This window comes from Streptomyces sp. NPDC048269, from assembly GCF_040652395.1.
In the GTDB taxonomy this organism is placed as follows: Bacteria; Actinomycetota; Actinomycetes; order Streptomycetales; family Streptomycetaceae; genus Streptomyces.
The window spans coordinates 112555-227897 of sequence record NZ_JBEZLW010000008.1 but is presented as its reverse complement, the minus strand read 5'-3'; the positions used below and the strand labels follow the sequence as shown (position 1 = coordinate 227897).

The following is a 115343-nucleotide window of genomic DNA, read 5'->3' as shown; positions in this document are numbered from 1 at the left end:
GGGGGCTGAAGGTGACGACGACGGAGGGGACGCCCAGGGCGCGCGCCTTGGCCACGGCCCGTCCGATGATCAGCTGATGACCGCGGTGCACACCGTCGTAGGAGCCGATGGTGACGACGCTGCGTCCCCAGTCCTGGGGGATGTCCTCCAAGCCACGCCAGCGCTGCACTGTGACCGCTCCTCGCCCGAACCCGTTTAGGCCTTGTACTGATTGCCGATTACAGGTCTAAGACTGCCATGCCGGTGCCCCGTGCCCCGCATCGGCATCTGCGTCGGACGGCCGCCGTGGCATATCGTCACGTCACATCCGGTGCCGCCCCGCCGAGGGTCTCCACCGTGCGCCGCGCGCTCGGGCCCAGCAGGGCCGCCGCCTCCCCTCCCGGCTGCGCCATCCAGCCCGCCACGAGCCCGCCGAAGGCGAGGTCGGACCGGGCCAGCTCCAGCGTCCGCCGCTCGAACACCGCCGGCCCGCCCGGGACCGCGAACAGCCGCCGCCCGGTACGCCGCAACAGCTCCCGCGTACGTCCCTCAGGGCGCGCGGCGGTCCCGGCCGCGACCGCCACCAGGAACGAGTCGAGCACCCACGGATCCGTCTCCTCGCGCAGGAGTACGTCCGCCAGCTCGCCGCGCAGCGCGCACGAAGGCTCCCCGCCCGGCGCGGCAAGTACCGAGGCCAGCTCGGCCCGTACCGCCGCCGGGGCGGACCGCAGCAGGTCCAGGACCAGCCGGCGCAGCACGGGAGCGGCGGCCGCGCCCTGCTCCAGGCGCCGGTCGACGAAGGAAGCGGCGTGCGGAGCGTCCTCGGGACGGCCCGCCAGGTGGTCCCGTACGAGGTCGGCCGCCCGCCGGGCGAGGGCGGGAGTGGTCAGCGCGGCCAGGGCGCGCACCACCTCCCCGTCGGCCCGGGCCCGCAGCGCGTCGAACACCGCGTCGGGGTCGGGCAGTACGGGCAGCGCCGCGACCAGCGCCGCCGCGGGCAGCCGGGAACCGTGCTCGGGGGCCCGGAAGCAGGCGAGGGCGGCGGGCAGATGGCGGCCGCGCGCCTGCGGGTCGCGCAGCAGCACGGCCAGGGCGCTGCCGTGCAGGGCGGCGTCGGCGGGGCGGGCCAGCAGCGCCTGCGCGGCGTAGCGCAGCAGCTCGCGGTCGGCGGGGGTGCGCACGTGCGGGGCGGTGGCCATCCCGTACGCGGCGGCGGCGGCCCGCCGCGCGGGCCGTTCGTCGTGCGCCCAGCGGTCCACGGCCCGGCACAGGGCGGGGGGCTCCTCCTCGGCGAGTACGGAGAGCAGTTCGTCGGCGTGGGGGTCCGCGGCGGTGACGAGCGCCTCGGTCAGGTCGTCGAGGGCGAGGCGGCGGTGGGTGTGCAGCAGCGCCTGGGCGGCGGTGGCGACGGTGGCCCCGGGGCGGCCGCGCAGCCGCCGTCCGTCGGTGAACCAGGCGCAGAGCAGGGGCTGCGCGAGCCGTGGGTCCCGGGTGAGCCGGCGGGCGGCGGCGTCGAGGTAGCGGTCGCCGGGGGCCGCGTCGGCGGGGTCGGCGGGCAGCAGGCGGCGCAGCAGGTCGAGGCGGTCGGGCTCGGGCAGGCGCAGCCGGTTCCAGAACCAGCCCCCGAACTCTCCGGGGCCGGCGCGGGCCACGTGTTCGGCGAGGGCGTGCAGGACGGGGAGGTGGGGGTGCGCGTCGGGGGCGCGGAGCAGGCTCTCGCGCAGCAGGCGGGTCGCCCACCAGATCCGGTCCGCCCCGGATCCCGCAGCGGGTCCGGCATCCTGCCGGGCAGGCGATCCGGCATCCGGTTCGGCATCCGGCCGCGCATCCGGTCCGGCACCCGGCCGAGCCTCCGGTCCTGCCGCGGCCTCGGCGAACTCGTTGAGACGGTGGACCAGCCGCATGAGCTCCCCGCGCAGGGTGTCGGCGGGCAGTCTGCGCAGGGCCTCCAGGACGGGCCCGATCCGGTGCCGAGGTACGGGATCGGGCCCGGCGGGCCGGTGGACGAGGGAGTCGAGGGCGGTCGGGACGTCCAGGTGGCCGGCCTGGATCCAGTCGGACAGTTCCTCGTGGGCGAAGCGGTAGCCGGGTCCGGCGGGCACCAGCAGCCCCTCGGTGAGCACGGCGGAGGCCCATCCGGTGCGCCACGGGAACAGTTCCTCGAAGGAGGCCCGGTCGAGCGCGCCCTGCCCGTGTCCCAGACAGCGCCGGGCAGCCTCGTGGACCCGGCCGGCCACGCGTGCCGCGAGCCGCCTGACCCCGGGGCCGTGCACCTGGGCGGCTCCGGCCCGGGCGGCGGCGATACGGACGGCGGCGCGCAGGCACATCAGGTCCAGGTGGGCGTCGAAGACCTCGTCGCGGCCGGGGCGCCCGGCCGTGACCTCGGCGGCGCGGATCCCCGCGAGGAGGCCCAGGGTGAGCGGGTGCCGGCCGTCGGGCTCCCGGACGGCGCCCTCGGGAATGCCGAGCCGCGCCCGGGCGGTCGCCGCCTCGGCGGGGGTGAGGTCGCCGAGCGGGAGGGCCGGTGGCATCCGCCGGGCCGGGCGGGCGGGGGCGTACAGCACCTCGGGCGGGCAGAGGGCGCCGGCCCGTTCCCAGTGCTCGGGCCGGGCGGCGACCGCCAGCCGGGCCGCCGAGACCAGCGCCCGCTTCACCGCGTCGGCCAGCGAAGCGTCCCCGCCGCGCAGGTCCGCGCCGCGCAGCCACACGGTCGGGGCGGGACGGGTCCCGCGGGCCCGGCGTACGGCCAGCGCCGCCAGTGCCGTGGTGCGGCCCGTGCCCGGGGCTCCCACCAGGCCGAGGACGAGGCGGTCCCCCGCCGTGAAGGCCTCCAGTTCGGCTGCGGTCCCCGGTCGCTCCACGGGTTCCCGGCCGGGGACGGCCGGGGGCAGGGATGCACCGAGGGTGGCCCGGGTCAGTTCGAGTACTCCGGCGAGGTTCAGGTCCGGCCCGTACGCCGGGACGGTCGCGGCGTTGCGTTCCAGCAGCGCGGCCAGCGGGCCGGCCGGGTCGGCTCCGGCCGCCGCCCGCAGTGTCACCGCGAAGCCGCCGGAGCGGTGTTCCGCGCGCAGAGCGGTGCCCAGTACCCCGAGCACCGCTCCGGTCTCCGCGTCGAGGACCGGACCCCCGCAGGCCTCCCCGCCCAGGCTCAGCGCGTCCCGCCCGTCCGTTCCGATCGCCAGCTCGACCGCCGAGCTCGCGGGCACGGCGTGCAGCCGGTCGGCCGCCGGGTAGGTGACCTCCGCGCCCCCCAGCACCCGCGCCTGCCGCCATCCGCGGGCGGGCAGCCGCACGTACGTCCCGGGAGCGATCGCCTCGCGCGTCGCCACCGGAAGCGGCCGCACCCCGAGTCCGTCGGTCCGTACGAGGGCCAGCGCGAGCCCCGGCAGCGCGGTCACGTCGCCGGCCTGGGCCAGCCACGTCCGCCCGGCCGGGCCGGGCCCGTGGAGCACCACCTGGCTCAGGCCGTCGACGGCCTCGTGACTGGTGACCACCGTCCCGCGGTCGTCGGCGACGAATCCGCTGCCGCGCGCCCGCCCGGCGAAATCGCAGATTGTGACGAGCTCCGTCATGGCCGCACCACTCCCCCGCAACGCCCCGTGCTCACGACGGTAGGCAGGTGAAGATCAGCACGAAAAGCATGCGAGGCGAACGCGCCCCCTAACGCTCCCTCCATTCACTCCGAGCGCCTGCTCGGACGGGTGAATACGAGGGTCCGGGTGGATAGAGACCTACCCGAGGGGGGTCGTGGAGCGGTGAGCGGCAGTGCATGTGCGCTCACCGCTCCACGTCAACGGACTCCGGAGCCACGACACCGGCCGGACGGGGCACCGGCCGGACGGCACCGGAAGGCGCCGGGTCAGACGAAGACCGCGAGGGACTTCGCCTTGCCGCCCTTGCTCTCCACGAGCCCGAGCAGGTTCCCCTGCGGCCCGAAGACCGCGACGGTCTGGCCGGCCCGGTACTCCTCCGGCATGTCGATCCGGACGCCATTGGCGAGCAGCGAGGCCCGCCGGGCGTCCAGGTCCCAGCGCGGGAAGGCCGCGGCCGCCGCCTCGCCGATCGGCATGACGGTCAGCTCCTCCTGGAGCTGGTCCAGGGTGCGCGCCCGGTCGATCTTGTACGGCCCCACCCGGGTGCGCCGCAGCGCGGTCAGGTGACCGCCGACGCCCAGGTCGGCGCCCAGGTCACGGGCCAGCGCGCGGATGTAGGTACCGCTGGAGCAGACGACGGAGACGACGAGGTCGACGACCTTCGTGCCGTCCTCGGCCTCCGCGTCCCGCATGTCGTACACGTGGAACGAGGAGACGGTCACCGGCCGGGCCGGGATCTCGAAGTCCTCGCCGTCGCGAGCGCGCTTGTAGGAGCGCACGCCCTTGATCTTGATGGCGCTGACCTTGGACGGGATCTGCATGATCTCGCCGGTCAGCTTGGCGATGCCCGCGTCCACGGCCTCCCGGGTGACCCGGGCGGCGTCCGTGGAGGAGGTGATCTCGCCTTCGGCGTCGTCCGTCAGGGTGTTCTGGCCCAGCCGGATCGTGCCGAGGTACTCCTTCTCCGTGAGCGCGAGGTGGCCGAGGAGCTTGGTGGCCTTCTCGACGCCCAGGACCAGCACGCCCGTCGCCATCGGGTCCAGCGTGCCGGCGTGGCCCACGCGGCGGGTCTTGGCGATCCCGCGCATCTTGGCGACCACGTCGTGCGAAGTGAAGCCGGACGGCTTGTCGACGATGACAAGGCCGTCCGGAGTCTTCCCTGCGTTGCTGCTCATTCCGCTGCTGCGTCCTCGTCGTCCTCGTCGCCCGGCTTCTTGTACGGGTCGGCGTCGCCGGCGTACTTCGCGCCGGAGGACACCTCGCGCACCTGGGCGTCGGAGGCGCGCGCCTTGTCGAGGAGGTCCTCGATGGTCTTGGCGTTCTCCGGGAGGGCGTCCGCGACGAAGGTCAGGGTGGGCGTGAACTTGGTGCCCGCCGCCCGGCCGACCGCGGAGCGCAGTACGCCCTTGGCGCTTTCCAGGCCCGCTGCCGCGCTGGCCCGGTCCTCGTCGTCGCCGTAGACCGTGTAGAAGACCGTGGCCTCCCGCAGGTCGCCGGTGACCCGGGTGTCCGTGATGGTCACGTGCGTGCCGAGGCGAGGGTCCTTGACACCGCGCTGCAGCTTCTCGGCCACCACCTCCCGGATGAGGTCCGCCAGCTTCTTCGCCCGCGCATTGTCGGCCACTGGTCCGTCTCCTTCTTATGTCTTGCTATCAGTCTTCATCACCGTGGAGGCGCCGTCGTACGGACAGCAGCTCCACTTCCGGACGTGCCGCGACCAGCCGCTCGCAGCGGTCCAGTACATCCGAGAGGAACCCCGTGTCCCCGCTCACCAGAGCGACCCCTATACGGGCCCTGCGGTGCAGGTCCTGGTCGCCCACTTCAGCCGCGCTCACGGAGAACTTGCGTTGGAGCTCGGCCACGATGGGCCGGACGACGGAGCGTTTCTCCTTCAGCGAGTGGACGTCGCCGAGGAGCAGATCGAAGGACAGAGTCCCCACGTACATGCAGTTCCGGATATCCCGCCGGTGCGGGTTCGGTGGCCTGCCGGCCGTCGCTCGGCAGGGTCACCAGAACCGTACACGCAACGGCCGGGGCCGATCGACGGATATTCCGCCGACCGGCCCCGGTATTACGAGTTACGACACGGTGCGAACCGCCTCGCGCTTACGCGCGGGGCTTCTCGCGCATCTCGTACGTCGCGATGACGTCGTCGATCTTGATGTCGTTGTAGCTGCCGAGGTTGATACCGCCCTCGAAGCCTTCGCGGATCTCGGTGACGTCGTCCTTGAAGCGGCGCAGACCGGAGATGGTGAGGTTCTCGGCGATGACCTTGCCATCGCGCAGGAGCCGCGCCTTGGTGTTGCGCTTGACCTCGCCGGACCGGATGAGGACACCGGCGATGTTGCCCAGCTTGGACGAGCGGAAGATCTCGCGGACCTCCGCCGTACCGAGCTCGACCTCTTCGTACTCCGGCTTGAGGAGACCCTTCAGGGCCGCCTCGATCTCCTCGATGGCCTGGTAGATCACCGAGTAGTAGCGGACGTCGACGCCCTCGCGGTCCGCCATCTGCGCGGCACGGCCGGCCGCACGGACGTTGTAACCGATGACGATGGCGTCGGAGCCCATCGCCAGCGAGATGTCGGACTCGGTGACCGCACCCACACCGCGGTGCAGGACGCGGATGTCGACCTCTTCACCGACGTCGAGCTGGAGCAGCGAGGACTCGAGAGCCTCGACCGCACCGGACGCGTCGCCCTTGATGATGAGGTTGAGTTCCTGGACCAGACCGGCCTTGAGGACCGAGTCGAGGTCTTCCAGGGACACCCGGCGGACACGCTTGGCGAAGTTGGCGTTGCGCTCACGCGCAGCACGCTTCTCGGCGATCTGACGGGCCGTACGGTCCTCGTCGACGACGAGGAAGTTGTCGCCGGCGCCGGGGACGTTGGTGAGACCCAGGACCAGGACGGGGGTCGACGGACCCGCTTCCTCGACGTTGTTGCCCTTGTCGTCGAGCATGGCGCGCACTCGGCCGTAGGCGTCGCCCACGACCATCGTGTCGCCGACGCGGAGGGTACCGCGCTGGACGAGGACGGTGGCGACGGCACCGCGGCCGCGGTCGAGGTGGGACTCGATCGCAATACCCTGAGCGTCCTGCTCCGGGTTGGCGCGGAGGTCGAGCGAGGCGTCGGCGGTGAGGACGACGGCCTCGAGCAGGGAGTCGATGTGCAGACCCTGCTTGGCGGAGATGTCGACGAACATCGTGTCGCCGCCGTACTCCTCGGCGACCAGACCGAACTCGGTGAGCTGACCGCGCACCTTGACCGGGTCGGCACCCTCGACGTCGATCTTGTTGACCGCGACGACGATCGGGACGCCGGCGGCCTTGGCGTGGTTGAGCGCCTCGATCGTCTGCGGCATGACGCCGTCGTTGGCCGCGACCACGAGGATCGCGATGTCGGTCGACTTGGCACCGCGGGCACGCATGGCGGTGAACGCCTCGTGACCCGGGGTGTCGATGAAGGTGATCTTGCGCTCTTCACCGTTGACCTCGGTACCGACCTGGTAGGCACCGATGTGCTGGGTGATGCCGCCGGCCTCGCCCGCAACGACGTTCGTCTTGCGGATGGCGTCGAGCAGTCGGGTCTTACCGTGGTCGACGTGACCCATGACGGTCACGACCGGCGGACGCGGCATGAGGTATTCCTCGCCGCCCTCGTCCTCGCCGAACTCGATGTCGAAGCCCTCGAGGAGCTCGCGGTCCTCTTCCTCCGGGCTGACGATCTGGACGACGTAGTTCATCTCGCCGGCCAGCATCTCGAGCGTCTCGTCGGAGACGGACTGCGTGGCAGTGACCATCTCGCCGAGGTTCATCATCACGGCGACGAGCGACGCCGGGTTGGCGTTGATCTTCTCCGCGAAGTCGGTGAGGGACGCACCGCGCGACAGGCGAACGGTCTCGCCGCCGCCGCGGGGCAGCATCACGCCGCCGACGGACGGGGCCTGCATGGCCTCGTACTCCTGGCGCCTCTGACGCTTCGACTTGCGGCCACGACGGGCCGGACCGCCGGGACGGCCGAAGGCACCCTGCGTGCCACCACGGGCACCGGGACCACCGGGACGCCCGCCGAAGCCGGGACGACCGCCGCCACCGGCACCGGCCGGACCGCCGCCGAAGCCGCCGCCACCGGGACGGGGACCGCCGAAGCCGCCGCCGCCACCGGGACGCGAGCCCGGACCGGCCGGACGGCCGGCGAAGCCGCCGCCCGCGGGACGACCGGCGCCACCGGGACGACCCGCGCCGCCCGCACCGGGGCCACGGCCACCGGGGCCGCCACCGGGACGGGGACCGGGACCACCGGCAGCGGGACGCTGCGGCATCATGCCCGGGTTCGGACGGTTACCACCGGGAGCACCACCCGGACGCGGGGCGCCGCCCTGCGGACGGGGCATGCCACCGGGGGTCGGGCGACCGGCGCCCTGGCCCTGCGGACGCGGAGCGCCGCCGGGACCGCCCTGCGGGCGGGGAGCACCCTGACCGCCACCGGCGCCGGGGGCACCGGGACGGGGCGCGCCGGCCGGACGGGGCGCCTGCGGGCGCGCCATACCGGTGGAGCCACCAGAGGTGAAGGGGTTGTTGCCCGGACGGGGACCGGCCGGACGGGCGCCCTGCGGACGCGGGGCCGCGCCACCGGGGCGCGGGGCCTGGGCACCGGGAGCGGTGCCGGCCGGACGCGGGGCGCCGGGACGGGCGCCGGCCTGGCCACCCTGGGCCGCCGGACGCTGCTGCGCCGGACGGGGGCCGGGAGCCGCGGCGGGACGCTCGGTGCGCGCCGGGGCGGCCGGAGCCGCCGGAGGCGCGGAGAACTCGGTCGCCACGGGCGCCGCCGGAGCGGGCTTCGGGGCGGCCGGAGCCTTCGGGCCGGGACGCGGGCCGGATGCGGCCGGAGTCACCGGGGCGCTGACGGCCGGAGCCTCGGCAGCGGCGGGCTTGGGAGCCACCGGTGCGCCGGGCTTCGGGGCAGCAGGACGTGCCGCAGCGGCCGGGGAGGGCGCTGCGGGCTTGGCGGGCGCGGCCTTGCGGGGCGCGCCGGGCTTCGCAGCGGACTTGCCGGCGTTGCCGCCGGGCCCCTGCAGTGCGTCAGTCAACTTGCGTACAACCGGCGCCTCGATCGTCGAGGACGCCGAACGGACGAATTCACCGAGTTCTTGGAGCTTGGCCATGACGACCTTGCTCTCCACCCCGAACTCCTTGGCGAGTTCGTATACCCGGACCTTAGCCACTTCGCTCCTTTTAGGTCCGGGTTACGCCGGACCGTTGCTACTTCATGGGCGTACTCATCGCGTACTCATCGAGTGCTCATCGCAATCTCGACCTACTTCCAACTCGCGAGGTACCTGACCGCACGGGGTATCCGTGCCGTTCTACGTCTTACGGTGTCGCCTCGGCCTGAACGGCCAGGACTTTGCGCAGTTCCGTCGTGTCGAGCGCTCCGGCGGACCGGAGGGCCCGGGGGAACGCCCGGCGGCGGACCGCCTGGTCGAGGCAGACCACGGCAGGGTGCACATATGCACCCCGGCCGGGCAGCGTACCGCGTGGATCGGGGACGCATTCGTCCTCGATCGCCACGATGCGCAGCAGATCGCTCTTGGCCGCTCGCTCCCGACACCCCACACAGGTTCGTTCGGGGCATGCGCGGGCTTGCGTCCGGCCAGACACGCCTAAGTCTACCTCCCCGCACCGACCCTCCCCCGACAAGTTCCGGGCGAAAATCGAACGGCTGTTGTGTTGTGGTGATCCACGGGGCCGGTGTAAGGCCCCTCGTGGTCCCTGTCTACCGCCCGGGCAGCCCCGGGCGGTACCGGTTTATTCCCCGTCGCCGTCCGAAGGCTGCTCGGTGTCGGGACGGATGTCGATGCGCCATCCGGTGAGCCGCGCGGCGAGGCGGGCGTTCTGGCCCTCCTTGCCGATGGCCAGCGACAGCTGGTAGTCGGGCACGGTCACCCGGGCGGAACGGGTGTCCCAGTCGACGACCTCGACCTGGCTCACCCGGGCGGGTGACAGCGCGTTCGCGACCATCTCCGCCGGGTCGTCCGACCAGTCGACGATGTCGATCTTCTCGCCGTGCAGCTCTGCCATCACGTTGCGCACGCGGCTGCCCATCGGGCCGATGCAGGCGCCCTTCGGGTTGAGGCCCGAGCGGGTGGACCGTACGGCGATCTTGGTGCGGTGACCGGCCTCACGGGCGATCGCGGAGATCTCGACGCTGCCGTCGGCGATCTCCGGGACCTCCAGCTGGAAGAGCTTCTTCACGAGGTTGGGGTGCGTGCGCGACAGGGTCACGGAGGGACCCCGGACGCCCTTCGCCACGCGCACGACGTACGCCTTCAGGCGCAGACCGTGCGTGTACTCCTCACCGGGGACCTGCTCCTGCACGGGCAGGATGGCCTCCAGCTTGCCGATGTCGACGAGGACGTTCTTGGGGTCCTTGCCCTGCTGGACGACGCCGGTGATGACGTCGCCCTCACGGCCGGCGAACTCACCGAAGGTCAGGTCGTCCTCGGCGTCGCGCAGACGCTGCAGGATCACCTGCTTGGCGGTCGTCGCGGCGATCCGGCCGAAGTCCGACGGGGTGTCGTCGAACTCCTTGGGCTCCTGGCCCTCTTCGAGGTCCCTCGGGTCTTCCGTCGCCCACACGACCACGTGACCGTTGGTGCGGTCCAGCACGACGCGTGCGCGGCGGAAGCTCCCCTCGGTCCGGTGGTACGCGATGAGGAGGGCCGACTCGATCGCCTCGACGAGCAGGTCGAAGGAGATCTCCTTCTCCCGGACCAGACCCCGCAGGGCACTCATGTCGATGTCCACGACTACGCCTCCTCTTCCTTCTTGTCCTTGCGGCTGAACTCGATCTCGACACGCGCCTTGGCGATGTCGGTGAAAGCAATACGGCGGGCGGTCGCCTTGCGGCCCTTCACACCCGGGACTTCGAGGTCCAGTCCCTCGTCGTCGAGGTCGAGGATGCGGGCGATCAGTTCCCCGCCCTCGGTCAACTGGAACTTCACGAGACGGCCGGTCGCCCGTACGTAGTGACGGTGCTCGGTCAGCGGGCGGTCTGCGCCCGGCGAGCTCACCTCGAGGACGTACTCGTCCTCGCCCATCACGTCGGTCTCGTCGAGCAGGTCGGAGACCTCGCGACTCAGCTCGGCACACGCGTCCAGCTCCACGCCCTCGTCGGAGTCCACGATGATGCGCAGCATCCGGCGCTTACCCGCCCGGGACGTCTCGATCTCTTCGAGGTCCAGGCCCTTGGCGGCGACGAGCGGCTCCAGCAATCCGCGCAGCCTGTCGCTCTGGGTGGTGCTCATCCGGGTGACTCCTCGGCCGCGTGTGCTGTTGTGGTTTCCGTCGTGCGTCAGGTCAAAGGGTATCCGGTCGCGGAGGGTGTTGCCGTCCGCCCTGTGGACGGGGCCCCGGGTACCGTGATCACACCCTGCCCCGCCATCACCCCCGAGGACGTCGCCCGTGCCCTGGACTCCGCCATCGAGACCCTCGCGCAGGAGCCTGCTCGTCGGAGGCGCCGGCGCGGCCGGCGCCGCGCTGCTCAGCGGGTGCTCCGGCACCGGTTCGCCCGGCACCGATGCCGGGATTTCACTCGAACAGCGGATGCGGGAAGCGGCTGTTCGTGACAGTGCGCGACTGCTGGAACGTTACGACGCCACCGGCGCCGCCCATCCCGCCCTCGCGGAGCGGCTCGCCCCGCTGCGCACCGCGGTCGCCGCGCACGCCGCGGCGCTGGCCCCCGTATCCGCGGGCTCGCCGTCGCCGGCCGTCTCCTCGTCCCCGTCCGGCGGTACGGGGGCGGCCGCTCCCGCGCCGGGCGGCGAGCCGGTGCCGCCGAACCCCGCCGAGGCCCTGACCGCCCTGGCGGACGCGGAACGCAGCCTGTCGGAGGCCCGGACCATCGACCTGGCAGGGGCGCCGGGGGAACTGGCCCGGCTGCTGGCCTCGGTGGCCGCCTGCGGCGCCGTACACGCGTACCTGCTGACCTCGACCCCCGGAGCCACGTCGTGACCCCCGAACCCTCCCCCGCCGGCCGGGCCCTGGAGGCGGCGCAGGCCGCACTGGCCGCCGAGCACGCGGCCGCGTACGGCTACGGGGTGATCGGCGCCCGGACCACCGGGGGCCGCTCGACGGAGGCCCGCGAGGCGTACGGCGGCCACCTCGCGCGGCGCGACGCCCTCGCCCGGACCGTGCGGGAGCTGGGCGGCGCGCCCCGCCCCGCGGAGGCGGCGTACGCCCTGCCGTTCGAGGTGCGCACCCCCGCCGACGCCGAACGGCTGGCCGCCGACATCGAGGACCGGGTGGCGGGCGCGTACTCCGACCTGGTGCGGGCGGCGGAGGGCCCGCTGCGCCGCATGGCGGCCGACGCGCTGAGCGCGGCGGCCGTCCGCGCGGCACGCTGGCGTGGTGTCGGCGTAGCCTTCCCTGGGCTCACGGAAAAGCGCTGAAGTGGCACAACGGGCCCAGCACAGCTGAAAGGGACCACGCACGCATGGCTTTCGAACCGCCGCAGCGGCTTGTACGGGCGCTCGGCGAGATGCCGGAATCGGCGCAGGACGCGGACTGGCTGCGGCAGTTGCCCCGGCTCACCGAGGCCGCGCTGGAACGGCGTGGGGTACAGCCCCAACGGGTGCAGGCTCCCGGCGGCCGCAGCAGCCTGGTCGTCCTCGTCCGGTACGCCGACGGGACCCCGGCCGCCCTGAAACTGGCGCCCCCGCACGCCCGGCCCGACCGGGAGCTGGCCGCGCTGGCGCACTGGGGCGGTTTCGGGGCCGTACGGGTCCTCGACTCCCGGCACCACGAGGAGGACGGGGCGCTGCTGCTGGAGCGGCTGCACCCGGAGGTCTCGCTGCGGTCGCTGCCGGAGGCCAAGGCGCTGCTGGAGGCCAGCGGCACGCTGCGCAGGCTGTGGGTGGCGCCGCCCGCCGGGCACTTCTGGGAGACGGTGGCGGAGCGGTCGGAGCAGCAGTCGGTGGCGCTGCGGGCGGCCCCGGCGGAGATCAAGGCGCTGGCCGACTCGGCGCTGGCGATGCGCGACGAGCTGGTCGCGGCCCCGCCGGAGGAACTGCTGCTGCACGGGAACTTCCGGCAGGGCAAGGTCCTCGGCGGCGAGCGCGCCCCGTGGCTGACGGTGGGCCCCGACCCGCTGGTCGGCGAGCGCGCGTACGACCTGGCGCGGCTGGTCCGGGACCGGCTGGAAGACCAGATGGCCACCTCGGCGGGGCCGGCGGGCGCCCGGCGCCGGGTGAACAAACTGGCCGACGTCCTGGAGGTGGACCGGGACCGGCTGCGGGGCTGGTCGGTGTTCCGCGCGGTGGAGTCGGGGAACCGGGCGCTGGCCGCCGGGCGCCGCCGGGACGCGGAGCTGCTGCTGGAGTTCGCGGCCTGGCTGTAGGGCATACCGTTTAGTAGAGACAGGTACGTCCGGCAGGGGGCCGTCATGGTCGAAGAACTGCTGACAGCGGCGATCGCCGCCGGTGTGGGCGTCGCGGTCTACATGGGCGCCGCGGCCCGGGTGGTGAAGCAGTACGAGCGGGGCCTGGTCTTCCGCTTCGGCAGGCTGCGCGACGAGATACGGCCGCCCGGCTTCGCGATGATCGTTCCCGTGATCGACCGGATCCACAAGGTGAACATGCAGATCGTGACGCTGCCGGTGCCGGCTCAGGAGGGCATCACGCGGGACAACGTCACGGTGCGGGTGGACGCGGTCGTGTACTTCAAGGTCGTCGACCCGGCGAACGCGATCGTGGAGGTGGAGGACTACCGCTTCGCCGTCTCACAGATGGCGCAGACCTCGCTCAGGTCGATCATCGGCAAGTCGGACCTGGACGATCTGCTGTCCAACCGGGAGATGCTCAACCAGGGCCTGGAACTGATGATCGACAGTCCGGCGGTGGGCTGGGGCGTGCAGATCGACCGGGTCGAGATCAAGGACGTGTCCCTGCCGGAGACGATGAAGCGGTCGATGGCCCGGCAGGCGGAGGCGGACCGGGAGCGGCGGGCCCGTGTGATCAACGCGGACGCGGAGCTCCAGGCATCGCACAAGCTGGCCGAGGCAGCGGAGGTCATGTCGGAGCAGCCGGCGGCGCTGCAGCTGCGCCTGCTGCAGACGGTGGTGGCCGTGGCCGCCGAGAAGAACTCGACGCTGGTCCTGCCGTTCCCGGTGGAACTGCTGCGCTTCCTGGAACGCGCGGCTCCGGCGCCGGCCACGGGCGAAGCCCCGCCCCCGGCCGTCTCCGGCCCCCCGCCGGGCCCTCCGGCCGAGGCCGTGCCGGGTCCCGCGCCGGACGCTCCCGCCCCTGCGGCGGCCCCGGAACCGAGCCTGTCCGAAGCCCCGGCTTCCGCCTCCGCCGCGACGCCGGAACCGAGCCTGTCCGAAGCCCCGAGCCTGTCCGAAGCCCCGTCCCCGGACGACGCCTCGCCCCCCGGGGCGGCAACCGGCCCGGTCGACGGCCCGTCGCAGAGCGACGCCGCGGCCTCCCGGCCGGTGACCGGCCCGGCCCCGGGCCTGTCTCTGAACGGTTCGCCGGCGCCCCCGGGGGACGCCACGGCGCCCCGGGCGGTAACCGGCCCGGGCGGCGGCCTGTCCCTGGACGGTGCGCCGCCGCCCCCGGCGGGCCTGGACGAACCGTGCGGCTAGGCGGCGGCCGCTGCGCGGAGCCTTCCCCCACCCCGCCCCTTCACGAACCGGGCTCCGCCCGGACCCGCGCCTCATACGCCGGCGAGGCTGGATTCGGCTGATGCCCGGCGTTTGAGGCGCGGGGCCGGGGCGGAGCCCCAGGGGTGGGCCGGGGTTACGTCAGGCGGGCCAAGGCTTCGGGGAGGGGGAGTTCCTCGCGGGTGCCCGTGGCGCGGTGCTGGAGTTCGACCACCGACTCCGCCGAGCGACGGCCCGCGACCAGGATCCACGGGACGCCGATCAGCTCGGCGTCCGTGAGCTTCACGCCCGGGGAAAGGCCCGGGCGGTCGTCCAGCAGGACGCGCAGACCCGCGGAGGCCAGCGCCTCCGCCGCCTGCTCGGCCAGCGCCAGCGGCCCGGCCTTGCCCGCCGCCACCACGTGGACATCGGCCGGGGCCACGGCCGCCGGCCAGCACAGCCCGCGCTCGTCCGCCGTCTGCTCGGCCAGCGCGGCCACCGCGCGGGAAACCCCGATGCCGTACGAGCCCATCGTGACCCGCACCGGCTTGCCCTCACGGCCCAGCACGTCCAGCCCGAACGCGTCCGCGTACTTGCGGCCCAGCTGGAAGATGTGGCCGATCTCGATCGCCCGGTCGAGCCGGAGACCGGCACCACAGTTCGGGCAGGGGTCGCCCGCTTGCACGACGACCACGTCCAGGTACTGGTCCACCTCGAAGTCCCGGCCGCAGACCACGTTGCGCGCGTGGGTGTCGGCCCGGTTGGCCCCGGTGACCCAGGCCGTGCCCGGCGCCACCCGCGGGTCGGCCAGGTAGCGGACCTTGTCCAGGCCCTGCGGGCCCACGTAGCCGCGTACGAGGTCGGGCCGGTCCACGAAGTCCTCGGCCGTCACCAGCTCCACCACCGCCGGGGCCAGGTGTTCGCCGAGCTTGCCGAGGTCCACCTCGCGGTCTCCGGGCACGCCGACCGCCACGATCTCGCCGTCGATCTTCACCAGGAGGTTCTTCAGGGTCGCCGAGGCGGGCACCTCCAGCTGCGCGGCCAGGGTCTCGATGGTCGGGGTGTCCGGGGTGTCCACCTCCTCCAGCGCCGGGTGCTGCGCGGACACCGGGGCGAGGGGGAAGGTGACGGCCTCGGTGTTGGCGGCGTAGTCGCAGGACGGGCAGTCCACGAAGGTGTCCTCGCCCGCCTCCGCCGGGGCCAGGAACTCCTCGGACGCCGAACCGCCCATCGCCCCCGACACCGCCGATACGATCCGGTGGTCCAGGCCGAGGCGCGTGAAGATGCGCTGGTACGCGGCGCGGTGGAGGGCGTACGACTCCGCCAGACCCTCGTCGGAGACGTCGAAGGAGTACGAGTCCTTCATCTGGAACTCGCGCCCGCGCAGCACCCCGGACCGGGGCCGCGCCTCGTCGCGGTACTTGGTCTGGATCTGGTACAGCATGACCGGCAGGTCCTTGTACGAGGTGCACTGGTCCTTCACCACCAGGGTGAAGATCTCCTCGTGGGTCGGGCCGAGCAGGTAGTCCGCGCCCTTGCGGTCCTTGAGCCGGAACAGCAGGTCCCCGTACTCCGACCAGCGCCCGCTGACCTCGTACGGCTCCTTCGGCAGCAGCGCCGGGAGCAGCACCTCCTGCGCCCCGATCGCGTCCATCTCCTCGCGGACGACGCGCGAGACGTTGTCCAGGACCCGCTTGCCGAGCGGCAGCCACGTCCACACCCCGGCCGAGCTGCGCCGGACGTATCCGGCGCGGACCAGCATCCGGTGGCTGAGGGTTTCCGCGTCGGCCGGGTCCTCGCGGAGGGTCTTGGCCATGAGGCGGGACATGCGCTGCACGTGTTGCGTAGACATGCCCGGAGGTTACCGGCGGCCGTGCTGGCGGCGGAAACCGGATTCCGGCAGCGGTTCCTCAGGGCCTCAGCAGGGGCAGCGCGGCGCCCATGACGGCGTACGGGAGGCTCGCGCTCGGGAAGTGGACCTGGCGGGCGAGGTCCTTGTAGCCGAGGGCCCGGTAGAGCCCGCGGGCGGGGCTGTCGGTGTCGATGGCGGAGAGGATCGAGCGCGGCTCGGCGGCGCTGTCGGTGATGCCGGTGATCAGCGCGCGGCCGACGCCGTGGCCCTGGAATCCGGGGTGGACGTGCAGCTCGGTGATCACGAAGGAGTCGTCGAGCCAGTCGTCGTGGCCGCCGGCCCGGAGGTAGGGCTCTACGACCGTGGACCACCAGTGCGTCCGGTCGTTCGGCATGCCGTAGACGAAGCCGGTGAGCGCGCCGTCCTCGGCGAAGGCCCCGAGGGCGCGGGCGCCGCGGCAGGCCATGTGGCGCTGGACGATGTAGCGCCGGATGCCGACCTCCTCCTCGCTGAGGCCGAAGGCGACGGCCTGCACGCGCAGGGCCTCGTCCACGCGGGCGGCGAGGTCGAGGGGGCCGATGCGGAGTCCGGAAGGCAGCATGCGGCGACCTTACTGCGCGGTAGGGGCGTGCCGGTATGCCGTTGACAAGGTCGGGTACGGATTCAGAACAGCACGCTCGTGAAGGCGCCGACCTCGCGGAAGCCGACCCGGCGGTACGAGGCCCGGGCGGCGGCGTTGAAGTCGTTGACGTAGAGGCTGACCACGGGTGCCACGTCCCGCAGCGCGTGGGCGACGACGGCGGCCATCCCGGTCTCCGAGTGGCCGCGGCCGCGGAACTCGGGGTCCACCCACACGCCCTGGATCTGGCAGGCGCGGGAGGTGGCGGCACCGATCTCCGCCTTGAAGACGATCCTGCCGTCCTCGACACGGGCGAAGGAACGGCCGCTGCCGACGAGTTCGGCGACCCTGGCCTGGTAGAGCAGCCCGCCGTCGCCGGCCATCGGCGAGATGCCGACCTCCTCGGTGAACATGGCCACGCAGGCGGGCATGATCAGGTCCATCTCGTCCTTGCGGACCCGGCGGACCAGCGGGTCGGCCTCGACCGTGGTGGACGGGGACTCGATGACCATGAGGGGCTGGTGGGAGCGCACGTCGCGGGCCGGTCCCCAGCTGGGCTCCAGGAGCCGCCACAGCAGCCGGGTGGCCTCGGAGGGGCCGACGATGGACGAGCAGCGGCGGCCCGTGCGGCGGGCTCGGTCGGCGAAGGCGCGCACGGCGTCGGGTCCGGCGCAGACGGGGACCAGGTTCGCGCCGGCGTAGCAGAGGGAGCGGAGCTCGCCGTCGGCGTACCAGCCCCACATCTCGCCGCCGAGCCGCCAGGGGTCGAGTCCGGCGACCTGGACCCGGGAGGTGACGAAGGCGTTCTCGACCGGCTCGCGTCCGAGGACTTCGAGGGCGGCGTCGAGATCACTGGGCTCAAGGACCCGGGTGGTGGTCTGCGTCAACACTGGGGCCTCACCGTGCAAGTCTGCTGATCTCCGCACTGTACCCGCCGCGACCGGAGGATGCCCGGTCCCCCAGGTCACGAAAAAGCCCCGTCCCCGGCCCGCGAGCTGCGGGAACGGGGCCGGGGGCGGAATTTCGCGGGCGTCAGACGCCGATGGCGACCGTCGGCTCGCCCGACATCACGCCGTCCTTCTCCATCTGCTCGGCGATCTTCATCGCCTCTTCGATGAGGGTCTCCACGATCTTGGACTCGGGGACGGTCTTGATGACCTCGCCCTTCACGAAGATCTGGCCCTTGCCGTTGCCGGAGGCGACGCCGAGGTCGGCCTCGCGGGCCTCGCCGGGGCCGTTGACGACGCAGCCCATGACAGCGACGCGCAGCGGGACCTCCATGCCCTCCAGGCCCGCCGTGACCTCCTCGGCCAGCTTGTAGACGTCCACCTGGGCCCGCCCGCAGGACGGGCAGGAGACGATCTCCAGGCGGCGCGGCTTGAGGTTCAGCGACTCCAGGATCTGGTTGCCGACCTTGACCTCCTCGACCGGCGGGGCGGAGAGGGAGACGCGGATGGTGTCTCCGATGCCCTCGGAGAGCAGCGCACCGAAGGCGACGGCGGACTTGATGGTGCCCTGGAAGGCGGGGCCGGCCTCGGTGACGCCGAGGTGGAGCGGGTAGTCACAGGCGGCGGCCAGCTGGCGGTAGGCGTTGACCATGACGACCGGGTCGTTGTGCTTGACCGAGATCTTGATGTCGCCGAAGCCGTGCTCCTCGAAGAGGGAGGCCTCCCACAGGGCGGACTCGACCAGCGCCTCGGGGGTGGCCTTGCCGTACTTCTTCAGCAGCCGCGCGTCGAGGGAGCCCGCGTTGACGCCGATCCGGATCGGGGTGCCCGCGGCCTTGGCGGCGTACGCGATCTCCTTGACCTTGTCGTCGAACTGCTTGATGTTGCCCGGGTTCACACGGACGGCGGCGCAGCCGGCGTCGATCGCGGCGAACACGTACTTCGGCTGGAAGTGGATGTCCGCGATGACCGGGATCTGCGATTTCTTCGCGATGACGGCGAGGGCGTCGGCGTCGTCCTGGGTCGGGCAGGCCACGCGGACGATGTTGCAGCCGGCGGCGGTCAGCTCGGCGATCTGCTGGAGCGTGGCACCGACGTCGGAGGTCCGGGTCGTGGTCATCGACTGCACCGAGATGGGCGCGTCGCCGCCGACGGCCACCGACCCGACCTGGATCTTGCGGCTGACCCTGCGGTCGGCAAGCTTCGTCGGCACGGCCGGCATTCCGAGAGAGATGGCAGTCATCTGCTGTGCAACCCCAAGGTGTGGATCAAGGTCCCGAGATCGGCGGGCTCCAGGCTTCGAGATTACGCCAAACCCCGCGCGCTCCACGCATCCGAGGGGGTCCGCCACCCGAACGCAGGGAGCCGGGCACGATGCGTGCCCGGCTCCCGGTCCGGTCCTCCACGGCCCTGCGGCCGCTAGGTGATCTTGATCGGGTTCACCACGTCCGCCACCATCACCAGCAGCGTGAAGCAGATGAACAGCCCCGCCACCACGTAGGCGACGGGCATCAGCTTGGCCACGTCGAAGGGGCCGGGGTCGGGGCGCCGGAAGACCCGTGCCACGGCGCGCCGGACCGACTCCCACAGGGCGCCGGCGATGTGCCCGCCGTCGAGCGGGAGCAGCGGCAGCATGTTGAACAGGAACAGCGAGAGGTTGAAGCCGGCCAGCAGGTTGAGGAAGAACACCAGCTGGTGCTGGGCGGGGATGTCGAGGGTGAAGATCTCACCGCTGACCCGCGCGGCGCCGACGACGCCCATCGGACTGTCCTGCTTGCGCTCGGCCCCGTTGAAGGCTGCGTCCCACAGGTCCGGGACCTTGGAGGGCAGGGCGATCAGCGACTCCACGCCGCTCTGCATCATGTCGCCCATGCGGTCGACGGACTGGCCGAAGGACTGCGGGACGTAACCGGAGGCGGGGGCGAAGCCGAGGAAGCCCGCGGTGACGTACTGGTCCTTGACGTAGTTGCCGTGGCCGTCCGTCTTGGCGACCTTGTTCTCGATCAGGTTCGCCTTCAGGTCGATCCGCTGGCCGACCCGCTCGACGGTGATGACGGCGGGGCCGACGGTGGCGCGGATGTCCTTCTGCAGGGCGGACTAATCCTCGACCGGCCGGCCGTTGAAGGCGACGATCTTGTCGCCCGCCTTCAGGCCCGCCGCCTTGGCGGGGGCGGCCGGGTCCCCGGGTGCGCACTTGTCGCGCTTCTCGCTCTGCTGGATGACGCAGTCCGAAACCGTGGCGACCGACGTGGTCTGGGTGTTCAGCCCGAAGGTCATCAGGGTGGTGAGGAAGATCGCCACGGCCAGGACCAGGTTCATGAACGGGCCGGCGAACATCACGATCACGCGCTTCCACGGCTTGCGCGTGTAGAAGAGCCGGCTCTCGTCGCCGGGCTGGAGCTCCTCGTACGCCGCCGAGCGCGCGTCCTCGATCATCGACCGGAACGGCGAGGTCGAGCGGGCGGTGACCTTGCCGTCCTCGCCGGGCGGGAACATCCCGATCATGCGGATGTAGCCGCCCATCGGGATGGCCTTGATCCCGTACTCGGTCTCGCCCTTCCTCCGCGACCAGATGGTCGGCCCGAAGCCCACCATGTACTGCGGCACCCGGATGCCGAACAGCTTGGCGGTGGAGAGGTGCCCCAGCTCGTGCCACGCGATGGAGACCAGCAGGCCGAACGCGAAGATCACGACCCCGAGCACCGTCATCAGTAGTGTCATGCGCCCGCCTCCACGGCGGCCCGAGCCGCCATCTCCCGCGCCCGGGCCCTGGCCCAGGCTTCAGCTTCAAGGACGTCCTGGACCGTCAGGGAAGTTCCCGACTCCGGTGTCCCGTGCTCATCGACCACGGCAGAGACGGTATCCATGATTGCCGTGAACGGCAGCCGACCTGCCAGGAACGCCTCTACGCACTCCTCGTTGGCCGCGTTGAACACGGCGGGGGCGGTGCCGCCGAGGGTGCCCACGTGCCGGGCGAGGCCCACCGAGGGGAAGGCCTCGGTGTCCAGGGGGAAGAACTCCCAGGTGGACGCCTTGGTCCAGTCGAAGGCGGGGGCCGCGTCCGGGACCCGCTGGGGCCAGCCGAGGCCGATCGCGATGGGGCCGCGCATGTCCGGCGGGGTGGCCTGGGCGAGCGTGGAGCCGTCCGTGAACTCGACCATCGAGTGCACGTAGGACTGCGGATGGACCACGACCTCGATGCGGTCGAAGGGGATGTCGTAGAGCAGGTGGGCCTCGATGACCTCCAGCCCCTTGTTGACGAGGGTGGCGCTGTTCACCGTGATCACCGGGCCCATGGCCCAGGTGGGGTGCGCGAGCGCGTCCTTGACGGTGACCCCTGCCAGCTCCTCGCGGGTGCGGCCGCGGAAGGGCCCGCCGGAGGCGGTGACCACGAGCTTGCGCACGTCGGCCCGGGTGCCGGCGGCGAGCGCCTGGAACAGCGCCGCGTGCTCGGAGTCCACGGGGATGATCTGGCCGGGCTTCGCGAGGGCCTTGACCAGCGGGCCGCCGACGATCAGCGACTCCTTGTTGGCCAGGGCCAGGGTCCGGCCCGCCCGCAGGGCGGCGAGGGTGGGCGCGAGGCCGATGGAACCCGTGATGCCGTTGAGGACGGTGTGGCACTCCGAGGCGGCGAGCACGGCCGCCGCGTCGGGGCCGGCCAGGATCTCGGGCAGCGCCTCGGACGCGCCGTACTGGGCGCTCAGCGCCTCTTTCAGGGCCGGTACGACGTCCTCGCGGGCCACGGCCACCGTCCTGACCCGCAGCAGCCGGGCCTGCTCGGCCAGCAGCCCGACCCGCCCGCCGGCGGCGGACAGCGCGGTCACCCGGAACCGGTCCGGGTTGCGCAGGGCGAGGTCGATGGCCTGGGTGCCGATGGACCCGGTGGACCCGAGGATGACGATGTCCCGGGGGCCGGCCGCGGGGTCGAAGAGGAGGTGCGGATCGGCGAGGGGGGCTGGGCGGTCGCTCATGCCCCCATTGTTGCCGGAAGTCAGGAGCGGCCCGACACGGAGCCCCCTTCCGTGACCCGCAGGAGAAGGTGCGGAAGCGTTCCGGCGAAGTCCGGGAGCGTGACGGCGACGCGCCACCAGGCGTCCGGATCGGCGCCGAGGGCCAGCGCGAAGAGCCGGTCCGCCTCGGCCCGGGCGGCGAGCACGGCCTCGGGCCGGTCGTGCCGGTCGGGGTGGTCCACGTCGCCGAGCCAGTGGTCCTCGTCCAGGGCCCAGCAGGCGGGCGCCTTGTGCCGGATCACGTCCTCACCGGTGAGCAGCCCGCGCGCCAGGCAGTCCCGCACCCACCGGATGTCCTCCTCGACGGAGTCCACGGGCACCGCGAGGCTCGCCAGGGCCAGTTCGCGCTCCACGCCCCCGAGGGGCTCGGCGGCCTTCGGAGCGAGGAGGCCGACCGCCGCGACGAGCCCGGGGACGGGTGGTCCGTCGGCCGGCTCGGCCAGGGTCCCGCGGACGGTCCTCGCCACGAGGACCGGCAGGGTGCCGCGGAAGGTGTGGGCATGGCGGAGCAGCTCCGCCCACAGCCGGGGATCGTCGCGCAGGGGCCGCAGCGCCCGTGCGACGGCCGTCCGCATGCCCGCCCGTTCGGGCAGGGTCCAGCGCAGGCCGCTGGAGCCCGGGAGATGCGCGAGCAGCAGGGTCCGGTGCGCGGGGGCGACATGGGCGACGAGCTCGTCGCAGGTGAGCAGCCCCATGCGGACGGCCCGTACGGCGGGCCGGTACCACTGTCGTCCGGACGTGTCCCACCGGTCGGTGTCGAGCAGCTCCTGGCAGACCTTCCGGGGCAGTCCGCCGACCAGCAGCAGGGCCTCGACCACGGTGGGCGGCAGCGGGTCCCGGGCGTGCTCGCGCAGCAGCGCCTCCGGGTCGAGGGGCGTGTGCGGCATCCGCAGCAGGGTGAGGGGGATCCGGACCCGGCGGCCGTGCCGGCGCAGCAGCGCGATCAGCTCGCCGGTGCTGAACGGCCCGGGCCCGACCTCCCGCAGCAGTTCCGGTGACGGGCCGGGGCGGGCCGCGTACCGCGCCGGTCCGGGCAGCCCGGGCAGGGGCCGTCCGACGACGTGGGGGTTGCGGGCGACGAACTGCCGGTCCTCGTCGCTGCCGTGGCGCAGCAGCAGGGTGACGGTCGAGGCCGACAGCCACTCGTCGCGGCACAGGTACTTGCGGGTCGGCGCGTCGAGCCGGCCGATCAGGTCGACGACGACGTGGTCCGGTGCGTGGCGCAGCAGGTGCGCCACGCACCAGGCCAGCCGTCGGCTGTTGCGGTCTTCCGCGGTCGGCATCGCTGTCTCCGCCTTGCCCGTGCTCGTACGCGTACTGGTACTCGTACTCATCCTCGTACGTCTGTCCGACGTCCGGCGATGATCGCAGGTCAGCGGATGGGACGGTGCACGTTTTCCCGAGTCGAGGGGCCGGGGGCTGCGTCGGCGATCCAGGGGCCGTCGCCGGAGGGGTCGATGACGCCGTCCTCCAGCCAGGTGTAGGTGCCGGTCAGGACGCCCTCGACGACCTTGCGGTCGAGGTCGTCGGTGTTGGTCCAGAGGCGGCCGAAGAGCTCCTCGACGCGGATCCGGGACTGCCGGCAGAAGGCGTCGGCGAGCTGGTACGCCTCGCGGCCGTGTTCCCCGGTGGCGCGCAGGTGCTCGGCGCGCACGCACGCCGCGCTCATCGCGAAGAGTTCGGCGCCGATGTCGACGATCCGGCCGAGGAAGCTCTGTTTGGTCTCCATGCGGCCCTGCCACCGCGACATCGCGTAGAAGGTCGAGCGGGCGAGTTTGCGGGCGCCGCGCTCCACATAGCGCAGGTGGGTGGCGAGGTCGGGGTGGCCGGCCGGGTGGAAGGCCCGGTAGGTGCCCGGGACCTGGCCGGCGCCGGTGGCCAGCTGCGGCAGCCAGCGGGCGTAGAACCCGGCGGCACGGGCGCCCGCCTTCGCCTTGTCGCCGAGTGCCTTCTCGGGGTCGATGAGGTCGCCCGCGACCGACAGGTGGGCATCGACGGCCTCGCGGGCGATCAGCAGGTGCATGATCTCGGTCGAGCCCTCGAAGATCCGGTTGATGCGCAGGTCGCGGAGCATCTGCTCGGCGGGGACGGCGCGCTCACCTCGGGCGGCCAGGGACTCGGCGGTCTCGAAGCCGCGGCCGCCGCGGATCTGGACCAGCTCGTCGGCCATCAGGCAGGCCATCTCGGAACCGTAGAGCTTGGCGAGGGCCGCCTCGATGCGGATGTCGTTGCGGTCCTCGTCGGCCATCTGGGAGGCCAGGTCGACCACCGCTTCGAGGGCGAAGGTGGTGGCGGCGATGAAGGAGACCTTGGCGCCGACGGCCTCGTGCTTCGCGACGGGGCGGCCCCACTGCTCGCGTACGCCGGACCACTCACGGGCGATCTTCAGACACCACTTCCCGGCGCCGACGCACATGGCGGGCAGCGACAGCCGGCCGGTGTTGAGGGTGGTCAGCGCGATCTTGAGGCCGGCGCCCTCGGCACCGATGCGCTGGGCCGCGGGAACCCTGACCTGGTGGAAGCGGGTGACTCCGTTCTCCAGGCCGCGCAGGCCCATGAACGCGTTGCGGTGCTCGACGGTGATCCCCGGCGAGTCGGCCTCCACGACGAAGGCGGTGATCCCGCCGCGGTGGTTCTCGCTCTTGGGGACGCGGGCCATGACCACGAGGAGGTCGGCCACGACCCCGTTGGTGGTCCACAGCTTCACGCCGTCGAGGAGGTAGGCGTCCTCGCCGTCCGGGACCGCCGTGGTGGCCAGGCGAGCCGGGTCGGAGCCCACGTCCGGCTCGGTGAGCAGGAAGGCGCTGATGGCGGTGGTGGCGCAGCGCGGCAGGTAGGCGTCCTTCTGTTCCTGCGTGCCGAAGATCTTCAGCGGCTGGGGGACGCCGATGGACTGGTGGGCGGAGAGCAGGGCGCCGATGGCCGGGCTGACGGAGCCGACGAGGGCGAGCGCCTTGTTGTAATAGACCTGGGTGAGGCCGAGGCCGCCGTACTTGGGTTCGATCTTCATGCCGAGGGCGCCGAGCTCTTTCAGCCCGCGCACGGTCTCGTCGGGGATCTTCGCCTCGCGCTCGATGCGCGCGCCGTCGATCTCCGTCTCGCAGAAGGCCCGCAGCCTGGCCAGGAAGGCCTCGCCGCGCCGGACGTCCTCGTCGGCGGGGAGCGGGTGGGGGTGGATCAGGTCCAGCCGCAGCCGGCCGAGGAAGAGCTCCTTGGCGAAGCTGGGCTTGCGCCAGTCCTGTTCCCTGGCCGCTTCCGCGACCTGCCGTGCCTCGCGCTCGGTCACCTTGGGCTGTGCCGGTTGTGTTGCGGACATGAGGGGGCTCACCTCGCCGCCGGAGTCGGGTGGGCACCGGATCACCGGCCGGTGCTACCTGTGAGTCGTACCCCGTTCACGCCCTCGGGAAAAGGGGGACGGCCGGAGCCCCCGCACAGTGGGCTCCGGCCGTCGGCTTTTTGGCCGTACGGGATCAGATGTCGAGGCCGGTCAGGACCAGGACTCGCTCGTACGTGTAGTCGTCCATCGCGTAGCGGACACCCTCGCGGCCGACACCGGACTGCTTGACGCCGCCGTACGGCATCTGGTCGGCGCGGTAGGACGGCGCGTCGCCGACGACCACGCCGCCGACCTCGAGTTCGCGGTGGGCGCGGAACGCGGTCTGGATGTCGCGGGTGAAGACGCCGGTCTGCAGACCGAACTTGGAGTCGTTCACCGCGGCGAAGGCCTCGTCGGTGCCGTCGACCTTCTGCAGCGTCAGCACCGGTCCGAAGACCTCCTCGGTGGCGAGCTTGACGCCGGCCGGGACCTCCGCGAGGACGGTGGGCTCGTACGAGGCACCCTCGCGCTTGCCGCCGGTGAGCAGCTTGGCTCCGGCGGACACGGCCTCGTCGACCCAGGACTCGACGCGCTTGGCGGCGTCCTCGGAGACGAGGGGGCCGACGTCGGTGGCGGAGTCGGACGGGTCACCGGTGACCTGGGCCTGGACCTTCGCGACGACCTTCTCGACGAGGGTGTCGTACACGGAGGCGTCGGCGATCACGCGCTGCACCGAGATGCAGGACTGGCCGGCCTGGTAGTTCGAGAAGGTCGCGATACGGGTCGCGGCCCAGTCGAGGTCGGCCTCGGAGGCCCAGTCGGCGAGGACGACGGCCGCGGCGTTGCCGCCGAGCTCCAGCGTGCAGTGCTTGTGGGGCACCGACTGCTGGATGGCGTAGCCGACGGTGTCGGAGCCGGTGAAGGAGATGACGGGGAGGCGCTCGTCCTTGACCAGGGCGGGCATCTTCTCGTTCGCGACCGGCAGGACCGACCAGGAGCCGGCCGGGAGGTCGGTCTCGGCGAGCAGCTCACCCAGGATCAGCCCGGAGAGGGGCGTGGCCGGGGCGGGCTTGAGGATGATCGGCGCACCGACGGCGATGGCCGGGGCCACCTTGTGGGCGCACAGGTTCAGCGGGAAGTTGAACGGCGCGATGCCGAGGACCGGGCCCTTGACGAAGCGGCGGGTCAGCGCCAGGCGGCCGACGCCACCGGCGTCGGTGTCGAGGCGCTGGGCCTCTCCGCCGTTGAAGCGGCGGGCCTCTTCGGCGGCGAAGCGGAACACGGACACCGCACGGCCGACCTCACCGCGGGCCCACTTGACGGGCTTGCCGTTCTCGGCGGAGATCAGCTGGGCGATCTCCTCCGTGCGCTCGGCGAGCCGCTTGGACACGTGGTCCAGGGCGGCGGCACGCACGTGGGCGGGGGTCGCGGAAAACTCCGCCGTCACGGCGTGCGCCGCGGCCACGGCCTCTTCGACCTGGGCGTCGGTGGGCACGCTGACCGTGCCGACCAGGCGGCCGTCCCACGGGGAGTGGACGCCGAAGCTGTCCTCGCCGGTGGCCTGGCGGCCGGCGAGCCAGAAGGCGTGGGTGGAAGTCATGCGAATCCCGGCCCTTCGAGTGTGTGCGGTGGGTCGTTGTCCCCTCCACGGTAGGACTCGGCCGTGGATTCGGTGTTTAGCCGGGGTGGAGCGGCGGCGCGGCCCGCTTCGCCGGTTTGTCACTGTCGCACCCTGCGGATCCGCTGCTGCGGCTCCGCCCGGACTTCACGCCTCACACGCCGGCGGGGCTGGGAACGGCCCGCTCCCGCCCAGGCGGGAGGGGGCTGGCACTGCGCGCAATGACGCTTGCCCCGCCAGGCGGACGGCGCCAGCCAACTCCAGCCCCGCCGGCGCTTGAGGCGCGGGTCCGGGCGGAGCCCGGGTGACCCCCGCCGAATCCAGCCCCGCCGGCGCTTGAGGCGCGGGTCCGGGCAGAGCCCCGGTGCCCCCGCGCAGCGGCCCGGTCCGGCCCACTCAGGCCCGGCATCCCCCTGCGCAGGCACCGGCCCCGGCCCGGCATCGGCACCCGCTACGACGGCGTCGGAGAGGCCTTCAAGGCCAGCCACAGCTCCATGCGGACGTCCGGGTCGTCCAGGGAGCGGCCGAGGATCTCCTCGACCCGCTTCATCCGGTACCGCAGCGTGTGCCGGTGCACACCGAGATCGGCGGCGGCCGCGTCCCACTGGCCGTGCCGGGAGAGCCAGGCCTGCAACGAGGCCACCAGATCCCCGCGCCCCGTCTCGTCGTGCTCCCGCAGCGCCCGCAGCGTGCCGTCCGCGAAGGCCCGTACGGCGTCGTCGGCCAGCAGTGGCAGGACCGACCCCGCCGCCATTTCCTCGTGCTCCACCATCGGCCGTCCCCGCCGCCGGGCCACGGCCAGGGCTTGGTCGGCCTGTTTCAGGGCCGCCGCCACGGCGCCCGGGCCGGCCGGCGCGGACAGGCCGACGACGAGTTCGTCCGGCTCGGGACCGGCAGCGTCCCGGCCGCGCCGCGCCTCCAGGGCCTCCGCGTGGTCCAGGCACGCCCGTACGGCCGAGCCCCCATCGGCGGCCAGGACGACGAGCCGGCCCTGTTCGGGGACCACGAGCAGCGGCTCGCCGGTGCGGGCGGCCGCCGACTCCACGGTGTCGGCCAGCAGGGCAAGGCCCTCCGGCTGCGCCGTGCCCGGCAGCGCCGGCTCGGCCGCGATCAGCCGGAACGGAGCCTCCAGCAGCGCGCCGTACAGGTCACCGGCCACGGCCCGCGCGTGCTCCGCCTCCCCCGCCAGCAGCATCCGCAGCACCGCCGCCCCCAGCCGGGACTCGGCATCGTGCAGCGAGCGCGAGCGCTCGGTGGTGAGGGTCAGGAGCGCGACGGCGGAGTGGACCGCGTACCGCTCGGCCGTGCCCAGCGGGGCCCCGGTGCCGACGGCGAGGGCGCCGCGCGCCCGCCGTCCCGTGCCCAGGGACTGCAGTTCGACCCGGTCCTCCGAGCCGCCGACCACGGCGCTGGCGGGCGCGGGCCGCTCCCGCAGCCGCTCCACGTCCGGGGTGAGCCGGGCGGCGCGCCGGGCGGCCCAGTCGGGGGCGGCCGCGACGACGGCGCCCGAGGTGTCGTACAGCGCGGCCCAGCCGTGTACGTGCGCGGCCAGCTTCGACAGCAGCTCGGCGGGCCCGTCGGCGGACAGCGCGGCGCGCGTCAGCTCCCGCTGCGCCTCGAAACCGGCGGTCACGGCCCGGTACTGGTCGGCCGCGAGCGCGGCGGATACGGCCTTGCTGATGGCGAGGAAGGGGGTCCGCCGCGGGACCTCCAGCAGGGGCATGTCCTCGGTCCGCGCCGCCTCGACCAGCGCCTCGGGGATCGCCTCGTAGTTCACGCCGATCGCGAAGCCGATGCCGACGACCCCGGCCGCGACGAGGCGGCGTACGTAGCGGCCCATCTCCTCCGGATCCTCCGCGTCGAGCTTCATCGCGGTGATCAGGAGCAGTTCCCCGCCCTCCATATAGGGAACGGGGTCGGCCAGCTCGCTGACGTGGGCCCAGCGCACGGGGGTGTCGAGGCGGCCCTCCCCCGCCCGGACGCTGAGCTTGAGGGCCGAGTGCTGGACGAGCGAGGCGAGGGTGAGCGGCATCGGTTACCGGGGGCCTTAGCGGGAGGGGGCGGCGGAAGGGAAGGACAGAAGGGCAGCAGAGGAGCCGCATCCACTTTTCGCCGTGTCGTATGAACGGCTCCTCACGATTCTGCCACCTCGTACGGGTCTGTTCAGGCCGTTCAGGCGGCTCCGGCGGCTCAGGCCGTTCCGGCCAGCCGCACCAGCAGCGGAGCCGCCCGCTCCCCCCGGACCGAGGTCAGCGACAGCACCGCGTACCCCGGCGGCACGTCGTGCGCCAGGTCCGAGGCGGACCACCGCTCCCGTTCCACCTGCCGCACCGTGACCGCGTCGGTGGTGACGGCCTTGCCGGTGACGAGCTTGCGGAACGCGTGGATCGCCCGGGTCAGCGGCTGGTCGGCGAAGACGGTGCGGTGCGTGACGTCGCGCGTCTCCACCCATTCGGTGCCCCAGGTCTCGGCGAACCGCTTGCCGTCCCAGGTGGTGACCCCGGAGAAGGCCATCCGGCAGCCGACCGCGCCGAGCAGCGGGGTCCGCAGCTCCTCCGGTACGTCGTCCAGCGAGCGCAGCGTGAGCAGGACTCCGGCGTTCGCCGAGCGCAGCCGCTGTACGCCCCGGACGGTCTGCGGGGTCAGGGTGTGCGAGGCGTCGTCGAAGGCGAGGAAGGCGAAGAGGGACCGGTCGGTGCGGGCGGCCGCGGCGGCGTTGAACTGGGCGAGCAGCAGCCGGGCCAGCATCCGCGAGGCGTCGGCGTGCCCGCGCTCGGGGAGGTCGACGCGGACGCGGATCGGGTGTTCGAGGGCGCGCAGCGAGAACGGCCGGCCCTGGCCGGTGGTGTCGAAGAAGCCCGCGAAGGCGGGGCGGTCGAGCAGGGCCACACGGTCGGCGAGGGCCGGCCCGGGATCGGCCGGGGCGCCGTGCTGCCGCTCCCGCGCGTCGAGTTCGCGGAGCATCGTGTGCTGACCGGCGTCGGCCAGGTCACGGCGCAGCTCGCCGATGGCGTCCGGCACCTGTTCGAGCAGCTCGCGCAGCTCGGGCACGGCGGGGAAGCGGCCGTGCGCGGCCCGGAAGGGCCCCAGCAGCTGGGCGAGGGCGGTCGCGGCCCGGCGCACCTCGATCCCCGGTACGTCTCCGACGAAGGCCTCGGCGAGCAGGGTGGCGGCCTCGTCGGGGTCGGTGGTGCCGCCGTAGAGGTCGAGGTCGTAGACGGAGGCGGGGTCGCCGACGCGGACGACGACGTCATAGGCGGCGTCCGGCCCGAGCCGGGCTCCGGCCGCGCCGACGGCGACGACGGCGGCCTGGCCGGCGAGCGCCTGCAGCGCGAGGGACTCGACGACGGGCCGGACCAGCCGGCCGGTCTTGCCGGATCCGGAGGGCCCGACGGCGAGCAGCGAGGTCCCGAGGACCTCGGGGTCGAGCGCGAGCGAGGTGCCGCGGCGGGCGTACGGGTTGCGCGGGCCGTCCTCGACGGCGCCGAGCAGCACCTGCCGGGCCAGCAGATCGTGACGGGCGGCGCGCACGGGCAGGTCCCGCGCCCCGGACGGGTGCACGCAGGCCCCGGCGCCCTTGTCGCGCACGGCCTCGGCGAACGCCCGCAGCCGGGACGGGTCGGCGCGCACGGAATCCCACGCCCGCCGGATCCGCGCGTAGTCCACGTCGTTCATCCGCCCGGCCCCTGCCTCCCCTTCGAGCCGGTCGGCCGCGTCCCCGAGCCCGGCGTCGCGCAACTGCGGCCACCTCGCGGGGTCGTCGGCGCCGCCGGCCTCGGGACGGACCGGAGCAGAGGCGTGTACGGCGCGGACGGCGCGGGCGGCGCGGCTGCCGAGCACCCGGCGGCCCAGCTCGGGCCACCGCCCGAGGCGCCCGAAGCCGATGGCCAGGGTGACGGCGACCAGCGCGTACCAGACGTACGAGGCCACGACGGACGGGAGGGTCCCCGCCCAGGAGTCGGGCGTGAACATGTAGAGGGGCCAGAGCCAGAAACCGCCGAGGTAGCCGTTCCACAGCAGCGACCACAGGAGCAGCCCGGCCAGCAGGGCGATCAGCGCTCCGCTGACCAGCTGGCGGGTCGGGGTCACCTCGGGTTCCTCGGCGGCCCTCGGCACGTGCCCGTAGGTCCAGACGCCCGGCCCGTCGGAGGCGCGCGGGAAGCGCAGCCAGTCCCCCAGCGTCGGCCCGGCGGCCGGGGCGTGGGACGGCTTCGGCGGGAGGCCCGGGGGGTGCGCGGGCGGGCCGGCGGGTCGCGGTACACGACCCGAACGGGTCTCCTGACCGTCGTACGTGCCCTCGGTGTCCATGAACCCCTGCCCCCTGACCGTGCCGTGCGCTGCGGCGCTCAATCTAGTGCCCGGCCCGGGCGTTGGGGCCGTACCCCGCCATGACCGGCGGGACACGTCCCGCGTCCTTCCTATGGCCGTCACGGACAAGGACACGCGGGCACCACTCCCGAACGGAGCATGCAGTACCCCCTCCCCCGGGCCTAGCCTGCGGACAAAGACACAAGTGCGTCCGAAAACACCCCCAGGAGCCCTCTATGACCGCTGTCCCGCAGGAGCGCCGCATCGTCACCGCGATCCCCGGCCCCAAGTCGCAGGAGCTGCAGGCCCGCCGCCTCGAGACGGTGGCCGGCGGCGTGGGCTCCGTGCTCCCCGTCTTCACGGCCCGCGCGGGCGGCGGCATCATCGAGGACGTCGACGGGAACCGTCTGATCGACTTCGGCTCCGGCATCGCCGTGACTTCTGTCGGCGCCTCCGCCGAGGCCGTCGTGCGCCGCGCCTCCGCGCAGCTCGCGAACTTCACGCACACCTGCTTCATGGTCACCCCGTACGAGGGCTACGTCGAGGTCTGCGAGGCCCTCGCCGAACTCACCCCGGGTGACCACGCCAAGAAGTCGGCCCTGTTCAACTCCGGCGCCGAGGCCGTCGAGAACGCCGTCAAGATCGCCCGTTCGTACACCAAGCGCCAGGCCGTCGTCGTCTTCGACCACGGCTACCACGGCCGTACGAACCTCACGATGGCGCTGACCTCGAAGAACATGCCCTACAAGCAGGGCTTCGGTCCGTTCGCCCCCGAGGTCTACCGCGTCCCGGTCGCCTACGGCTACCGCTGGCCCACCGGCGCCGAGAACTGCGGCCCCGAGGCCGCCGCCCAGGCGATCGACCAGATCACCAAGCAGATCGGCGCCGACAACGTCGCCGCGATCATCATCGAGCCGGTCCTCGGCGAGGGCGGCTTCATCGAGCCGGCCAAGGGCTTCCTGCCCGCGATCGTGAAGTTCGCCAACGACAACGGCATCGTCTTCGTCGCCGACGAGATCCAGTCCGGCTTCTGCCGGACCGGCCAGTGGTTCGCGTGCGAGGACGAGGGCATCGTCCCCGACCTGATCACGACCGCCAAGGGCATTGCGGGCGGTCTGCCGCTCGCCGCCGTGACCGGCCGCGCCGAGATCATGGACGCCGCCCACGCGGGTGGCCTGGGCGGCACCTACGGCGGCAACCCGGTGGCGTGCGCCGGTGCGCTCGGCTCCATCGAGACCATGAAGGAGCTCGACCTCAACGCCGCGGCGAAGAAGATCGAGTCCGCCATGAAGGCCCGTCTGACGGCCATGCAGGAGAAGTACGAGATCATCGGCGACATCCGCGGCCGCGGTGCCATGATCGCGATCGAGCTCGTCAAGGACCCCGCTTCCAAGACCCCGTTCCCGGAGGCGGCCGCGCAGCTGGCCAAGGCCTGCCACGCCGAGGGCGTGCTGGTCCTCACCTGTGGCACCTACGGCAACGTGCTCCGCTTCCTCCCGCCGCTCGTCATCGGCGAGGACCTGCTGAACGAGGGCCTGGACATCATCGAGGCCGCGTTCGCGGGCATCTGATCGAACGGCTGGTACGCGGCTAGAACGCGGCTAGAACGTCCGAGCGCAGCGCTCGCCCGATACCGGCGGTAATCGTCGGGCGCTGTGAAGAACGTGTGGGGGGCCGATGGCGGGAGCGCGTTCCCGCTGTCGGTCCCCCTTTCGCTGCCGTACGGTTTCTGCAGATGAGTGAGACACCCCGCTCCCGGGAAACCGAGGGCGACACCAGTGCCGGGCTTCCCCAGCGCCGTACTGGGCATGCGTTCGCGCACACTCCTCACCGATCGGACGGCCGACCGCCCCAAACCCCCCGGGGCGTGCGGCAACCCGATCCGGGCGGCCGTCCCGGAACCATCCCCCCTGTTCCGGGACGGCCGGCTACTCTCCCCAAGGCCGTCGCCGTCCGGGCCGCGCTCTGTCTGACCGCCTTCGCCCTGATCACCTGGCAGGTCCTGGTCTCGGGGCCCTTGCTGTTCCCGGACGCGCGCCTCAGCCGCGCTCTCGTCCGCAGCGTCCCCGACGCCGTCACCGAACGGCTCTCGGACCTCGGCAACGTCCCGGTCGCCCTGCCCGTGCTCGTCCTCGCCGTGGTGTACGCCGCCCGGCGCGGCAACCGGCGCGGGGCGGCGGCCGCGGCCCTGGCCATGGCGCTGGTCCCGGTGCTGGTCGTCCCGCTGAAGGAGTGGACCGCCCGGCCCGGCCCGCTGGAGCCCTGGGCCGCCGGCTACTACCCCTCGGGCCACACCGCGACCGCGGCCGTCGCCTATCTCGGCGCGGCCCTGCTCATCGCCCCGTACACCCGCCGGGCATGGCCCACGGCCGTCGCCCTCGTGCTGACGGGGGCGACGGCCGTGGGGCTGGTCCTGCGGGGCTGGCACTGGCCGCTGGACGTGCTGGCCAGCCTCCTCGTGTGCGCCCCGCTGCTGATGGCGGTGCGGTGGTTCAGCCGACTGCACCCGCGAAGTATCCGTCGAAGTTCCGGCTGAACTCCCAGCCTCCGAAGCGGTCCCAGTTGACCGACCAGGTCATCAGGCCGCGCAGGCCCGGCCAGGTGCCGTGGGTCCGGTAGCCGCCGCAGCCGGTCTTCTTCGTCAGGCAGTCCAGAGCCTTGTTCACCTCGGCGGGCGGGGTGTGGCCGTTGCCCGCGCTCGTCGTGGCCGGCAGGCCGATGGCGACCTGGTCCGGGCGCAGCGGCGGGAAGACGCGGGCAGTGTCGCCGGCGACCGGGAAGCCGGTGAGCAGCATGTCGGTCATGGCGATGTGGAAGTCCGCGCCGCCCATGGAGTGGTACTGGTTGTCGAGGCCCATGACCGGGCCCGAGTTGTAGTCCTGGACGTGGAGCAGGGTGAGGTCGTCGCGCAGGGCGTGGACGACCGGGAGGTACGCGCCGGCCCGCGGGTCCTGGCCGCCCCAGGGGCCCGAGCCGTAGTACTGGTAGCCCAGCTGGACGAAGAAGGTCTCCGGGGCCATCGTCAGGACGAAGTCGGGGCCGTACTTGGCCTTGAGGGTCTTCACGGCCGAGATCAGGTTGACGACCACGGGGGTGGTGGGGGCGCGGAAGTCGGTGTCCCCCGTGGCGAGGGAGAGGGAGTGGCCCTCGAAGTCGATGTCGAGGCCGTTGAGCCCGTACTCGTCGATGATCTTGCTGACGGAGGAGACGAAGGTGTCGCGGGCGGCCGTGGTCGCGAGCTGCACCTGGCCGTTCTGGCCGCCGATGGAGATGAGCACCTTCTTGCCCGCGGCCTGCTTGGCTTTGACGGCCGCCTTGAACTCGGCCGGGGATTCGGCGTTCGGGCACTCGGCGACCGGGCAGAGCTGGAAGCGGATGTCGCCCGAGGTCACCGAAGTCGGTTCGCCGAAGGCGAGGTTGATGACGTCCCAGGAGGCGGGCACGTCCGCCATCCGGACGTAGCCGGAGCCGTTGGCGAAGCTCGCGTGCAGGTAGCCGACGAGCGCGTGCGCCGGGAGGCCGCCGCCACCGCCGCCACCCCCGCTCGTCGTGGTCACGGAGACGGGGGCGCTCCTCGGGGACTCGCCCGCCGGGTTCACCGCGCTGACCTGGAACGTGTACGTGGTGGACGCGGCGAGGCCGGCCACCGTCGCCGCGGCGGAGGTGACGGAGAGGGGCGTCGCGCCGTCCCGTTGGACGGTGTAAGAGGTGGCCCCGGGCGCCGCCGACCAGGACAGGGAGACCGAGCTCGACGAGGTGGCGGAGGCCGTCAGGCCGGTGGGGGCGGCCGGGGGCCGGGGCTGGGGCCGGCCGCCGGGGTCGGGCCCGACCAGGGTGAGGTCGTCGGTGACGTGGGCGGGCTGGCCGTACCAGCCGTGGGTGTAGACCGTGACGGAGGTCGTGGCCGGGCCGGTGCGGAAGCCAGTCGTCAGCTGCTTCCAGGCGCCGGGGCTCTGGGTCCACGTCGAGACGTCGGTGGTGCCCGTCCCGGTCGCACCTAGGTAGACGTACGCACCCTGCACCCAGGCGGCCAGCGTGTACGCCGAGTCGGGTTCGACGGTGACGGTCTGGGAGCAGCGGGCGTTGTCCTGGCCTGCCGGGGTGGCCTTGAGGGCGGAGCCGCCTCCGTGCACGGGCGAGGTGACGGTGGCTCCGCTGCCGCCGGAGCAGCTCCAGCCGTCGAGTCCGGCTTCGAAGCCGCCGTTGCGTACGAGGTCGGCGTCCGCCGCCGCGGCCGGCGGACCCGCTGCGAGGAAGCCGGCAGCCGCGAGTGCGGCGGCCGTGAGGAGGGACCGGGCTCTGCGCACAACTGCCTCCGTGACATGGGGGGATGGAGGGGATCAGCGGCGCCCAAGATGGTCCAGACCAATGCCCTTGTCAAGGCTTCCGGCCTTCCTCCGCCACCACGCGCGCGGCCGCCTCGTGCATCGCGAGCTCCAGCAGCGCCGGGTCGGTGAGCGTCCCCTGCCCGTCCGGGAGCACCAGCCAGCGCACCCCGCCCGTGGCGCGGCCGGGATACGGCACCACGATCCAGGTCCCGCGCCCCGCGCCCCGTACGCCCGTCCCGATCCAGCGGGACGCCGTGCCCGGGGGCACGAAGAAGCCCAGCCGCGAGTCGCCGAAATCGGCGAGCACCGGGCCGGGCCGGGTGAGGAGCAGGTTCAGCACGTCGAGGGTGGCCTGCCCCAGCTCCCCGGGCACGATCAGCACGTCCCAGCGCCGGCCGGCGGGCAGCAGGGCGACCCCGAGGGGGTTGCGCTCCCACTCCCACCGGCAGGCTTCGGGGTCCGGCGCCACCGATACCAGCCATTCCACTGCCGTCCTGGTCTCCGGGATCGCCATCGCCCGGCCTCCGTTCGTCCCGTGTCGGTGAAGGGTTCTCACCGGGAGAGAGCGCGGCCGGGCGCGGCTATGACGCGGGTTCCGTTACTCCGAGACGGTGAAGCGGGTCACAGGATGACGGGCGGGTGTGCGCCGGGAGCGTGCGCGGCGGCGGCTCAGCTGTCGAAGCCGAGGCCGAAGCGGTCCAGAGTCCTGAGCCAGAGGTTGCGGTGCCCGCCGCGGCGGTCGGCGCGGGCCAGCGACCACTTGGTGAGGGTGATCCCGGTCCACGCGAAGGGCTCCGGCGGGAACGGCATCGGCTTGGACCTCACCATCTCCAGCCGGGTGCGCTCGCTGGGGACCCCGTCGAGCAGGTCCAGCATCACGTCCGCGCCGAAGCGGGTGGCGCCCACGCCGAGCCCGGTGTAGCCGGCCGCGTAGGCGACCTTCCCGGAGTGCGCGGTGCCGAAGAAGGCCGAGAAGCGCGAGCAGGTGTCGATCGCCCCGCCCCACGCGTGGCTGAAGCGGATCCCCTCCAGCTGCGGGAAGCAGGTGAAGAAGTGTTCGGCGAGCTTGAGGTAGGTCTCGGGTCGGTGGTCGTACTCGGAGTCGAGCTTCCCCCGGTAGGGGTAGATCGCGTCGTAGCCGCCCCACAGGATCCGGTGGTCCTTCGTGATCCGGAAGTAGTGGAACTGGTTCGCGCTGTCGCCCAGCCCCTGGCGGTTCTTCCAGCCGATCGAGGCGAGCTGCGCCTCGTCCAGCGGCTCGGTCATCAGCGCGTAGTCGTAGACCGGCACGGTGAACGGGCGGATCCGGCGGACCAGCGAGGGGAAGATGTTGGTGCCCAGGGCGACCCGGCGCGCGAGGATCGTCCCGTACGGGGTCTGCACGGTCATCCCGGGGCCGGCCGAGGCCATCTTGAGGCCGCGGGTGTTCTCGTAGATCCGCACCCCGAGGTCCAGGCAGGCCCGCTTGAGGCCCCAGGCCAGCTTGGCCGGGTTGAGCATGGCGACGCCGTCGCGGTCCCAGAGGCCCGCGAGGAAGGTCGGGGAGTCGACCTCGGCGCGCAGCGCGTCGCCCTCCAGCCATTCGGAGCTGCCCGCGAGGCCGAGACGGCGGGCCTCCTCGTGGAGTTCCCGCAGCTCTTCGACCTGGTGGGGCTCGGTGGCCACGTCGATCTCGCCGGTGCGCTCGAAGTCGCAGTCGATGCCGTAGCGGGCGGCCGCCTCCTCGATGGCGTCGAGGTTGCGGGCGCCCAGCTCCTCCAGCTTGGCGAGCTCCCCCGGCCAGCGGGCCATCCCGTTGCCGAGGCCGTGGGTGAGGGAAGCGGCGCAGAAGCCGCCGTTGCGGCCGGAGGCGGCCCAGCCCGCCTCCTTGCTCTCGATCAGCACGACGTCCCGTCCGGGGTCGCGCTCCTTGGCGAGCAACGCGGTCCACAGACCGCTGTATCCGCCGCCGACGACCAGCAGGTCGCACCGCTCGTCGCCCGTGAGCGCCGGCTGCGCGGCGGGCTTGCCGGGGTCGTCCAGCCAGTACGAGACCGGCTTCGCTTCGGAAAGGGATTTCGCAACACTACGCATGGCGACTGGGGCCATGGCTTCCAACTCCCTACAGGGGTCTACTTCGGTTGTGCCTTCTTGCGGCGGTTGCCGACCATCTGGCCGGCGAGGACCACCAGCACCGCGATGACGAACATCGCCGTGCCGATGACGTTGATCTGCACGGGCGTACCGCGCTGGGCCGATCCCCACACGAACATGGGGAAGGTGACGGTGTTGCCCGAGTTGAAGTTGGTGATGATGAAGTCGTCGAAGGAGAGCGCGAAGGAGAGCAGCGCGCCCGCCGCGATACCGGGTGCCGCGATCGGCAGGGTGACCCGTACGAAGGTCTGCACCGGGCCCGCGTAGAGGTCGCGGGCGGCCTCCTCCAGCCGCGGGTCCATGGACAGGACACGCGCCTTGACGGCGGCGACGACGAAGCTGAGGCAGAACATGATGTGGGCGATCAGGATCGTCCAGAAGCCCAGCTGGATGCCCATGTTGAGGAAGAGGGCGAGCAGTGACGCCGCCATCACGATCTCGGGCATGGCCATGGGCAGGAAGATCAGCGAGTTGACCGCGCCGCGCGCCCGGAAGCGGTAGCGCACCAGCGCGAAGGCGATCGCGGTGCCCAGCGCGGTCGCGGCGACGGTGGCCCACAGGGCGATCTGGAGCGAGAGCGACAGGGAGCCGCACAGGTCGGCGACGCCGCAGGGGTCCTTCCACGCGTCCAGCGAGAACTCCTGCCAGGCGTAGTTGAACCGCCCGGTGGGGTTGTTGAAGGAGAAGACGGTCACGACCACGTTCGGCAGGATCATGTACGCGAGCGTGCCGAGGCCCGCGATGACGACCAGATTGCGCCGGAGCCAGGCGATGGGTGTGCGCATCAGACCAGGTCCTCCGTCCCCGCTCGGCGGATGTAGATGGTGACCATGATCAGCACGATGGCCATGAGGATGAAGGACAGCGCGGCCGCCGTCGGGTAGTCGAGGATCCGCAGGTACTGCGACTGGATGACGTTGCCGATCATCCGGGTGTCCGTGGAGCCGAGCAGTTCGGCGTTCACGTAGTCGCCGCTCGCCGGGATGAAGGTGAGCAGGGTCCCGGAGACCACGCCCGGCATGGACAGCGGGAAGGTCACCTTCCGGAAGACCGTGGCGGGGCGGGCGTACAGGTCCCCGGCCGCCTCGTGGAGGCGGGTGTCGATGCGCTCCAGCGAGGAGTACAGCGGCAGGATCATGAAGGGGAGGAAGTTGTAGGTCAGACCGCAGACGACCGCGAGCGGCGTGGCCAGCACCCGGTCGCCCTGGGTCATGCCGAGCCAGCTCGTGACGTCCAGGAAGCCGATCTTGTTGAGGACGGCGACGACCGGGCCGCCGTCGGCCAGGATCGTCTTCCAGGCGAGCGTGCGGATCAGGAAGCTGGTGAAGAAGGGCGCGATGACCAGCACGAGCAGCAGGTTGCGCCAGCGGCCCGCCCTGAAGGCGATCAGGTAGGCCAGCGGGTACCCGAGCAGCAGGCACAGCACGGTGGCGGTGCCGGCGTACAGCAGGGAGCGCAGGAACTGCGGCAGGTACTCGGTGAAGGCGTCCCAGTAGGTCTGGAAGTGCCAGGTGACCTCGAAGCCCTCTTCGAGGGAGCCGGTCTGCACCGAAGTCGAGGCCTGGTAGACCATCGGCAGGACGAAGAAGACCAGCAGCCACAGGATGCCGGGGAGCAGCAGCCAGTACGGGATCAGCCGCTTGCGCAGGGACGCCTTGTGGACCGGCGGTTCGGCGGCGGCGGGCGCCTGGGGCGGCGCCGCGGTGGCGGTCACGCGCTCTCCTCGACCGTCTCGACGCCGGCGTCGCCCATCGTCCCCGCAAGCATGGACTGAGCGGCATCGAGGCCGAAGGTGTGCTCCGGGTTCCAGTGCAGGATCACCTCGGCGCCCGGCACCAGACGGGCGTCCCGCTCGATGTTCTGGGCGTACACCTCCAGCTCGGGGCAGACCCGGCTGTCGATGACGTACTGGGTGGAGACGCCGATGAAGGAGGAGTCCGCGATCCGGCCGGGGATCTTGTTGCGGCCGGCCGCGATGGTGTGCTCCTCGTCGGCGTGGACCAGGGAGATCTTCTCCGGGCGCACCCCGACCAGCAGCTTTCCGCCCGTGGTGGGCGTGGTGGCGCAGCGTGCGGCGGGCAGCCGGAGCGTGGTGCCGGAGGCGGAGACCACGACCTCGGACCCGGCGGACTCCACCGAGGCCTCGATGAGGTTCGAGGTGCCGAGGAAGTTGGCGACGAACGTGGTGCCCGGGTTCTCGTACAGCTCGGCGGGGGCGCCGAGCTGCTCGACGCGGCCGCCGTTCATCACGGCGACCGTGTCGGCCATGGTCATGGCCTCCTCCTGGTCGTGGGTGACGTGCACGAACGTGATGCCGACCTCGGTCTGGATGCGCTTGAGCTCCAGTTGCATTTGGCGGCGCAGCTTGAGGTCGAGGGCGCCGAGCGGCTCGTCGAGCAGCAGCACCTGGGGATGGTTGATCAGGGCGCGGGCGACGGCGACGCGCTGCTGCTGGCCGCCGGAGAGCTGGTGCGGCTTGCGCTGGGCGAACTGGCCGAGCTGGACCAGCTCCAGCATGTCGTCGACCTGCTTCTTGACCGACTTGATGCCGCGGCGGCGCAGGCCGAAGGCGACGTTCTCGTAGATGGTCAGGTGCGGGAAGAGGGCGTAGCTCTGGAAGACCGTGTTGACCGGGCGCTTGTACGGCGGCAGGTGGGTGACCGCCCGGTCGCCGAGGTGGACCGTGCCGGTGGAGGGCTCCTCCAGGCCGGCGATCATGCGCAGGGTGGTGGTCTTCCCGCAGCCGGAGGCGCCGAGCAGGGCGAAGAAGGAGCCCTGGGGGATGGTGAGATCCAGCGGGTGCACGGCGGTGAAGGTGCCGTAGTGCTTGCTGATCCCGGCGAGGCGGACGTCGCCGCCCGCGGTCTTGTCAGTCATGGATGGGTCCCGGGGTTGGGTAGGGCGAAGCGGTCAAGGGAGGGGTTCGCGGCGGCGGGCGGGTACGGCTACGCGCCGATGAGCTTGGCGAACTTCTCTTCGTACGCCGTCTCTTCCTCGCTGCTGAGCGAGCGGAAGGCGTGCGCCTTGGCGGCCATCGCCTTGTCCGGCACGATCAGCGGGTTGTCCGCGAGAGCGGGATCGATCTTGGCCAGCTCGTCCTTGACGCCCTCGACCGGGCAGACGTAGCTGATGAAGGCGGCCAGCTGGGCGGCGATCGGGGGTTCGTAGTAGAAGTCGATGAGCTTCTCGGCGTTGGCCTTGTGCCTGGCGTGCGCGGGGACCAGCAGGTTGTCGCTGGAGGTGATGTATCCGGGTGCCGGGATCGCGTACTGGATGTCCGGGTTGCCGGCCTGGAGCTGGATGACGTCACCGGCCCAGGCGAGGCAGGCGGCCAGGTCCCCCTTGTCGAGGTCGGCGGTGTAGTCGTTGCCGGTGAAGCGGCGGATCTGCTTGGTGTCCACGCCCTTCTGGAGCCGGCCGATCGCCGCGTCGAAGTCCGCGGTGGTGAAGTTCGCGGGGTCCTTGCCCTGGTCGAGCAGGGTCATGCCGACGCTGTCGCGCATCTCGGTGAGGAAGCCGACCCGGCCCTTGAGGGTGGGGTCGTCGAGCAGCTGGGTGACGGAGTCGACCTTCTTCCCGCCGGTGGCCTTGGTGTTGTAGGCGATGACGGTGTCGATGCCGGTCCACGGGTAGCTGTACGAGCGGCCCGGGTCCCAGTCGGGGGTGCGGAACTGGGGGATCAGGTTGGCGTAGGCGTGCGGGAGGTGCGCGGGGTCCAGCTTCTGCGCCCAGCCGAGGCGGATGATGCGGGCGGCGAGCCAGTCCGTGACGACGATCAGGTCGCGGCCGGTGTCCTGGCCGGCGGCGAGCTGCGGGCGGATCTTTCCGAAGAACTCGACGTTGTCGTTGATGTCCTCGGTGTACTTGACCGTGATCCCGGTCCGCTTGGTGAACTCCTCCAGTGTGGGACGGGTCTTCTCGTCGTCACTGGTGTCCATGTACTCGGTCCAGTTGGAGAAGTTGATCTCCTTCTCCTGCGCCGAGTGGTCGTCGGAGGCCACGGCCGTGCCACCCTCGCGTTTGGCGGGCGGGATGCCGCACGCGGCGAGGGTGGACAGGCCTCCGAGGGTGAGCGCTCCGACTCCGGAGGCGCGCAGCAGCGAGCGGCGGGTGAGGGCGCCGCGCCCGCTGGTGAGGCTGCGCCGCATCGCGGCGAGTTGCGCCGCCGAGAGGCGGTCGGGCTCGAACTGCTCCATGCGCGTTGCCCTTTCGGGATGTTGGGCCGCTGGTCAGGCGGTGGGTGTCTATCGGTCCCCGAAGATCGTGCGGTGCCAGTCCTTCGCGGCCACCGCCGTGTTGTCGTACATCACGTGCTTGACCTGCGTGTATTCCTCGAAGGAATAGGCGCTCATGTCCTTTCCGAAGCCGCTCGCCTTGTAGCCGCCGTGGGGCATCTCGCTGATGATCGGAATGTGGTCGTTGACCCAGACGCAGCCCGCCTTGATCTCGCGGGTGGCCCGGTTCGCCCGGTAGACGTCCCGGCTCCAGGCGGAGGCGGCGAGTCCGTACGGGGTGTCGTTGGCCAGCGCGATGCCCTCGTCGTCGGTGTCGAAGGGCAGGACGACCAGGACCGGACCGAAGATCTCGGACTGGACGACCTCGCTGTCCTGGGCCGCTCCGGTGATGAGGGTGGGCCGGTAGTACGCGCCCTCGGCCAGCTCGCCCTGCGGGACCTCCCCGCCGGTGACGACGGTGGCGTACGCGCGGGCCCGCTCGACGAAGCCGGCGACCCGGTCGCGCTGGGCGTGGGACACCAGCGGGCCGAGGTCGGTGGTGGCCGCGAAGGGGTCGCCGAGGCGGACGGTCTCCATCAGCTCCGCGACACGGGTGACGAATGCGTCGTGCAAGGGGCGCTGGACGTACGCGCGGGTGGCGGCGGTGCAGTCCTGGCCGGTGTTGATGAGGGAGGCTGCCACGGCGCCGTGCGCGGCGGCCTCCAGGTCGGCGTCGTCGAAGACGAGGAAGGGGGCCTTGCCGCCGAGCTCCAGGTGGAGCCGCTTGACGGTGGCGGTGGCGATCTCGGCGACCCGCTTGCCGACGGCCGTGGAGCCGGTGAAGGAGGTCATGACCACGTCGGGGTGGGCGACGAGGTGCTCGCCGGCCTCGCGTCCGGCGCCCGTGACGATGTTGATCACACCGTCGGGCAGACCCGCGTCCTTGGCCGCCTGCGCGAACATCAGCGAGGTCAGCGGGGTGAGCTCGGCGGGCTTGAGGACGATGGTGTTGCCCGCCGCGACGGCCGGGAGGATCTTCCAAGCGGCCATCTGGAGCGGATAGTTCCAGGGGGCGATGGAGCCGACGACGCCGATGGCCTCGCGGCGCACACACGAGGTGTGGTCGCCGGAGTACTCGGCGGCCGCCTGCCCCTGGAGGTGCCGGGCGGCCCCGGCGAAGAAGGCCGTGTTGTCGATGGTCCCCGGCACGTCGAACTCCGTGGACAGCTTGATCGGCTTGCCGCACTGGAGGGACTCGGCGTACGCGAAGTCCTCGGCCTGCTCGGCCAGTACGGCGCCCAGCCGGTGCAGGGCGTCCGAACGCTCTCCGGGGGTGGCACCGGACCAGGCCGGGAAGGCCCTCTTGGCGGCGGCGACGGCCTCGTCGACGTCCGCGGTGCTCGCGAGTTCGTAGGTCAGGACCTCGTCGCCGGTGGCGGGATCGACCACCGTGTGTGACTGGCCGGAGGTGCCGGACCTGAGTCGCCCGTCGATGTACTGCGCGCCGTCCGCGAAGCGGTCCTTGACCTGGAAGCGGTTGCCCATCACGCTCTCACGCTCTCCGTAGCTACAGTTCGAGCTACAGCTCGAATTGAGTGCCGATCCTGACAGAGGAGGGTCCCTCGGCCAAGTGATTCCGTTGTTGCCTTTTGATTACGCGACGGAATCGGTCGACCATGTGTCGAGGCACGCCCTAAATCCCGTACGAAGTGTCCGTGGCGACTGTCAGACTCGCGTGCATGGAGATGATCGATGAGCTGATCAAGCAGGTCAGCAGCGGTGAGCGAGTGAAGTTCCTGCCCTTCTGGGGGCACCGCCCGAGGCACGACGGGACCCTCGGGCCGAGCTGCCTCAGCCAGTGGTGGCCGTCCGAATTCACTGTGGGTGACGTCCGCTATGCCACGGCGGAGCACTGGATGATGGCCGGAAAGGCCCGGCTCTTCGGGGACGCGGAGGGGGAGCGCGCGGCGCTGGAGGCGACCACTCCGGCTGCCGCGAAGAAGGCCGGACGGCTCGTGCGCGGCTTCGACGACGCGATATGGGTGCGGGAGCGGTACGCGCTCGTGGTGGAGGGCAGCGTGCACAAGTTCGCCTCCGACCCGGCGCTGCGCTCGTACCTGCTGTCCACCGGGGACCGGGTGCTGGTCGAGGCCAGTCCGCTGGACCGGATCTGGGGCATCGGCCTGGCGGCCGATGACGACCGCGCTCTGGATCCGGCGCGCTGGCAGGGACTGAACCTGCTGGGCTTCGCCCTGATGGAGGCCCGGGCCCGGCTGCGCGAGGGTGGCGCGTGACGGAACGGCGCCGGGTGGCTGCGGTGATCATCCGGGATGGCCGCGTGCTCATGGTGCGCGAGCGCGGGCCGGGGCCCACGGGCCGGCACGACGGGCCTGAGTACTGGACCCTGCCGGGTGGCGGGCTCGAAGCCGGCGAGGAGCCCGAGGACGCGGTCCGGCGGGAAGTGGCCGAGGAGGTGGGGCTGCGCGCCTTGCGCGTGCGGTACGCGTACGACTCGCCGTACCCGTCGGGCTGGACCTCCTGCTTCCGCGTGGACGTCGAGCCCGGCGAGCCGGTCCTCGGTGCCGACGCGGACCTGGAGTGCGACTGCCCGCGGATGGTCGGGCTCATCTGGGTCCCGCTGTCGCGTGGCGGCGCCGACGGCGAGGTCATGGTGCCGACGCTGCTGACGGCGGCCACGGTCTGACCGGGAGGTAATTGCGTGGCAGCGCCCGGCCCCGGCGCCTAACGTGATCCTTGTCCAGGTGCGAAGGCGAGACCTACTTCCACTGTTAATGGGGTGGCCGCGGGTTCGAGTCCCGTCACCGGCTTCGGGCCGGTGTAGCTCAGTTGGCAGAGCACCACGTGGTTTCGCCGGCCTTGTTCTCTGGACACCTTCGTCACGCACCTCCCGGTGCGCGGGCTGCGGCTCCTTCTTTTGCAAAGACACCAGGCCGCCGCCACCTTGATCTCGGGAGGCCGTGCGTGGGGGATGCCCGGTGCGCAGGCAGCGGTTACTTCCGGATCAACGGGTCGCGGGTTCAAATCCCGCCCGGCCACGGCCGGTAGCTCAGCTTGGCAGAGCAGTCGACACAGTCCGTCGCCGACTTCGATCTCGGGCATCCCGCACGTCACGTCTCCCCCGTCGTCCTTTGAATTCGGGGGGATTCACCATGGCTCGATTCAACCTGCGCGCGCTCGCGTCCGCGCCCGCCTCACCCACTTCGCCCGTGCGATCGACCCACCGCGCCCACACCCACGAGGGTGGACCGGGTCACGAACGCGATGCGCGTTCCGAGCTGTTCCTGCTCGCGGTCGCCAACTTCGTGACGCAGCAGACCTTCTACGAGAGCGGCACCGCTCGCGACAACCGCTTCGCCGCGCTCGTACGGCGGCTCGCGGTCGAGGACCCCGCCTGGACGGCCGGCCTGCTGGGCTGGCTCCGCGGGGACGCGAACATGCGGACCGCCTCGCTCGTCGGCGCCGCCGAATACGTCAGGGCCCGGCTCGACGCGGGCGTCAGCGAGGGGCCTTCGAACCGCCAGGTCGTGGACTCCGTGCTGCGGCGGGCGGACGAGCCCGGTGAGCTGCTGGCCTACTGGACGGCGACGTACGGGCGGAACGTGCCCAAGCCCGTCAAGCGCGGCATCGCCGACGCCGTGCGCCGGCTCTACTCCGGCACCTCGCTGCTGAAGTACGACACCCCGTCCAAGGGCTACCGCTTCGGCGACGTCCTCAACCTCGTGCACGCGTCCCCCGACCCCGCCAAGGCCTGGCAGGGCGAGCTGTTCCGCTACGCCCTCGACCGCCGGCACCACCCGGACGGCGCGCGGCTCCCGGCCGGCAACCGCACCCTCGCCGCCCACCAGGCGCTGATGGAACTGCCGGTCTCCGAGCGGCGCGCCGTGGTCACCGGGACGGACGGCTCCGAGCGGCTCGCGGAGGCGGGCATGACCTGGGAGGCGCTGGCCGGCTGGCTGCAGGGGCCGATGGACGCGGCCGCCTGGGAGGCGGTCATCCCGTCGATGGGTGCGATGGCGCTGCTGCGCAACCTGCGCAACTTCGACCAGGCCGGGGTCTCGGACGAGGTGGCCGCACGGGTCGCGGCGACGATCTCCGACCCGGAGGTCGTCGCCCGGGCGCGGCAGTTCCCCTTCCGCTACCTTGCGGCCTATCAGCACGCTCCCTCGCTGCGCTGGGCGTACCCGCTGGAGCGCGCGCTCGGCCACTCGCTGGGCAACGTACCGGCGCTGCCGGGCCGGACGCTGGTCCTGGTCGACCGGTCCGGGTCGATGTGGTCCCCGCTGTCGGACCGCTCCGTGCTCAACCGGGCGGACGCGGCGGCCGTGTTCGGGGCGGCGCTGGCGCTGCGGGCCGAGGACGCGGACCTGGTGCAGTTCGGCTCGACCAATCAGGCGGTGCCGTACACCCGGGGGGAGTCCGTGCTGAAGGTGCTGGAGCGCTTCGGGGACCTCGGCGGAACCTACACGGCCCGGGCCGTGCGGGAGCACTACCGCGGCCACGACCGGGTGCTGATCGTCACCGACGAGCAGGCAGCCGCCTCCTACGGCGGTGACCCGACGGCCGAGGTGCCGCGGACGGTGCCGGTGTACACCTGGAACCTGGCGGGCCACCAGGTGGGGCACGCGCCGTCCGGCTCAGCGAACCGGCACACCTTCGGCGGGCTCACCGACGCGGCATTCCGCATGGTGTCCCTGATCGAGGGCGGCCGGGACGCCGACTGGCCGTGGTCGGCGGCCTCAGCCTGAGGCAAGGCTGAGGCCTGGCCTGGCTGGCTGGCTGGCTGGCTGGCTGGCTGGCTGGCTGGCTCAGCTCAGGCTGAGGCCTGGCTCATATCTTCTCGTGCACCCGCGAGTTGGAGTACGGGCTCTCGTAGTCGGAGTCGTCGTCCCAGTCCCCGCGCATGAAGGGGGCGAACATGGCGAGCAGCATCAAGGCGCCGAGCACGATGCCTATCGCGCCGAGGATGATGCCGGCCAGCGCCATCCCGCCGTTGTCGGCCTCGCCGCGGGTCGCCTTGCCCTTGCCCAGGGCGCCGAAGACGACGGCCCCGATCCCGAGCGCGATCGCGAGGAAGCTGGTGATGCAGCCGACGACCGAGATGATGCCGAGGACGAGCGCGGTCACGCCGAAGCCGTTGTTCTTCGGCGCCGCGTACAACGGGTACCCGGTGTTGCCCGGGTAGCCGGCGTATCCCTGGTATCCGGGGTACCCCGCGTCGCCGGGGTACCCGTAGCCCGGCGCGGGGGCCGGCGTCGGTATCGGAGTGGGCACCGGCGTCGGATAGCCGTACCCGCTCGCGTCCGGCTGGGCCGGATAGCCGTACGCGGGCGGCTGCGTGGGCGTGGAAGCGGGCTGCGGCATCTGCGCCCCCGGCATCCCGGCGATCGTCTGCTGGTCGTGCACGGACGACTGTCCCGCGACGCCCGGCGCACCCGGCGTGCCCTGCTGCTTGCCCAGGTCCACCGCCGGCCGCTCCGGCGGCGCCCACGGGTCCCTCGGCTCAGGGCTCTGGTCGGTCATGCGGCGCCCCCCTCTCGTACAGCCATGCTAAGCGCTGCCTCCGACAGTCACGGGGGCTGCCTACGATGAAGGCCGACCTGCCCGCACCCGCGTCCTTCCGGAGGCACCTTCATGACCGACCTGCATCCCTTCATCGCGGGACTGCCCAAGGCGGAACTCCACGTCCACCACGTCGGCTCGGCATCACCGCGCATCGTGGCCGAGCTCGCCTCCCGGCACCGCGACTCGAAGGTCCCGACCGACCCCGAGGCGCTCGCCGACTACTTCACCTTCACCGACTTCGCGCACTTCATCGAGGTCTACCTCTCCGTCGTGGACCTGGTCCGCACCCCCGAGGACGTCCGGCTGCTGACGTTCGAGGTCGCCCGTGACATGGCCCGGCAGAACATCCGTTACGCCGAACTCACCATCACCCCGTACTCCTCCACCCGCCGCGGCATCGAGGAGAAGGCCTTTATGGAGGCCATCGAGGACGCCCGCAAGGCCGCCGAGGCCGAGCTCGGTGTCGTCCTGCGCTGGTGCTTCGACATCCCCGGCGAGGCCGGCCTGGAGGCCGCCGCCGAGACCGCCCGCCTCGCCGTGGACCTGCAGCCCGAGGGTCTGGTCTCCTTCGGCCTCGGCGGCCCCGAGATCGGCGTCCCGCGCCCGCAGTTCAAGCCGTACTTCGACCGGGCCCGCGCCGCCGGCCTGCACAGCGTGCCGCACGCCGGCGAGACCACCGGCCCCGAGACGATCTGGGACGCCATCCGCGAGCTGGGCGCCGTCCGCATCGGCCACGGCACCAGCTCCACCCAGGACCCCGAACTCCTCGCGTACCTGGCCGAGCACCGCATCGCGCTGGAGGTCTGCCCGACCTCCAACATCGCCACCCGCGCGGTCACCGACCTGGACCTGCACCCCGTCAAGGAGATGGTCGCCGCGGGCGTGCTCGTCACCATCAACAGCGACGACCCGCCGATGTTCGGCTCCGACCTGAACAACGAGTACGCGGTGGCCGCGCGTCTCCTCGACCTCGACGAGCGCGGTCTCGCCCAGCTCGCCAAGAACGCCGTGGAGGCCTCCTTCCTCGACGGGGCGGGCAAGGCGAAGCTCAGCGCGGAGATCGACACGTACACGGCCGAATGGCTCGCGCGCTGACTCCCCTTGATCCCGCCGGCCCCTGAGAATGGGGCCATGCGCACCCTGACTGCCGTCGGCCACCGCGGCGATCCCTACCGTGTCCGTGAGAACACCCTGCCCTCGATCCGCTCAGCCCTCGCACGCGGGGCGGACGCGGTCGAGATCGACGTACGGCTGACCCGCGACGGAGTGCCGGTACTGCTCCACGACGAGACGCTCCAGCGGCTGTGGGGCCATGACGTGCGCCTGGACGCCGTCACGGCCCCACAGCTCAAGGAGCTGACGCAGGGCGGGGTCCCGACGCTGCGCGACGCGCTGATGGCGGCCGGGGCGGGCCGGCTGATGCTCGACCTGCCGGGTGCCTCGTACGAGGCGGTTCGGACCGTGGTGGACCAGGTCCGCGAGTGCGGGGCGCGCGAGCGCACGTACTACTGCGCGGGGCCGAACACCATGCTGTCGGTGCGCGCCGCCGATCCGGGCGCGGAGATCGCGCTGACCTGGACCACTCTGTCACCGCCGCGCCGCGTGCTGCTCGACGCGGTCGCCCCGCGCTGGCTCAACTACCGCTTCGGGCTGGTCAGCCGGGAGCTCACGGACGCGCTCCACCGGGACGGCCTGCTGGTGTCGGCCTGGACCGCGGACACCAAGCGGACGATGCGCAGGCTCCTCGAGGCAGGGGTCGACTCGATCACCACGAACCGGGTGGACGCGCTGACCACCGTACGGGCCGAGCTCGGCCGGTGATACGCGCGCGCGTCGTGCGGCTCGGCCGGGCCTGGCCGTGGGGGGTGGACCTGGGTCTGACGCTGCTGGTGCAGCTGGCCGTCACGATGCCGTTCGTGCTGCCGCGGGAGGCCGGGCTGCCGGCCGTGACCTGGGGCTCGTACGCGATGACCACGCTGGGAGTGCTGCCGCTGGTGTGCCGGAGGTACTGGCCGGTCCCCGTGCTGACGGTGATCCTGCTCGTCGGCGGTGTCTACAAGTGGGCGCTCGACGGCCCCGGCCAGCCGCTGCCGTACGCGGGGCTGATCGCCTTCTACACGGTCGCGCTGCTGTGCCCCGCACGGGTGCGGGTGGCGGTCGGGGCGCTCTCGGTGGCGGCCGTCGTCGCGTCCGTGGGGCTGGCGCCGGGAGCGGCCAGGGAGCTGTCCTTCACCCTGTTCTGTGCCGGCGCCGCCTACGTGCTGGGCCGGCTCCAGTACACGCGGCAGGCTTACACCGCAGCCGTGGAGGACCGGGCGGCGCAGCTGGAGCGGGCGAACCGGATCGAGGCCGAGCAGGCCGTGGCCCGCGAACGGGCCAGGATCGCACGGGAGATGCACGACATCCTCTCGCACGCCGTCAGCATCATGATCGTGCAGGCGGAGGCCGGTCCGGTGGCGGTACGCCGGGCCCCGGAGCGGGCCGAGGCGGCCTTCGACGCGATCTCGGAGACCGGCCGGGAGGCGATGGTGCAGCTGCGGGCGATGCTCGGGGTGCTGAGGGAGGACGGGCCGGCGCCGCGTGAGCCGCAGCCGGGGGTCGCGACGCTGCCCCGGCTGCTGGACCGCGTGCGGCAGGGCGGGCCGCAGGTCTCGTACGAGGAGACCGGCGAGGTCCGGGCGCTGGCCCCCGCAGTGGACACGACCGTGTACAGGATCGTGCAGGAGGCCCTGACGAACGTGGTGAAGCACGCCGGGGCCCGGCGCGTGGCGGTCCGGCTCCACCACGCGCGGGAGGAGCTGACGGTCACGGTGACGGACGACGGGCGGGGTCCGGCCGGGGGCGGTGCCGGCGGGCACGGCCTGATAGGGGTCCGGGAGCGGGCCGCCGCGCACGGCGGGTCGGTGGAGGCCGGTCCAGGGCCGGGCGGACGGGGGTTCTCGGTGCGGGTGGCCCTTGTAACCTCGCCGGTGGAGGTGGGGAATTGACGATCCGTGTGGTGGTGGCGGACGACCAGGAGCTGGTGCGCAGCGGGTTCGCGATGATCCTGGACGCCCAGGAGGACATCGAGGTCGTGGCGGAGGTGGGGGACGGAGCGGCGGCGGTGGAGGCGGTGGCCCGGCAGGCGCCGGACGTGGCGCTGCTGGACATCCGGATGCCGGTGCTGGACGGGATCGAGGCGTGCCGGACGATCTCGGCGCGCAGCGCGTGCCGGACGGTGATGCTGACGACCTTCGACTCGGACGAGTACGTGTACGAGGCGCTGCACGCGGGGGCGAGCGGGTTCCTGTTGAAGGACGTGCGGCGGGACGATCTGGTGCACGCGGTACGGGTGGTGGCGGCGGGCGAGTCGCTGCTGGCGCCGTCGGTGGCCCGGCGGCTGATCGAGGAGTACACGGCGGCGACGGCGCGGCCTGCGGTCGCGGCGCTCGCGGCGGACCGCCTGGAGGTGCTGACGGCTCGCGAGCGGGAGACGCTGCTGCACTTGGGGCGGGGGCTGTCGAACGCGGAGATCGCGGCGGCGCTGGTGGTGAGCGAGCACACGGTGAAGTCGCACGTGGGAAACGTGCTGGCGAAGCTGGGGCTGCGGGACCGGATCCAGGCGGTGATCTGCGCGTACGAGACGGGCCTGATCGCGGCGGGGACGCCGACAGGGACTTCGGCGAGGGCGTAGGCGGGGGCGCCGACAGGGACTTCGGCGGGGCATCGGCGGAGCTCACTCTGGAGTATCTCCCTCTGGGGAGTGAGAGCCGGGCGTGTCGGCTCCCCCGCGCCGGTGAGTTGTCGTACTGCTGAAGACCCCTCCGTGGGGTGATCCACAACTACGCCTCTGACCAGCAGCATTGAGTCATCGGAGGCCGCAGTGGCCCCGGATGTCTCACAGGGGGATCCCGTCATGCATGCTCGTACGCGCACACTGATCGCCGCCGCTCTGGTGCTGGGGATCGTTTCCGGTCCGGTCGTAGCCCATGCCGCACCGACACCCGTCCCGGCGGAGCTGGCCGCGCCCGTCGTCCGTACGCCGCCCGACGCCGCGGCGCTGGAGAAGGCGATCGCCGGGCTGGGTCCCGAGCACAAGGACGCGACGGCCGCGCTGGTCCGGGTCGGAGGTACGAGCGGCAGCTGGCACGGCAGTTCGGGCGTCTCGGACATCCACACCGGGCGGAACGCGGTGGAGCAGGGACGCTTCCGGGCCGGATCGGTGACCAAGACCTTCACCTCGGCGGTGGTGCTCCAGCTCGCGGCCGAGGGCCGGGTGGATCTGGACCGGCCGGTCCGGTGGTACCTGCCCGGGACCGTCCCCGACACCTACAGAACGGTCACCGTCCGGCAGCTGCTCAACTACACCAGCGGCATACCGGCGGCGGACGGCCCGGGCGACTCCTTCGAGGCCCAGTGGGAGCACCGCTTCGATGTCACCGACCCCCACGCGCAGTTGGCCAATGCCTTCGCCAAGAAGCCGGAGTTCACCCCGGGCACCGCCCAGCACTACCTGAACATCAACTACACGGCGCTGGGCGTGCTCATCGAGAAGGTGACGGGCACGACGTACGAGGAGGCGGTCGCCCGGCGGATCCTGAAGCCGCTGGGACTGCGTCAGACCTCCTTCCCGGCCCGGACGCAGACGAAGATCCACGGTCTGCACAACCGGGGCTACCAGGCGGTGATGAAGGCGGACGGCTCCAGGGAGCTGCGGGACGTGACCGAGTGGAACTCTTCGGACCGGTGGGCGGCGGGGGACATCATCTCGACCACGGCCGATCTGGAGCGGTTCACGATAGCCCTGTTCACCGGCCGGATCGTGCCGGCGGCCCAGCTGGAGGAGATGTTCACGGTACCGGCCGTGAAGGACTTCGCGAGCGGGAAGGACGCCGCGCTGACGGCGGGGATGTCCAGGATGGTCCTGCCCGACGGCACCGTGGCCTGGGGCAAGTCCGGGGGCCGGCACGGCTACAACACGGCGATCGGCGCCACCCGCGACCTCTCCCGCACCCTCGTGTACTCGGTGAATTCCACCGACGCCAAGGGCCAGTACATGAACCCGGTCGCCCTCGGCATCGTGATGGCGGCCTTCGCTAAGCAGGCATCGCCTCGAGGCGCTTGATCATGCGGCGCAGAATCAGCAGCGGGATCACCCCGAGGACGCCGAACGACATGTCGATGACGCTCCACCAGAAGGGTATGCCGCGGATCGGGCCGCAGATCAGGGCGAGCGGGATGATGCCGGCGCAGGCCACCATGCCGGCTTCGACGATCCAGATGTTGCGGACCGGGTCCCGGTGGACGCCGTAGAAGAAGACGGCGATGACGAGGTGGGCGAAGGCGAGCCAGTCGGTGCCGTAGAGGAGGAAGGGGTATGCGGCGTCGGCGTGATCCAGTCCGTCGCCCACCCGCCGCAGCCACTCGTTGTCCAGCAGGGCATTGGCCCAGCGGAGCTCGCTGACCAGGGGGAAGGCCGTCAGTCCGCTGAGCACGAGGCAGACGAGGAACAGGGTCAACAAGGCACGGATCCGCCGCTGAAGGGCGCTTCTCTCGCTCATGGAAGGAAGCCTACGCCGATTTCTGAACGCGTTCAGCCAAAATGATGAACGCGTTCAATTCTCGCCGCTCGTGATCAGAGGCCGACGATCGCGTTCCACCGCAGGGCGAGGGAGCGGCGTTCGGCCGAGGAGATGTCCCGGGCCACGACGAGCCGCTTGCGCATGTCGCCGTCGGGGAAGACCAGCGGGTTCTCGGCGAGTTCGGCGGTCTCCCTGTCGCCGGAGCCGGCCAGCACCTCGCGGGCGGCCGGGACCGGACAGACGTAGTTGACGGAGGCGGCGAGCTCGGCCGCCACCTCCGGGGCGTAGTAGTGGTCGATCAGAGCCTCCGCATTGGCCTTGTGCCGGGCCAGGTTGGGCACGAGGAGGCTCTCCGCCCAGAGTTCGGCCCCCTCCTCAGGGACCACGAACTCGATGTCCGGGTTGTCGGCCTGCAGCTGGATGGCGTCACCGGAGTAGGCCTGGCAGGCCAGGACGTCGCCCTTGCTCAGATCGGAGGTGTAGTCGTTGCCGGTGAAGCGGCGGATGTGCTGCTTGCGCACCATGTCCTCGATCCGGTCGCACATCCGGTGGAAGTCGGACTCCGTCCAGCGGGTGACGTCCACCCCGTCACCCTGCATCAGCAGCGCGAAGGACTCGTCGAGGCCGGAGAAGAGGGTGACTTTGCCCGCGAGGTCGGGGTGCCAGAGGTCCTCGACCGACTTGATCTCCCGGCCGAGTGCCCTGCGGTTGTAGGCGATGCCGGTGATCCCCGACTGCCAGGGCACGGTGTGGAGCCGGCCCTCGTCGAAGGCGGGGGAACGCAGTTGCGGGTCCAGGTGCCGGGCCACGTTCGGCTGCGCCGGGCGGTCCATCTTCTGGGCCCAGCCGAGGTGGACGAAGCGCGCCGCCATCCAGTCACTGACCACGACCAGGTCGTGGCCGGTCTCCTGGTGGTTCATCAGGGCCGGGCTGACCTTGCCGAAGAACTCGTCGTTGTCGTTGATCTCCTCGGTGTACCGGACCTCGACGCCCGTCCGCTCGGAGAAGGCGTCGAGCGTCGGACGGCGCTCGTCGTCCCCGTCGTCGGTGTCGATGTACAGCGGCCAGTTGGAGAAGGCGACGGTCCGGTCCCCCGCGGACCGGTCGGGGCCCTCACGCCGGTCCTCGGGGACATAGGCGGCGGGGACTCCGCAGCCGCTGAGGGCGGCCAGCAGGCCCGTGGCACCGAGGCCGCGCAGGGCGGCGCGGCGGGAGAAGGCGGGTTCAGGCATGGGCTCAGCCTCGGGGAACGCGAAGGGGCGGGCAATAGACATGTTGTCTACCGCCCGCCCCGTCAACGCTGTGCTGTGATCGATGCGACCGATCAGCCGTCGAGCGAGGTCATGACGTGCTTGATGCGCGTGTAGTCCTCGAAGCCGTAGGCGGAGAGGTCCTTGCCGTAGCCGGACTTCTTGAATCCGCCGTGCGGCATCTCGGCGACGAGCGGGATGTGGGTGTTGATCCACACGCAGCCGAAGTCGAGGTTCTTGGACATCCGCATCGCGCGGCCGTGGTCCTTGGTCCACACGGAGGAGGCGAGGGCGAACTCGACGCCGTTCGCGTACTCCAGGGCCTGGGCCTCGTCCGTGAAGGACTGGACGGTGATGACGGGCCCGAAGACCTCGTGCTGGATGATCTCGTCGTCCTGCTTGAGGCCGGAGACCACGGTCGGGGCGTAGAAGTAGCCCTTCTCGCCGACCTGGTGGCCGCCCGCCTCGACCTTGGCGTGGGCGGGGAGGCGCTCGATGAAGCCCGCGACCTGCTTGAGCTGGTTCGGGTTGTTCAGCGGGCCGTACAGCACGTCCTCGTCGTCCGGCTGGCCGGTCTTGGTGTCCGAGGCGGTCTTGGCGAGCGCGGTCACGAACTCGTCGTGGATCGACTCGTGCACGAGCACACGGGTGGCGGCCGTACAGTCCTGGCCGGCGTTGAAGTAGCCCGCGACCGCGATGTCCTCGACGGCCTTGGCGATGTCGGCGTCCTCGAAGACCACGACCGGGGCCTTGCCGCCGAGCTCCAGGTGAACGCGCTTGACGTCCTTGGACGCGCTCTCGGCGACCTGGACGCCCGCGCGCACCGAGCCGGTGATGGAGGCCATCGCCGGGGTGGAGTGCTCGACCATGGCCTTGCCGGTCTCGCGGTCACCGCAGAGGACGTTGAAGACGCCCTTGGGCAGGATCGAGTCGATGATCTCCGCCATCAGGACGGTGGAGGCCGGGGTGGTGTCCGAGGGCTTGAGCACCACGGTGTTGCCCGCGGCGATCGCCGGAGCGAACTTCCACACGGCCATCATCATCGGGTAGTTCCACGGCGCGACCTGGGCGCAGACGCCGACCGGCTCACGGCGGACGATCGAGGTCATCCCCTCCATGTATTCGCCGGCCGAACGGCCTTCCAGCAGTCGGGCGGCACCGGCGAAGAAGCGGATCTGGTCCACCATCGGCGGCAGCTCCTCGCTGGCCGTGAGGCCCAGCGGCTTGCCCGTGTTCTCCGACTCCGCGGCGACGAGCTCGTCCGCGCGCGCCTCGAAGGCGTCCGCGATCTTCAGCAGCGCCTTCTGGCGGTCCGAGGGCGTGGTGTCACGCCAGCCCGGGAAGGCCGCCGCGGCGGCGGCCATGGCGGCGTCGACATCGGCCTGGCCCGACAGCGGGGCGGTGGCGTACACCTCGCCGGTGGCCGGGTTCACCACCTCGGTGGTCCGCCCGTCGGCGGCGTCCTTGAACTCCCCGCCGATGTAGTTGCGCAGACGACGCAGTTCGGTGGTCACTACAGCCACACTCCTGATCACATGTCCAACGATTGAGACGAATCCCAAGCCTAGCCTCTCGGCGGACGCTTTCGACAGACCCGGATGCCACCAACTACGAAATCGGTGAGATCAGAGTCGCCAGACAACGGATTTCATCGATTCCGTCTTGCGGAACAGACGACTCCTCGTGCACAGTGAGGTCGTGGTCAGTCGAAGCGCAGATTCCAGGAACAGACAACCGTCCCCTTCGGTCGATGCTGTGTCCCTGGCGATCATCGAGCAACTGCAGGAGGACGGTCGCCGTCCCTATGCCTCCATCGGCAAGGCCGTCGGCCTGTCCGAAGCGGCTGTGCGCCAGCGCGTGCAGAAGCTGCTCGACCAGGGCGTCATGCAGATCGTCGCCGTCACCGACCCGCTCACCGTGGGCCTGCGGCGCCAGGCCATGGTCGGCATCAACGTCGAGGGGGACCTCGACCCGGTGGCCGACGCCCTGACCGCGATGGCCGAATGCGAGTACGTGGTGATGACCGCCGGCTCGTTCGACCTGATGGTGGAAATCGTCTGCGAGGACGACGACCACCTGCTGGAAACGATCAACAAGAAGATCCGCACGCTCCCCGGCGTGCGCTCAACCGAAAGCTTCGTTTACCTGAAGCTGAAGAAGCAGACCTACATGTGGGGAACTCGATAGCCCGTGAGCCAGGACCTCTCCAAAACCGCGTACGACCACCTGTGGATGCACTTCACCCGCATGTCGTCCTACGAGAACGCGCCCGTCCCCACCATCGTGCGTGGTGAGGGCACCTACATCTTCGACGACAAGGGCAAGCGCTACCTCGACGGTCTCGCCGGACTGTTCGTGGTCAACGCCGGTCACGGCCGCAAGGAACTGGCCGAGGTCGCCTACAAGCAGGCCCAGGAACTCGCGTTCTTCCCCATCTGGTCGTACGCGCACCCCAAGGCCGTGGAGCTCGCCGAGCGCCTCGCCGACTACGCCCCGGGCGACCTGAACAAGGTCTTCTTCACCACGGGTGGCGGTGAGGCCGTCGAGACCGCCTGGAAGCTCGCCAAGCAGTACTTCAAGCTGCAGGGCAAGCACACCAAGTACAAGGTCATCTCGCGTGCGGTCGCCTACCACGGCACCCCGCAGGGCGCCCTGTCCATCACCGGTCTGCCGGCCCTGAAGGCCCCCTTCGAGCCGCTGGTCCCCGGCGCGCACAAGGTGCCGAACACCAACATCTACCGCGCCCCGATCTACGGCGACGACCCCGAGGCCTTCGGCCGCTGGTGCGCCGACCAGATCGAGCAGGAGATCCTCTTCGAGGGCGCCGACACCGTCGCCGCCGTGTTCCTGGAGCCGGTGCAGAACGCCGGCGGCTGCTTCCCGCCGCCGCCCGGGTACTTCCAGCGGGTCCGCGAGATCTGCGACGAGTACGACGTGCTGCTCGTCTCCGATGAGACGATCTGCGCCTTCGGCCGCCTCGGCACGATGTTCGCCTGTGACAAGTTCGGCTACGTCCCGGACATGATCACCTGCGCCAAGGGCATGACCTCGGGCTACTCCCCGATCGGTGCCTGCATCGTCTCGGACCGCCTCGCGGAGCCCTTCTACAAGGGCGACAACACCTTCCTGCACGGCTACACCTTCGGCGGCCACCCGGTCTCCTCCGCGGTCGCGCTGGCGAACCTCGACATCTTCGACAAGGAAGGCCTCAACCAGCACGTGCTGGACAACGAGGACGCCTTCTTCTCGACGCTGAAGAAGCTGCACGACCTGCCGATCGTCGGCGACGTCCGCGGCAACGGGTTCTTCTACGGCATCGAGCTCGTCAAGGACAAGAACACCAAGGAGTCCTTCACGGACGAGGAGACGGAGCGCGTGCTCTACGGCTTCCTCTCCAAGGCGCTCTTCGACAACGGCCTGTACTGCCGGGCCGACGACCGCGGCGACCCGGTCATCCAGCTGGCCCCGCCGCTGATCGCCGACCAGGGCACCTTCGACGAGATCGAAGGCATCCTGCGCTCGGTGCTCACCGAGGCGTGGACCAAGCTGTAAACAGCCGCCGGACCGTCAGGCGGTGAGCCGTCCGACGCCGCATTGGTCCGACCACACGGCCCGGATCCTCCGTTCGAGTGAGAACGCGGGGGTCCGGGCCGTGTGCTGTCACCATCCAAGACGTTCGTCTCTTTACATCTCACTGTGGCGCCAGTGACCGAACCGGCTCCGCTTCGTTCCCCCGGACGGAGGTGTACGCCATGGTGGCTCCAGCGGACTCTGCCCCGCCTGACAATGCCCCGCTCCAAGACGATCAGCTCTGGGCGCGCTCCCTTCACTACTCCCACAGCGGTTCCCCAGGGCTCATCGGCGTCTCCGTCGGAATCCGCCAGGGCGAGATCCTGGCCCTGACCGGACCGCGCGGCAGCGGGAAGACCACGCTGCTGCGCTGCCTGTCCGGACACCTGCGGCCCGAACAGGGCGAGGTCTGGTTCAACAGCGTCCCCGTGCACACCATGGGCGCGCTGGCCCGTGAGCGGCTGCGCCGCGACCGGTTCGGCTGGATCGGCCCCGAGCCACAGCTGCTGCCCGAGCTGAAGGTGTGGGAGAACGCGGCCCTGCCGCTGCTGATCGCCGGTGCCTCCCACCGCGCCGCCAAGCACGCCGCCTGCGAATGGCTGGACCGCCTGGACATCGGCGGCTTCGCCCGCAAGCGCCCCAGGGCCCTCACCCGGGCGGAGTCCCAGCGGGTCGCGCTGGCCCGGGCCCTGGTCAACGAGCCCGCGGTGATCTTCGCCGACGATCCCACGGCCCCGCTGCACCGGACAGAGCGCGCCCTGCTGCTCCGTACGCTGACCACCGCGGCACGCTCCCACGGGATCACCGTGCTGCTGGCCACCCACGACGAGGAGACGGCGGGCGTCGCCGACCGCCGCCTGCCCCTGCTCGACGGCCGCACCGCCGCCGCTGCGGGGCCCTGCGCCCCCGAGACCACGGAGGACCAGGCCGCGTGCTCGCTCTCCGCCTAGCCCGCGGCTCCCGTCCGCTCGTCCAGCTGCGCCGGCTCCTCGTCGCCGCCGCCTCGGCCGGTACCGGGTTCCTGCTGCTCTACGTGCTCGCCGAAGCGGTGGCCCGGCCGGCCGGATCGTTCCCTCGCCTGCTGTGGGCCCTGGTGCCGCTGGCCGCCACCGTCCACTTCGCCGTCGCCGTGGCCCGGACCGACCCGGCGACCCGGCCCCGGGAAGGACTGGACGCCGCCGGGCTGGGTCCCGTACGGCTCAGTCTCGTCGCGGCGATCTCCACCGCCGTCGCCTGCACCCTGGGCAGCGCCCTGGCGCTGGCCGCCTTCCTCCACCTGCGCGGCGAACTGGCCGGGCTGCCGTTCGACGGAGCCGGGGCCGGGCTGCTCCACGCCGACCAGCCCCTGCCCGTCGCTGCCTCCCTCACCCTCCTGACGCTGCTCCCCCTCACCGCGTCGGCCGCCGCCGCATGCACCCTGCGCCGCCGCACCCCCCTGGCCCCGCAGACAGGACTGCCCTGGGGCATCGCGCTGACCGCCTGCGGACTCGCCGTCGAGGTGTACGCGGGGCGGGGCGGGCCCGGCGTGCTCGCCGGCTGGTCGCTCATCGCGATCGGCCTCGCCCTCGCCGGGCCCGGCCTGGCCTACGCGGGCGGCACCATGGTCCAGGCCGTGCGCCCCGGCGCCCTCCGGCTGCTGGCCGGGCGGGCCCTCCAGAAGGAGGCACCCCGGCTCGGCCCGCCCCTCGGAGTGCTGTGCGCGCTCGGGGCGGGCGCCCTCACCGCTCTGGCCCTGCGCGACCGGGTCGGGCTGCTCGACCCGCTGGGCCCGCTGACCGCACCTGCCGCCACCCTCGTCGCCGTGTGCGCCGCCGCGACCCTTCTCACATCCGCGGTGGAGGCCCGTCAGGGCCGCGCCGCCGACCGCGAGGCCCTGCACGACCTCGGGGCTCCCGCCAAGGTCCTCCGTACGGCCGCGAGTTTGCGGGCAGCCGCCTTGATCGCCGTGTGCGTGCCGGTCAGCTGGGGTGTGGCACAGCTGACGTCCCTGGCACTGACCCGCTGACCCGGGCAGCCCTTAGGGTGGGCCGAATGGTCAACGCAGACATCGAGATCGAGACGCTCGCCGAATTCGACCAGGTCGTGGCCCGCGGCTCGCTCAGCGGTTACCGGATCCAGTCGGTCAACCTCCTGGAGCGGACCTTCGCGCTGCTGTCCGCCGACACCTCGGCGGCCGTGTTCCTGGGCTGCCCGATGGAACCCGACGCCTCGGTGAAGGTCCGCGCCGACGGCGCGCTGGTCTTCCCGCCCGTGCCGGACCTGCCGTTCAATCCGTACCGGGGCCTGCTGTACACGCCCGAGGAGCTGTTCGCCGGGCTGCCCAGCGGGTACGAGGCCACTCCGGACGCCCAGGCCTACGCCTGGTTCCAGGAGACCAAGGCGGACGGCGACGTCTTCTCCTCGATGCTGCGCTCCATCCACGACGACGCCATATCCGACGCCCTCGACGAGCACCTCGCCGGTGCCCGGGTGGTCGGCGTGATGGGCGGCCACGCGATGTCCCGCGGCGGTACGGACTACCGGGGTGCGGCCGAGCTGGGCCGGGTGCTGGCCCGGTCCGGGCTCATGGTTGCCACCGGCGGCGGCCCCGGCGCGATGGAGGCCGCCAACCTGGGCGCCTACCTGGCCCCGGCCCCGGACGAGGCCCTTCCGGAAGCCCTGGAGCTGCTGGCCAAGGCGCCGTCCTTCGCTCCGTCGGTGTCCGACTGGGCGCAGGCGGCCTTCGCCGTTCGCGACCGCTGGCCCGGTGGCGGCGACTCGGTGGGCATCCCGACCTGGTTCTACGGTCACGAGCCGCCGAACGCCTTCGCGGGACACGTCGGGAAGTACTTCGCGAACGCCACCCGCGAGGACGGGCTGCTGGCGCGGTCCACGGCGGGCGTGGTCTTCCTGCCGGGTGCGGCGGGCACGGTGCAGGAGATATTCGACAGCGCGACGCCGAACTACTACGCGTCGCGTGGCGAGCCGGCGCCGATGGTCCTGGTCGACCGGGCCCACTGGACCGAGCACCTCCCGGCCTGGCCCCTGCTCCAGGCGCTGGCGCGCGGCCGGGCGATGGAGTCCCGGATCGCGCTGGTCGACTCGGTGGACGAGGTCCCCGGTGTCCTCGCGTCAATGAGCTGAGCTCCGGAAGCAACTTCCCGGCCGGTTCTCACGTCTGGCAGAGGTACCGCAAAACCTGCCAGACGTGAACGGAGCCCTTGGTGCTCATAGGCCTGCTGACCGCTGTCGCGGCGTCCATCTGCTACGGGACGGGATCCGTGCTGCAAGCCGTCGGATCGCGCCGCGCCGCCCGGATGTCCCCGTCCACCGCCGGGGTGACGGCGCACGGCGGCCCCAACCTGTCGTCCACCGCCAAAGCCGCGATGACCTGGGAGTTCATCGTCGGCACGATCCTGGACTTCGTGGGCTTCGGGCTCGGCGCCCTGGCTGCCCGCCTCCTTCCCCTGTTCCTCTCGCAGACGGTGATCAGCGCCAACCTGGTGATCACGGCCGTGCTGAGCGTGAAGATGCTGGGCATCCGGCTGAGCCGCAAGGAGTGGACCTCCATCGGGGTCGTCTGCACGGCGCTGGTGCTGCTGGCGACGGCGGCGGGCCACGAGGGCGGCCACCACGCGCCGATGTCCACGCACTGGTGGCTGCTGGGGATCACCCTGCTGCTGATGGTGGGAGGCACGGTCGCGGTACGCCTCCTCGGCGGCGGGGCGGCGATCCTGGCGGGCCTGCTGTCGGGCCTGGGCTTCGGCGCGCTCGGCGTCGGCGTCCGGATCCTGGACGGTGTGGACCCGTTCGACCTCGGCACCTTCCTCTCCGACCCGGCCCTCTACGCCATTCTGGTGGCGGGAGTCGGCGGCATGTACCTGCACACGGTCGCCCTCCAGATCGGCTCGGTGAACGGCGCCACGGCGGCCCTGGTCGTCGGCGAGACGGTGCTCCCGGGCGCGATCGGCGTGCTCTGGCTCGGTGACGCCTCCCGCCCGGGCCTGGCCTGGCTGGCGGTCCTCGGCTTCGTCCTGGCCGTCGCGGGCGCGGTGGCCGTCGCCTGGTACGGCAAGCACGAGGGCGCCGAGGAGGGGGCCGGGACCCCGGTGCCTGAACCGGTCGGCTGAACCGGCCGGCCGGTGTCACCCGGTCGGCCGCCTCCCGCTGGTGGCGCGGCAGTGGCTGCCGCTTGCTGGACCGGGGGAGAGAGCGAGGGTTCGTGGAGCCCACGACCGATCGGCTGAAGACACCGCGCGCCGCCGGAATGGCCGGAGTCGGCTTCGCCCTGCTGCTCGGGGCGGCGATCGTCCTGATGAGGATCGCCACCCCCACCGGCGACGCCGCCGACGCGCCCATCGACCCCGACAAGCGCTGGGCGGTCCAGGTGGCCCTGGAGATCGTGCCCTTCGCGGGCATCTTCTTCCTCTGGTTCATGGGCGCCCTGCGCGCACACACCGGTGAGGCCGAGGACCGGTTCGTCGCCACCGTGTTCCTCGGCAGCGGCTTCGTCTTCGTGGCCACCCTGTTCGCCGCCGCCGCGGCCGCGGGCACCGTGCTGAACGAAAGCGCGCCCTCGGACTTCGGCCGCCACTACGCCTACACGCTCCTCGCGACGTACGCCATGCGGATGGCTGCCGTCTTCGTCCTCGCGACCTCGACCATCGGGCGGCTGCTCGGCGTGTTCCCCCGGCCGCTGGCCCTGCTGGGCACCGTCGTCGGCCTGGTCCTGATCGTCGTGGGTTCCGGCGTGCCTTGGTCCGAGCTGCTCTTCCCGGCCTGGGCCCTGATCATCAGCGTGCACATCCTGCGCGCCCGGCGCGGCACTCCACCCGCGGGCCGGTCGGGCCCGCCCTGATCGCTGCTGACCTGGGGATCCGTACTCCGGCAGGCAGCCCAGGGACCCCGCGTGCATCCTGGGGGGAAGGGGAGGACCGGGGATTTCGGGGGTGACGGGGTACCCAGCCGAGGAAAGGCAGAACCGTCATGAGGCTTGTCGTCGACCTCAACCGATGCCAGGGATACGCCCAGTGCGCGTTCCTCGCTCCTGATGTGTTCGCCATGCACGGCGACGAGTCGCTGCTCTACAACCCGGAGGCGGCCGCCGAGCAGCGCGAGAACGTCGAGCGCGCCGTGGCCGCCTGTCCGGTCGGTGCGATCCTCCTCGAACTGAGCGACGAGGACATGCCGAACATGCCGGCCCCGGATGCCGTGGCCGGAGCCGGTTCCCGTTCCGGAGGCGCGCGGTGACTGGTGAAGGAACACGCGACGGGGCCCTGGAGCAGCTCAAGCGCGAGGGCCGCATCGTCATCGTCGGCGCTTCGCTGGCGGGCCTGCGGGCGGCCGAGACCATGCGCGAGAAGGGCTTCACCGGTTCGCTCACGATGATCGGCGACGAACCGTACGAGCCCTACGACCGGCCCCCGCTGTCCAAGCAGGTGCTGCTGGGCAACGCGGTGGCGGACCACACGGCACTCCCCCGCCGCCGGGCGATCGACGCCGACTGGCGCCTCGGGGTCCCCGCCACGGGCCTGGACATGGCCGCCCGCCGGGTCCTGCTCGGCAACGGCGACGAGGTGGAGTACGACCGGCTGCTGATCGCCACCGGTGTCCGGGCGCGGCCCTGGCCCAACGAGGAGGAGGGCGCCCTCAAGGGAGTCTTCGTCCTGCGCACCCGCGACGACGCCGAAGGACTGCAGCAGGCCCTCGCCGCCGGCCCCCGCCGGGTGCTCGTCATCGGAGCCGGCTTCACCGGGTCCGAGATCGCCTCCGCGTGCCGGGAACGCGGCCTGAACGTCACCGTCGCCGAACGGGGCGCGGCTCCGCTGGTCGGCGCGCTCGGCGGGGTGATCGGCGAGGTCGCGGCCGAGATGCACCGCGAGAACGGGGTGGACCTGCGCACCGGGGTCATGGTGACCGGGCTGGAAGGCGACCCCTCCGGGCGGGTCCGCGCCGCCCACCTCTCCGACGGGGCCACCGTCGAGGCCGACGTCGTGGTCGTCTCGCTCGGCGCGCAGCGCAACACCGAATGGCTCGCCGGCTCCGGACTGGGTGCCGGCCCCCGCGGCATCGCCTGCGACGCGGGCTGCCGGGCCTTCGACATCCGCGGCATCGTCACCGATGACATCTACGTCGCGGGTGACGTGGCGCGTTCCCCGCACGCCCTGTTCGGCTACCAGTTCCTCTCCCTGGAGCACTGGGGCAATGCCGTCGCCCAGGCCGACACCGCCGCGCACAACATGCTCAGCGAAAGTACGGACCGCCGCCCCCACCTGTGGGTTCCGGCGTTCTGGTCCTCCCAGTTCGGGGTGAACATCAAGTCGGTCGGAGTGCCGCCGATGGGGACCGAGATCCTCGTCACGCAGGGCTCGCTCGCGGAGCGCCGGTTCGCGGCCGTGTACGGCTACCAGGACCGCGTGATTGCCGCCGTGACCTTCGACAACTGCCGGTGGCTCCAGTTCTACGAGCACCAGATCGAGACCACCGCGCCGTTCCCCCCAACGTTCTCCACGGTGGACCGCAGGCCGGAGGGGAACAAGGCGGTACCGGCGGACTTCCCCGACCCCTCGGTGCCGACGCACGGTCCGACCATCACCCTCAGCGGCTACTCGCCGGCCGACCGGAAGATGACCTTCATCCCCGCGCACCACTGACCCACGCCGCCCTCCCCACGAGGACCACGAGGACCCGTCATGACACAAGCCATCCTGCGGGAGATCATCGACTACGCGAACCGTGCGAACCCGTACCCGCTGTACGAGGAGCTCCGCAAGACCCCGGTGTCCCACGACGGGGACGGCCCGTACGTCGTCAGCACGTACTACGAGATCCAGAGCCTCCTGCACGACCCGCGGATCAGCTCCGACGCCAAGAACCTGAAGGCGACCGGAGACGATCCGCTGGGCAAGGCCGAGGAGGAGGGCACGACCCTGCCGCCGTCCTTCCTCAAGCTCGATCCGCCGGACCACGACCGGCTGCGGCGGATGACGAACCGGCCGTTCGGGCCGCCGCACGCCCCCCACCGGGTGTACGACATGCGCGAGGAACTCGGGGGTCTCGTCTCCGGGCTGATCGACTCCCTCGCCACGACCGGGAACCTGGACCGGGTCGACCTGGTCGACCAGTTCGCGTACCCCTTCCCGGTCACGGTCATCTGCCGGCTGCTCGGGGTGCCCCGCGAGGACGAGCCGCGCTTCCACGTGTGGGCGGAGACCCTCGCCGCGAGCCTGGACCCCGACCCGGACGCGGACCCCACCCAGCACGGCAAGGGCGCCATGGACGCCCGGATGGAACTGGGCATGTACCTGGCCGGACTGATCGAGGAGCGCCGCAAGAGCCCCGGCGAAGACATGCTGTCCCAGCTGGCGACCGCGGACGGCCCGGACGGCGCGATGACGACCATGGAGGTGCTCAGCACCTCCGCGCTGCTGCTGATCGCGGGCCACGAGACCACGGTCAACCTCATCACCAACGGCATGCTGACCCTGCTGCGCCACCCGGACGTCCTCAAGCGACTGCGCGAGGACCCCGCCCTGTCCGTCCCCATCGTCGAGGAGCTGCTGCGGTACGAGCCGCCCGTGCAGCTGCTGCCCCAGCGCAGCACCCTCTCCGAGATCGAGGTCGCCGGTGTGACCATCCCCAAGGGCGCGTCCCTCTGGCTGATCCTGGCCTCCGGCAACCGTGACCCGAAGCGGTTCGAGAACCCGGACCGCTTCGACCCCGACCGCAAGGACATCCAGCACCTCGGCCTCGGCAGCGGCATCCACAGCTGCTTCGGGGCACCGCTCGCCCGCCAGGAGGCCCAGCTCGCCCTGAGCGAACTCGCCCGCCGGCTGGAGAACCCCCGGCTGCTGGAGGACCCGCCGCCGTACCGGCAGAACGCGGTCCTGCGCGGCCCGCGCCACCTGCCGATCGCCTGTGACGGCATCCGCCCGTAGCTCATGCCCGGCCGACACCCGCTAGGGAGTGTCGGCCGCCGGGAGGATGACGACCTCGGTCGGAGCGAAGGTCACCGCGACCCGGTCCCCCACGGCCGGCGCCCCCACCAGTCCGCACTCCGCCTCCAGCACCGGCCCCGACTCCGGCCGCAGCAGCAGCGCGACGTGCGTGCCCCGGAAGGTGCGCGAGAGCACCTCGCACCGCAGGCCGTCCGGTCCCAGCACGACCCCCGCCGGGCGGATCAGCAGCTGCCGCTCCCCCTCCGCCGCTCCCGCGGGGACCGGTACCTTCCCCCAGGGGGTCCCCGCCACCCCGCCCGACATCACGGCCGGCACCACGTTCTCGAAGCCCAGGAACCGCGCCACGAATTCCGACGCGGGCTGTTGCCACACCTCCAGCGGGGTACCGGCCTGCGCGATCCGCCCGTCCCGCATCACCACGACCCGGTCGGCCAGCGCGAAGGCCTCCCCCTGGTCGTGCGTGACGGCCAGCACGGTCGTCCCCAGCCTGGAGAACAGCCCCCGGAGCTCCACCACGAGCCGCTCCCGCAGCCCGCGGTCCAGCTGTCCCAGCGGTTCGTCCAGCATCAGCAGCCGCGGCGACGGGGCGAGCGCCCGAGCCAGCGCGACCCGCTGCTGCTCGCCGCCCGACAGGGAGGCCACCGCGCGCTTCCCGGCGCCGGGGAGCCCGACCAGCTCCAGCAGCTCCCCGACCCGGCCCTCGCAGGTGTCCTTCGAGGAGCCCCGCATCCGCAGCCCGAAGGCGACGTTGCCGCCGACGTCCCGGTGCGGGAAGAGCTGGTGGTCCTGGAACATCAGGCCGACTCCCCGCCGGTGCACGGGCACGGCTGCCTGGTCCGCCCCGCCCAGCAGCACCCGCCCCGCGGAGACCGGCTGGAGCCCTGCGACGACGCGCAGCAGGGTGGACTTGCCGCTCCCGCTCGGCCCCAGCACGCACACGATCTCGTGCTCGGCGACCTTCAGGTCCACGGAGTCCACGACCGCCCGCTCACCGAACCGGACCGACACCCCTTCCAGCTGAAGCAGTGTCATCAGAACTCTCCGGAGGTCTTGTCGGGCCGCAGTCGCTCCAGCACCAGCAGGGACGCCGCGCACACCAGCATCAGAATCGTGCTCAGGGCCATCGCCTGCCCGTAGTTCATCTCGCCGGCCCGCCCCAGCAGCCGTGCCACGGCCACCGGCAGCGTCGGCTGGTCCGGCCGCGCGATGAAGACGGTCGCGCCGAACTCTCCGAGCGACACCGCGAAGGCGAATCCGGCCGCGATCAGCAGCGCCCGCCGCACCAGCGGCAGGTCCACCTCCCGCCAGGCCCGCAGCGGCGACGCGCCGAGCACGGCGGCCGCCTCCCGCAGCCGCCCGTCCACCGCGCGCAGCACCGGCAGCATGGTCCGTACGACGAAGGGCACGCCCACCAGCGCCTGCGCCAGCGGCACCAGGATCCACGAGGTCCGCAGATCCAGCGGCGGCTCGTCCAGGGTGATCAGGAAGCCGAAGCCCACCGTCACGGCGGACACCCCGAGCGGCAGCATCAGCAGCGCGTCGAAGCCGCGTACGAAGGGGCCCGCGCGCCGGGTCAGTGCCGCGGCCGCCAGTCCCCCGATGAACAGGGCGATCGCGGTGGCGGCGAGAGCGTACTGGAGGGAGTTCCCGATCGCCTCCAGCGGCGGCACCAGGAAGGTTCCGCCGCCGGCGCCCGCGTCCTGCAGGGCCCGGTAGAAGCCGAAGCCGTATCCGCCGGGGGCGTCGAAGGACCGTTCGACCAGCACGCCCAGCGGCAGCACGATCAGCAGGCCGATGGTGAGGAGCACCGCGCCCAGCAGCGTGCGCTGCGCCCAGCCGCGCGGCCGGTGCGTGGTCCGGCCCGGGTCCACCAGCCGCAGCGCGGTCTCGCGCCGGCGCACGGTCCAGGCGTGCACGGCGAGGATCGCACCGACCGCGGCGAACTGCACCATCGTCAGCACGGCGGCCGTGGGCAGGTCCAGGAGCTGCGCGGTCTGCCGGTAGACCTCCACCTCCAGGGTGGAGTACGCGGGCCCGCCCAGGATCAGTACGACGCCGAAGGAGCTGAAGGTGAACAGGAAGACCATCAGCGAGGCCGCGGCCACCGACGGGGCCAGCGCGGGCAGCGTCACGCGCCGCCAGGCGGCGAACCGGCCGGCGCCCAGCACCCGGGCGGCCTCCTCCTGGCGCGGATCGAGCTGTGCCCACAGCCCGCCGACGGTGCGGACGACGACCGCGTAGTTGAAGAAGACGTGCGCGAGGAGGATCGCCCAGACGGTGGTGTCGAGCCGGACGCCGACCAGTTCGTCCATCAGCCCACCGCGTCCCAGCAGCGCGAGGAAAGCGGTGCCGACGACCACGGTCGGCAGTACGAAGGGGACGGTCACCACGGCCCGCAGCAGTTGCTTGCCGGGGAATTCGAAGCGCGCGAAGACGTACGCGCCGGGGAGCGCGATCAGCAGCGTGAGCGCGGTGGAGGCGAGCGCCTGCCAGGTGGTGAACCACAGCACGGCGGCGATGCCGGGCTGGGAGATCACCTCGCCGATCCGGCCGAACTGCCAGCCGGCGTCGGTCTTGAGGCCGCGCCCGACGATCGCGGCGACGGGATAGGCGAAGAACAGCCCGAAGAAGGCCAGGGGCACGGCCATCAGGGCGAGCCGCACCGCGGTCGCCCGTCCGCCCTCGCGAGGGGCGGGGCCCGGTGCGGCGCCCCCCGGCGCCGCACCCGGCTCCTTGGTGCCGCTTACTTCACGACGAGCGAGGTCCATGCCTTGACCCACTGCTCACGGTTCTTGGCGATGGTCTCGGGAGCGACGTTCTCGGGCTTCTCGATCACCACACCGTGCTTCGTGAACAGCTCCGGCAGGACAGCGTCCTTCGTCACCGGGTTCACGAACATCTGGAGGGGCATGTCCTCCTGGAACTTCTTGCTGATCAGGAAGTCGACGAGGGCCTTGCCGCCCTCCTCGTTCTTCGCCCCCTTCAGCAGACCCGCGAACTCGATCTGGCGGAAGCAGGTACCGGTGGAGACGCCCGTCGGGGCCTCGGCCGGCTGCGGTTCGCCGTACAGCACCTCGACCGGCGGGCTGGAGGCGTAGGAGACGACCAGCGGGCGGTCGCCCTTGGCCTTCTTGCCACCCGCGGAGCCGGAGAAGCGCTCGTTGTAGGCCTGCTCCCAGCCGTCGACGACCTCGACGCCGTTGGCCTTGAGCTTGCTCCAGTAGTCCTTCCAGCCCTCTTCGCCGTACTTGCCGACGGAGGCGAGCAGGAAGCCGAGGCCGGGCGAGGAGGTCGCGGCGTTCTCGGTGACCAGCAGGTTCTTGTACTCCGGCTTGACGAGGTCGTCCAGCGTCTGCGGCGGGGCGAGCTTCTTGTCGGCGAAGTACTGCTTGTCGTAGTTGACGCAGATGTCACCGGAGTCGATCGGCGTGACCCGGTGCTCCTTGTCGAGCACGTACTCCGGCTTCACCCCGGCCAGGCCCTTGGCCTCGTACGGCGTGAAGATGCCGTTGTCGAGGGCGCGCGAGAGCAGGGTGTTGTCCACGCCGAAGAAGACGTCGCCGCGCGGGGAGCCCTTGGTGAGGATCTCCTGGTTGAGCGCCGCGCCCGCGTCCCCGGACTTCAGCACCTTGACGGTGTAGCCGCTCTGCTGCTCGAACTCCTTGAGGACCGTGTCGGTCACGTTGAAGGAGTCGTGGGAGACGAGCGTGACGGTCTTGGACTTGGGGGCGTCGCTCGCGCCCGCGGGCTTGTCCTTGGCGTCGCCGCAGGCGCTGAGCGTGGTGACGCCCAGCGCGGCCGCGAGCGCCGCGCCCGCGATCCTCTTGGTGGTGCTCACTGGTGAATTCCTCCTGGGATGTCCAGGAGAAGACGCGGCCCTGCCCGGCGCTCTGTGGGAGCGGACGCCGGGCAGGGCGCAACAGCTTGAGTGGTGACCGAACTTCCTACCCCGAATGACCGGGGCGAGGTTCAGAGGGTCTGCGGATGACGGATACCGCACTCTCAGCGCTGTGGCGCTCCCCTGTCGGAATATGAAATTGGTTCGGCCACAGGGTACCTCGTGGCCGATTGCGACCGATCGCGGCCGGAAATTGACGCTGTCGAAACTCAGCGCTCCGAAGCGGCCAGCTGACCGCACGCGCCGTCGATCTCCTGGCCGCGGGTGTCCCGTACGGTCACGGGCACACCGTGCCGGGCGATGGCCTCCACGAAGGCCTTCTCGTCCTCGGGCCGCGAGGCGGTCCACTTGGAGCCCGGCGTCGGGTTCAACGGGATCAGGTTGACGTGGACGCGCTTGCCCTTGAGCAGCTTGCCCAGCAGGTCACCCCGCCAGGCCTGGTCGTTGATGTCGCGGATCAGGGCGTACTCGATGGAGATCCGGCGGCCGGACTTCTCCGCGTACTCCCAGGCCGCGTCGAGGACCTCACGGACGTTCCAGCGGGTGTTCACGGGGACCAGGGTGTCGCGCAGCTCGTCGTCGGGCGCGTGCAGCGAGACCGCGAGGCGGCACTTGAAGCCCTCTTCGGCGAAGCGCAGCATGGCCGGGACCAGGCCGACGGTGGAGACGGTGATACCGCGCTGCGACAGGCCCAGGCCGTCGGGCTCCGGGTCGGTGAGGCGCCGGATGGCACCGACCACGCGGTTGTAGTTGGCCAGCGGCTCGCCCATGCCCATGAAGACGATGTTCGACAGCCGCGCAGGACCGCCGGGGACCTCGCCGTCGCGCAGCGCGCGCATGCCGTCGACGATCTGGTGCACGATCTCGGCGGTGGACAGGTTGCGGTCCAGGCCCGCCTGGCCGGTGGCGCAGAACGGGCAGTTCATGCCGCAGCCGGCCTGGGAGGAGATGCACATCGTGACCCGGTCGGGGTAACGCATCAGCACGGATTCGACGAGCGTGCCGTCGTGCAGCTTCCACAGGGTCTTGCGGGTGGTGTCGTTGTCGCACGAGATGTGCCGGATGACGTTCATCAGGTCCGGGAGGAGCTCCTGCTGGAGCTTCTCGCGGGAGCCCGCGGGGATGTCGGTCCACTCGGCGGGGTCGTGCGCGTAGCGCGCGAAGTAGTGCTGCGAGAGCTGCTTGGCCCGGAACGGCTTCTCGCCGATCGCGGCGACCGCCTCACGGCGCTCGGCCGGGGTCATGTCGGCGAGGTGCCGGGGCGGCTTCTTGGCCCCGCGCGGGGCGACGAAGGTGAGCTCTCCCGGAACAGGGCGGGCCATGGCAGGTACTCCTTGTAAGACGAAAGGCGCGCCGCAGAAGCAGCGCGCCTTCCAAGAGTAACCGCCCGGCGTGTTACGACGCCTTTCCGCAGGTCAGCCCGTACCCACGAACGCGGCCAGCAGCAGCCACACCACCGGTGCGGTCGGCAGCAGCGAATCGAGCCGGTCCATGATGCCGCCGTGACCCGGCAGCAGGGTGCCCATGTCCTTGATGCCCAGGTCCCGCTTGATCATCGACTCGCCGAGGTCACCCAGCGTGGCGCTTACCGCGACCGCCAGGCCCAGCAGCAGGCCCTGCCACCAGGAGCCGCCGTCGATCAGGAACTCCATGCACAGCGCGCCGGCCGCCATCGCGAAGGCCACCGCGCCGAAGAGTCCCTCGCGGGTCTTGCCGGGGCTGATGCGCGGCGCGAGCTTGTTCTTGCCGAAGCGCCAGCCGACCGCGTACGCCCCGGTGTCGCTGACCACGGTCAGGAGCAGGAAGGTGATCACCCGCTGCGGCCCGTCGTCGGCGGTGAGCAGCATCGCGACGAAGGTGGCCAGGAAGGGCACGTAGAACGCCGCGAAGGCACCCGCCGTGACGTCCTTGAGGTAGTCCTCGGGCGGCTCTGTCATCCGCCAGACGAGGACCGCCAGCACCGTCAGGGCCATCGCCACCCAGGCGCCCTCGGCACCGCGGACGTATCCGGCGATGACCATGGCCGCGCCGCCGATGGCGAGCGGGACCAGCGGGGCCTTGATGCCCTTCTTCTCCTGCAGCCGGGAGGTGAGCTCCCACAGGCCCACGACGACCGCCACGACGATGACGCCGACGAAGACCGCCTTGACGATCAGCAGCGAGGCGAAGATGACCGCACCGAGGCCGACGCCGACCCCTATGGCGGCACGCAGGTCCCGCCCCGCGCGCTTCTTAGGCGGCGGTGGCGAGGCGTCCTGCGGCTGCGGGGCATGCGGGGGCGGGGGGCTGGGCATGGGCTCCTGCGGCGGCGTCTCGGCGCGGAAGAGGGGACCGCCGTCCGGGGCGGCCCCCCGATCGCGTGCTTCCCGGTCGTCGAAGTCACGGCCGGCGGCATCGGGCACGATGGGCATGGGCCGAGTGTGCGGGCCCACCTGCGCATCGTATGCGGGACCCGCCGGAACTGGCTCCGGCTGCCAGGAAGAGTCGTTCATCAGACTTCGAGGAGCTCGGCTTCCTTGTGCTTGAGCAGCTCGTCCACCTGCGCGACGTACTTCGCGGTGGTGTCGTCGAGCTCCTTCTCCGCGCGGCGCACCTCGTCCTCGCCGGCCTCCTTGTCCTTGACGAGCTTGTCAAGGGCGTCCTTCGCCTTGCGGCGGACGGCGCGCAGGGAGATCTTGGAGTCCTCGGCCTTGGTGCGCGCGACCTTGATGTACTCCTTGCGGCGGTCCTGCGTCAGCTCGGGGAAGGTCACCCGGATGATGCTGCCGTCGTTGCTCGGGTTGACGCCGAGGTCGGAGTCGCGGATGGCCTGCTCGATGTTGCGCAGGGCGCTCTTGTCGAACGGGGTCACGATCGCCATGCGCGGCTCGGGCACCGAGAAGGACGCGAGCTGGTTGATGGGCGTGATGGCGCCGTAGTACTCCGCCACGATCTTGTTGAACATCGCCGGGTGCGCACGGCCGGTGCGAATCGCGGCGAAGTCTTCCTTGGCGACGACGACGGCCTTTTCCATCTTCTCCTCGGCCTCGAGGAGGATCTCTTCGGTCACCACGTGCTCCTGCATGTCTTGAATGGATGGTTCAGGCGGGCGGGGCGGGCGGGGCCGGTCCGGGCTCGGTCCGGCGCGGCGGACTGCTAGGCCCGGGTTCCCTGGTCGCTGACGAGCGTGCCGATCTTCTCACCCTTGACGGCGCGCGCGATATTGCCCTCGGCGAGCAGCTCGAAGACGAGGATCGGCAGCTTGTTGTCGCGGCACAGCGTGATGGCGGTCGCGTCCGCGACCTTGAGGTCGCGGGAGAGGACCTCTCCGTACTCCAGCGCGTCGAACTTCACCGCGTCCGGGTTCTTCTTCGGGTCGGAGTCGTAGACCCCGTCGACACCGTTCTTGCCCATGAGCAGGGCCTCGGCGTCGATCTCCAGGGCGCGCTGGGCGGCCGTGGTGTCGGTGGAGAAGTACGGCATGCCCATGCCGGCGCCGAAGATGACGACGCGGCCCTTCTCCAGGTGCCGCACGGCACGCAGCGGGATGTACGGCTCCGCGACCTGACCCATGGTGATGGCGGTCTGCACGCGGGAGTCGATGCCTTCCTTCTCCAGGAAGTCCTGGAGGGCGAGGCAGTTCATGACCGTGCCGAGCATGCCCATGTAGTCGGAGCGGGCCCGGTCCATGCCGCGCTGCTGGAGTTCGGCGCCGCGGAAGAAGTTTCCGCCGCCGATCACGACGGCGATCTCCGCGCCGTCACGGACCACCGCGGCGATCTCGCGCGCGATGGCGTGGACGACGTCGGGGTCGACGCCCAGTCCTCTGCCACCCGAGAAGGCCTCGCCCGACAGCTTCAGCATGAAGCGGCGGCCCTTCTTGTCCTGGTCGCTCTTGTCGTCGGATGCGGTGTGGGGGTCCACGCCCTGATTCATGGAGATCTCCTCGTGCACATACGAAGAAGGCCATTGCCGGTGGGTCCTCGCGGTTCCCTCTGCGGCAATGGCCTCCTCGTCAGATCTGCGGTCGCCTCGCGCAAGCGCGGACGACTGCCTCAGACCCTACCGGGGTCCGGTGTCCGTCGCGTACGGACGGACTCAGATGCCGACCTTGATGCGGCTGAAGCGCTTCAGGGTGACACCGGCCTCGTCCAGAACCTTCTGGACGGACTTCTTGTTGTCCAGGGCGTACGCCTGGCCCAGCAGGGTGGCGTCCTTGAAGAAGCCGTTGATGCGACCCTCGACGATCTTCGGCAGGGCAGCCTCGGGCTTGCCCTCCGCGCGGGTGACCTCTTCGGCGATGCGACGCTCGGACTCGACCTTCTCGGCCGGAACGTCTTCCTTGGAGAGCCACTGCGGGGCGAACGCGGCGATGTGCTGCGCGATACCGCGGGCGACCTCGGCGTTCTCCTTGTCGAGCTCGACGAGGACACCGATCTGGAACGGCAGGTCGGGCATCGTGCGGTGCATGTACGACGCGACGTAAGCGCCGGAGAACTGCGCGAAGCGGTCCAGGACGATCTTCTCGCCGAGGTTGGCGTTCGCCTCGTCCACGAAGGCCGTGACGGTCTTGCCGGGCTCGATCTCGGACGCGAGCAGCGCCTCGATGTCGGCCGGGGAGGTGGCGGCGACGTGCGCGGCCAGCTGGTTGGCGACAGCCAGGAACTTCTCGCCCTTGGCGACGAAGTCGGTCTCGCACTTCAGCTCGACGAGGACACCGGAGGTGTTGTCGTCGGCGATCAGGGAGACGACGGCACCGTTCTCGGCAGAACGGCCCTCGCGCTTGGCGACGCCCTTCTGACCCTTGATGCGGAGGGCCTCCTGGGCCTTCTCGACGTCGCCGTCAGCCTCGACCAGCGCGTTCTTGCAGTCCAGCATGCCGGCGCCGGTGAGCTCGCGGAGCTTCTTGACGTCAGCGGCGGTGTAGTTCGCCATGAGTCTGTGATTCTCTCTCGAAGTCGTAGATCTACGGGTGAACGGCGGAGGCGCCGCGCCTCAGGCGCGGCTCCCCCGCCGTCATCGTCCGTGCTGCGAGTGCCCGGCGCGTGAACGCCGGGCGCTCTCAGTGGGTCAGGCCTGCTCGGCGTCGGCGGCCGGGGCCTCGACAGCCTCGGCGGCCGGGGCCTCGACAGCCTCGGCGGCCGGGGCCTCGGCGACAGCGGCCTCGGCCGGAGCGGCCTCGGTCTCGTCAGCCTTCTTGTCGCCCTCGAGCAGGTCGCGCTCCCACTCGGCGAGCGGCTCGGCGGCGGCCTTCTCGCCCGGCTTCGAGTCGCCGGTCGCGGCGCCGGAGCGGGCGATGAGGCCCTCGGCGACGGCGTCGGCGATCACGCGGGTGAGCAGGGTGACGGAGCGGATCGCGTCGTCGTTGCCCGGGATCTTGTAGTCGACCTCGTCGGGGTCACAGTTGGTGTCGAGGATCGCGACGACCGGGATGTGGAGCTTGCGCGCCTCACCGACGGCGATGTGCTCCTTCTTGGTGTCGACGATCCAGACGGCGCTGGGGACCTTCGACATCTCGCGGATACCACCGAGGGTCTTCTCCAGCTTGGTCTTCTCGCGGGAGAGGACCAGGAGCTCCTTCTTGGTGAGACCCGAGGCGGCGACGTCCTCGAAGTCGATCGCCTCAAGCTCCTTCAGACGCTGAAGGCGCTTGTAGACGGTGGAGAAGTTGGTGAGCATGCCACCCAGCCACCGCTGGTTGACGTACGGCATACCAACGCGCGTCGCCTGCTCGGCGATGGCCTCCTGGGCCTGCTTCTTGGTACCGATGAACATGATGGAGCCACCGTGCGCGACGGTCTCCTTCACGAACTCGTAGGCGCGGTCGATGTACGACAGCGACTGCAGCAGGTCGATGATGTAGATGCCGTTGCGCTCCGTGAAGATGAAGCGCTTCATCTTCGGGTTCCAACGGCGGGTCTGGTGACCGAAGTGGACGCCGCTTTCCAGCAGCTCCCGCATCGTGACGACGGCCATGGCCATCTCCTTGGTTTCTCGGTTTGGTTCCTGACGCCCCGCCGCGTCCTGCCCCATGAGGGACCGAGAGACGCTTTCACCTGGCCGTTTCCGGCTGATGCTGGGGCGTGCGAAGTCGACCCGGTGACCCGGATCGCCACAAGAAGTGTACGGGACCCGGCGGTATGCCGGGTGACGCCGTTGTCCACATCCGCCGGTCCGTCCCCAGGGCGGCGCGCGCGACGGCCGTGCGCGGGACGCTTCGGGGCATGACGACACTGCTGCTGTGCCTGCTGCTGACCCTTGCCCAGGCGGCCGCGCCCGGGGTCCGGCCACTGCCCGCGCCCCTTTCGGTGGCCCGCTGGTGGGATCCGCCCCCGACCCCGTACGCGGCCGGTCACCGCGGTGTGGACCTCTCCGCGCCGGTGGGCGCGGAGCTCCGCGCGGTCGCTGCCGGCCGGGTGTACTACGCGGGCCCCGTTGCCGGCCGCGGGGTCCTGTCGATCGCCCTGCCGAACGGCCTGCGCACGACGTACGAGCCGGTCCGCCCGCTGGTCCAGGAGGGCGAGCAGGTCACGGCGGGCCAGGTGGTGGCGGTCCTGACGGAAGGCTCCCACTGCCCGGCCCCTTGCCTGCACTGGGGCCTCCTGGCGGGCGAGTCGTACCTCAACCCGCTCACCCTCCTCCCCCACCCCACTCCCCGCCTCCTGCCTTCGAGCCCCGCCCCGTCCAGCCCAGCGGACCCCTGAGACAGACACACCCTGCCCGGCCCCATCCAGCCCCGCCGGCGTTCGAGCCGCGGGGTCCCGGGGCTTCGAGCCCCGCCGGCGTTCGAGCCGCGGGGGTCCGGGGGCGGAGCCCCCGGTCCGTGAGCTGCGCCGGCGCTGCGCGGGATGGCCGGGGCCGAGCCCCGGGGACCCTCAGCCCCGGACGCCCCGCAGGGCCATGGCGACGGCCGTCTCCGTCACGACCTCCGGATCCTCGGCCGCGCCGAGCTCGATCCGCCGGACAGCGGCGTCCACGACTCCCTGGAGCAGCATCGCCGCGAGCCGGGGTTCGGCCTGCCCCAGAGAACTCAGCGCTTCGACGATCATCGCCACCAGCCCCCCGTGCGCAGCACGGATCTTCTCCCGCGCCCCGGCGTCCAGCTCGCTCGCGGAGATCGCCACGACCGCACGGTGCCGCCGGTCCCCGACCAGCCCCAGCTGGCTCCGCACATAGGCCTCGATCTTCGCTTCGGGCGACTCGGCCTGCTGCATGGCGGCCTCGATGTCGGCGGCCCAGACGGGGAAGTCCACCGCGCACAGCTCTTCGACCACGGCCGCGCGTGAGCGGAAGTATTCGTACACGGAGGACCGGGCGAGCCCGGTCCGCTCCGCGAGGGCGGGGAAGGTCAGCGCCTCCGTCCCGCCTTCGGACAACAGGGAACGCGCGGCGTCCAAGAGGGCGCCGCGCTGCATCGACCGGTGCTCGGCCACGGAGGCCGCTCGAATCCTGGGCACGACTCCACTCTACGGAGGTGCCGCAAGCTCAACGCCCCACATCCGCCAGCTTCGCGCGCAGTTGCAGCACGGACTTGGTGTGGATCTGGCTGACCCGGCTCTCGGTGACGCCCAGCACGTTGCCGATCTCTGCCAGCGTGAGCCCCTCGTAGTAGTAGAGGGTGACCACCGTCTTCTCCCGCTCGGGCAGGGTGTTGATGGCCCGCGCCAGCAGGCGTCGCAACTCCCGGTCCTCCGCCACCGCCACCGGGTTGTCGGCGGCGGTGTCCTCCAGGGTGTCCATCAGTGAGAGGCGGTCGCCGCCCTCCCCGCCGACGTGCAGCAGCTCCTCCAGTGCGACCACGTTGGCCAGGGACAACTGGCTGAAGACCGTGTGGAGATCCTCCACCCCGATCCCCATCTCCCCGGCGACTTCGCTCTCCGTCGGGGTGCGCCGCAGCTGGGCCTCCAGCGTGGCGTAGGCCCGCTCCACGGCCCGCGCCTTTTGCCGCACCGAGCGCGGAATCCAGTCCAGCGCCCGCAGTTCGTCGATCATCGCGCCGCGGATCCGGGTGATCGCATAGGTCTCGAACTTGATCGACCGGTCGATGTCGAACTTCTCGATGGCGTCGATCAGTCCGAAGACCCCGGAGGAGACGAAGTCGGCCTGTTCCACATTGGGCGGCAGGCCCACGCTGACGCGGCCCGCGACGTACTTGACCAGCGGCGAGTAGTGCAGGATCAGCTGCTCCCGCAGCCGCTCGTCACCGGTCTCCTTGTACGAGCGCCAGAGCACCTCCAGGGACGAGGGCGCGGTGGACCGCACGCTGCCGCGGGCAGCGGGGGGCACCGCAGCGCGGTCGGACCCTGAGGTGTGCTGGGGCATGCTTCGCCTTTGCCGGAGCGGGATTCCTTGGGAGCGTAGCGTGACGGGAGTGTCGCGGTGCGCGAAGAGTACGGGATCGCGCAGGGGCGCAGGGGCGACCCGACTCGCGCGGGCGACCCGGGACCGGCGCCTGGCGCACGGTCCCGGCGACTGCCACCGGGAGGACCGCGTCTCTCATCGGTTTCACTCTTTCACCGGAACGCTCCAGGTCAACGAACGCCTCGCCGGGTGGTTCCGGTTTCTGTGCCTCCTTCACGTGTTCGTCCGCTCAACTGCCAGCCGTCGCCCTGCCGTTCGACGAACCCCAGAGAGTGAAGTTCGTACAGTCTGCCGATGACTTCATCGACGCCGTTGCCGGAGGCAAGTGCCACCTGCTCCACGGGAACCGGGCGGCCGGCCGGCAGTGCTTCGAGCACCCGGGCCGTGTCGGGGTCCAGCAGGTCCCTGGCGAACACGGGGCCGCGCCGCTCGGGGGCCAGCTCGCCAATGGAGCCGACCAGTTCCGCCACCTCCGCCGCGTCGGTGACGAGCACGGCCTCGCCCCGCAGCAGTTCGTGCACCCCGGCCGAGAGCCCGCTGGTGGCGGGACCGGGGATGCCTATCGTGAACCTCCCGAGCTTCTGGGCCCGCCGGGCGGTGACCAGGGATCCGCTGCGGTGGGCGGCCTCCACGACCACCGTGCCGCGGGTGAGGGCGGCGATGACCCGGTTGCGCAGGACGAACCGGCTGGGGGTGGGGTGGCTCCCGGGCGGCAGCTCCCCCATGACGAGTCCCTGGCCGGCGATCCGGCCGAGGAGCCCGGCGTGGCCGCGGGGATAGGCGACGTCCACCCCGCAGGCCAGTACCGCCGCCGTGGCGCCGCCCGAGGCGAGGGCCCCGCGGTGGGCGGCGCCGTCGATGCCGTACGCGGCTCCCGAGACCACGACCCAGCCGCGCTCGGCGAGCCCGGCGGCCAGGGTCTGGGCCATGTGCGCGCCGTACGGGGTGCATGCCCGGGCCCCGACCACGGCGACCGAGCGCAGCGCCCAGGTCCGCAGGTTGGGCCGCCCCCGAAGCCACAGCCCGACGGGCCGGGCGTCACCGAGGTCGTCGAGCTGGGTCGGCCACTCCGCCGATCCGGGGCACACGAACCGGCTCCCCGACGCGGCGGCCAGCTCCAGGTCCCGCCGGGGGTCGGCCAGCTCCGCCCGCCTGCGGTACCCGGCGAACCGCTCCGCCCCCACCCCGGCCGGAACGCCCACCTCCGCCTCGGGCCCGGTCAGCATCCGCATCAGCCCGACGGCTCCGTATTCCCGCAGCCACCTCCCGCCCCGCTCGTCCCCGGGCTCCAGCACCCGCGTCAACGCCGCCCTCGCCAACCGATCCCCCTCCTCGTCCCCGGCTCCGGACCCGGGGACGGAACCGGGTACGGACCCGGGGACAGGGGCAGGGACGAGGAAGGGGACGGACCCGGGTCCGGGGACGGTGTCGGCCCCGGCCCCGAAGCCGGCCCCGGTCCCGGGCTCGCTCTCGGCCCCGGTCACGACCTGGCCCCCGCCGCCAGCGTCGCCCCACGGGCGATTCCGGTCCGCAGCTCCAGGGCGACGGCCACGTCCAAGGCCTCGGGCCGGTCCCGCCCGCGCAGGTCGGCAACGGTCCAGGCGACCCTCAGCACCCGGTCCAGTCCCCGCGCGGTGAGCAGCCCGCGCTCCAGATCCCGCTCCGCCTGCGCCAGCGCCCCGGGGGCCGCCTGCCATCGCGTGCGCAGCTCCTGACCGGGCACTTCCGAGTTGAGCCGCCACGGGGTGTCGGCGAGCCGGACTGCGGCGCGATCCCTGGCTTCGCGAACCCGGTCGGCGACCACCGCGGTGGATTCCCCTCGGCCGCCCTGTCCCAGCAGGTCGGACGGGGTCACGGGCTCGACCTCCACCCTCAGGTCCACCCGGTCGAGCAGCGGCCCGGACAGCCGTGCCTGGTAGCGCCGGATGACCGAGGGCGGGCACTCGCAGCCGGTTCCGAGCAGGGTGTGCCGTCCGCAGGGACAGGGGTTCGCGGCGAGCACCATCAGAAACCTGGCGGGCAGTCGTACCACCCCCGCGGCGCGGGCGATGACCACGTGCCCCGATTCGAGGGGCTGTCGCAGCGCGTCCAGTGCCCGGCTGTGGAACTCGGCGGCCTCGTCGAGGAACAGCACGCCCCGGTGCGCCAGGGAGACTGCCCCCGGCCTGGGAATCCCGTTCCCCCCTCCCACCAAGGACTGCATGGTCGCCGAATGGTGCGGCGCGCAGTAGGGCGCTCTGGCGACGAGCGGCTCTCCGGGCGGCAGGATGCCCGCTACCGAGTGGACGGCCGTGACCTCCACGGATTCCTGCCGTGTCAGCGGCGGCAACAGCCACGGCAGTCGCTCCGCGAGCATGGTCTTGCCCGCTCCGGGAGGTCCGTTGAGGAAGAGGTGGTGGTTCCCGGCGGCCGCCACCTCCAGGGCACGGCGTGCGTGGTGCTGCCCGGCCACGTCGGCGAGGTCGGGAAAGTCCGAGTCCCGCCGGCCGGGACCGCCCTGGGACAGGCCCGTACCCAGGCCTGCGCCCGGGAGGACCAGGCCGGCCAGTATCGGGTCCGGGCGGCCCGGTGGGTCCGGGGGATCCTCCTCCGGGACCACCCCGTCGGTCAGGACCGCGATGAGCTGGCGCAGGCTGCGCACCCCGAGCACCGTGACGTCCGGCACGAGCGCGGCCTCGGCGGCGCACTGCTGCGGCACCACCACGTGCCGGTAACCGGCCTCGGCCGCGGCGAGCACCGCCGGCAGGATCCCCCGGACCGGCCGCACCCGGCCGTCCAGCCCCAGCTCCCCGATGAGTACGAGGTCGGCGATCGCGCCCGGGTCGACCACCTCGGCGGCGCCGAGCACGGCGACCGCGACAGCAAGATCGAAGCCGGCTCCCGACTTCGGTACGGAGGCGGGACTGAGCCCGACCGTGAGCTTCTTCTGCGGCCAGGCCGCACCCGAGTTGACCACGGCGGCCCGCACCCGGTCCCGGCTCTCCACCAGGGTCTTGTCCGGCAGTCCCACCAGGGTGAAGGCCGCGACCCCGGGCTCCAGGTCGGCCTGGACCTCCACCACCACGCCGTCGACGCCCGCCAGGGCCACCGAACAGGCTCGGGCGAACCCCATCAGGCCACCCCCTGGACGTGCTCCACCAGGGGCGCACCGCGCCGCGGCAGCAGGACTCCGACGAGGTCGATGCGCACCCCGCCCGGGGGTGGCCCGCCGTGGTCGGCGAGCCAGCGCCCGGCGAGCGTCCTTAAGCGCTCGGCCTTGCCCGCCCGTACGGCGGCCATCGGATGTTCGAAGTCCCCCGCCCGGCGGGTCTTCACCTCGCACACCACGAGGGCGTCACCGTCCCGGGCGACGATGTCGATCTCCCCGCTGCGGCACCGCCAGTTCCGCGCGATCACGGTCATCCCGGCCTCGGTCAGCCGCCGCGCCGCGAGCTCCTCGCCGTACCGCCCCAATGCCTGCTGTGCCACGCCCTTCGCGTTCATCCGGCACCACCTCCGGTACCGACGATCCCGCGCCCCCGCCCACCCTGTAGATCTTGGTGGAAAACTCCGCCGTTGTGGATAACCCGGTCACCCGTACGACGGAGGAAACTCAGCTGCCCGGCAGTTCGAGGTCGCTCTTGTTGAGCTCCTCGATGTTCACGTCCTTGAAGGTCAGCACCCGCACCTGCTTGACGAACCGGGCCGGCCGGTACATGTCCCAGACCCAGGCGTCGGCCATGGAGACCTCGAAGAAGACCTCCCCCTGGACCGAGTGCACCTGCATCTCGTAGTCGTTGGTGAGGTAGAAACGACGTTCGGTCTCGATCACGTACTTGAACAGCCCGACGACGTCGCGGTACTCCCGATAGAGCTTCAGCTCCATCTCGGTCTCGTACTTTTCGAGGTCCTCGGCACTCATGGCATGTTCCCCTTCAGCCGTGCGTCCCCCTATTGTGCGCCAGGCCCATGCGCCCCTAAACGATTTCCGGGGCCAGGGCCACCGGCGCACCCGGAGGACCATCGTCGAGCAGCGTCCGGAGCAGCTCGGCGAGTCTGGTCGGGTACACCGTCTCATGGGCCGCGAGAAGTTCCTCGGAGGTCCACCACCTGGCTCCGGTGACGCTGCGCCGCTCCAGCTCGGTGAGGCCGCCCATCTCGGTCGCCGTCTGGGCGGTACGGGCCAGGAAGTACCACTCGTCCTGCTCCCAGCGGCGCCCGTCGAAGGGGAACGAGCAGTACCGGTGCCACAGGACGGGCCCCAGTTCCACCTGTGTGATCCCCGTCTCCTCCGCCAGTTCCCGCAGCGCGGCGTGCTCCCGGGTCTCGTCGCCCTCCAGGCCGCCGCCCGGGGTGAACCACCAGGCGTCCGCGGGGTTCGCCGGTTCGAAGCCGTGCAGCAGCAGGATCCGGTCCGCCGGGTCCAGCAGGATCACCCGCGACACCTTCCGGGGGACCGGCGTCGCGGCCGCTTCAGCGGACACCGGCCCGCTCCCGCCGACGGCCGCGCCCGAGAACCCGTACGAGCGGCCCGTACGCGGCCCCCAGGACCACGAGGGCGGCGCCCACCGCCACGGCCGCCAGCTGGAGCCGCAGCGGCCCGGGCCGGGAGACTCCGCCGGGCAGCCCGGCGTACGTCGCCGGCCGCTCCAGCATCTTCATGGAGGGCCAGGCCAGGGCGTCGACGCGGGCACTGACGGTCGAGCGGGGCACGGTTCCCTGTCCGGCCTCCTGGAGATGCGCCCGGGAGTCCAGGGAGGCGGCCCGGCGGTCGCCCATCAGGAAGAGGTTGCCCTCCGGCACCGTCACCTCGAAGGGGGTGCCGGGGGCCGGGGCCTGCCCGGGCGGGGTGGGAAGCCCCGAGTCGGGCTTGGTGGCGTCGATGTACGGCTCGTCGAGTGCCGTGCCGTTGACGGTCAGCTCACCGCCCGCGCCGCAGCACTTCACGGTGTCGCCGCCGATGCCGACGACCCGCTTGACCATGGGCGAATCGCTCCACATGGAATCAGTAAAGATGACCACGTCGCCGCGGCGCACCTCACCGCCGTCGATGCGCTGCGCCAGCACCCGGTCCCCGGGCACCACGGTGGGCATCATCGAGTCGGTCGGCACGGTGTAGGGCTGGTAGACGAGCGCCCCCCACACGAAACCGCCGAGGAAGAGCGCAAAGCCGATGGCCACGGCGATGCCCGACAGCACGCTGCCGAGACCACCGTGGCCGTCCTTGCCACTGCGCATTGCTTGTGTTCCGCCCATTGCAGCGCCCCCACACCTCGGGATCGTCGACCTGGGCGGCACCCTACCCGGCGGTACGCCCGCTGGTCAGCCTCCGCCGCCGCCACATGACGAGCGGCACAGCGCCGGTGAGCCCCAGCGCGGCCGGACCGAGACCGACCGGGGCCAGCCCCGAGGCGCCGAGGCCGAGCGCGGTGGCCTTGGTCTGGTTGCCGATGCCCGGCTGGTCGAAGGTGTCGGGGATCGGCAGGGTGGACCAGCGGTTGATCGGCCACGCGATCACCACGGCCCGTCCGACGACCTTGTCGACCGGCACGAACCCCTGGGTGGAGTCCTGCATGTGGTAGCGGGAGTCCTGGGAGTTCTGCCGGTGGTCGCCCATCACCCAGATCTTCCCCTTGGGCACGGTGATCGGGCCGAACGGGGCGTCGTCACAAGGGGTGTTGCCGGGGAAGATGTACGGCTCGTTGAGCTCCTTGCCGTTGACGACGACCGGTCCCCCCTTCTTGCACTCGACCGTGTCCCCGCCGATGGCGATGGTCCGCTTGATCAGGTCCTTCTCCTCGGCGGACGGCATCAGGCCGATCCAGCTGAGGGCCTTCTGCACGAAGTTCGGCTCCGGGGTGGGCTCTCCGGACAGCCAGTTCGCGGGGTCGTGGAAGACCACGACCTCACCGCGCTCGGGCTCGGAGCCGAACCACGGGGTCAGCTTGTCCACCAGCACCCGGTCCCCGCGCTGCAGGGTGTCCTGCATCGAGTCGGACGGGATCGAGAACGCCTGCACCAGGAAGGTCTTGATCAGCAGGGCCAGCAGCAGCGCGATGCCGATCAGGAGCGGAAGCTCCTTCCAGAACGAGCGGTGCGGGCGCGCCGCGGTACCGCCGTCCTCGGCTTCGCCCTCGACGGCGTCGTCCGGCCGCTCCTCGCCCTCGTCGCGTCCGGAACGTGCGCCTACCGCCACATCCCCCACATCCACTCCTCACTCGGATTCGCCGCCCGCTCCGGATCGGACACGGGCCCTCCCCTCCCTTAACGAGCGGGAGTTCCCTAAGGCGCGGGAGACCCAGGACACACTATGCGAACGACGTGCCCCGGCGGCGCCGACGACGCCCACGTGCCTCGCGTCGTGCCTGATCGGGCACTGTCCGGAAGGTCGCGGGCGTCTCCAGCCGGCGCCAGTGCTCGAACGGCCACGCGATTACCACGGCCTCGCCCACGACCCCGTTCTCGTCGATCGTGCCGTCGAAGGCCTCATCGAGGTGGTAGCGGGAGTCGGCCGAGTTCGCCCGGTGATCGCCCATCACGAAGAGCCGGCCCGTCGGCACCCGCACCTCGAAGCGGATGTCCGAGGGCGCGTTGCCCGCGTTCACGTACGGCTCATCGAGCGGCGAGCCGTTGACGGTGACCCGGCCCCTCGCGTCGCAGCACATGACGGTGTCCCCGCCGACGCCGATGACGCGCTTGATCAGGTCCTGCTCGTCGGCCGAGGGCAGGAGTCCGATGAAGGTGAGGGCCTGCTTGATCTGCTTGACACCGACCGGGTCCGGAGCGGGCCGGGCGGCCTCGCCCTTGAGCCAGCCGCCGGGGTCCTTGAACACGACGACGTCGCCGCGCTCGACCTTGGAGCCGAACCACGGGGTCAGCTTGTCCACCAGCACCCGGTCGCCGATCTGGATGGTCTGTTCCATCGAGCCCGACGGGATGAAGAAGGCCTGCACCAGGAAGGTCTTGAGGACCAGGGCGATGCACAGCGCCACGGCCACCAGCAGGGGCAGCTCGCCGGCCCGGCGCGTACGGCGGCGGCGCCGCACCCGGCGGGCCAGCCTGCGCCGCTCGGCCCGGCCGCCCGGCGCCACCGGGGTGGGTTCCGGCTCCGGCTCGGGCTCGGGCTCCGGCTCGGGCTCCGGCTCCCACTCGGATTCCCAATCCGGTTCGCGCCCCCGTCTGCCGCGCGGCCGCCCGCGGCTACCCATGCCCGCCCCCGGCCGTGCCCCAGCGCGAGACGGGCCAGCCGATCCACGCGGCCCGCCCGATCACCTTCTCCACCGGCACCATCCCCCCGCCCGGTTCTCCCAGGTGGTCCCGCGAGTCCCGGGACTGGGAACGATGGTCACCCATCACCCACAGGGTCCCAAGCGGTACGACGATCCGGAAGGGCACCTTCGAGGGCGCGTCCCCCGGGTACAGGTACGGCTCCTCCAGCGGGACGCCGTTGACCTCGATGCGCCCGCCCGCGTCGCAGCACACCACGTCGTCGCCGCCGACGCCCACGACCCGCTTGACGAAGTCGGTGTCGGACGGCTCCGCGAGCCCGAGCGCCGAGGCCGCGCCGTGCAGGGCCTCCGCGACCGGCCGGCCCGCCGGGCGTTCCCGTACGAAGGACCCGGTGCCGTCGAAGACCACCAGGTCGCCGCGGCGCGGCTGATCGCCGAAACGGTACGCCAGCTTGTCGACCAGCACTCGGTCACCGACTTCGAGCGTCGGCTCCATCGAGCGGCTCGGAATCAGGAAGGGCTGGACCACGAAGTTGCTGAGCAGCAACAGGAAGACGGTGCAGATCACGCCGAGCACGCCGGCCCGCCGCCAGGTCAGCCGCGGCCGCCACGTCCCCGTCCGCGAAAACGCGAAACGCGACCGCCCCTCCCCCTCGCCGGGGGAAGAGTGGCCGCGCTGCGTGTGAGGTGCTTCGGTGTCCATCGGGGGCGAGCCTATCCGGCCACCCCGTGACCCCGGAGGGGACCTCAGTTGTCGCGCTTCTCCTTGATCTTCGCGGCCTTGCCGCGGAGCTCACGGAGGTAGTACAGCTTGGCGCGGCGCACGTCACCGCGGGTGACGAGCTCGATCTTCTCGAAGATCGGGGAGTGGACCGGGAAGGTACGCTCCACGCCGACGCTGAAGGAGACCTTGCGAACGGTGAAGGTCTCGGAGACACCGGCGCCCTGGCGGCGGATGACGACACCCTTGAACTGCTGGATACGGGAGCGGTTGCCCTCGATCACGCGGACGTGCACGTTGATCGTGTCACCCGGGCGGAAGGCCGGGACGTCCGAGCGGAGCGCGGCGGCGTTGACGCCATCGAGCAGGTGAGACATGTTCTTCGTCTGCTTTCTTCGCATGACGCCACAGGTCGCCGATGCGGGTTTCCGTAGAGAATTCGGGAGCCGTGGGACCCGGCGGACGACGGTCCCCCTGTGGCAGGGGCGTCCGCGAGCACACAGCAGCCGCCTATTCTTCCACGGCTTGGGGCCTGCGCCAAAATCGGCCGTCGGGGGACGGCTTCCAGCCCAGGATGGAGAGGATCTCCCGGTCCTTCTTGTCGAAGGCGGAGGCCTCGCAGCGCTCGATCAGGTCGGGGCGGTTCCGTGCGGTCCGGGTGAAGGCCTCGTCCCGGCGCCAGCGGGCGATCTTCCCGTGGTGGCCGCTGAGCAGTACCTCCGGGATGCCCCGGCCGCGCCACTCGGGGGGCTTCGTGTAGACGGGCCCCTCCAGCAGATTGGCCATCTCGCCGGGGGCGAAGGAGTCGTCGCGGTGCGACTCGGCGTTGCCGAGCACCCCGGGGAGGAGGCGGGCCACGGCCTCGGTGACGACCAGTACGGCCGCCTCGCCGCCCGCCAGGACGTAGTCGCCGATGGAGACCTCGTACACCGGCATGCGCGTGGCGTACTCGTCCATGACGCGACGGTCGATGCCCTCGTACCGCGCCGGTGTGAAGATCAGCCAGGGCCGCTCGGAAAGCTCGACGGCCAGTGCCTGGGTGAAGGGCCGGCCGCTGGGGGTGGGGACGACCATGACGGGCCCGTGTGCGCCCGCCTCGTAGCCGTCGGCCAGCGCCGCGTCCAGTGCCTCGCCCCACGGCTCGGTCTTCATGACCATGCCGGGACCGCCGCCGTACGGGGTGTCGTCGACGGTGTTGTGCCGGTCGTAGGTCCAGTCCCGGAGGTCGTGGACGTGTACGTCGAGCTGGCCGCGGGCGCGGGCCTTGCCGACGAGGGAGACGTTCAGCGGCTCCAGGTACTCGGGGAAGATCGTGACGACGTCGAGACGCATCAGGCTTCTTCCCCGGAACCCTTGGAGTCCTGGGAGTCCTCGTCCCGGGTCGAGACGATGATCGCTTCGCGCTCGTCGATCAGCCCGGGCGGCGGGGTGATGACACAGCGCTGCTCCTCCAGGTCGATCTCGGCGACGATCTCCTCGACGAAGGGGATCATCACCTCGGAGCCGTCCGGCCGCTCGACGATGAAGAGGTCCTGCGAGGGCAGGTGCGAGATTTCGGTGATCCGGCCGATCTCGGTGCCGTCGGCGAGGACCACGTCCAGGTCCATCAGCTGGTGGTCGTAGTACTCGTCGGGCTCCTCCGGCAGCTCCTCCGGGTCCACGTCCGCGATCAGCAGGATGTTGCGCAGCGCCTCGGCGCCGGTGCGGTCCTTGACGCCCTCGAAGCGGAGGAGCAGCCTGCCGCTGTGCACCCGGCCCGTCTCGATGGTCAGCGGTCCCGCCGACGCGGGTTCCGTCCGGAGTACGGCACCGGGGCTGAGCCGCAGCTCCGGCTCGTCCGTCCGCACCTCGACGGTGACCTCACCCTTGATCCCGTGGGCGCGGCCGATCCGCGCGACTACCAGCTCCACTGTGTCTCGCCCCTTTTTGCGGCTAAACCGCCGCCGCTCTCGCGGAGGTGGTTCCTCTCCGTCGTGGTTACTCAATCAAAGGTTGCTCTTGCCCGTGGGCACAAACGACTCGGGCCGGGGCGGGCGACCAGCGCCCTCCCCGGCCCGTGCCGGTGGTTCACTCTTGCAATGGACGCGGTCTCAGCGGACCTGGTCCACGTCGACGAGGTCGACGCGGATTCCCCGGCCGCCGATGGCGCCCACGACGGTACGCAGAGCACGCGCGGTGCGACCGTTGCGGCCGATCACCTTGCCGAGGTCGTCGGGGTGGACCCGGACCTCGAGCACCTGCCCGCGACGCAGGTTGCGCGAGGCGACCTGCACGTCGTCGGGGTTGTCCACAATGCCCTTCACGAGGTGCTCAAGAGCCTCCTCGAGCATGATCAGGCCTCGGTCGACTCGGCGGCGGCCTCAGCCTCGTCCGCCTTCTTGTCGGCCTTCTTGGCCTTCTGCGTGATGGCCTCGCCCTTGCCCTCGCCGATGCCCTCGAGGGCCTTGGCGAACTCGTCGAAGGAGCGACGCTTGCTCTCCTTCGTCTCCGGCTGCAGGAGCGGCGCGGGGGCGGGGAGACCCTTGTGGGCCTGCCAGTCACCGGTCAGCTTCAGGATGGCGAGCACAGCCTCGGTGGGCTGGGCGCCGACGGACAGCCAGTACTGCGCACGCTCGGCGTTGACCTCGATGCGCGACGGGTTGTAGGTCGGGTGGTAGATACCGATCTCCTCGATCGCGCGACCATCCCGGCGGGTGCGGGCGTCGGCGACGACGATGCGGTAGTGCGGCTGGCGAATCTTGCCGAGGCGCTTGAGCTTGATCTTGACTGCCACTGGAGTGGTGTCTCCTGAACTTGACGTGGTTGGGCACATGAGATGCCACGTGGGGTTGCGGTACTCGGGTGCCCGATGGACGCGTCAGCCGGAGGAGAGAGGGGTCCTATGCGACTGTCGAGTACAGCTAGCCATTGTGCCATACGCCTGCGGCGGGCTCAGCCGGGCGGGGTGGCTCGACCTCCGCCCTGCGGGCGCGGCCGATCCCAGCCCCGCCACGCCGGCGCCAGCCCTACGCGGCCTGCGGCCACGCGGTCGGGCCCGGGCCCCGATCCCTGCCGCGGTGGCGCGCCATGCCACGGGCGCAGCGACGCGGCCCTGCTGGAGGCGCGCCCGCGCCACCACCCGTGCGACCTGCCGCACGAGGCGAGGAGCCGCCAGCCGGACGCGGTCCGCCCAACTCGAGACGGCGCCAGCCGGTGCGGTGCGCCGCAGGCGGGGCGTGCGCTGCCCCGTTGGCGGCGCCGGGGCGGGAGCGCGCAGCTCGCAGCGGCGGTCATACCCAGGGGCGGCGCCCCCGCGGGGACGGCCGCGTGGGGGTGCCGCGCGAGCGTGAGCGTCCGCCGGACCCCGGCAACGGCGGGCGGCGGTCAGGAGGCCGCTGCGATGGCCACCTCGGGGATGCGGAAGGGCTTCATGCAGCCACCGCACACGATCGGCGCCTGGGCGAGCACGGAAGGGACCACGCGGACGTTGCGCCCGCAGTCGCAGACCGCCTTGACGCGCACGCCGCCTCCGGAGGACCCGTGCCGGGCGGCCGGTCCCCGGAAGCTGCGCTTGGTGTCGGCGGCCGTGGCGGCCGTGTGCGCCTTCAGCGCGCGCTGGAGCCGCTCCATCGTGGGGCGGTAGCGCCGCTTCGCCTCGGGGTTGAGCGTGACCAGCGAGAAGCCGCTGCTGGCGTGCGGCTCTTCGGAGTGGTCCAGCCCCATCTCCTCGGCGATCGCGAGGAATCTGCGGTTGTGGTAGCGGCCGGCGCGCGAGGTGTCACGGACTCCGCGGGCGGCGGCGATGCCGTGGACTGCCTCGTGCAGCAGTCGCTCGAAGGAGAGCTCGGCGCCGCAGGCGGACGAGGACTCTCCGATCAGGGACTCGGGCGCGGCAAGGTCAGGCAGCTCGGGGTGGTACCGCTGAATATCGGCCCACGCCTGCGCCAGCTCTGCGGCGAGAACAGGGGGTGTCGTGCTCACGTCGTGACAACGACGCGGGGTGCCCCGGTGTTCCGATTCCGGGCCATTCCAAATTTTTTGCACGTACCAGTCAGTTCAGTCTCATGCGTCCTGAGGAGGACGGGTGCGTCGATCTCAGGAGGAGTCGGTACGTAACGACGACTACGCCCCGGCGCACGGCACAGGCCGCACGCCGGGGCGCAAGAGCCGCTCTAGTAGGAGCGCGCGACGATCGCGAGGGTACCGGGGGCGTCGTCCGCCTCCGGAACCGACCCGTCGGCGGCGATCAGGCAGCGCACGGAGACGGCCTGCTCGGCCAGCTTCGCCTCGCCCTCCGGACCGAGGTCCGCCCACGGGATCCGCGCCCAGCCTCCGGCGACGGCGGCCTCGGCGGCCTCCTCGATGGTCGAGACGTCCGAGGTACGGGCCTCACGGCGCTCGCGGGACTCGCGCAGCAGCTGCGCCTGGTCCTCGTCCAGCACCTTGGGGAGCAGGTCGGCGAGCGCGTCGATCTGCACCGGGGTCTTTCCGCCCGGGATCCGGCGGGCCAGCATCGCGGTGCCGGCCTCCAAGTCGCGCGGGCCGATCTCGATGCGGACCGGTACGCCCTTGAGCTCCCAGTCCACGGCGCGGCGGCCGAAGGGGGTGTCCACCCGGTCGTCGACCTGCACGCGGATGCCGGCCGCCTTCAGCTGGGCGCCGAGCTCGCGGACCTTCGCGACGGCCTCGTCGCCCTTGATCGCCATGACGACGACCTGGACGTGGGCCAGACGCGGCGGGACCCGCAGGCCGTTGTCGTCGCCGTGGGACATGATCAGGCCGCCGACCATGCGGGTCGAGACGCCCCACGAGGTCTGCCACACGAGCTCCTGCTTGCCTTCCTTCGACAGGTACTGCGTGTTGAAGGCCTTGGCGAAGTTGGTGCCGAGCTCGTGGCTCGTGCCCAGCTGCAGGGCCTTGCCGTCGCCCATCATGCCCTCGAGGGTGAGGGTGTTGATGGCGCCGGCGAAGCGCTCCTTGGCGGTCTTGCGGCCGAGGACGACGTCGATGCCGAGCACGTTCGTCATGAAGTCGCCGTAGACGTCGCGGTGGATCCGGGCGGCGTAGTCGCGGGCGTCCTCGTACGTGGCGTGGGCCGTGTGGCCCTCCTGCCACAGGAACTCGCTCGTACGCAGGAACACGCGCGGGCGCATCTCCCAGCGGACCACGTTGGCCCACTGGTTGATCAGCAGCGGCAGGTCGCGGTAGCTCTGGACCCACTTGGAGAAGTAGTCGTTGATGATCGTCTCGGAGGTGGGCCGGACGACGACCGGCTCCTCCAGCTCCTTGCCACCGCCGTGCGTGACGACCGCGAGCTCGGGGGCGAAGCCCTCGACGTGCTCGGCTTCCTTCGTCAGGTACGACTGCGGGATGAAGAGCGGGAAGTACGCGTTCTGGGCGCCCGCGTCCTTGATGCGCGCGTCCATCTCCTGCTGCATCCGCTCCCACAGGCCGTAGCCGTACGGTCGGATGACCATGGTGCCGCGGACCGGACCGTTGTCGGCCAGCTCGGCCTTGTTGATCAGATCCTGGTACCAGCGGGGGAAATCCTCCGCCTGCGGGGTGAGAACGGGTGCCTTTGCCATGGCGCGAATGGTACGGCGCCCGGCGCTCGATGCGTGAATCGGGTGGCACGCTCCTCTGGACGCGGGGGCCGATGGGGAGTTCTCTGTCAACGGGGGCAAGGGGGCGACATGGAATCAGGAGCGCTCTTTCGATGACACCGACGCCGACGGCGACGCTCGTCGCCCGGGACTGGGCGGAGATCCAGGAACGGATGCTGGTACCGCTGTACGAGGCGGTCTACGACCGGCTGGAGATCGGGCCGGGTGACCGGCTGCTGGGCCTCGACTGCGGGGCCGGGCTGCCCCTGCTGCTCGCGGCCGGGCGGGGAGCCGTGGCCACGGGCGTGGAGGCGGATCCGGCGCGCCGGGCGCTGGCCCGTGAGCGGCTGCTGGAGGTGCTGCCGGCTCCGCCGGCGCCGCCGATGGCGTCCCGCCCGTACGACGTCCTGCTGGCCTTCTCACCGGCCCCGGCGGCGCTGGCCCGGGCGCAGTCCGCGGTCCGGCGCGGCGGGGCGGTGGTGCTGGCCGACTGGGGGCCCGCGGAACGGTGCACGGTGCCGGCGGTCCTGGGCGGCGGTCCCGTGCCCCGGGACCTGGACGCGCTCGTGGAGCGGGCCGGGCTGCGGCCGGACGGGTCGGGGCGGGTGTTCTGCCCGTTCGGGTACGCGGATGTGGACAGCGCCGTGCGCGGGCTGCTGTCGACGGGGCTCTTCGACGGCGCGGCCGATCCCGCGCTCGCGGAGAAGGAACTGGCCGAGGCCCTTCACCCGTTCGAGCGACCCGACGGAGCTGTGTGGCTGCCGAACATCTTCCGGTACGTGATCGCCCGGGTGGCGTGATCCGGCGTCCTCTTCAGTCCGTGCCGTGGCCCTTCGTCAGACGCGGGATGCCGGCGGCCTCGTACGCGGCCGCCTCGTCCAAGGTCTCGGCGGCGAGCAGGGCCTCGGCCAGGGCGTCGAGTTTCGGCCGGTGCTCGCGCAGCAGGCGGCAGGCCTCCTCGTAGCACTCGTCCACGATCCGCCGCATCTCGTGGTCGACCGCGTCGAGAGTGGCGGGGGCCGCGGACAGGCCGTACGGGCCCTGGCCGTCGGCGGGGATGGCGGTGAGCTTGCCGACGCGGTTGCTCATGCCCCAGCGGCCGACCATGCCGCGGACGATGTTGGTGACCTGTTCGAGGTCGTTCTCGGCGCCCGTGGTGATCACGTCGTAGACGGTGTGCTCGGCGGCCATGCCGCCCAGCGCGCCGATGATGCGGCCGCGGAGGTACTCCTCGGTGTACGCGTACCGGTCCGCGTCCGGGGTCGAGAGGGTGACGCCGAGCGCGCGCCCCCGGGGGACGATGGTGATCTTGCGGACCGGGTCGGCGCCCGGCTGGAGCATGCCCAGCAGGGCGTGGCCGCTCTCGTGGTAGGCCGTACGGCGGCGCTCCTCCAACGGCATGACCAAGGACCGTTCCGCGCCGAGCTGGACCTTCTCCAGGGCGTCGGACAGGTCGGACTGGGTGACCTTGTCCTGCTGCCGCTTGACTGCCAGCAGCGCCGCCTCGTTGGCCAGGTTGGCCAGTTCGGCGCCGGTCATTCCGGGAGTCGTACGGGCCACCTGGGCCAGGTCGACGCTCTCGGCGAGCGGGATGTCCCGGGTGTGGATGCGCAGGATGGCCTCGCGGCCGCCGCGGTCGGGCGGGGAGACGACCACCGTGCGGTCGAAGCGGCCGGGGCGGGTCAGGGCCGGGTCCAGGACGTCGGCCCGGTTGGTGGCGGCCAGGACGACGACGCCCTCCGAACCGGAGAAGCCGTCCATCTCGGTCAGGATCTGGTTCAGGGTCTGTTCGCGTTCGTCGTGGCCGCCCATCGCCGCACCGCCGCCGCGCACCCGGCCGATGGTGTCGATCTCGTCGATGAAGATGATCGCGGGGGCCACCTTGCGCGCCTCGGTGAACAGTTCACGGACCCGGGAGGCCCCCACGCCGACGATCATCTCGATGAACTCGGAGGCGGAGGCGGAGAAGAACGGGACCCCGGCCTCGCCCGCGACCGCCCGCGCGAGGAGGGTCTTGCCGGTGCCGGGCGGTCCGGACAGCAGGACCCCGCCGGGCATCCGGGCGCCCATCCTCCGGTAGTGCTGCGGGTTCTTGAGGAAGTCGACGACGTCGTTGAGCTCCCCCTCGACCTCGTCGATGCCCGCCACGTCCTCGAAGGTGGTGCGCTCGGCGCCCGCTTCCAGCTCCACCGGCTTGGGCGGGGCCTTGCGGCCCAGCCCGGCCATGCCGCCCATCCCGGCGCGCATGCGGCGGGCGACGAAGACCCACAACAGGACCAGCAGCAGCATCGGGGCGAGGGAGAGCAGCAAATTGGCCAGGAAGCTGCGCTGCTCGACGACCGGGGAGGCCGTCACGATCACGTTCTGCTTGGTGAGGTCGGCCCACAGGTCGTCGTCGGCGAAGGCCGGCCGCTGACTGACGAACTTGGTGTAGTCGCCCTTGTCCCCGTCGGGCAGCGGCTGCTCGGTCTTCAGCTGGCCCTGGATGGCGTCGCCCTTGGAGTAGATCTTCGAGACGTTGCCGTTCGCGACCTGTTTGCTGAACTCGGTGTACGAGATCGTCGGCTCGTCGCCCTCGTTGAAGAAGGACAGCACCACGTTGGTGATCAAGTAGACGATCAGGGCGGCGAGGATCAGCCACCGCCAGCCGCCCGGCATCCTCTTCTTCGGTGCGGGGGCGGGTGGCGCGCCCTCCGAGCGCCAGGGCGTATCGGCCCGGTCGCGCGGCGGTACGGAGCTGGGGCTGGGCACGGGCGCCTCCTTCGGCCATCCTCCCGGCCGACCATAAGCGACAAATCCGCCCATTGCCCGGGCAGAAGCAGAAGGCCCCGGCTGTGTGGACACAGCCGGGGCCAACGCTCGCGTACCCGCGTAGGTGCTACTTCATGAACTTCTTGAACTCGTCCGGAAGGTCGAAATCCTGACCCGGCTGGCCGCCGCCCGCCGGAAGACCGAAGGGGTTGCCGCCGGCCGCGGGCTCGATCGCCTGCGGGCCCTGCTCGCGGCGGGCCGCGGCTGCGGCCTCCTCTTCCTTGCGCTTCATCGGGTTGCCGCTCTTGCGCTTGCCCTTGGCCTGCTTGACCTGCTTCTTCTGCCTGCCGGGGCCGCCGCCCATCCCGGGGATGCCGGGCATCCCCGGCATGCCGCCGCCCTGAGCCATGCGGGACATCATCTTGCGGGCGTCGAAGAACCGCTCCACGAGCGACTTGACGGCGCTGACCTCGGTGCCGGAGCCCTTGGCGATACGGGCGCGGCGCGAGCCGTTGATGATCGTCGGGTCCTGGCGCTCGGCCGGGGTCATCGACTTGATGATCGCGGCGGTGCGGTCCACGTCGCGCTCGTCGATGTTGTTGATCTGGTCCTTGATCTGACCCATGCCGGGGAGCATGCCGAGGAGCTTGGAGATGGAGCCCATCTTGCGGACCTGCTCCATCTGGGCCAGGAAGTCGTCGAGCGTGAACTCCTTGGGGCCCTTGGCGAGCTTGGCCGCCATCTTCTCGGCCTCGGCCTGCGAGAAGGTCTTCTCGGCCTGCTCGATGAGGGTGAGCATGTCACCCATGTCGAGGATCCGGCCCGCCATGCGGTCCGGGTGGAAGGCGTCGAACTCGTCGAGCTTCTCGCCGTTCGAGGCGAACATGATCTGCTTGCCGGTGACGTGCGCGATGGAGAGCGCGGCACCGCCCCGGGCGTCGCCGTCGAGCTTCGAGAGCACGACGCCGTCGAAGCCGACGCCGTCGCGGAAGGCCTCGGCGGTGTTGACCGCGTCCTGGCCGATCATGGCGTCGACGACGAAGAGGATCTCGTCGGGGCTGACGGCGTCGCGGATGTCCGCGGCCTGCTGCATCAGCTCGGCGTCGATGCCGAGGCGGCCGGCGGTGTCGACGATGACGATGTCGTGCTGCTTGGTGCGCGCGTACTCGACGGAGTCCTTCGCGACCTGGACCGGGTCGCCGACGCCGTTGCCGGGCTGGGGCCCGTAGAACGCGACGCCCGCGCGGTCCGCGACGACGGAGAGCTGGTTGACGGCGTTGGGGCGCTGGAGGTCGCACGCGACGAGCAGCGGGGTGTGGCCCTGCCCCTTGAGCCAGAGGCCGAGCTTTCCGGCGAGGGTGGTCTTACCGGCACCCTGGAGACCGGCCAGCATGATCACGGTGGGGGCGGTCTTGGCGAAGCGCAGCCGCCGGGTCTCGCCGCCGAGGATCGTCACGAGCTCGTCGTTGACGATCTTGAGGACCTGCTGGCCGGGGTTCAGCGCCTTGCTGACCTCCTCGCCGCGGGCCCTCTCCTTGACGTTCGCGATGAAGGAGCGGACGACCGGGAGGGCGACGTCGGCCTCGAGGAGGGCGATACGGATTTCCCGGGCCGCGGAGTCGATGTCAGCCTCGGACAGCCGGCCTTTGCCGCGCAGGCCCTTGAAGGTATTCGCCAAGCGGTCGGAGAGCGTATCGAACACGGTGGTCGCGATTCCTCGGGTCGGGGGCGTTGTGGTCGTCCCCCAGGGTATCGGGCCGCGCCACCGGCCCGGCCCTGCGGGCAGTTTTTCCCGGGGCTCAGCCCCGGACCCCGCGCCTGCCCCGCCCCTCCGGCGTGTGAGGAGCGGGGGTCCGGGGCCTGGCCCCGGCGACGCAGGTTTACGACAGGGCCACCTGCACCGAGCCCGCCAGGGCCGCGGCCTGCCGCGCGGGAAGTGGTTTGCCGTCGCCGTCCACCACGTACACGGTATCCACCGCGTTCGCGCCGAGCGTCGAGACGTGCGCGCTGCGCACCCGCACCCCGCCCGCCTCCAGCGCGCGCCCGATCCGGTGCAGCAGCCCCACCGCGTCGGGCGCGCGGACCTCCAGGACGGTGGCCAGCGCGGAGACGTCCGGGACCACCGCGACCCGCGGCGGCGGCGGGACCACCCCGCGCCGGCGCGGGTACGCCGCCTCGCGGTCGGCCAGCCTGGCCGGGACGTCCAGCGAGCCGTCCAGGGAGCGGACCAGGTCGGTACGCAGCCGCGCGGCCTCCGGCAGCGAGCCGTACTCCGCGGCCACCCGCCAGCGCAGCACCAGGACCTCCCCCAGCCGGTCCGGGAGCTCCATGGACCGCAGGTCGGCCGCCCGGACGGTGAGCCGGTGCAGGGCCAGCACCCCGGCCACGGCCGGGAGGACCCCCGGCTGGTCGGGGACGGCCACGACGAGTTCCACGCCGACCGCGTCCTCCTCGTGGCGGGCGTGGAGCGCGAGCACCGGCTCCCGGGTGCGCAGCGCCTCCACCGCCAGGCGTTCCTCTTCGGTCGTCGGGATCTCCGGCTCGCGCGCCGCCGGGGCCGTGCCGCGCAGCACGGCGGCGACCCGCGCGACGAGGTCCGCGACCAGCGATCCCCGCCAGGCGCTCCACGCGGCCGGGCCGGTGGCCAGGGCGTCCGCCTCCGTCAGGGCGTGCAGTATCTCCAGCGTGCCCACCGACCCCACGGCCTCGGCGACCGTGCGGACGGTCGCCGGGTCGTCCAGGTCGCGCCGGGTCGCGGTGTCGATCAGCAGCAGGTGGTGCCGTACGAGCGTCCCCAGTACGTCGATGTCCCGCGCGTCGAAGCCGACCCGCAGGGCGACGTCGCGCGCGATCGTCTCGCCCGCCACGGAGTGGTCGCCCGGCCAGCCCTTGCCGATGTCGTGCAGGAGGGCGGCCATCAGCAGCAGGTCGGGGCGGCCGACCCGGCGGGTGAGGGCCGAGGCGCGTACCGCGGTCTCGATGAGGTGGCGGTCCACCGTCCAGGTGTGGACGGGGTTGCGCTGTGGCCGGCACCGTACCCGTTCCCAGTCGGGCAGCAGCCGTGTGATCAGGCCTTCGGCCTCCATGGCCTCCCAGACGGCGATGGTCGGCTCGCCCGCGCCGAGCAGGGTGAGCAGCTGTTCCCGGGCCTCGGCGGGCCACGGCACCGGGAGGGGCTTGGCCTGGACCGCGAGCCTGCGCAGGGCGTGCAGCGATACGGGGAGTCCTGCCTGCGCCGCGGCCGCGCCGAACCGCAGCGGCAGTACGGGATCCCGGTCGGGCCGCGCGGCCAGCGCCAGTACGGCCTCGCCGTCGGACTCCACGACCCCCTCGGCCAGGGGGGCCCGCTCGACGGCGGGCGCTCCGCGGGTGCCGAGGAGCCCCCGCAGCCTCGGCTTGGCCGCACGGGCCCGCAGGACCCGGCCGACTTCCCGCCAGGTCACGTCACCGGCGTACGCGACGACCCGCGCGGCCTCGTAGACCTCGCGCAGCAGCGCGTCCGCGTCGAGCAGTCCGAGCTGGGCCGCGACCTGGTCCTGTTCCTGGAGCGAGAGCCGGTCGGTGGCCCGGCCCGTCACCAGGTGCAGGGCGTCCCGCGCGTCCAGGAGCCGGCGCCGGGCATCGGCGAGACCTTCGCGCGGGGCATCGGCCAGCCAGGACGCCGCCACCGCCCGCAGCGCGGTGACGTCCCGGAGTCCGCCGCGGGCCTCCTTGAGGTCGGGTTCGAGCAGGAAGCGCAGCTCTCCGGCCCGCTCGGCCCGGTCCCGGCACAGGGCGTGCAGCTGCGGGAGCCGTTTGGCCGCCTGGTTGCGCCAGTCGGCCAGTACGGAGGTCCGCAGCCCGGCGAGGAGGCCCGCGTCGCCCGCGACCGGCCGGGCGTCCAGCAGTCCGAGGTGCACCTTGAGGTCCTCGGCGGCGGTCTTGCGGGCCTCGCCGGGGGTCCGTACGGAGTGGTCGAGGGCCACGCCCAGGTCCCACACGGGGTACCAGAGGCGGTCGGCCAGCGCGCTCAGGGCCCGCGGCTCGGCCTTGCCGTCGTGCAGCAGCACCAGGTCGAGGTCGCTGCGCGGGGAGAGCTCGCTCCGCCCGTAGCCGCCGACGGCCACCAGGGCGGCGCCGCGTACGCCCGTCTCCTGTACGGCCGTCGTGAACAGGGCGGTCAGCCATTCGTCGGTCAGCCCGGCCAGGGCGGAACGCCGCGAAGGCCCGGACCGCGACTCCTCCTGGAGGAGTCGCAGCCGGGCCGCGGCGTATCCGCTGGGTCCCGAGTCGGCCGTGTGGTCCGTGTTCTCTTCGACGCTCGTCACCCAGAGGCTCCCGTCACCTAGAGCGCGTCAGCGCCGCGCTCGCCGGTGCGGACCCGGACCACCGAGTCCACGGGGACGCTCCACACCTTGCCGTCACCGATCTTGCCGGTTGCGGCGGCGCTCACGATGACCCGGATCACCTCTTCGGCGTCGGCGTCGTCGACGAGCACCTCGATGCGGATCTTGGGTACGAGGTCCACGGTGTACTCGGCGCCGCGGTAGACCTCGGTGTGGCCGCGCTGGCGGCCGTAGCCGCTGGCCTCGGTGACCGTGAGCCCCTGGACTCCGAAGGTCTGGAGGGCTTCCTTGATCTCGTCCAGCTTGTGCGGCTTGACGATCGCGGTGATCAGCTTCATGCGTCAACCTTCTTGCTCGCGGCGGCAGCGGGGGTGGTGGGGACGGCGGTGCTCCGCGAGGAGGATCCGCCGCCGGCTCCGCTGAAGTCGTAGGCCGTCTCGGCGTGCTCGACCTGGTCGATGCCGGAGACCTCGTCGTCCTCGGTGACCCGCATCCCGATCGTCTTGTCGAGGAGGAAGGCGAGCAGCGCGGACGCCACGAGAGAGTAGGCGAGGACGGAGAAGACTCCGATGGCCTGCTTGCCGAGCTGCTCCAGGCCGCCGCCGTAGAAGAGGCCGGCGACGTCGGACTGGACCCCGCCGGTGGCGAAGAATCCCACCAGCAGGGAGCCGACGACACCGCCGACGAGGTGGACGCCGACGACGTCGAGGGAGTCGTCGAAACCGAACTTGTACTTGAGGCCCACCGCCATGGCGCAGAGCACACCGGCGATGGCGCCGACGGCGATCGCTCCGAGCGGGCTGACCGCGCCGCCGGAGGGGGTGATGGCGACGAGGCCGGCGACCGCGCCGGAGGCGGCGCCGAGGGTGGTGAAGGAGCCGTGGCGCAGCTTCTCGTAGCCGAGCCAGGCGAGCATGGCGGCGGCGGTGGCGACCTGGGTGTTGACGAACATGACCGCGCCGACGCCGTCGTCGTTGCCGAGCCAGGAGCCCGCGTTGAAGCCGAACCAGCCGAACCAGAGCAGACCGGCGCCGAGCATCACCAGCGGGAGGCTGTGCGGGCGCATCGGGTCCTTCTTGAAGCCGACGCGCTTGCCGATGACGAGGATCACGCCGAGGGCGGCGGCACCCGCGTTGATGTGGACGGCGGTGCCGCCGGCGAAGTCGATGACGCCGAGCTCGAACAGCCAGCCGCCGGCGCCCCAGACCCAGTGGGCGACGGGGAAGTAGACGACGGTGACCCACAGGGCGGTGAACAGGGCCCAGGCGCTGAACTTGACGCGGTCGGCGAGGGCGCCGCTGATCAGGGCCGGGGTGATGACGGCGAACATCAGCTGGAAGACGGCGAAGACGTAGACCGGGATGGTGTAGCCGTCCCAGAGCTCGGTGATGCCGATGCCGCTGAGGCCCACGTAGTCGGAGTTCCAGCCGATGAGCGAGCCGGAGTCGGTGCCGAAGGCGAGGCTGAAGCCGAAGAGGACCCAGAGGATCGTGACGATCCCGAGGCTGATGAAGCTCATCATCAGCATGTTGAGGCTGCTCTTGACGCGGACCATGCCTCCGTAGAAGAAGGCGAGTCCCGGGGTCATCAGCATGACCAGGGCGGAGCAGATGAGCATGAACCCGGTGTTCGCGGCAGACAGCGTCGGGGCGTCTGCCGCGAGGGTCGTGATGGCTGATGCCATCGGCGTCTCCTCGTCGTCGGTACGTTCGCGTGCGGGCGATGTGAAAACCTGAGCGGCGTTAAGGGGTCCGGCCGGGTGGGGGGCTGGCCGGGACTGGCCGGTTAATGCCCCTGAGATTCGCGCAGGCCGGTTTCCGGGGGCGCCGCTGGGTGTTTCGCGCCCGTGACGAAGAGGTCGTGCGTGTTACGCGTCCATGAACGAGTGGTTCATGTGAACCGGCCGCGGCTGTGACCCGGAGTCCTGGCTGGGGGAGCCTGATCGGGCTTCACGGGGTTACTGCCGCGGCCGGGGTCCTGGGGGCGGCCGCCCGGGCCGCTAGACGGCTTCCGCGGATTCGGGGAGCCGGGCGGCGAGGAGGTCGGTGAGCCGGATCACGTCGGCGACGTCACCGTACTCACGGGCGGCGGTGTCGACGGTCTTGCGCAGGCGCGTGTTCACCCGTTCGGACCGAACCTTTCCCGCCACGTCGAGGGCCCGGCCGACCAGGACGGTGGCCTGCTCGGGCTCGCGCTGGAGCAGGTGCACGGTGGCCATGCCGATGAGGTTGAGGGCGTAGGAGCGCTGGTGCTCCTCGTCCTTCTCGAAGAGTTCGACGGCCCGCTCCATGACGGGCTCGGCGAGGGAGGCGTACGTGGGGCTGCGCCCGGCGACGTAGGCCAGATCCCGGTACGAGTGTGAGTTCTCGCCGTTCAGCTCGGCCTCGGAGAAGAAGCGGATCCAGTCGGGTTCGGGCTCGCCCCCGATGCCGACGTCGCCGAAGGTGTCCTCGGCCATCCGCACCGCCCGCTTGCAGCGGCTGGGCTGACCCATGTTGGCGTAGGCGCGGGCCTCCATCGCATACAGCATGGCCTGGGTGCGCGGGCCGGCGCAGTCGCGGCTGCCGTACTGCGCGAGGTGGATGAGTTCCAGCGCGTCCTCGGGGCGGCCCAGGTGGATCATCTGGCGGCTCATGCCGGAGAGGATGTACGAGCCGAGCGGCTTGTCCCCGGCTTCCTTCGCGGCGTGCAGCGCGAGGACGAAGTATTTCTGCGCGGTGGGGTGCAGGCCGATGTCGTAGCTCATCCAGCCGGCCAGTTCGGCGAGCTCCGCGGCGACCTTGAAGAGCCGCTTCATGACGGGGGCCGGGTGGTTCTCCTGGAGCAGGTCGGTGACCTCGTGGAGCTGGCCCACCACGGCCTTGCGGCGCAGTCCGCCCCCGCACTGGGCGTCCCACTGGCGGAACATCACGGTGGTGGCGTCGAGGAGGCACAGCTCGGGCTCGGAGAGCCGGGGCGGGCGGTGGCCGCCGAGGGCGCCCGCCGATCCCGCCGCGCGCGGTCCCGGGTCGGTGGCCGGGGCCGGGACGAGCCAGCGCTGCATGGGCTCGATCAGGGCGGGGCCGGCGGAGAGGGCGAGCGAGGTCCCGAGGAAGCCGCGGCGGGCCAGCATCAGGTCGCTGCGGGAGAACTCGCCGAGCAGTTCGACGGTCTGCGGGCCCGCCCAGGGCAGGTCGACGCCGGAGACGGAGGGGGTCTGGTGAGCGGTGCGCAGGCCGAGCTGCTCGATGGCGACCACGGAGCCGAAGCGCTCCGAGAACAGCTCGGAGAGGATCCGCGGGACGGGCTCGCGGGGCTGCTCGCCGTCCAGCCAGCGGCGCACCCGGGAGGTGTCCGTGCTGATGTGGTGGGCGCCCATCTGGCGGGCGCGGCGGTTGACCTGGCGGGCGAGCTCGCCCTTCGACCAGCCGCTGCGGACGAACCATGACGTCAGCTGATCATTGCGGTCAGCACATTCGTCGCTCGTTCCGCTTGCGTCGTTGCCGCTCACTGGAACGCCCCCATCCGCTCAGCATCTTCCACACGAAACCCTGGCAGAAGCGGCGAACGCCGCCGCGGACCTTCACAAGTCCTTCACGCATTGCCTCCGGCATACCCATGGACGGGTCTGCCTCCGGGGTTCGTGTACCGAAAGTAATCCTACGATCACCCCTCCCGCGAGGTCGATCGTGGAATCGCCACCATTCGCCACCCCTTCGAATGAACTCGCCACCCGCCAGGCGCGATTCACTTGACACAAGGCGAAAACGGATCGGTTGGACTGGAGTGCGCCAGGGGCGCACGCGGCGAGGAGTGCGCCGGGCAGCCGGTCCTGCCGAGGTCGTAACCACCGGCGCGTCCGACCCGTTGGAGGGGGCATGGGCATGGGCTTCACGATCGGCGGCAGCCGCGGCACCAGGGAGTTCCGTTCCGGCACCCGGCGCCGCGGCCGGACCTCGGAGTGCACGGCGGTGGCGGAGTACACGGGGCTGTGGGGCTGGGACGTGGTCCCCGGCGCCCGCGCCGCGGGACCGGCCCGCGACTGCTCCTGCGGGGACGGCGGGTGCACCGCCCCCGGGGCGCACCCGCTGCCCTTCGCCCCCACCGTCAAGGCGGGGGCCACCCTGGACGAGGTCACCGAGGCGTGGGGCGATTTCCCGGGCGCGGCGGTGCTGCTGCCCGTGGGCCGGTCCTTCGACGTCATCGAGGTGTCCGAGGAGGCCGGGAGGCGCGCGCTGGTCCGGCTGGAGCGGATGGGGCTGCCGCTCGGGCCGGTCGTCGTGACCGGGGACGGCCGGGCGCAGTTCTTCGTGGCGCCGGGCGCGGCGGCCGAGCTGCCGCAGCTGCTGTACCGGATGGGCTGGGACGACGCCGACCTCGACCTGCGGGCCCTGGGCCAGGGGGCGTACGTCACGGCCCCGCCCTCCGACCGGGCCGGCCTGGGCCAGGTCTGCTGGCTGCGGCCGCCCGCGCTCGACTCCGCCGCCGGGCCGCCGCAGGCCCGGCTGCTGCTGGGCACCCTCGCCTACATCTGCCACCGCTTCCGCGGATAGAGCCCGTAGGGCCTCGTACGCCGGTGCCCCCGCCTTCCAGCCGGAGGACGGGGGCACGGGGTGCGTACGGATCGTGCTCAGTCGCCGATCAGGGCGTCCACGAACGCCTCCGGCTCGAAGGGCGCCAGGTCGTCCGGGCCCTCGCCGAGACCGACGAGCTTGACCGGGACGCCGAGAGCACGCTGGACGGCGACGACGATGCCGCCCTTGGCGGTGCCGTCGAGCTTGGTCAGCACGATGCCGGTGATGTCCACCACCTCCGCGAAGACGCGGGCCTGGGTCAGGCCGTTCTGCCCGGTGGTGGCGTCCAGGACGAGCAGGATCTCGTCCAGCGGGCCGTGCTTCTCCACGACCCGCTTGACCTTGCCGAGCTCGTCCATGAGGCCGGTCTTGGTGTGAAGGCGGCCCGCGGTGTCGATGAGCACCACGTCGGCGCCCTCGGCGATGCCCTCCTTGACCGCGTCGTAGGCGATCGAGGCGGGGTCGCCGCCCTCGGGGCCGCGTACGGTACGGGCGCCCACGCGTTCGCCCCAGGTCTGGAGCTGGTCGGCGGCCGCCGCGCGGAAGGTGTCGGCCGCGCCGAGGACGACGCTGCGGCCGTCGGCGACGAGCACCCGGGCCAGCTTGCCGGTGGTGGTGGTCTTGCCGGTGCCGTTGACGCCGACGACCATGATCACGCCGGGGGTGTCCTCGCCGCTCTCCGTCTTCACGGCGCGGTCGAAGTCGGTGCCGACCAGGGTCAGCAGCTCCTCCTTGAGCAGGGCGCGCAGGTCCGCGGGGGTGCGGGTGCCGAGCACCCTGACCCGCTCGCGGAGCCGGTCGACCAGTTCCTGGGTCGGTACGACACCGACGTCGGCGACGAGGAGGGTCTCCTCGATCTCCTCCCAGGTGTCCTCGTCGAGGTGCTCCCGCGAGAGCAGCGTGAGCAGCCCCTTGCCGAGGGAGTTCTGCGACCGGGCGAGGCGCGCGCGCAGCCGGATCAGGCGGCCGGCGGTGGGCTCGGGGATCTCGATCGCGGGCGCGTGCGGCGCCTCGACGACCGGGTCCTCCGCGGCGACGGGGGATTCGAGCGCGGTCTCCGCGTCGGGGAGGGCGACCTCCTCGATGGTGCGGCGCGGCTCTTCCGCCGTCTCTACGGCGTCCTCCCCCACCTGCGGTTCGGCGGGCGGGGCAGTGATGGTCGGCGTGCTCGGCGGCGCCGAGGGCGGCAGCTGCTTCTTCTTGCGGCTGCCGACCACGAGCCCGCTGATCACGCCGACCGCGACCAGGGCGATGACTACAGCAAGGATGAGGATGTCCATAACCCACCCAGTATCGGCCACAGCCGCCCCGAACCCCGGACCTTTGGGGTGGCCACCGGGCCGTAAGTCGTTATTTGTACTTTTAGCAGCACATCCATGATGATGGGCGACTTCCCTCCACGCCCTCTCCCACGGAGTACCGCATGCCTGCCGAAGAGACCGCGATCGAGACCCGCGGCCTGGAGCCCGTCCCGGACGGCGAGCGCGGCGGCAGGGTCCGCGAGCTCGTCCCCACCTGGGTGGCCGCCAACATCAGCGTGCTGCTGCTGACCATGGGCGCGGGACTGGTGATCTTCAACAAGCTCAACATCTGGCAGGTGCTGGTCGTCGCGGTCGCCGCGCCGGTCCTCTCGTACGGGATCGTCGGACTGATCTCGATCGCGGGCAAGCGGGGCGGCGCCCCGGGCATGGCGCTCTCGCGAGCCGTGTTCGGACAGCGCGGCAACCTCTTCCCGGGCGCGCTGATCTGGGTGGCCCGGTGGGGCTGGGAGACGATCAACGCGGTCAGTGGCGCCTACGCCGTCCTGACCGTGCTCGACCTGCTCTTCGGCGTCGAGAGCAGCACCGCCCTCATCGTCGTCACGCTGCTGTTCTTCGTGGGCTGCACGTTCGTCGTCTCGGGGCTCGGCATCACCGCGCTGCGCGTCTGCTCGAAGTGGTCGACGTACCTCTTCGGCGCCTTCAGCGTGCTCGTCCTCGGATACCTGGTCTTCACCACCGACTGGTCCGCCGTCCTCGGCAAGCCGGCCGGCTCCACCGCGATGATGATCGCGGGCATCGGTACCATCGCGGCCGGCGGCATCAGCTGGGTGCCGTCCGGCCCCGACTTCACGCGCTACCTGCCCCGCACCGCTTCCTCGAAGGCCATGGTCGGCGCGACGATCGGCGGCGCCGGTGTGGTCGTGCTCCCGATGGTCCTGATGGGCGCGGTCATGGCGGTCGGCACCCCGGACCTGGCGACCGCCCAGGACCCGGTCTCCTTCATCGGCGAGCTGCTGCCGACCTGGATCGCGGTCCCGTACCTGCTCATCGCGCTCGTCGGCATGCTGCTGATCAACTCGATGTCCATGTACTCGGCCGGCTTCACCGCGCAGACCCTCGGCATCAAGGTCCCGCGCGCCTGGGCGGTCAGCGTCAACGCCGTCATCAGCCTGGTCTTCGGCTTCCTGCTGATGGTGGTCGCGACCAGTTTCTTCGGCTCCTTCATCTCCTTCCTGACCCTGCTGGCCGTGGCCTTCTCCGCGTGGATCGGCGTCTTCGGCGTGGACATGCTGCGCCGCAGGACGTACGACGGTCCCGCGCTGCTGGACACCACGCGGACGAGCGCCTACTGGTACCGGGGCGGCTTCGCCTGGCAGGCCATGACCGCCTGGGGCACGGCCCTGGCAGTGGGCCTGCTGTTCACCGAGGTGGACTGGTTCGCCGGGCCGCTCGCCGGCACCTGGACGGGGCGCAACGGCCTCGGCTGGGCGGCGGGCATCGTGACCTCGGGCGTGCTGTACGCCGTACTGCCGCGCACGGCCCCGCGGGCTCCCGCGGCCAAGGACGCCGGGGAGCGCGCGCTCGCCGGATCCCTGTCCAACTGACGCCACGTCAGCTAACGTCCCCCTTCGCCCGCCCACCCACATCCGGCGAAGGGGGATTCTCCATGCCCATCACCGTGGCCCGGTTCAATCTCGTCGACCCGAACGGCACCCCCGAGTCCCTCTCCGCCCGGTACAAGGCGGCGCTGGAGATGGCGAGGTACGCGGACGACCGCGGTATCGACACCGTCCAGACCGAGGAGCACCACGGCGCCGGCAACAACTGGCTGCCCTCCCCGTTCGCCTTCGCCGGCGCGGTCTTCGGCGCCACCCGCCGGATCGCGGTCACCGTCTCGGCGATCATCGGCCCGTTGTACGACCCGCTGAAGGTGGCCGAGGACATCGCGGTCCTGGACCTGCTGAGCGGCGGGCGCCTGGTCACCGTCGCCGGCATCGGCTACCGGCCGGAGGAGTACGAGCAGCACGGCGTGGAGTGGGGCCGGCGCGGCAGGCTCCAGGACGAGTTGCTGGAGACCTTGCTGAAGGCGTGGACGGGCGAGCCGTTCGAGTTTCGCGGCCGGACCGTACGGGTCACCCCGCGGCCGTTCACCCGGCCGCACCCGATGCTCCTGGTCGGCGGGAGTTCGCAGGCGGCGGCCCGGCGCGCAGCCCGGCTCGGGCTGCCGTTCTTCCCGAGCGCGCACCTTCCGGAGCTGGAGGCGTACTACAACGCGAAGCTGGCGGAGTACGGCACGGAGGGCTTCTGCATGATGCCGGCGGCCGAGACCCCGCTGCTGCACATCGCGGAGGACCCGGACCGGGTCTGGGCCGAGTACGGCGAGTGCTTCCTGCACGAGGCGGGCATGTACGCGTCCTGGCAGTCCAAGGACATCCGCAGCGCCGTACGGTCGACCGCCCGATCGGTCGCGGAGCTGCGCGCGGAGGGCGTGTACCGGATCCTCACCCCGGACGAGGCGCTTCGCCTACGCCCGGGGGGCGGGCGAAGCCGGAAACCTGGTGCTGCACCCGCTGTGCGGCGGGATGCCGCTGGACGAGGGCTGGCGCAGTCTGCACTTGCTGTGCGAACAGGTACTGCCCCGGCTCAAGGACTGAGCCGGGGCAGTATCGAGGAGAGGGGTGTTGGCGGGGGTGGTTACCCCATCTCCTCCAGCGCCTTGCCCTTGGTCTCCGGCACCCACTTGAGGATGAAGGGGATCGAGAGCAGGGCGAAGAACGTGTAGATCACGTACGCGCCGGCCAGGTTCCAGTCCGAGAGCGTCGGGAACGAGACGGTGATGACCCAGTTGGCGATCCACTGGGCCGCAGCGGCGACGCCGAGGGCCGCGGCCCGGATGCGGTTCGGGAACATCTCCCCGAGCAGCACCCAGACCACCACGCCCCAGGACAGGGCGAAGAAGAGCACGAAGCAGTGCGCGGCGATCAGGGCGACCGTGCCCTGGGTGTCCGGCATGGAGATGTTGTCCCCGCTGCCCTCCTTGTAGGAGAAGGCCCAGGCGCAGAGGCCGAGGGAGATCGCCATGCCGGCCGAGCCGATGAGGGCGAGCGGCTTGCGGCCGATCCGGTCGACGAGGACCATCGCGATCACCGTGCCGATGATGTTGATGATCGACGTGGTGAAGGAGTAGAGGAAGGAGCTGGTCGGGTCGATGCCGACGGACTGCCACAGCGAGGAGCTGTAGTAGAAGATCACGTTGATGCCGACGAGCTGCTGGAAGACGGAGAGGCCGATGCCGATCCAGACGATGGGCAGGAAGGCGAAGCGGCCGCCGAGCAGGTCCTTGAAGGTGGACTTGTGCTCGGAGCGCATGGCCGCGGCGATCTCGGCGGCGCGTGCGTCGATGTCGACCTTCGAGCCCTCGACCTCGCGCAGCACCTGCTTGGCCTGCTCGGTGCGGCCGACGGAGATCAGATAGCGGGGGGACTCGGGGATGACGAAGGACATCAGCCCGTAGATCACGGCCGGGATGACCATGATGCCGAGCATCCACTGCCAGGCCTCCAGGCCGGCGATGTCGCCGCGCTGGTCGCCGTCCGCGAGGTTCAGGAGGCCCCAGTTGACGAGCTGGGAGACGGCGATGCCGATGACGATGGCGGCCTGCTGGAAGGAGGCGAGGCGGCCGCGGTAGGCGGCCGGGGACACCTCGGCGATGTAGGCGGGGCCGATGACGGAGGCCATGCCGATGCCGAAGCCGCCGATCACGCGCCACATCGCCAGGTCCCACAGGGCGAAGGGCAGGGCCGAGCCGATGGCGCTCGCGGTGAAGAGGGCGGCGGCGATCTGCATGCAGCGGATGCGGCCGATCCGGTCGGCGATGCGGCCGGCGGTGGCGGCGCCGATGGCGCAGCCGATCAGCGCGGCGGCGATCACCTGGGCGAGCGCGGCGGACCCGACGTCGAACCGCTCGCGGATGGCGACGACGGCGCCGTTGATGACGGAACTGTCGTAGCCGAAGAGGAAACCGCCCATGGCCGCGGCCGCGGTGATGAAGATGACGTGCCCGAGATGGTCGGGGTGTGCCGCCCGGCCACCGCCTGACGCGGGTGCGTTCGCTGTGCTGGTCAAGGTGCGCTCCTGGGCCCGGCGCCGACGGCGGGCGGTGTGGGGGTGTGCGTCTGTGCGCGTGTTCCTCCAGTGGCGCACAGCAAACTGCTCACCACCACCTGAACGTCGGACACGGCACAGCAGAGCTTATGACTTCACTTTCTGAAGTCAATAGGCTCGGAATACCCACTAAGCGGGAGTGAAGAGAGCCACAGCGTTCATTTCCTGAAGCGATGTCCTCCGAAGTGGTCAGCGCAGCCGCTGGCTGATGACCTTCGAGACCCCGTCGCCCTGCATCGAGACGCCGTAGAGCGCGTCGGCGACCTCCATCGTCCGCTTCTGGTGCGTGATGACGATCAGCTGCGAGCTCTCCTGGAGTTCCTCCATGATCCGGATCAGCCGCTGCAGGTTGGTGTCGTCGAGCGCGGCCTCGACCTCGTCCATCACGTAGAACGGGCTGGGCCGCGCCTTGAAGATGGACACCAGCAGGGCCACGGCCGTCAGCGAGCGCTCGCCGCCCGAGAGCAGCGACAGCCGCTTGACCTTCTTGCCCGGCGGGCGGGCCTCGACGTCGACGCCGGTGGTCAGCATGTTGTCGGGGTCGGTCAGGATCAGCCGGCCCTCGCCGCCGGGGAACAGCCGCGAGAAGACCCCCTCGAACTCCCGGGCCGTGTCCCGGTAAGCCTCGGTGAAGACCTGCTCGACGCGCTCGTCGACCTCCTTCACCACCTGAAGGAGATCGGCACGGGTCTTGCGCAGGTCCTCCAACTGCTCGCTGAGGAACTGGTGGCGCTCCTCCAGGGCGGCGAACTCCTCCAGCGCGAGCGGGTTGACCTTGCCGAGCTGCTGGTAGGCGCGCTCGGCCGCCTTGAGCCGCTTCTCCTGCTGGGCGCGGACGAAGGGGCCCGGAAGGTTCCGGGGGTGCTCCGGGTCGTCGGGCAGCGCCTCGCCCTCGGCGGGCGGGGACGGCGGGACCGGCTGGTCGGGCCCGTACTCGGCGACGAGGCCGGCGGCCTCCATGCCGAACTCCTCCAGCGCCTTGGCCTCCACGGCCTCGATGCGCAGCCGTTTCTCGGCCCCGAGCACCTCGCCGCGGTGCACGGAGTCGGTGAGCTTGTCGAGCTCGCCCTTCAGGTCCCGGCCGCTGTTCCTGGCACCGGCGAGCTCCTGCTCGCGCAGGCCCTTGGCGTACTCGGCCCCGGCGCGCTCCTCGTCGGCCCTGCGCAGCGAGACCTCCACGTGGGCGAGCAGCTGCCGGGCTCCGTCGGCGACGGCCCGGGCCACTTCCGCCTCGTGGCGCAGCCGGGCCCGGCGGCGCTCGGCGCGGGTGCGGGCCTCCCGTTCCGCGCGGGCCGCCCGGTCGAGCGAATCGGCCCTCCCGGACAGCCCCTTGACCCGCTCCTCATGGGTCCTGAGCTGGAGCCGGGCCTCCATCTCGGTCTGGCGGGCGTTGGCCCCGTCGGCGGCGAGGCGGTCCCGTACCGCGGTGTCGGGCTCCTCCTCGACCGGCATCTCCTCGGCCGTCGCCAGTTGCTCCGCGCACTCCTCGACGTCCATCAGCGCCTGCTCCAGCGCGTCCTGGGCCTTGGCCGCGGCGGTGGTGCTGCGCTCGGCTTCGCCCGCGGCCCCCTTCGCCTGCCCGGCGAGCCGTCCGAGTTGCTGCGCCACCCCGGCGCGGGCCTGCTCCCCCGCCCGGCGGCGCTCGGCGAGCTCCTCGACCAGGGCTGCCGCGTCCTGCCGCCGGGTCTGGGCGGCCGCCTGTACCGCGGCCAGCTCCAGGCACTGCCCGTCGAGCCGGGCCAGCTCCGTCTCGGCCTCGTCGACGGCCGCCTGGACCTCGATCAGGCTGGGCGCGCCGGCGGAGCCGCCGTGCGCGAGGTGCGCGCCCAGGACGTCGCCGTCCACGGTCACGGCCATTGCGTCGGGCCGCGCGGCGACCAGTGCCTCGGCCTCGTCGAGCGTCCCGACCACGAAGTGGTCCCGCAGCACCCATCCGACGGCCCGCCGTACCTCGGCGTCCCCGCCGACCAGCCCCACGACGGGCATGCCGAAGACTCCACCGGCGGGCACGTCCCCGGGTGCTCCCGCAGATCCGCCTGCGGCAAGGCCGGTGGCGGCTTCGCCTCCGTGTACACCTGGGGATCCGCTGCTGGGGCTCCGTCCCAGACCCGGCGCCTCACACGCCGGCGCGGCTGGATCTGCGCTCCGCGCATCCCGGCTGTCCCGGCGGGCCGAAGAGCCGCGCAGCGGCACTTCCAGCCCCGCCGGCGTGTGAGGCGCGGGTCCGGGCAGAGCCGGGTTCCGGGAGGGGGCGGGGTGGGGGAAGACCTCCCCGGCCTCGGCCGAAGCCTGCCCGAGGACGCCCGACGGGCCCTGGCCCTGGCCCGGCAGGGCAGGCGGCTCGGGGTTCGCCGCCCCGCCCGGCAGGGCGCCCAGGCCGGGGCCCGGGGCCTGGTCCGGGGCCTGGTCCGACAGGGGCGCGGCCGACCGGTCGGACGAGCCCGACGGGTCCGTGCCCTGGCCGTGGCCCTGGCCCGGCAGGGCAGGCGGCTCGGCAGGGTTCGCCGCCCCGCCCGGCAGGGGGCCCTGGTCGGGGGACGGGGCTTGGCCCGGTAGGGCCAGGGAAGGCGAGGAGTGGGGCGTGAGGGTGGGGGGTGGGGTGATCAGGAGGGTGGCGCGGCCGGCGTCGGCGGCACGGAGGTGGCGCAGGGCCTCGGCCGCCGCCCCCGGCGAGGACACGGCGAGCGCGTCGGCCGCCGCGCCCATCGCGGCGGCCACCGCGGCCTCGTACCCCGGGGTCACCCACACCCGCTCCGCCGCCGGGCCCAGCAGCCCGGCCAGCCGTTCCCGCGCCGCGAGCAGCGCCCCCGTACCGTCCTTGCGGCGCAGCCCGAGCGCCAGCGCGTCCCGCCGCGCGCAGACGGCCGCGCGCGAGCGCTCCGCCGCCGTCACCGCGTCCCGCGCCGCCGCGAGTTCGCTCTCCGCCGCCGCCAGTGCGACCCGGGCGGTCTCGTACTCGCCCTCCACCGAAGGGTCGTCGAGGCCGCCGACCTCCTCCGCCAGGGCCTCGTACTCCTCCTGCGCGGCCACCGCCCGGGCCCCGGCCTCGTCCCGCGCCGCGACGAGCCGGTCGATCTCGGCCTGCGCGGCGCCCGCCCGGGAACGGGCCGCGCCGAGCCGCCCCGTCAACCGGGCCAGCGCCTCGCGCCGGTCCGCGATGGCCCGGGCCGCGTCCCGCAGCCGCCGTTCCTCCGCGGCCAGGGCCCGCTCCAGTTCCGCCCGGTGCGCGGCCGTGTCCTCCAGCGCGTGGGCGGCCGCCTCCAGTGCCGCCGTCAGCTCCGCCTCCTGCTCACGGATCCGGGCGGCCTCCCTCTCCATGTCCTCCGGGTCGCGGCCCCGCCGCTCCTCCTCGGCGGGCGCGGTCGCGCTCTTGACCCGTGCGTCGGCCAGGGACGTGGTGCCGCGCACCCGCTCGGCGAGCTGCGAGAGCTCGTACCAGCTCTGCTGCGCCCGCTGCAGGCGCGGCGCCAGCTGCCGTACGGCCTCCTCGAGTTCCGCCTCGCGCCGCAGGGCCTCCGCGAGCCGCGCCTCGGCGGCGTCCTTGCGCTCCTTCAGCGCCGCCTCGTCCGCGAGCTCCGCGTCGAGCGCGCGGCGCAGCGTGACCAGGTCGTCGGCGAGCAGCCGCAGCCGCGCGTCGCGCAGGTCCGCCTGGATGACGGCCGCGCGCCGGGCCACCGCGGCCTGCCGGCCCAGGGGCTTGAGCTGGCGCCGCAGCTCTTCGTTCAGGTCCTGGACGCGCGCGAGGTTGGCCTGCATCGCGTCCAGCTTCCGCAGCGCCTTCTCCTTGCGCTTGCGGTGCTTCAGTACGCCGGCCGCCTCCTCGATGAAGGCGCGGCGCCCCATGGGATCGGCGTGCAGGACGGAGTCCAGCTGGCCCTGTCCGACGATGACGTGCATCTCTCGGCCGATGCCGGAGTCGGAGAGCAGCTCCTGGATGTCGAGCAGGCGGCAGGTGTCACCGTTGATCTGGTACTCGCTGCTGCCGCCGCGGAACATGATCCGGGTGATGGTGACTTCCGCGTACTCGATGGGCAGCGCGCCGTCGGAGTTGTCGATCGTGAGGGAGACCTCGGCGCGGCCGAGCGGCGGACGCCCGGTGGTACCGGCGAAGATGACGTCTTCCATCTTCCCGCCGCGCAGGGACTTGGCCCCTTGTTCGCCCATGACCCAGGACAGCGCGTCCACCACGTTGGACTTGCCTGAGCCGTTCGGACCCACGACACAGGTGATGCCGGGTTCGAAGCGCAGGGTGGTGGCGGATGCAAAGGATTTGAAGCCGCGCAGGGTCAGGGACTTGAGGTGCACGCCGCCGGACTCTACCTTTCACGTTCGGTTTCACCCATGAAGGTGCAGGGCACAACTGACGTTAAAGGAATCAGCCCCCCACCTGGCCTCATGCCGTGGGGCGCGGCGTCGAAAGAAAGAAGGGACGCCGGAGCGTCCCTTGCAGATCATGCGGGGCTGGATTCGAGCGACGAATCGTGCGGATCAGGTGAGCGCAGGCTCCGCCTGGGGTACGTCGATCTCGATGCTGTCGAGCAGCGAGTCTCCGTCGTGCTGAGCGGCGGCCGCGTTCAGCGCGTCATTTTCGGACTGAATCCGTACGAGCTCGGACTCGAGGTCCTGGACGCGCTGCTGAAGCCGTCGCATCTCGGCGAGGAGTCGCGGATCGGAACCGCCGACGTAACCGAGAAGCGCCTTTGCCATGATGGATGGTCCTCCACACTGAGTGACCGACCGAAGCGGTGGGGTCGTGAGGGAATCGCACCCGCGGATGTCCGGCAGCGACTGACAGTCACTGCGCTTACTACTGCCAACACTGCCAAACAGCTCAGGTGCGCGGGGCTTCCAGCGTCTCACCAAAAAGTTTGACGGTCAACACGATCACGCCCCGTATCGGCGGGCAGCCCGGGCCCTGCAAGGGTGGTGGAGATCATCCTCATCTCCGAGCCTTCCACGGATCGTGCCCGTCGGCAACGCGCCGACGGAGAATGCGCAGATCCGACCGTGTGCGGACGGTCTCGGGGTGTGATCAGTACATGATCAGGCGATCGGTCACCTGATCGCGAACCCGTCATAGCCACCGCGCGGTGTGCCCCAGATCTCTGTCACTCCGTCCACCCTGCCGGGCGTGTCGGCCGAGCGCAGCCAGTCGAGCAGCCGGTGGCAATTCTCACGTTGACCTTCCGCCACCACCTGCACTCGCCCGTCGTCGAGATTGAGCGCGAAGCCGACGACTCCACCGATCTCCAGAGCGTTCTCCCTGGTGAACCAGCGGAAGCCCACTCCCTGCACACGGCCGCGTACCCACGCGATCAGGCGGACGTCTTCATTCATGCGTGAACGCTAACCGGGCAAAGACTTTCCGGGCACATCGCCCCCCTGGCCCCATGGCGTACAGTCCCGGACCAATGAACTCACCCGTTTGGGTGCGTAAAGGACGATCTTGACCTGGTAAGGGAAGGCACGACGCCGATGGGACGCCACCGACTCCCCGCCGCACCGCATCCCGGCGGCAAGCGCGGCACCGCCCTGCGTACCGGCCTGCTCGGCGTGTCGGTGGCCGTGGCCCTCGGCACGGCGGCCGTCACCACCGGCATGGTGCCGGTCGGCGGCTCCTTCCCCTACGTGGGGGTGGCCGGTTCGGATTCCGCCGACGAGGCGCAGGCCCGGGCGAAGGCCTCGCCGAGCCCCGTCGGCAGCGCGCTGGAGCAGCAGGGGGGCCTCGCCAACCTGTCCGGCCGCGCTTCCGCGGGCAGCGGCGCCGGCACCGGCAGCCCATCGGCCTCGCCTTCCCCCTCCCCCACGCCGAGCCCGTCCGCGTCGGCTTCCGCGGCGCCCTCGCCGAGCACCTCGCCTTCGGAGAAGCCGTCCGAGAAGCCGTCCGAGAAGCCCTCGGCGAAGCCTGCCGCGACGCCTGCCGCCAAGGTCCCGGCCAAGCCCGCCCCCGTCCCCCCGAAGCCCGCTCCCCTCCCGACGAAGCCGCCCGTCAAGGCGCCGGCCACCCCGCCGGGGGCCGATGACGGCCACTCCGCCGAGGAGGCGGCCGTGGTGACCCTGGTGAACCAGGAGCGCGCGCAGGCCGGGTGCGGGCCGGTCCGGGCGAACCCGCCGCTGGCTGCGCTGGCCGGAGCCTTCAGCAAGGACATGGCCGTCCGCGGCTTCTTCGACCACACCGACCCCGACGGCAACACCCCCTGGGACCGCGCGACGAAGGCCGGGCTCTCGGGCCTCGGCGGCGAGAACATCGCCCGCGGCCAGGGCGACGCCCAGGCTGTGATGAACGCCTGGATGAACAGCCCGGGCCACAAGGCGAACATCCTCAACTGCGAGTTCCGCACCCTGGGCGTCGGCGCCCACTTCGCCGACGGCGGCCCCTGGTGGACGCAGGACTTCGGCTTCTAGTCCCCGCCACCGCGACCGAAGGCCCGGCTACTTAGAGCGCGGCCAGGGCCGCGCGGCCCGCGACGACCACGCGGGTCTGCTCGGCGACGCGCCGGCCCAGGTGCTCGGCCGTCGCAATATCGGCCTTGTGGACCGCGTCCGCCCCCTCGTCCGAGTTGGTCTGGGCGGCGGCGCCGGCGAAGACGCCGAGGCGGTTGAGGTCGTTCTCCGAGGCGGTGCTGGAGTTCCAGCCCGGCTTCAGGCCCAGGTTGACCCAGCTCATGCCGTGCTGCGCGGCCAGGATCTGGAAGAACTGCAGGGTGTGCAGCTTGTCGCCGCTCTTGGAGGCGGAGTTGGTGAAGCCGGCCGCCACCTTGTCCTGCCAGGCGTCGCCGAACCAGCGCTTCGAGGTGGCCTCGGCGAAGACGTGGAAGGCGCCGGAGGCGGTGCCCATGTACGTCGGGGAGCCGAAGACGATCGCGTCGGACGCGTCGAGCAGCGCCCACTGCGCGTCGTCGATCTCGTCGACCTTGATCAGGTGGACGGTCGCGCCGGCCTCGGCGGCGCCGTTGCGGACCGCCTCGGCGACGACGGCGGTGTGGCCGTAGCCGGAGTGGTAGGCGATCGAGACGACGGGGGTGTGCGTGGTTCCGGACAAGGCGGTTCTCTCCTCGGAGAAGGTGCTCGCCGCACACGGGAT

At 71.8% G+C, this 115343-nt stretch carries 98 protein-coding genes, 3 pseudogenes and 1 riboswitch (1 of these 102 running past the window's edge); of the genes and pseudogenes, 30 read left to right on the top strand and 71 right to left on the bottom strand.

The window, feature by feature from the left end; translation table 11 throughout:
* From AB0D48_RS12500 to rimP, 9 genes are all read right to left on the bottom strand, one after another.
* Positions 1-169: the 5' end (the start) of a bifunctional riboflavin kinase/FAD synthetase gene (locus tag AB0D48_RS12500; protein WP_362394292.1), read on the bottom strand. It extends 803 nt beyond the left edge of the window; only the first 169 of its 972 coding nucleotides appear in the window; the start codon lies at positions 167-169; the stop codon falls past the left edge of the window.
* A gap of 127 nt (positions 170-296) precedes the next feature.
* Positions 297-3551 carry a serine protease gene (locus AB0D48_RS12495; protein WP_362394289.1) on the bottom strand — a complete coding sequence of 1085 codons (3255 nt, stop codon included), beginning with the start codon at positions 3549-3551 and terminating at the stop codon, positions 297-299.
* A 287-nt stretch (positions 3552-3838) separates the two neighbouring features.
* Complete coding sequence (gene truB, locus AB0D48_RS12490; protein WP_362394286.1) at positions 3839-4747, bottom strand: tRNA pseudouridine(55) synthase TruB; 909 nt, start codon at positions 4745-4747, stop codon at positions 3839-3841.
* Positions 4744-5196, bottom strand: a complete 453-nt coding sequence (gene rbfA / locus AB0D48_RS12485; protein WP_362394283.1) for a 30S ribosome-binding factor RbfA — start codon at positions 5194-5196, stop codon at positions 4744-4746. The genes truB and rbfA overlap by 4 nt, the downstream gene beginning before the upstream one ends.
* Positions 5197-5224: 28 nt before the next feature.
* On the bottom strand, positions 5225-5518 hold the full coding sequence (locus AB0D48_RS12480; protein ID WP_030161467.1) for a DUF503 domain-containing protein: 294 nt from the start codon (positions 5516-5518) through the stop codon (positions 5225-5227).
* Positions 5519-5678: 160 nt separating this feature from the next.
* Positions 5679-8795, bottom strand: coding sequence for a translation initiation factor IF-2 (gene infB / locus AB0D48_RS12475; protein ID WP_362394280.1), 3117 nt, complete (start codon positions 8793-8795; stop codon positions 5679-5681).
* A 148-nt stretch (positions 8796-8943) separates the two neighbouring features.
* Positions 8944-9231, bottom strand: a complete 288-nt coding sequence (locus AB0D48_RS12470) for a YlxR family protein (protein WP_362394277.1) — start codon at positions 9229-9231, stop codon at positions 8944-8946.
* A gap of 147 nt (positions 9232-9378) precedes the next feature.
* Complete coding sequence (nusA, locus tag AB0D48_RS12465; protein WP_362394274.1) at positions 9379-10377, bottom strand: transcription termination factor NusA; 999 nt, start codon at positions 10375-10377, stop codon at positions 9379-9381.
* Positions 10378-10379: 2 nt separating this feature from the next.
* A complete protein-coding gene (rimP, locus tag AB0D48_RS12460; RefSeq protein ID WP_362394272.1) occupies positions 10380-10877 on the bottom strand; it encodes a ribosome maturation factor RimP in 498 nt (165 codons plus the stop codon).
* A 157-nt stretch (positions 10878-11034) separates the two neighbouring features.
* Between rimP and AB0D48_RS12455 the strand changes: the two genes are divergently transcribed.
* From AB0D48_RS12455 to AB0D48_RS12440, 4 genes are read left to right on the top strand one after another with little or no spacing between them, the layout of a single operon-like run.
* Positions 11035-11583 carry a hypothetical protein gene (locus tag AB0D48_RS12455; RefSeq protein ID WP_362394269.1) on the top strand — a complete coding sequence of 183 codons (549 nt, stop codon included), beginning with the start codon at positions 11035-11037 and terminating at the stop codon, positions 11581-11583.
* Entirely contained in the window at positions 11580-12020 is a 441-nt protein-coding gene (locus tag AB0D48_RS12450; protein ID WP_362394266.1) for a ferritin-like domain-containing protein, read from the top strand. The genes AB0D48_RS12455 and AB0D48_RS12450 overlap by 4 nt, the downstream gene beginning before the upstream one ends.
* Positions 12021-12064: 44 nt before the next feature.
* Positions 12065-12967 carry an aminoglycoside phosphotransferase family protein gene (locus tag AB0D48_RS12445; RefSeq protein WP_362394264.1) on the top strand — a complete coding sequence of 301 codons (903 nt, stop codon included), beginning with the start codon at positions 12065-12067 and terminating at the stop codon, positions 12965-12967.
* Between the two features lie 45 nt (positions 12968-13012).
* Positions 13013-14212: an SPFH domain-containing protein gene (locus tag AB0D48_RS12440; RefSeq protein WP_362394261.1), complete on the top strand. Its 1200-nt coding sequence runs from the start codon at positions 13013-13015 to the stop codon at positions 14210-14212.
* Positions 14213-14366: 154 nt separating this feature from the next.
* On the opposite strand, the gene AB0D48_RS12435 is transcribed toward AB0D48_RS12440, so the two are convergent.
* The 11 genes and pseudogenes from AB0D48_RS12435 to AB0D48_RS12385 all read right to left on the bottom strand — a co-directional run bounded on the left by AB0D48_RS12435 (position 14367) and on the right by AB0D48_RS12385 (position 30879).
* Complete coding sequence (locus tag AB0D48_RS12435; RefSeq protein WP_362394258.1) at positions 14367-16061, bottom strand: proline--tRNA ligase; 1695 nt, start codon at positions 16059-16061, stop codon at positions 14367-14369.
* Between the two features lie 58 nt (positions 16062-16119).
* The gene (locus AB0D48_RS12430) at positions 16120-16662 is read right to left on the bottom strand and encodes a GNAT family N-acetyltransferase (RefSeq protein ID WP_362394255.1); all 543 of its coding nucleotides are present in this window, start codon (positions 16660-16662) and stop codon (positions 16120-16122) included.
* A gap of 62 nt (positions 16663-16724) precedes the next feature.
* The gene (locus tag AB0D48_RS12425) at positions 16725-17570 is read right to left on the bottom strand and encodes a GNAT family N-acetyltransferase (RefSeq protein WP_362394252.1); all 846 of its coding nucleotides are present in this window, start codon (positions 17568-17570) and stop codon (positions 16725-16727) included.
* 142 nt (positions 17571-17712) lie between these two features.
* Complete coding sequence (ispG, locus tag AB0D48_RS12420; protein WP_362394249.1) at positions 17713-18870, bottom strand: flavodoxin-dependent (E)-4-hydroxy-3-methylbut-2-enyl-diphosphate synthase; 1158 nt, start codon at positions 18868-18870, stop codon at positions 17713-17715.
* Positions 18871-19046: 176 nt separating this feature from the next.
* A pseudogene (locus AB0D48_RS12415) lies at positions 19047-20348 on the bottom strand (site-2 protease family protein).
* The gene (gene dxr, locus AB0D48_RS12410) at positions 20345-21598 is read right to left on the bottom strand and encodes a 1-deoxy-D-xylulose-5-phosphate reductoisomerase (protein ID WP_362394246.1); all 1254 of its coding nucleotides are present in this window, start codon (positions 21596-21598) and stop codon (positions 20345-20347) included. Before dxr ends, AB0D48_RS12415 begins: the two are co-directional and overlap by 4 nt.
* Positions 21599-21618: 20 nt before the next feature.
* A complete protein-coding gene (locus AB0D48_RS12405) occupies positions 21619-22920 on the bottom strand; it encodes a hypothetical protein (protein WP_362394244.1) in 1302 nt (433 codons plus the stop codon).
* A gap of 89 nt (positions 22921-23009) precedes the next feature.
* Complete coding sequence (locus AB0D48_RS12400) at positions 23010-24953, bottom strand: acyl-CoA dehydrogenase family protein (protein ID WP_362394241.1); 1944 nt, start codon at positions 24951-24953, stop codon at positions 23010-23012.
* Between the two features lie 154 nt (positions 24954-25107).
* Positions 25108-26553, bottom strand: coding sequence for an aldehyde dehydrogenase family protein (locus AB0D48_RS12395; protein WP_362394239.1), 1446 nt, complete (start codon positions 26551-26553; stop codon positions 25108-25110).
* A gap of 469 nt (positions 26554-27022) precedes the next feature.
* Positions 27023-28603, bottom strand: a complete 1581-nt coding sequence (locus AB0D48_RS12390; protein WP_362394236.1) for a PucR family transcriptional regulator — start codon at positions 28601-28603, stop codon at positions 27023-27025.
* Positions 28604-28761: 158 nt separating this feature from the next.
* Positions 28762-30879: an ATP-binding protein gene (locus AB0D48_RS12385; protein WP_362394233.1), complete on the bottom strand. Its 2118-nt coding sequence runs from the start codon at positions 30877-30879 to the stop codon at positions 28762-28764.
* Between the two features lie 236 nt (positions 30880-31115).
* Between AB0D48_RS12385 and gabT the strand changes: the two genes are divergently transcribed.
* Both gabT and AB0D48_RS12375 read left to right on the top strand, forming a co-directional pair.
* Positions 31116-32450: a 4-aminobutyrate--2-oxoglutarate transaminase gene (gabT, locus tag AB0D48_RS12380; protein WP_362394230.1), complete on the top strand. Its 1335-nt coding sequence runs from the start codon at positions 31116-31118 to the stop codon at positions 32448-32450.
* A gap of 164 nt (positions 32451-32614) precedes the next feature.
* Positions 32615-33415 carry a phosphatase PAP2 family protein gene (locus AB0D48_RS12375; protein ID WP_362394227.1) on the top strand — a complete coding sequence of 267 codons (801 nt, stop codon included), beginning with the start codon at positions 32615-32617 and terminating at the stop codon, positions 33413-33415.
* Here the strand turns inward: AB0D48_RS12375 and AB0D48_RS12370 are convergent.
* From AB0D48_RS12370 to AB0D48_RS12335, 8 genes are all read right to left on the bottom strand, one after another.
* Positions 33372-35186 (bottom strand): glycoside hydrolase family 18 protein, encoded by a 1815-nt coding sequence (locus AB0D48_RS12370; RefSeq protein ID WP_362394224.1) that lies wholly within the window; start codon positions 35184-35186, stop codon positions 33372-33374. The two genes, AB0D48_RS12375 and AB0D48_RS12370, sit on opposite strands and share 44 nt — an antisense overlap.
* Before the next feature lie 70 nt (positions 35187-35256).
* Positions 35257-35721, bottom strand: a complete 465-nt coding sequence (locus AB0D48_RS12365; RefSeq protein ID WP_362394221.1) for a hypothetical protein — start codon at positions 35719-35721, stop codon at positions 35257-35259.
* Between the two features lie 155 nt (positions 35722-35876).
* The gene (locus tag AB0D48_RS12360) at positions 35877-37295 is read right to left on the bottom strand and encodes an FAD-dependent oxidoreductase (protein WP_362394218.1); all 1419 of its coding nucleotides are present in this window, start codon (positions 37293-37295) and stop codon (positions 35877-35879) included.
* 23 nt (positions 37296-37318) lie between these two features.
* Positions 37319-38125, bottom strand: a complete 807-nt coding sequence (locus AB0D48_RS12355; protein WP_362394215.1) for an ABC transporter permease — start codon at positions 38123-38125, stop codon at positions 37319-37321.
* Entirely contained in the window at positions 38125-39054 is a 930-nt protein-coding gene (locus AB0D48_RS12350) for an ABC transporter permease (protein WP_362394212.1), read from the bottom strand. The genes AB0D48_RS12355 and AB0D48_RS12350 overlap by 1 nt, the downstream gene beginning before the upstream one ends.
* Positions 39051-40217 carry an ABC transporter ATP-binding protein gene (locus AB0D48_RS12345; RefSeq protein WP_362394209.1) on the bottom strand — a complete coding sequence of 389 codons (1167 nt, stop codon included), beginning with the start codon at positions 40215-40217 and terminating at the stop codon, positions 39051-39053. Before AB0D48_RS12345 ends, AB0D48_RS12350 begins: the two co-directional genes overlap by 4 nt.
* A 68-nt stretch (positions 40218-40285) precedes the next feature.
* On the bottom strand, positions 40286-41536 hold the full coding sequence (locus tag AB0D48_RS12340) for a spermidine/putrescine ABC transporter substrate-binding protein (protein ID WP_362394205.1): 1251 nt from the start codon (positions 41534-41536) through the stop codon (positions 40286-40288).
* A gap of 48 nt (positions 41537-41584) precedes the next feature.
* Positions 41585-43099 (bottom strand): gamma-aminobutyraldehyde dehydrogenase, encoded by a 1515-nt coding sequence (locus AB0D48_RS12335; protein ID WP_362394367.1) that lies wholly within the window; start codon positions 43097-43099, stop codon positions 41585-41587.
* Between the two features lie 194 nt (positions 43100-43293).
* On the opposite strand from AB0D48_RS12335, the gene AB0D48_RS12330 reads away from it, so the two are divergent.
* The 3 genes from AB0D48_RS12330 (at position 43294) to AB0D48_RS12320 (ending at position 46320) form a co-directional block, all read left to right on the top strand.
* The gene (locus AB0D48_RS12330; RefSeq protein WP_362394202.1) at positions 43294-43848 is read left to right on the top strand and encodes an NADAR family protein; all 555 of its coding nucleotides are present in this window, start codon (positions 43294-43296) and stop codon (positions 43846-43848) included.
* Entirely contained in the window at positions 43845-44258 is a 414-nt protein-coding gene (locus tag AB0D48_RS12325; protein ID WP_362394199.1) for an NUDIX domain-containing protein, read from the top strand. Before AB0D48_RS12330 ends, AB0D48_RS12325 begins: the two co-directional genes overlap by 4 nt.
* A 466-nt stretch (positions 44259-44724) precedes the next feature.
* Complete coding sequence (locus AB0D48_RS12320) at positions 44725-46320, top strand: TROVE domain-containing protein (protein ID WP_362394197.1); 1596 nt, start codon at positions 44725-44727, stop codon at positions 46318-46320.
* An 82-nt stretch (positions 46321-46402) separates the two neighbouring features.
* Here the strand turns inward: AB0D48_RS12320 and AB0D48_RS12315 are convergent, their stop codons facing one another.
* Positions 46403-47095, bottom strand: a complete 693-nt coding sequence (locus tag AB0D48_RS12315; RefSeq protein WP_362394194.1) for a DUF4190 domain-containing protein — start codon at positions 47093-47095, stop codon at positions 46403-46405.
* Between the two features lie 111 nt (positions 47096-47206).
* On the opposite strand from AB0D48_RS12315, the gene AB0D48_RS12310 reads away from it, so the two are divergent.
* The 5 genes from AB0D48_RS12310 to AB0D48_RS12290 all read left to right on the top strand — a co-directional run bounded on the left by AB0D48_RS12310 (position 47207) and on the right by AB0D48_RS12290 (position 52241).
* Positions 47207-48232 (top strand): adenosine deaminase, encoded by a 1026-nt coding sequence (locus tag AB0D48_RS12310; RefSeq protein ID WP_362394192.1) that lies wholly within the window; start codon positions 47207-47209, stop codon positions 48230-48232.
* Positions 48233-48268: 36 nt separating this feature from the next.
* Positions 48269-48958 (top strand): glycerophosphodiester phosphodiesterase, encoded by a 690-nt coding sequence (locus tag AB0D48_RS12305; RefSeq protein ID WP_362394189.1) that lies wholly within the window; start codon positions 48269-48271, stop codon positions 48956-48958.
* 86 nt (positions 48959-49044) lie between these two features.
* On the top strand, positions 49045-50124 hold the full coding sequence (locus AB0D48_RS12300) for a histidine kinase (RefSeq protein WP_362394364.1): 1080 nt from the start codon (positions 49045-49047) through the stop codon (positions 50122-50124).
* Positions 50121-50810, top strand: coding sequence for a response regulator transcription factor (locus AB0D48_RS12295; RefSeq protein WP_362394186.1), 690 nt, complete (start codon positions 50121-50123; stop codon positions 50808-50810). Before AB0D48_RS12300 ends, AB0D48_RS12295 begins: the two co-directional genes overlap by 4 nt.
* 222 nt (positions 50811-51032) lie before the next feature.
* Positions 51033-52241: a serine hydrolase domain-containing protein gene (locus AB0D48_RS12290; RefSeq protein ID WP_362394183.1), complete on the top strand. Its 1209-nt coding sequence runs from the start codon at positions 51033-51035 to the stop codon at positions 52239-52241.
* Here the strand turns inward: AB0D48_RS12290 and AB0D48_RS12285 are convergent.
* The 3 genes from AB0D48_RS12285 to AB0D48_RS12275 form a co-directional block, all read right to left on the bottom strand.
* Entirely contained in the window at positions 52213-52677 is a 465-nt protein-coding gene (locus AB0D48_RS12285) for a hypothetical protein (protein WP_362394180.1), read from the bottom strand. The two genes, AB0D48_RS12290 and AB0D48_RS12285, sit on opposite strands and share 29 nt — an antisense overlap.
* A 74-nt stretch (positions 52678-52751) precedes the next feature.
* Positions 52752-53930 carry a spermidine/putrescine ABC transporter substrate-binding protein gene (locus AB0D48_RS12280; RefSeq protein WP_362394177.1) on the bottom strand — a complete coding sequence of 393 codons (1179 nt, stop codon included), beginning with the start codon at positions 53928-53930 and terminating at the stop codon, positions 52752-52754.
* Between the two features lie 92 nt (positions 53931-54022).
* Positions 54023-55462 (bottom strand): gamma-aminobutyraldehyde dehydrogenase, encoded by a 1440-nt coding sequence (locus AB0D48_RS12275; protein ID WP_362394175.1) that lies wholly within the window; start codon positions 55460-55462, stop codon positions 54023-54025.
* A 169-nt stretch (positions 55463-55631) separates the two neighbouring features.
* On the opposite strand from AB0D48_RS12275, the gene AB0D48_RS12270 reads away from it, so the two are divergent.
* The 10 genes from AB0D48_RS12270 (at position 55632) to AB0D48_RS12225 (ending at position 65434) form a co-directional block, all read left to right on the top strand.
* Entirely contained in the window at positions 55632-56135 is a 504-nt protein-coding gene (locus AB0D48_RS12270) for an Lrp/AsnC family transcriptional regulator (protein WP_007266859.1), read from the top strand.
* A 3-nt stretch (positions 56136-56138) separates the two neighbouring features.
* Positions 56139-57500 (top strand): aspartate aminotransferase family protein, encoded by a 1362-nt coding sequence (locus AB0D48_RS12265; protein WP_362394172.1) that lies wholly within the window; start codon positions 56139-56141, stop codon positions 57498-57500.
* Between the two features lie 200 nt (positions 57501-57700).
* Complete coding sequence (locus tag AB0D48_RS12260; RefSeq protein WP_362394169.1) at positions 57701-58468, top strand: ATP-binding cassette domain-containing protein; 768 nt, start codon at positions 57701-57703, stop codon at positions 58466-58468.
* Positions 58450-59523, top strand: coding sequence for a hypothetical protein (locus AB0D48_RS12255; RefSeq protein ID WP_362394167.1), 1074 nt, complete (start codon positions 58450-58452; stop codon positions 59521-59523). The genes AB0D48_RS12260 and AB0D48_RS12255 overlap by 19 nt, the downstream gene beginning before the upstream one ends.
* 26 nt (positions 59524-59549) lie before the next feature.
* Positions 59550-60641, top strand: a complete 1092-nt coding sequence (locus AB0D48_RS12250; protein ID WP_362394164.1) for a Rossmann fold nucleotide-binding protein — start codon at positions 59550-59552, stop codon at positions 60639-60641.
* Positions 60642-60721: 80 nt separating this feature from the next.
* The gene (locus AB0D48_RS12245; protein WP_362394161.1) at positions 60722-61627 is read left to right on the top strand and encodes a hypothetical protein; all 906 of its coding nucleotides are present in this window, start codon (positions 60722-60724) and stop codon (positions 61625-61627) included.
* Positions 61628-61719: 92 nt separating this feature from the next.
* Positions 61720-62355, top strand: a complete 636-nt coding sequence (locus tag AB0D48_RS12240; protein WP_362394158.1) for a hypothetical protein — start codon at positions 61720-61722, stop codon at positions 62353-62355.
* Between the two features lie 128 nt (positions 62356-62483).
* Positions 62484-62747 carry a ferredoxin gene (locus AB0D48_RS12235; protein WP_362394155.1) on the top strand — a complete coding sequence of 88 codons (264 nt, stop codon included), beginning with the start codon at positions 62484-62486 and terminating at the stop codon, positions 62745-62747.
* The gene (locus AB0D48_RS12230; protein WP_362394153.1) at positions 62744-64150 is read left to right on the top strand and encodes an FAD-dependent oxidoreductase; all 1407 of its coding nucleotides are present in this window, start codon (positions 62744-62746) and stop codon (positions 64148-64150) included. Before AB0D48_RS12235 ends, AB0D48_RS12230 begins: the two co-directional genes overlap by 4 nt.
* A 39-nt stretch (positions 64151-64189) precedes the next feature.
* The gene (locus tag AB0D48_RS12225; RefSeq protein ID WP_362394150.1) at positions 64190-65434 is read left to right on the top strand and encodes a cytochrome P450; all 1245 of its coding nucleotides are present in this window, start codon (positions 64190-64192) and stop codon (positions 65432-65434) included.
* Between the two features lie 21 nt (positions 65435-65455).
* Here AB0D48_RS12225 and AB0D48_RS12220 read toward each other — a convergent pair whose 3' ends face one another.
* From AB0D48_RS12220 to rpsB, 9 genes are all read right to left on the bottom strand, one after another.
* A complete protein-coding gene (locus AB0D48_RS12220) occupies positions 65456-66487 on the bottom strand; it encodes an ABC transporter ATP-binding protein (RefSeq protein ID WP_362394147.1) in 1032 nt (343 codons plus the stop codon).
* Positions 66487-68103, bottom strand: a complete 1617-nt coding sequence (locus AB0D48_RS12215; protein ID WP_362394361.1) for an iron ABC transporter permease — start codon at positions 68101-68103, stop codon at positions 66487-66489. The genes AB0D48_RS12220 and AB0D48_RS12215 overlap by 1 nt, the downstream gene beginning before the upstream one ends.
* Before the next feature lie 95 nt (positions 68104-68198).
* The gene (locus AB0D48_RS12210) at positions 68199-69293 is read right to left on the bottom strand and encodes a thiamine ABC transporter substrate-binding protein (RefSeq protein ID WP_362394144.1); all 1095 of its coding nucleotides are present in this window, start codon (positions 69291-69293) and stop codon (positions 68199-68201) included.
* A gap of 85 nt (positions 69294-69378) precedes the next feature.
* Positions 69379-69488, bottom strand: a riboswitch (TPP riboswitch).
* Positions 69489-69562: 74 nt separating this feature from the next.
* A complete protein-coding gene (gene rlmN, locus AB0D48_RS12205; RefSeq protein ID WP_362394141.1) occupies positions 69563-70675 on the bottom strand; it encodes a 23S rRNA (adenine(2503)-C(2))-methyltransferase RlmN in 1113 nt (370 codons plus the stop codon).
* Positions 70676-70768: 93 nt separating this feature from the next.
* Positions 70769-71845: a phosphatidate cytidylyltransferase gene (locus AB0D48_RS12200; RefSeq protein ID WP_362394138.1), complete on the bottom strand. Its 1077-nt coding sequence runs from the start codon at positions 71843-71845 to the stop codon at positions 70769-70771.
* Positions 71845-72402 carry a ribosome recycling factor gene (gene frr / locus AB0D48_RS12195; RefSeq protein ID WP_030016386.1) on the bottom strand — a complete coding sequence of 186 codons (558 nt, stop codon included), beginning with the start codon at positions 72400-72402 and terminating at the stop codon, positions 71845-71847. Before frr ends, AB0D48_RS12200 begins: the two co-directional genes overlap by 1 nt.
* 86 nt (positions 72403-72488) lie before the next feature.
* A complete protein-coding gene (pyrH, locus tag AB0D48_RS12190) occupies positions 72489-73268 on the bottom strand; it encodes a UMP kinase (RefSeq protein ID WP_073913371.1) in 780 nt (259 codons plus the stop codon).
* 162 nt (positions 73269-73430) lie between these two features.
* Positions 73431-74267 carry a translation elongation factor Ts gene (tsf, locus tag AB0D48_RS12185; protein ID WP_362394135.1) on the bottom strand — a complete coding sequence of 279 codons (837 nt, stop codon included), beginning with the start codon at positions 74265-74267 and terminating at the stop codon, positions 73431-73433.
* Between the two features lie 135 nt (positions 74268-74402).
* Positions 74403-75308: a 30S ribosomal protein S2 gene (rpsB, locus tag AB0D48_RS12180; protein ID WP_362394132.1), complete on the bottom strand. Its 906-nt coding sequence runs from the start codon at positions 75306-75308 to the stop codon at positions 74403-74405.
* Positions 75309-75556: 248 nt separating this feature from the next.
* Between rpsB and AB0D48_RS12175 the strand changes: the two genes are divergently transcribed.
* Positions 75557-76036 (top strand): M23 family metallopeptidase, encoded by a 480-nt coding sequence (locus tag AB0D48_RS12175; RefSeq protein WP_362394129.1) that lies wholly within the window; start codon positions 75557-75559, stop codon positions 76034-76036.
* A 171-nt stretch (positions 76037-76207) separates the two neighbouring features.
* Here AB0D48_RS12175 and AB0D48_RS12170 read toward each other — a convergent pair whose 3' ends face one another.
* From AB0D48_RS12170 to proS, 18 genes and pseudogenes are all read right to left on the bottom strand, one after another.
* Positions 76208-76765, bottom strand: coding sequence for a helix-turn-helix domain-containing protein (locus tag AB0D48_RS12170; protein WP_362394357.1), 558 nt, complete (start codon positions 76763-76765; stop codon positions 76208-76210).
* Between the two features lie 52 nt (positions 76766-76817).
* On the bottom strand, positions 76818-77654 hold the full coding sequence (gene whiG, locus AB0D48_RS12165; RefSeq protein WP_362394126.1) for an RNA polymerase sigma factor WhiG: 837 nt from the start codon (positions 77652-77654) through the stop codon (positions 76818-76820).
* 209 nt (positions 77655-77863) lie between these two features.
* A complete protein-coding gene (gene dprA, locus AB0D48_RS12160; protein ID WP_362394124.1) occupies positions 77864-79012 on the bottom strand; it encodes a DNA-processing protein DprA in 1149 nt (382 codons plus the stop codon).
* Positions 79013-79173: 161 nt separating this feature from the next.
* Positions 79174-80805, bottom strand: a complete 1632-nt coding sequence (locus AB0D48_RS12155; RefSeq protein ID WP_362394121.1) for a YifB family Mg chelatase-like AAA ATPase — start codon at positions 80803-80805, stop codon at positions 79174-79176.
* Entirely contained in the window at positions 80805-81176 is a 372-nt protein-coding gene (locus AB0D48_RS12150) for a YraN family protein (protein ID WP_362394118.1), read from the bottom strand. The genes AB0D48_RS12155 and AB0D48_RS12150 overlap by 1 nt, the downstream gene beginning before the upstream one ends.
* A gap of 109 nt (positions 81177-81285) precedes the next feature.
* Positions 81286-81594: a DUF2469 domain-containing protein gene (locus tag AB0D48_RS12145; protein WP_005311352.1), complete on the bottom strand. Its 309-nt coding sequence runs from the start codon at positions 81592-81594 to the stop codon at positions 81286-81288.
* A 55-nt stretch (positions 81595-81649) separates the two neighbouring features.
* Positions 81650-82156: an NUDIX hydrolase gene (locus AB0D48_RS12140; protein ID WP_362394115.1), complete on the bottom strand. Its 507-nt coding sequence runs from the start codon at positions 82154-82156 to the stop codon at positions 81650-81652.
* Complete coding sequence (gene lepB, locus AB0D48_RS12135; RefSeq protein ID WP_362394112.1) at positions 82146-82928, bottom strand: signal peptidase I; 783 nt, start codon at positions 82926-82928, stop codon at positions 82146-82148. The genes AB0D48_RS12140 and lepB (AB0D48_RS12135) overlap by 11 nt, the downstream gene beginning before the upstream one ends.
* Positions 82929-82971: 43 nt before the next feature.
* Positions 82972-83868 (bottom strand): signal peptidase I, encoded by an 897-nt coding sequence (lepB, locus tag AB0D48_RS12130; protein WP_362394109.1) that lies wholly within the window; start codon positions 83866-83868, stop codon positions 82972-82974.
* Positions 83816-84880, bottom strand: a pseudogene (lepB, locus tag AB0D48_RS12125) (signal peptidase I); the annotation flags it as partial. The pseudogene lepB (AB0D48_RS12125) and the gene lepB (AB0D48_RS12130), both read right to left, overlap by 53 nt.
* Positions 84873-85604, bottom strand: a complete 732-nt coding sequence (gene lepB / locus AB0D48_RS12120) for a signal peptidase I (protein WP_362394106.1) — start codon at positions 85602-85604, stop codon at positions 84873-84875. The pseudogene lepB (AB0D48_RS12125) and the gene lepB (AB0D48_RS12120), both read right to left, overlap by 8 nt.
* A gap of 44 nt (positions 85605-85648) precedes the next feature.
* Positions 85649-85999, bottom strand: coding sequence for a 50S ribosomal protein L19 (rplS, locus tag AB0D48_RS12115; protein WP_073911044.1), 351 nt, complete (start codon positions 85997-85999; stop codon positions 85649-85651).
* A 133-nt stretch (positions 86000-86132) separates the two neighbouring features.
* Positions 86133-86954: a tRNA (guanosine(37)-N1)-methyltransferase TrmD gene (trmD, locus tag AB0D48_RS12110; protein ID WP_362394103.1), complete on the bottom strand. Its 822-nt coding sequence runs from the start codon at positions 86952-86954 to the stop codon at positions 86133-86135.
* Positions 86954-87532, bottom strand: coding sequence for a ribosome maturation factor RimM (rimM, locus tag AB0D48_RS12105; RefSeq protein WP_362394100.1), 579 nt, complete (start codon positions 87530-87532; stop codon positions 86954-86956). The genes trmD and rimM overlap by 1 nt, the downstream gene beginning before the upstream one ends.
* A 180-nt stretch (positions 87533-87712) precedes the next feature.
* Complete coding sequence (locus AB0D48_RS12100) at positions 87713-87952, bottom strand: RNA-binding protein (protein WP_007266827.1); 240 nt, start codon at positions 87950-87952, stop codon at positions 87713-87715.
* 2 nt (positions 87953-87954) lie between these two features.
* Positions 87955-88395, bottom strand: coding sequence for a 30S ribosomal protein S16 (rpsP, locus tag AB0D48_RS12095; RefSeq protein ID WP_030386406.1), 441 nt, complete (start codon positions 88393-88395; stop codon positions 87955-87957).
* A 590-nt stretch (positions 88396-88985) separates the two neighbouring features.
* The gene (locus AB0D48_RS12090) at positions 88986-89582 is read right to left on the bottom strand and encodes a hypothetical protein (protein ID WP_328927878.1); all 597 of its coding nucleotides are present in this window, start codon (positions 89580-89582) and stop codon (positions 88986-88988) included.
* 191 nt (positions 89583-89773) lie between these two features.
* The gene (gene proS, locus AB0D48_RS12085) at positions 89774-91186 is read right to left on the bottom strand and encodes a proline--tRNA ligase (RefSeq protein ID WP_030227399.1); all 1413 of its coding nucleotides are present in this window, start codon (positions 91184-91186) and stop codon (positions 89774-89776) included.
* A 131-nt stretch (positions 91187-91317) separates the two neighbouring features.
* On the opposite strand from proS, the gene AB0D48_RS12080 reads away from it, so the two are divergent.
* Positions 91318-92004, top strand: a complete 687-nt coding sequence (locus AB0D48_RS12080; protein WP_362394094.1) for a methyltransferase type 11 — start codon at positions 91318-91320, stop codon at positions 92002-92004.
* Positions 92005-92017: 13 nt separating this feature from the next.
* Here AB0D48_RS12080 and ftsH read toward each other — a convergent pair whose 3' ends face one another.
* From ftsH to AB0D48_RS12050, 6 genes are all read right to left on the bottom strand, one after another.
* Positions 92018-93955, bottom strand: a complete 1938-nt coding sequence (gene ftsH, locus AB0D48_RS12075) for an ATP-dependent zinc metalloprotease FtsH (RefSeq protein WP_362394091.1) — start codon at positions 93953-93955, stop codon at positions 92018-92020.
* Between the two features lie 127 nt (positions 93956-94082).
* Positions 94083-95657 (bottom strand): signal recognition particle protein, encoded by a 1575-nt coding sequence (gene ffh / locus AB0D48_RS12070; protein ID WP_362394088.1) that lies wholly within the window; start codon positions 95655-95657, stop codon positions 94083-94085.
* 178 nt (positions 95658-95835) lie between these two features.
* Complete coding sequence (locus AB0D48_RS12065) at positions 95836-98262, bottom strand: [protein-PII] uridylyltransferase (RefSeq protein ID WP_362394085.1); 2427 nt, start codon at positions 98260-98262, stop codon at positions 95836-95838.
* 17 nt (positions 98263-98279) lie between these two features.
* Positions 98280-98618, bottom strand: a complete 339-nt coding sequence (locus AB0D48_RS12060; protein ID WP_362394082.1) for a P-II family nitrogen regulator — start codon at positions 98616-98618, stop codon at positions 98280-98282.
* On the bottom strand, positions 98615-99964 hold the full coding sequence (locus AB0D48_RS12055) for an ammonium transporter (RefSeq protein ID WP_362394079.1): 1350 nt from the start codon (positions 99962-99964) through the stop codon (positions 98615-98617). Before AB0D48_RS12055 ends, AB0D48_RS12060 begins: the two co-directional genes overlap by 4 nt.
* Before the next feature lie 315 nt (positions 99965-100279).
* On the bottom strand, positions 100280-101713 hold the full coding sequence (locus AB0D48_RS12050; RefSeq protein ID WP_362394354.1) for a hypothetical protein: 1434 nt from the start codon (positions 101711-101713) through the stop codon (positions 100280-100282).
* A 430-nt stretch (positions 101714-102143) separates the two neighbouring features.
* Here AB0D48_RS12050 and AB0D48_RS12045 point away from each other — a divergent pair, with 430 nt between their 5' ends.
* Complete coding sequence (locus AB0D48_RS12045; protein WP_362394076.1) at positions 102144-102812, top strand: bifunctional DNA primase/polymerase; 669 nt, start codon at positions 102144-102146, stop codon at positions 102810-102812.
* 77 nt (positions 102813-102889) lie between these two features.
* Here AB0D48_RS12045 and ftsY read toward each other — a convergent pair whose 3' ends face one another.
* Positions 102890-104113, bottom strand: a complete 1224-nt coding sequence (ftsY, locus tag AB0D48_RS12040) for a signal recognition particle-docking protein FtsY (protein WP_362394073.1) — start codon at positions 104111-104113, stop codon at positions 102890-102892.
* A 143-nt stretch (positions 104114-104256) separates the two neighbouring features.
* Here ftsY and AB0D48_RS12035 point away from each other — a divergent pair, with 143 nt between their 5' ends.
* Positions 104257-105699, top strand: coding sequence for a cytosine permease (locus tag AB0D48_RS12035; RefSeq protein ID WP_362394070.1), 1443 nt, complete (start codon positions 104257-104259; stop codon positions 105697-105699).
* 62 nt (positions 105700-105761) lie between these two features.
* Positions 105762-106749 (top strand): annotated as a pseudogene (locus AB0D48_RS12030) (LLM class flavin-dependent oxidoreductase).
* Positions 106750-106789: 40 nt separating this feature from the next.
* Here the strand turns inward: AB0D48_RS12030 and AB0D48_RS12025 are convergent.
* The 4 genes from AB0D48_RS12025 to AB0D48_RS12010 all read right to left on the bottom strand — a co-directional run bounded on the left by AB0D48_RS12025 (position 106790) and on the right by AB0D48_RS12010 (position 113596).
* The gene (locus AB0D48_RS12025) at positions 106790-108220 is read right to left on the bottom strand and encodes a sugar porter family MFS transporter (protein ID WP_362394066.1); all 1431 of its coding nucleotides are present in this window, start codon (positions 108218-108220) and stop codon (positions 106790-106792) included.
* Positions 108221-108448: 228 nt separating this feature from the next.
* Positions 108449-112564: an AAA family ATPase gene (locus AB0D48_RS12020; protein ID WP_362394064.1), complete on the bottom strand. Its 4116-nt coding sequence runs from the start codon at positions 112562-112564 to the stop codon at positions 108449-108451.
* Between the two features lie 183 nt (positions 112565-112747).
* Complete coding sequence (locus AB0D48_RS12015) at positions 112748-112966, bottom strand: hypothetical protein (protein ID WP_069922122.1); 219 nt, start codon at positions 112964-112966, stop codon at positions 112748-112750.
* 348 nt (positions 112967-113314) lie between these two features.
* On the bottom strand, positions 113315-113596 hold the full coding sequence (locus AB0D48_RS12010; protein WP_257553999.1) for an acylphosphatase: 282 nt from the start codon (positions 113594-113596) through the stop codon (positions 113315-113317).
* Between the two features lie 138 nt (positions 113597-113734).
* On the opposite strand from AB0D48_RS12010, the gene AB0D48_RS12005 reads away from it, so the two are divergent.
* Complete coding sequence (locus AB0D48_RS12005) at positions 113735-114664, top strand: CAP domain-containing protein (protein ID WP_362394061.1); 930 nt, start codon at positions 113735-113737, stop codon at positions 114662-114664.
* A 31-nt stretch (positions 114665-114695) separates the two neighbouring features.
* On the opposite strand, the gene AB0D48_RS12000 is transcribed toward AB0D48_RS12005, so the two are convergent.
* Positions 114696-115301, bottom strand: a complete 606-nt coding sequence (locus tag AB0D48_RS12000) for a flavodoxin family protein (RefSeq protein WP_362394058.1) — start codon at positions 115299-115301, stop codon at positions 114696-114698.
* Positions 115302-115343 lie beyond the last annotated feature (42 nt).

Bases quoted from the DNA above. Each gene is read 5' to 3' on its own strand.
- AB0D48_RS12200 (WP_362394138.1), bottom strand. From the start codon at position 71,845: ATGAACGACTCTTCCTGGCAGCCGGAGCCAGTTCCGGCGGGTCCCGCA.
- AB0D48_RS12055 (WP_362394079.1), bottom strand. From the start codon at position 99,964: ATGGCATCAGCCATCACGACCCTCGCGGCAGACGCCCCGACGCTGTCT.
- AB0D48_RS12430 (WP_362394255.1), bottom strand. From the start codon at position 16,662: ATGCTGCCTTCCGGACTCCGCATCGGCCCCCTCGACCTCGCCGCCCGC.
- AB0D48_RS12250 (WP_362394164.1), top strand. From the start codon at position 59,550: ATGGTCAACGCAGACATCGAGATCGAGACGCTCGCCGAATTCGACCAG.
- proS (WP_030227399.1), bottom strand. From the start codon at position 91,186: ATGGCAAAGGCACCCGTTCTCACCCCGCAGGCGGAGGATTTCCCCCGC.
- AB0D48_RS12375 (WP_362394227.1), top strand. From the start codon at position 32,615: ATGAGTGAGACACCCCGCTCCCGGGAAACCGAGGGCGACACCAGTGCC.
- AB0D48_RS12400 (WP_362394241.1), bottom strand. From the start codon at position 24,953: ATGTCCGCAACACAACCGGCACAGCCCAAGGTGACCGAGCGCGAGGCA.
- tsf (WP_362394135.1), bottom strand. From the start codon at position 74,267: ATGGCGAACTACACCGCCGCTGACGTCAAGAAGCTCCGCGAGCTCACC.
- AB0D48_RS12495 (WP_362394289.1), bottom strand. From the start codon at position 3,551: ATGACGGAGCTCGTCACAATCTGCGATTTCGCCGGGCGGGCGCGCGGC.
- AB0D48_RS12395 (WP_362394239.1), bottom strand. From the start codon at position 26,553: ATGACTTCCACCCACGCCTTCTGGCTCGCCGGCCGCCAGGCCACCGGC.
- AB0D48_RS12300 (WP_362394364.1), top strand. From the start codon at position 49,045: ATGCCGTTCGTGCTGCCGCGGGAGGCCGGGCTGCCGGCCGTGACCTGG.
- AB0D48_RS12335 (WP_362394367.1), bottom strand. From the start codon at position 43,099: ATGGGCAACCGCTTCCAGGTCAAGGACCGCTTCGCGGACGGCGCGCAG.
- rpsB (WP_362394132.1), bottom strand. From the start codon at position 75,308: ATGGCCGTCGTCACGATGCGGGAGCTGCTGGAAAGCGGCGTCCACTTC.
- AB0D48_RS12220 (WP_362394147.1), bottom strand. From the start codon at position 66,487: ATGACACTGCTTCAGCTGGAAGGGGTGTCGGTCCGGTTCGGTGAGCGG.
- AB0D48_RS12010 (WP_257553999.1), bottom strand. From the start codon at position 113,596: ATGAATGAAGACGTCCGCCTGATCGCGTGGGTACGCGGCCGTGTGCAG.
- AB0D48_RS12290 (WP_362394183.1), top strand. From the start codon at position 51,033: ATGCATGCTCGTACGCGCACACTGATCGCCGCCGCTCTGGTGCTGGGG.
- ispG (WP_362394249.1), bottom strand. From the start codon at position 18,870: ATGACTGCCATCTCTCTCGGAATGCCGGCCGTGCCGACGAAGCTTGCC.
- truB (WP_362394286.1), bottom strand. From the start codon at position 4,747: ATGAGCAGCAACGCAGGGAAGACTCCGGACGGCCTTGTCATCGTCGAC.
- AB0D48_RS12080 (WP_362394094.1), top strand. From the start codon at position 91,318: ATGACACCGACGCCGACGGCGACGCTCGTCGCCCGGGACTGGGCGGAG.
- AB0D48_RS12405 (WP_362394244.1), bottom strand. From the start codon at position 22,920: ATGCCGACCGCGGAAGACCGCAACAGCCGACGGCTGGCCTGGTGCGTG.
- AB0D48_RS12440 (WP_362394261.1), top strand. From the start codon at position 13,013: ATGGTCGAAGAACTGCTGACAGCGGCGATCGCCGCCGGTGTGGGCGTC.
- AB0D48_RS12305 (WP_362394189.1), top strand. From the start codon at position 48,269: ATGCGCACCCTGACTGCCGTCGGCCACCGCGGCGATCCCTACCGTGTC.
- AB0D48_RS12260 (WP_362394169.1), top strand. From the start codon at position 57,701: ATGGTGGCTCCAGCGGACTCTGCCCCGCCTGACAATGCCCCGCTCCAA.
- trmD (WP_362394103.1), bottom strand. From the start codon at position 86,954: ATGCGTCTCGACGTCGTCACGATCTTCCCCGAGTACCTGGAGCCGCTG.
- AB0D48_RS12005 (WP_362394061.1), top strand. From the start codon at position 113,735: ATGGGACGCCACCGACTCCCCGCCGCACCGCATCCCGGCGGCAAGCGC.
- AB0D48_RS12175 (WP_362394129.1), top strand. From the start codon at position 75,557: ATGACGACACTGCTGCTGTGCCTGCTGCTGACCCTTGCCCAGGCGGCC.
- AB0D48_RS12215 (WP_362394361.1), bottom strand. From the start codon at position 68,103: ATGGCCGTGCCCCTGGCCTTCTTCGGGCTGTTCTTCGCCTATCCCGTC.
- rimP (WP_362394272.1), bottom strand. From the start codon at position 10,877: ATGAGCACCACCCAGAGCGACAGGCTGCGCGGATTGCTGGAGCCGCTC.
- AB0D48_RS12355 (WP_362394215.1), bottom strand. From the start codon at position 38,125: ATGCGCACACCCATCGCCTGGCTCCGGCGCAATCTGGTCGTCATCGCG.
- AB0D48_RS12330 (WP_362394202.1), top strand. From the start codon at position 43,294: ATGGAGATGATCGATGAGCTGATCAAGCAGGTCAGCAGCGGTGAGCGA.
- AB0D48_RS12320 (WP_362394197.1), top strand. From the start codon at position 44,725: ATGGCTCGATTCAACCTGCGCGCGCTCGCGTCCGCGCCCGCCTCACCC.
- AB0D48_RS12435 (WP_362394258.1), bottom strand. From the start codon at position 16,061: ATGTCTACGCAACACGTGCAGCGCATGTCCCGCCTCATGGCCAAGACC.
- AB0D48_RS12280 (WP_362394177.1), bottom strand. From the start codon at position 53,930: ATGCCTGAACCCGCCTTCTCCCGCCGCGCCGCCCTGCGCGGCCTCGGT.
- lepB (WP_362394106.1), bottom strand. From the start codon at position 85,604: ATGGACACCGAAGCACCTCACACGCAGCGCGGCCACTCTTCCCCCGGC.
- AB0D48_RS12390 (WP_362394236.1), bottom strand. From the start codon at position 28,603: ATGCCGCTCACCCTCGCCTCGCTCGTCCAGCACTCGGCCCTCAAGCTC.
- AB0D48_RS12340 (WP_362394205.1), bottom strand. From the start codon at position 41,536: ATGGAGCAGTTCGAGCCCGACCGCCTCTCGGCGGCGCAACTCGCCGCG.
- AB0D48_RS12060 (WP_362394082.1), bottom strand. From the start codon at position 98,618: ATGAAGCTGATCACCGCGATCGTCAAGCCGCACAAGCTGGACGAGATC.
- pyrH (WP_073913371.1), bottom strand. From the start codon at position 73,268: ATGAATCAGGGCGTGGACCCCCACACCGCATCCGACGACAAGAGCGAC.
- rlmN (WP_362394141.1), bottom strand. From the start codon at position 70,675: ATGGCCCGCCCTGTTCCGGGAGAGCTCACCTTCGTCGCCCCGCGCGGG.
- gabT (WP_362394230.1), top strand. From the start codon at position 31,116: ATGACCGCTGTCCCGCAGGAGCGCCGCATCGTCACCGCGATCCCCGGC.
- AB0D48_RS12225 (WP_362394150.1), top strand. From the start codon at position 64,190: ATGACACAAGCCATCCTGCGGGAGATCATCGACTACGCGAACCGTGCG.
- AB0D48_RS12100 (WP_007266827.1), bottom strand. From the start codon at position 87,952: ATGCTCGAGGAGGCTCTTGAGCACCTCGTGAAGGGCATTGTGGACAAC.
- AB0D48_RS12035 (WP_362394070.1), top strand. From the start codon at position 104,257: ATGCCTGCCGAAGAGACCGCGATCGAGACCCGCGGCCTGGAGCCCGTC.
- AB0D48_RS12015 (WP_069922122.1), bottom strand. From the start codon at position 112,966: ATGGCAAAGGCGCTTCTCGGTTACGTCGGCGGTTCCGATCCGCGACTC.
- AB0D48_RS12445 (WP_362394264.1), top strand. From the start codon at position 12,065: ATGGCTTTCGAACCGCCGCAGCGGCTTGTACGGGCGCTCGGCGAGATG.
- AB0D48_RS12480 (WP_030161467.1), bottom strand. From the start codon at position 5,518: ATGTACGTGGGGACTCTGTCCTTCGATCTGCTCCTCGGCGACGTCCAC.
- AB0D48_RS12045 (WP_362394076.1), top strand. From the start codon at position 102,144: ATGGGCTTCACGATCGGCGGCAGCCGCGGCACCAGGGAGTTCCGTTCC.
- AB0D48_RS12310 (WP_362394192.1), top strand. From the start codon at position 47,207: ATGACCGACCTGCATCCCTTCATCGCGGGACTGCCCAAGGCGGAACTC.
- lepB (WP_362394112.1), bottom strand. From the start codon at position 82,928: ATGGGCGGAACACAAGCAATGCGCAGTGGCAAGGACGGCCACGGTGGT.
- AB0D48_RS12235 (WP_362394155.1), top strand. From the start codon at position 62,484: ATGAGGCTTGTCGTCGACCTCAACCGATGCCAGGGATACGCCCAGTGC.
- AB0D48_RS12145 (WP_005311352.1), bottom strand. From the start codon at position 81,594: ATGAGTGCCGAGGACCTCGAAAAGTACGAGACCGAGATGGAGCTGAAG.
- AB0D48_RS12155 (WP_362394121.1), bottom strand. From the start codon at position 80,805: ATGGGGTTCGCCCGAGCCTGTTCGGTGGCCCTGGCGGGCGTCGACGGC.
- AB0D48_RS12365 (WP_362394221.1), bottom strand. From the start codon at position 35,721: ATGGCGATCCCGGAGACCAGGACGGCAGTGGAATGGCTGGTATCGGTG.
- AB0D48_RS12150 (WP_362394118.1), bottom strand. From the start codon at position 81,176: ATGAACGCGAAGGGCGTGGCACAGCAGGCATTGGGGCGGTACGGCGAG.
- rplS (WP_073911044.1), bottom strand. From the start codon at position 85,999: ATGTCTCACCTGCTCGATGGCGTCAACGCCGCCGCGCTCCGCTCGGAC.
- dxr (WP_362394246.1), bottom strand. From the start codon at position 21,598: ATGAGCGACCGCCCAGCCCCCCTCGCCGATCCGCACCTCCTCTTCGAC.
- AB0D48_RS12345 (WP_362394209.1), bottom strand. From the start codon at position 40,217: ATGACTGACAAGACCGCGGGCGGCGACGTCCGCCTCGCCGGGATCAGC.
- AB0D48_RS12315 (WP_362394194.1), bottom strand. From the start codon at position 47,095: ATGACCGACCAGAGCCCTGAGCCGAGGGACCCGTGGGCGCCGCCGGAG.
- AB0D48_RS12360 (WP_362394218.1), bottom strand. From the start codon at position 37,295: ATGGCCCCAGTCGCCATGCGTAGTGTTGCGAAATCCCTTTCCGAAGCG.
- AB0D48_RS12385 (WP_362394233.1), bottom strand. From the start codon at position 30,879: ATGGACACCGAGGGCACGTACGACGGTCAGGAGACCCGTTCGGGTCGT.
- ftsY (WP_362394073.1), bottom strand. From the start codon at position 104,113: ATGGACATCCTCATCCTTGCTGTAGTCATCGCCCTGGTCGCGGTCGGC.
- whiG (WP_362394126.1), bottom strand. From the start codon at position 77,654: ATGCCCCAGCACACCTCAGGGTCCGACCGCGCTGCGGTGCCCCCCGCT.
- AB0D48_RS12285 (WP_362394180.1), bottom strand. From the start codon at position 52,677: ATGAGCGAGAGAAGCGCCCTTCAGCGGCGGATCCGTGCCTTGTTGACC.